This is a genomic window from Enterobacter cloacae complex sp. P17RS, assembly GCF_014895885.1.
GTDB lineage: Bacteria > Pseudomonadota > Gammaproteobacteria > Enterobacterales > Enterobacteriaceae > Enterobacter > Enterobacter bugandensis.
On record NZ_JADBQK010000010.1, the window covers coordinates 1 to 115,343 of the forward strand.

The window sequence follows — 115,343 nt, forward strand, 5'->3', positions numbered from 1 at the left end:
CTCAATAAGGTGTCTGTTTTTTTATTTTTAAGAGTATAAGTTCCATTAAAGGCTAAATTGTTCAATAAACCGCGAATTTCTTCCACATCATTATTAGATTCCCATTTAATGCAAAGTTTATTTGTTTCTGATTGAGTTATTTCGATAATCTCTCCTTTATCAGATCTCCAATTTTGATGTAAAGGGAACTTTTCGAATATATTGTAGTATGCTCTAGTGAATTTTCGCAGAATGCGTACGCTTTCCTGAGCGTATTTCTGCAGGTCGTTCCATTTTTTCTTCTCATTATCCCTCTCTGTATTTAATTTTGTAATCAGTTGATGTATGTTTTCGTGTGGGTTTTTAAAAGATAATGCTCTTTTTATCATCTCATCTGCCTGATCAGATAATCCAGCATTAAGAAGAGCATTGCCAATGTTGGCCATCGCCAACGTATTATCTAATTCCACCGCCTTATTAAAATGTTCGCTAGAGATTAATTTTAATCCACATTTTCCTGTAGTTACGCCCATATTGTTGAAAGTCATACTGTTTTTGGGATCTAAATTGATAAGTTGTGAATAATTAGCTATTTCAATAGCCCTAAGGGGAGTGTTAGCAGCCTCGTATGCGGCGTTAAATATGCCGTCGATATCACTAGGAGAGTATTCTGCTGCTTTATCTAAGCAAAGTGCGTAATTGAACAAATTATCTTTGCCTTTTTCAATCTCAGCCAATTGGTTATAGCAGCGGGATAAATATTCATCCCTTTCATCACTTTCAATGGTTTCTAACTTATCTATCAGGGAAGTTATGATTAATTCAGCTTTAGTAGCTTCAAAGTTATCAATGTATAATTGCGATAATTTAAGTGTTAAATGTGCTTTTTCGATTGGAGAATGAACAGCACGCAACTCTTCTTTAACAAATGATATTGCTTTGGAGTATTGCTTTGTTTTTGTCAAGCAACTTATATAATTATCAATGTAATGGCGCTTGTTTTGAAAGATGTTTATTTCATTAATTTTTGATTTAAATTCATTCAAAACTTCATTGCTTGGTAAAAACATATATTTTACGAACAAGAAGAATGGATATTCTTTATTGTATTCCAAATGATGATGCTGTTGTTTCATTGTTTCATCAAAGTAATAACGGGCATCCTCAAATTTTCCTTCATCAAACAAATCCCATACAGTAGCAAACCAATCAGTTTTAATTTCATTGGATATTGTAGGTTTCGTGTTTTGAGGGAGATTTTCTGTGGGAGGTGCGTTATCTTCATTTTCGAGTTGAACAGTAGTAGTCGCTTCAATGTTTAAAACGGGCGATTGGACTTTAAAATTTCTAGCACCACTTAAATTTGAAAGGATAGCACCAAGCTGTTTTCTATAAAATATCAAAGCAAGAATGCAAAGCAAAGGCCATAAAGAATACTTAATGAAAACTTCTATGAGGTTGTAAAGTTTTTCTTCCATTCTTTTCTACCTAATTATAGGATGGTTTTAATTACTCGTGCGATTATTGTAATATCTGTTATATCACAGTCAAAGGAATATGAATCATTGATAACTTTTACTCTATTGTTCGGAATTTGTGCAATCTCTCGAATGCTGAATTTATTATCAACTTGTATCAGAAACTTACCATCCGAGATATCTAAAAATGTCTCATCTGCAATGTAAGATTTTTCATGATCCTGAATAAATATGGGTGAAGTCAATTCAGTGGGCAGAAATGCCTTGTCAAACATCAAATAACTTGATTGGTTAACAGCCCCATCAATAATTTTGCATTTCTTAATGGATATTAAATCACTGGTATCTTTTTCGTACTTTAAACCAGTACCAGTGACAAGCCAATTCAAAGAGACTGCTGTTTCTAGCGCACACTGTATCACCCATTCAGAGGGGAATGAATCACGCATGTAGCGTGTAGCTAACGTACTTTTTGAGACTCCTAAGTGATCGCACAGCGCCTGCCTTGTAGTGTATCCATATGCATCGACCATCCTTTCGAGCGCTACTCTTCCACCTTTTTCCAAATTCATGATCACTCCAAGTGAACTCAATGTTTGACTTATCGAACTGTGAGGAGTGAGTTTGTGTGAGTTCACATTGGTGAACAAATCAGGTTGTGTGGTTTTCATGGGGTTGACCACAACTCATCCGTATTCAAACAAGGAATCATGCATTATGACACCTCAAATTTCAATCTCACTGGCCGTACCTTCCATATCTATCGAAAAAATATAGTGAACTCAAAGGGTTATCCATCGACACCATAAATGACATGTTAGCGGATGGGCGCTTGATTCGTCACCGCCTTCAGAAGGATAAGAAGCGCGAGAAAGTGATGATCAATATTGCCACAATGACTGTAGATGCACTCTCAGATTGCAAAGTGGTTTGTAATTAGTTCGATTTTGTTACCGACTGAGGGAAATGACCATGTTTGGTTATCAAACTTCTAAACATGCTCACTTTGATGCAGCTTGCCGAGCGTTTGCACTGGCGCACGACCTTGAAGATGTGGCCGCTGCCGTAGGTAAAGACACGCCTGTTTACTCTGCTGTGCCGCTGCCGGTTCCTATGGCGGGTAATGATTCGGGGATGTTCCAGTTTCCGCCTGAAGGAACGCTGGTCGAAATCGCTTTTACTGGCGGACGGCCGGATAAGCCTTTTGTGCGGCAGACCGTGCCGGACGGAACCAGCCTCCCGGATATCCAGCCAGCGAACAGCTGCAACAGCAGCGTGCAGAAGTGTCGCAGCGCGTCACCCAGGCGGGTGACTGGGTGAGGCAGACAGACCAGACGATCAGTGAAACCTCAATGGCGCGGGTGGTTAAGGCCGATACAGAACAGCGGGAGATGGTCAGCCGCGAAACCACGGTTAAAGCCACGGATAAAATTACCGTGCTGGGTACGTTCACGCTGATGGCCGGAGCCATTCAGCAGGTATGCACGGAGGAAGGCCGTCAATAACCGCGTGGCGAGTATCGGCGGCAATGATGAAACGGACATAGCCGGGAGCCAGACAGTCACAACGGGTAAAGACCTGATTGAGAAAATTGGCCAGATACGTAAAAGCGTGGCGGCCGTGCAACAGCAAATTATTGCCCCGGGGGTGTGGATTGGCTCTGGCACAATCAACGTGGCACAGCTGATGCTGGACACGCTCGACGTGGTTAAGGGGCTGGCAGAGCAAACGGCAAGCCACACGCACAGCAATACGGGGACACCGACCAACGCGGCAGCCATCCGGAACACCGGAACGAAAGCGGACACGCTGAACGGCAAATACTCCCCGGTGATTGGCAAGTAAACCTGTCCAGAACATAACCCGCGAAAGCGGGTTTTTTTATGCCCTTCATTCCCTGGCGGGGATATCTCTTTTCTTACCTCACAAACGGCTATCGCTACGCGCTGTCAGCGGCTCAGATCCACCCTTAAAACAGATCGTGCCAACAGCGGGGCGCTGGCGCGTCACAACACGGACAAAAAATCTTTCGCCGACCAAAATCGCACTACACCGCACCCGCCTGCGGTTTTTGGATCATAAAAATTTTTCAGTTTTATTTTCCTACAAACCAGACCGCCAGACCGCGCCAGTGCTGGCGACTTTGCATAAAACCAGAACTGAAAAGATTGAAAAGGATTTCAGTGTTTTTCACTTTTATGGATCCCTGAATGATTAGATTAAACGTTTAACTATCAGATAGTTAATGCTTTTTCGGTTTTTAGATGGAAAAAGAAAATTAAGTTTTGGAGGCGAGAAAATCAAGAAAAACAATGCAGGTCAAAGGCTGGTGCGGGTCTGGCAGGGGGCGAGTACATATCAAAAACTGAAAAGCGTTTCAGTAGTAACAGGTTCAGATTGCTCGTAATTCGTTCAACAGTACGGGGCTAGGTTCGGCCATCAAAAGTATTTTTAATTGTGCGCTGGAAGGCACACGGTGGTTTTACGCTAACTTGGGCAAGTTACCTATTTTTAAATTTGAAGAACGGCACCACTTCTTACTTACTTATTCAAAAAGGAAATTATGTATTATAGGAGGTGACTATTCTTGATTGGAACAATGCCATGGATGTAATTGATACCAAACTATTTGGGCGCATTAAAGCACCGCGAAACTTTTCTGAGCTCATTGACATAACGACGGAAAAGACTACAAGAAACACCGCTGTTTATATGTGGCGGGGGCAGGGCGATGTTGATTGGCCAATACACAGCGCGGCTTATCGCAGATTGAAAATTAGTCATAGGCTAGTTACTGAAAGTAGGATGCGAGGTTATGAACTTGAGCTTCTTAAAAAAGCGCGACACAAAGGGTATGGGTACGAGGACGGCAGGCGTTTGGCTGATTTTGAAGTACTTGCAAAGTTACAACATCATGGGGCAGCAACACGTCTGATCGATTTCTCCAGGAACATGCTCGTGGCGCTGTGGTTTGCGTGTCAATCTGAACCAGGCAAAACAGGGCTACTCTTCGGCATACATTCTGACTTTATTCATGGGCAGGAAGGGGAGGCGGAAGAGCGTAACTATGATCAAATATTCGTTAAAGGGAATAGTGAAAAACCAGCAACAGCATGGGAACCGCCAGTAGTAACCAAACGAATAGCAGCGCAAAGCGCCCAATTTATGTATAGCGTGGTCAGCGAACACAGAATGGGGAGTTTAGACTTTGATCAAAGAGAAGACGCCTATCTCCCAATAGCAATAACGGCCGAAATGAAACTGATGTTCTTGCGCATCCTTTCAGAAACATTTGATGTACGACAGTTAACCTTATTTCCTGATCTTGATGGTTTTTGTAAAGCGCACACTGAGCATTTTAAGAGGTGGGATAACGAAAGATGGTGATACATGTATTTTTTAGTCGCCATTTTGCCGCCACTGGGCTTGATGATTCGATGTAACCTGTTGATTTTAATGTTTATAAAATTCAGGCAACAAAAAACCCATCAACCTTGAACCAAAACGGCGGGGTTGATGGGCTCCACAAATTGGGGACATCAAAGAAAAGCAGTGGCACTAGTTATGACTGCCCCCTGCTAAAAAAGTTCTGCGCGTTACAAAAATTTTTTCATTACGCGCAAACTTAGGAGTTATCCGAGTCCCGGCCAGATGATGATAATCAGCGTACCCGCCAGCGTCAGCAGTACGTTCGCGATAGCATAGGTGCCTGCATACCCCAGCGCCGGGATGTTGCTGCGCGCGGTATCGCTGATGATTTCCATCGCCGGGGCACAGGTACGCGCCCCCATCATTGCCCCGAACAGCAGGGCGCGGTTCATACGCAGCACGTAGGCGCCGAACAGGAAGCAGATCACTACCGGTACCAGGCTGACAATAAGTCCGGAAACCAGCATCTGCCAGCCGACGGCGCCCAGGCTGTGGCCGATGCCGCTGCCCGCGCTCAGGCCGACGCCCGCCATAAACACCATCAGACCGAACTCTTTCACCATGTTCAGCGCGCCCTGCGGAATGTAGCCGAAGGTCGGGTGGTTCGCTCGCAGGAAGCCTAGCATGATCCCGGCGAACAGCAGACCGGCGGCGTTACCGATGCCGAAGCTAAAGTTGCTGAACTGGAAGGTGATCATCCCGATCATCAGGCCAACAATGAAGAAGGCGCAGAAGGCCAGCAGGTCGGTGACCTGGCTGTGAATGGAGATAAAGCCGATGCGGTCGGCAACGGTTTTTACGCGTCGCGCGTCGCCGCTGACCTGTAGCACGTCGCCTTTGTTGAGCACAACGTTGTCGTCGATAGGCATCTCAATCTGGCTGCGGATGACCCGGTTGAGGAAGCAGCCGTGGTCGGTCAGCTTCAGCTGCGCCAGGCGGCGGCCCACGGCGTTATGGTTTTTCACCACGATCTCTTCGGTGACGATGCGCATGTCGAGCAGGTCGCGGTCGAACACCTCTTTGCCGTTACGGAAGCTCGGGTCGAGACGGGCGTGGGCGTCCGGGTAACCCACCAGCGCGATGTCGTCGCCCATCTGCAGCACCGCGTCGCCGTCCGGATTCGCCAGAATGCCGTTGCGGCGGATACGTTCGATGTAGCAGCCCGTCTGGCGGTAAATCCCCAGTTCGCGAAGATTTTTGCCGTCTGCCCATGCCACCAGCTCCGGTCCGACGCGGTAGGCGCGGATAACCGGGAGATAGACTTTACGTTTGGAATCGGTATCCAGGCCGCGCTCGCGGGCGATTTGCTGGGCGCTGGTCTGCAGATCCTGGTGCTGCAGTTTTGGCAGGTAGCGCGCGCCAACGATCAGGCTCACCAGACCAATCAGATAGGTCAGGGCATAGCCCAGGCTCAGATGGTCGAGGGCGGTAGAGAGCTGCGCGCCCGCCATGCCAGAATGGCGCAGGGTATCACCGGCGCCCACGAGCACGGGGGTTGACGTCATAGAGCCGGCCAGCATACCGGCCGTAAGCCCGATATCCCAGCCAAACAGTTTGCCCAATCCTAACGCGATCAGCAGCGCGCTGCCGACCATCACCAGCGCCAGCATCAGATAATTTTTGCCGTCGCGGAAGAAAATTGAAAAAAAGTTAGGTCCCGCTTCTACGCCAACGCAAAAAATAAACAGCATAAAACCTAAGTTCAGCGCGTCCGTGTTAATGCTGAAGTGCTGCTGGCCTAATAATAAGGAGACGACTAAAACGCCAATGGAATTACCGAGTTGAACCGAACCCAGACGCAATTTACCCAGGCAAAGACCCAGCGCCAGTACCACAAATAATAACAGGATGTAATTCCCATTTAACAAGTCTGCGACGTTTATATTCACGGAGGCTAACTTCTTGTTTACCAGTAAGTTGTTGAATGAAAGGACTTTTTGGGCTACTGTTTTCTGGATCAGGGAAAAGCGCTAACGCTCCCTGTTTCCTGCTTTATTCCCTAAAACATTAGCTGGCGTGTAGTTTAATCGCATTAGCTACTGACAGCTACTGATTATCGCATCACCCTGTGCGTACTTTGGCATGGATTGCCGCACTGCTTTATCTGACTGGGCGTCTACCCGACGAATGTGTATTTGATAGAGATAAGTCAGGAGGATAGTTTGAATATGAAACGAAACTGGGCGGGGGTGATCAGCTGTTTTTTGCTGTTCACGGTCGTGTGCATGTCGCTCGCATTTAATGTAAAGGGCGCGTTCAGGGCGTCCGGGCATCCTGAGCTGGGGTTGCTCTTCTTCACGTTGCCGGGGGCTGCCGCCAGTTTTCTCTCCCGTCAAGGGGAGGTGGTGAAGCCGCTGCTGGGCGCCATGCTCGCTGCACCGCTGTGTCTGCTGATGATGCGCCTGATGTATATTTCAACGCGGAGTTTCTGGCAGGAGCTGGCGTGGTTGCTGAGCGGCGTATTCTGGTGCGCGCTTGGCGCGCTGTGCTACCTGTTTGTGCGCAGCCTGGTTCAGCACCGACGGCACCGCAAATAAAAACGCCCTCAGGGTGAGGGCGTCTCTTCATTACTGCTCGGCAAACAGGCCCAGATGCTCTTTAGCGTAGGCCTCAAAGTCGGTGCAACCGCCGATGTGTTTCTGATCGAGGAAGATCTGCGGCACGGTTTCAACCGGCTTACCGACGGTTTTTTCCAGGTCGGCTTTGGTGATGCCTTCCGCGTGGATGTCCACATAGCGGAAGTTGAAGTCATCGCGCTCTTCGGTCAGTTTCTCAGCCAGCTCTTTCGCGCGCACACAGTAAGGGCACCCTGGACGACCAAAAATTACTGCAAACATTTCTCTCTCCTCAAAAAACAAGCCTGACGGCGAATGACTCGTATAGTGCCCCATAACCCGCCGTCATTAAAGAAGGTTTCGCCTGTCGTTATAATACCTATGAGCTATGTTTCGCCAATTACACCGCGCACATCATTGCCTATACTGGCTGCCATACGTATTAAGCAAGACTAAAGAGAGACAAGATGACGCCAACCATAGACCTGCTCCAGTCCCACCGCTCCATTCGCCACTTTACCGATGAGCCGATTACCGAGGCGCAGCGTAATGCGATTATCGACAGCGCAAGAGCCACCTCCAGCTCCAGCTTTTTGCAGTGCAGCTCGATTATCCGTATTACTGATAAGGCCATGCGTGAACAGCTGGTGACGCTCACCGGCGGGCAGAAGCATGTGGCTCAGGCAGCCGAGTTCTGGGTGTTCTGCGCCGACTTTAACCGCCACCTGCAGATCTGCCCTGAGGCCGAGCTGGGGCTGGCCGAACAGCTGCTGCTGGGCGTGGTGGATACCGCGCTGATGGCGCAAAACGCCTTTACGGCCGCGGAATCGCTGGGGTTAGGCGGTGTCTATATCGGCGGGCTGCGTAACAACATTCAAAGCGTGACCGACCTGCTGAAGCTGCCAAAACACGTGCTGCCGCTGTTTGGCCTGTGCCTCGGCTGGCCGGCGGACAACCCGGATCTCAAGCCGCGCATTCCTGCCGCGATGCTGGTGCATGAAAACCATTACCAGCCGGTCGATCAGGATGTCCTGAATCAATACGACGAAGAGCTGGCGAACTACTACATGACGCGCGGTAGCAATAACCGTCGCGACACCTGGACGGACCATATTCGCCGCACCATCATCAAAGAAAACCGCCCGTTTATTCTTGAGTATCTGCACAAGCAGGGCTGGGCAACGCGATAGTCCATTCCTCCTGCGCCTGCCTGCGTATATGATATGCAGGCTTTTTCCATGTCTTCAGAGAGGTGCAGGGTGAAAATTGCCATATTGTCCCGGGACGGAACGCTCTATTCATGTAAGCGCCTGCGAGAAGCGGCGGCGAAACGCGGGCATCAGGTTGAGATCCTCGACCCGATGTCCTGCTATATGAACATCGACCCCGCCGCCTCATCGATTCACTACAAAGGCCGCAAGCTGCCGCACTTCGATGCGGTGATCCCCCGCATCGGCTCCCAGATTACCTACTACGGCACCGCCGCGCTGCGCCAGTTCGAGATGCTGGGCAGCTATCCGCTCAACGAATCCGTCGCCATTTCCCGCGCCCGCGATAAGCTGCGCTCCCTGCAGCTCCTCGCCCGACAGGGGATCGATCTCCCCGTCACGGGCATTGCCCATTCACCGGACGACACCAGCGATCTGATCGATATGGTGGGCGGCGCGCCGCTGGTGATCAAGCTGGTGGAAGGCACGCAGGGTATTGGCGTGGTGTTAGCGGAAACGCGTCAGGCGGCGGAGAGCGTGATCGACGCCTTTCGCGGGCTGAATGCGCACATTCTGGTGCAGGAGTACATTGAAGAGGCGAAAGGGCGCGACATTCGCTGTTTCGTGGTGGGGAACGAGGTCGTGGCGGCCATCGAGCGCCAGGCCAAAGAGGGCGACTTCCGCTCTAACCTTCACCGCGGCGGCGTTGCGCGGGTAGCCGATATTAGCGAACGCGAACGGGAAATAGCCGTGAAAGCGGCGCAAACCCTGGGGCTGGACGTAGCGGGCGTGGACCTTCTGCGCGCGACGCGCGGGCCGCTGGTGATGGAGGTGAACGCCTCCCCGGGGCTGGAAGGTGTGGAAAAAAACACAGGGGTCGATATTGCAGGTAAAATGATCTCATGGATCGAGCGTCATGCCACGCCGGGTTACTGTCTGAAAACGGGCGGTTAAATGGATTACCGGGCGCTTTTTGAGTACCCTATGCGAAGTTTTTACTAAAGAGGCTGCACAGCGATGGATTTACAGGTCGTACCTACACTGGATACGTTACGTCAATGGCTTGATGATGCCGGGATCACCTTCTTCGAATGTGATTCCTGCCAGGCGCTGCATCTGCCTCATATGCAGAATTTCGACGGCATTTTCGATGCCAAAATCGATCTGATTAACGACGTGATCCTTTTTTCCGCGCTGGCCGAAGTGAAGCCTTCTGCGCTGCTGGCGCTGGCCTCCGATCTCTCGGCTATCAACGCCAGTTCTTTGACGGTGAAAGCATTTCTCGATATACAGGACGATAATCTGCCAAAACTGGTCGTTTGCCAGTCTTTATTCTCCGGGGCAGGGCTGTCGTTCAAGCAGTTCGCCTGGTTTATGCGCCTGAGCGAAGAGCAAATTTCCATGGTTATGATGGAAGCCAATGCACATCATCTGCTGTATAGCGCGGAAGACGATGCTGAGAATAATGATGCATCTCCCAATTTTCTTCACTAAGCCTGTCTGACTTTTGCGCAGTCGCTGCCATAGCGGCTGCAGAAGGCCTTTTTTTCTGCTGCCTTTAACCTTTCTTTAAAGAATTTTTCACCTCCCTCAAGGCCATTTCGGCTTATCACGTAGACTTAACCTGCATAAAAAATTGATAAAAGGCGTTTTTTCGTCTGGGCTATAGCCGGAGACACGGGCTACAGTTATTCTTGCGATGCTTAAAAAAGCGAGCGGATCCTGCCGGGTAAAGAGGTTTCTTTTTATTTTGAGCAGAGCGACAAACTATGCATGATTTTTGCATATATCCAGATTGCACAGTTTAGTTCGTTTGTTAACGAGCTTTCAGAAGGAATAACACTATGATCGCCTTGAATAAAAAATGGTTATCGGGTCTGGTTGCGGGTGCTCTGATGGCCGTCTCTGCCGGCACGCTCGCTGCGGAACAAAAAACGCTGCACGTATACAACTGGTCTGACTATATTGCGCCGGACACGGTCGCTAATTTTGAAAAAGAGACCGGCATTAAAGTGGTCTATGACGTTTTCGATTCCAACGAAGTGCTGGAAGGAAAGCTGATGGCAGGCAGCACCGGTTTTGACCTGGTCGTACCTTCCGCAAGCTTCCTGGAGCGTCAGCTGACGGCGGGCGTCTTCCAGCCGCTGGACAAGAGCAAGTTATCGAACTGGAAAAACCTCGATCCGGAAGTGCTGAAGCTGGTGGCGAAGCACGACCCGGACAACAAATACGCCATGCCTTACCTGTGGGCGACCACCGGTATCGGCTATAACGTGGATAAAGTCAAAGCCGCGCTGGGCCCGGACGTTAAGCTGGACAGCTGGGACGTGGTGCTGAAGCCGGAAAATCTTGAGAAGCTGAAAAGCTGCGGCGTCTCCTTCCTCGATGCGCCGGAAGAGATTTTCGCCACCGTGCTGAACTACCTGGGCAAAGACCCAAACAGCAATAAAGCCGATGATTACACCGGCCCGGCGACCGATCTGCTGCTGAAGCTGCGTCCAAACATTCGCTACTTCCACTCGTCCCAGTACATCAACGACCTGGCGAACGGCGACATCTGCGTGGCAATCGGCTGGGCTGGGGACGTGTGGCAGGCGGCGAACCGCGCGAAAGAGGCGAAAAACGGCGTGAATGTGTCCTACTTTATTCCGAAAGAGGGGGCGCTGGCCTTCTTTGACGTCTTCGCCATGCCGGCTGACGCGAAAAACAAAGACGAAGCCTACCAGTTCCTTAACTACCTGATGCGTCCTGAGGTGATTGCCCACATCAGCGATCACGTTTACTACGCCAACGGTAACAAGGCCTCCGTGCCGCTGGTGAGCGAAGCGATCCGCAGTAATCCGGCAATCTATCCGCCAGCGGACGTGTTCGCCAAGCTGTTCACCCTGAAGGTTCAGGATCCAAAAATTGACCGCGTGCGTACCCGCGCGTGGACCAAGGTGAAAAGCGGTAAATAACGGCGTTTGGTAATGTTGCCCGGTGGCGCTATCGCTTACCGGGCCTACACAACCCGTAGGCCGGGCAAGCGTTCGCGCCGCCCGGCGATGCGCACCCAGACGGTGCGTTTGCACCAGTATTGATCTATGCCGGAGAGCACCCCGTGAATGACGCGATCCCCCGCCCGCAGGCGAAAGTCCGTAAAGCGCTGACCCCGCTTCTTGAAATTCGTAACCTCACCAAATCTTTCGATGGCCAGCATGCCGTGGACGACGTCAGCCTGACTATCTATAAAGGCGAAATATTCGCGCTACTGGGCGCATCGGGCTGCGGTAAATCGACCCTGCTGCGTATGCTGGCCGGTTTTGAACAGCCTACCGCCGGGCAAATTATGCTCGATGGTGTGGATCTCTCCAGCGTGCCGCCGTATCAGCGCCCGATTAACATGATGTTCCAGTCCTACGCGCTGTTTCCGCACATGACGGTGGAGCAAAACATCGCCTTTGGCCTGAAGCAGGACAAGCTGCCGAAAGCCGAAATCACCGCGCGCGTGGCCGAAATGCTGAGCCTGGTGCATATGCAGGAGTTCGCGAAGCGGAAGCCGCACCAGCTCTCCGGCGGCCAGCGTCAGCGCGTGGCGCTGGCGAGAAGCCTTGCAAAGCGTCCGAAACTCTTGCTGCTCGACGAGCCGATGGGCGCGCTGGATAAAAAGCTGCGCGACCGTATGCAGCTCGAAGTGGTCGATATCCTCGAGCGCGTGGGGGTGACCTGCGTGATGGTCACCCATGACCAGGAAGAGGCCATGACCATGGCCGGGCGTATCGCGATCATGAACCGCGGGAAGTTCGTGCAGATTGGCGAGCCGGAAGAGATTTACGAGCATCCGACCACCCGCTACAGCGCGGAGTTCATCGGATCGGTTAACGTCTTCGAAGGGCTGCTGAAGGATCGTCAGGAGGATGGTCTGGTCATCGAATCACCGGGGCTGCAGCATCCGCTTAAGGTCGATCCTGACAGCTCGGTGGTGGATAACGTGCCGGTCTACGTGGCGCTGCGCCCGGAGAAGATCATGCTCTGTGACGATCCGCCTGCCGATGGCTATAACTTTGCCGTCGGGGAAGTGGTGCACATTGCCTATCTGGGCGATCTCTCCATTTACCACGTGCGCCTGAAAAGCGGGCAGATGCTCAGCGCGCAGCTACAGAACGAACATCGCTACCGCAAGGGGCAGCCGACCTGGGGCGACGAAGTGCGCCTGTGCTGGGACGCGGACAGCTGCGTCGTGCTGACGGTATAAGGAGCGATCATGAGCACACTTGAACCTCCAGCCCGCGTCAAAAAACCGGGCGGCTTTGCCCACTGGCTGACGCGCCTTAAGATGAACCACGGGCGCAAGCTGGTAATCGCCATGCCTTACGTGTGGCTGATCCTGCTGTTCCTGCTGCCGTTCCTGATCGTCTTTAAGATCAGCCTGGCGGAGATGGCGCGGGCGATCCCGCCGTATACCGATCTGTGGGAGTGGGCCGACGGGCAGCTGACGCTGACGCTGAATCTGGGCAACTTCCTCCAGCTCACCGAGGATCCGCTCTATTTCGAAGCCTATCTGCAGTCTCTGCAGGTGGCGGCGATCTCGACGCTCTGCTGTCTGGTGATGGGCTACCCGCTGGCGTGGGCCGTGGCGCACAGCAAGCCCTCAACGCGCAACATCCTGCTGCTGCTGGTGATCCTGCCGTCGTGGACCTCGTTTCTGATACGCGTTTACGCGTGGATGGGGATCCTGAAAAACAACGGGGTGCTGAATAATTTTCTGATGTGGCTTGGGGTTATCGATCAGCCGCTGACCATCCTGCACACCAACCTTGCGGTCTATATCGGCATTGTGTATGCCTATCTGCCGTTTATGGTGCTGCCGATTTACACCGCCCTGACGCGGATTGACTACTCGCTGGTGGAAGCCTCGCTCGATCTCGGCGCGCGTCCGCTGAAGACCTTCTTCAGCGTGATTGTCCCGCTGACCAAAGGTGGAATCATTGCCGGGTCGATGCTGGTGTTTATTCCGGCGGTCGGGGAGTTTGTGATCCCGGAACTGCTCGGCGGGCCGGACAGCATAATGATTGGCCGCGTGCTGTGGCAGGAGTTCTTCAATAACCGCGACTGGCCGGTGGCATCGGCGGTGGCGATTATCATGCTCCTTCTGCTGATCGTCCCGATCATGTGGTTCCATAAGCATCAGCAGAAACAGATGGGAGATCGCGGATGAACAACTTACCGGTAGTACGCTCCCCGTGGCGCATTCTGATCCTCGTTATCGGCTTCACCTTCCTGTATGCGCCGATGCTGATGCTGGTGATCTACTCGTTCAACAGCTCTAAGCTGGTGACGGTCTGGGCGGGCTGGTCGACGCGCTGGTACAGCGAGCTGTTCCACGACGACGCAATGATGAGCGCGGTGGGGCTGAGCCTGACCATTGCCGCGCTGGCGGCCACGATGGCCTGCGTGCTGGGCACCATCGCCGCGCTGGTGATGGTGCGCTTCGGGCGTTTTCGCGGCTCAAACGGTTTCGCCTTTATGATCACTGCCCCGCTGGTGATGCCGGACGTCATTACCGGCCTGTCGCTGCTGCTGCTGTTCGTGGCCCTGGCGCACGCCATCGGCTGGCCGGCGGATCGCGGCATGCTCACCATCTGGCTGGCGCACGTCACCTTCTGTACCGCGTATGTGGCGGTGGTGATCTCCTCGCGCCTGCGCGAGCTGGACCGCTCCATTGAAGAGGCGGCGATGGATCTCGGCGCCACGCCGCTAAAGGTCTTTTTCATCATTACCCTGCCGATGATTATGCCGGCGGTGATCTCCGGCTGGCTGCTGGCGTTCACGCTCTCCCTCGACGATCTGGTTATCGCCAGCTTTGTCTCAGGGCCGGGCGCGACGACGCTGCCGATGCTGGTCTTCTCCAGCGTGCGCATGGGGGTGAACCCGGAGATCAACGCCCTGGCCTCTATCATCCTCGGCGTGGTCGGAATTGTCGGATTTATCGCCTGGTATTTGATGGCGCGCGCGGAAAAACAGCGCGTGCGCGATATCCAGCGTGCAAGACGCGGCTGAAGGATTTAAAATTTCCGGTGATGTGCCGCGCATGACGCGGCACTGTTTTTCAGGGAAGTAAAACATTGGGATTAGTAAAAAAATCACGTATTACGCACGCCCGTCCTAACGTTCCTGCGCTGGTTCAGGTGGCGGCGCTCGCCATTATTATGATCCGCTGCCTGGACGTGCTGATGATTTTGAATACGCTGGGCGTGCGCGGCATCGGGGAATTCATTCACCGCAGCGTGCAGACGTGGAATCTGACGCTGGTCTTTTTAAGCAGCCTGGTGCTGGTGTTTATCGAGATCTACTGCGCGTTTTCGCTGGTCAAAGGGCGAAACTGGGCGCGCTGGGTCTATCTGCTCACGCAGGTGACCGCCGCCAGCTATCTGTGGGCCGCCTCGCTGGGCTATGGCTATCCTGAGCTGTTCAGCATTCCGGGTGAGTCGCGACGTGAGATTTTCCATGCGCTGGTCATGCAAAAACTGCCGGATATGCTGGTGCTTTGCCTGCTTTTCGTTCCGGCGTCCAGTCGGCGGTTCTTCCGCCTGCAATAATGTGTATAATCGCAGCCCTCGTTTTCCTTAAGGTTTTCATATGCAGTGCGCACTCTATGACGCCGGACGCTGCCGCTCCTGTCAGTGGATAGAACAGCCGGTTTCTCAACAACTCACCGCCAAAATGACCGACCTGCAACAGCTGCTGGCAGCACGCGCGGTGGGCGAGTGGTGCGCACCCGTCAGCGGCCCGGAGCAGGGGTTCCGTAATAAAGCCAAAATGGTGGTCAGCGGCAGCGTTGAAAAACCGCTGCTGGGGATGCTGCACCGCGACGGCACGCCGGAAGACTTAACCGACTGCCCGCTCTATCCCGCCTCGTTTAAGCCGGTTTTTGCCGCACTGAAACCGTTTATCGCTCGCGCGGGGTTAACGCCTTACAACGTTGCCCGCAGGCGTGGCGAGTTGAAGTACCTTCTCCTGACGGAAAGCCAGATCGACGGCGGCATGATGCTGCGCTTCGTGCTGCGCTCGGAAGCCAAGCTGGCGCAGCTGCGCGCGGCGCTGCCGTGGCTGCAGGAACAGCTTCCTCAGTTAAAGGTGATTACCGCAAACATTCAGCCGGTGCATATGGCGATCATGGAAGGGGAGAAAGAGGTTTTCTTCACCGACCAGCACGCGCTGGCGGAGAGCTTCAACGGCGTGCCGCTGTGGATCCGCCCGCAAAGCTTCTTCCAGACCAACCCGACCGTGGCAAGCAGCCTGTACGCCACCGCCCGCGACTGGGTGCGCGCGTTAAACATCCATCATATGTGGGATCTGTTCTGCGGCGTGGGCGGTTTTGGCCTGCACTGCGCCACGCCTGAGATGCAGCTCACCGGCATTGAGATCTCCGCCGAAGCGATTGCCTGCGCAAAGCAGTCCGCTGCTGAGCTGGGGTTAACCAATCTGCACTTTCAGGCGCTGGACTCCACGCAGTTCGCGACCGGGCAGGGCAACGTGCCGGAGCTGGTGCTGGTTAATCCGCCGCGTCGTGGGATTGGCAAATCCCTCTGCGACTATCTGAGCCAGATGGCACCCGATTTTATCGTCTACTCCAGCTGCAATGCGCAGACCATGGCGAAAGATATCGCTAATCTGCCGGGCTACCGCATTGAACGCGTGCAGCTTTTCGATATGTTCCCGCATACCGCGCATTATGAAGTCCTGACGTTGCTCGTGAAATCTTAAACAAAATGTGAACTCTGCCCGCCCATAAAATCAGGTAAGCTTACGTCATAAGAGATGAATAAAGGCTTACCCATGAAGCAGATCCTGCTGGTGGAAGACGACCACGATATCGCGGCGCTTCTGCGGCTCAACTTAGAAGACGAAGGCTACGCCATCACCCACGAGCCCGACGGGGGCAACGCCCTGCAGCGCCTTGAAAAACAGCCGTGGGATGCGGTGATCCTCGACCTGATGCTGCCCAACGTTGACGGCCTGGAGATCTGCCGCCGCATCCGCCAGATGACCCGCTACCTGCCGGTGATCATCATCAGCGCCCGCAGCAGCGAAACCGACCGCATCACCGGGCTGGAAACCGGCGCCGATGATTATCTGGCAAAACCCTTTTCAGTGCAGGAACTGATTGCCCGCATCAAAGCGCTGTTCCGCCGCCAGCAGGCAATGGGGCAGGCGCAGGCTGACGGGCAAATTCAGGCCCACGGCCTGACGATCGATCCTCTGGCGCGCAGCGTGCTGCTTCACGGCCAGGTGGTGGATCTCACCCCGCGCGAATTCGAACTGCTGTACTTCTTCGCCCGCCATCCAGGCGAGGTGTTTTCTCGTCTGGCGCTGCTGGAGCAGGTGTGGGGCTATCAGCACGAAGGCTACGAGCACACCGTCAACACCCATATCAACCGCCTGCGCATCAAGATTGAGAAGGACGCCGCCGAGCCGGAGATAATTCGCACCGTCTGGGGCAAGGGCTATAAATTTGCGGAGCCAAACCATGATGCGCCGCTTTAGCCTGAGCCAGCGCCTGACGCTGCTGTTTGTCCTGCTGATGATGCTCTGCGCTACCGTCGCCTGCGCGGTACAGCTCTACAGCAGTATGCAGTACGGCAACGCGATGGTGCAGCGGTTGTCGGGCGGCCTGGCGCAGCAGATCGTCCAGCGGGAACCGATTCTGGACGCGCAGGGCAGAGTTGACCGCACCGCGCTGAAGCCGCTGTTCGACCGGCTGATGACCTTCAACCCGAGCGTTGAACTGTACGTTATCTCGCCGGACGGCGAAATCCTGGCCGATGCCGCACCGCCGGGCCATATTCAGCGGCAAAAAATCGACCTGGCACCGATTCAGACCTTCCTGAGCGGTACCGCCATACCGGTACTGGGCGACGACCCGCGCAGTCAAAATAAAAAAGTGTTCAGCGCCACGCCGCTGCGGCAGGACGGCGAGCTTAAGGGCTACCTGTACATCATTTTGCAGGGCGAGGAGTCGAACGCGCTGGCGGAAATGGCCTGGCATAAGGCGCTCTGGAGCACGGTGCTCTGGTCACTGCTGTGGGTCGCGCTGTTTGGCCTGCTGGCGGGACTGCTGGTCTGGTACTGGGTGACGCGTCCGGTTAAGCGCCTGACGGAAGAGGTCACCGGCCTGGAGCAGGACAGCATTAGCGCAATCAGGCTGCTCGCAGCACAGCCGCCGGATGCCGCAGCCAATGACGAAGTGGCGCTCCTGCGCAACAGTTTCATCGAGCTGGCGCGGAAAATTACCCGCCAGTGGGACCAGCTGGCCGACAGCGATCGCCAGCGCCGGGAGTTTATCGCCAACATTTCGCACGATCTTCGCACGCCGCTGACCTCGCTGCTGGGCTATCTTGAAACCCTGTCGCTCAAATCCGCCACCCTGACGCCGCAGGAGCACCAGCAGTATCTCGCCACCGCGCTGCGTCAGGGACAAAAGGTACGACATCTTTCCCAGCAGCTTTTCGAGCTGGCGCGCCTTGAGCACGGCGGCATTAAGCCGCAGCGCGAGCGTTTCGCGATGGGAGAGCTGATTTCCGACGTGGCGCAGAAGTTTGAGCTTACCGCCCGCACGCGCGAGGTGAATCTGCATATTGACGTGCCGGGCCCCTTGCCGCTGGTCAATGCCGATGTGTCGATGATCGAGCGCGTGGTGACCAACCTGCTCGATAACGCGATGCGTCATACGCCCACTGGCGGGGAAATTCGTCTGGCGGTGTGGCAGGAGAATGAACGGCTTCAGGTTGAAGTGGCAGACTCCGGAACGGGCGTGGATGCCTCGCTGCGCGACGATCTGTTCCAGCGGCCTTCGGCGCTGAATACCCAGGCATCGCGGGAGAACCGCGGCGGGTTAGGACTGTTAATCGTTAAGCGAATGCTGGAGCTGCACGGCGGCGGGATCAGGCTGATGGAGTCCGTGAGCGGGGCGCGGTTCAGGTTCTTTGTGCCGCTGTGAGAAATTGCCGGGTGGCGCTGCGCTTGCCCGGCCTACAGACCACCCCCGTAGGCCAGACCACCCGGCAAAAAGAGATTACTGCGGGAACCACTGCTCGCTGATTTTCTGGTACGTGCCGTCTGCTTTAATCGCCTTCAGCGCGCCGTTCAGTTTTTCCAGCAGGGCTTTGTTATCCGGGCGTACCGCGATGCCGAGGCCTGTACCAAAGTACTGCGGGTCGGTCACTTTCTCGGTCGCCGTACCCAGCTGCGGGTTGGTTTTCAGCCATTCGTTTACCACGGCGGTGTCGCCGAAGACGCCATCGATACGGCCGTTTTTCAGGTCGATAATCGCGTTCTGGTAGCTGTCATAGGCCACGGTTTTCACTTCGGGATGTTTGTCCTGCAGGTATTTCTGGTGCGTGGTGCCATTTTCCATCCCGATGCGTTTGCCTTTCAGCTCGTCAAAGGATTTATAAGCCCCTTTCTTCGCAATTACCACCGCCGAGTTGGCGTAGTACGGGTCGGTGAACGCGACCTGCTTGCTGCGCTCCGGCGTGATGTCCATCCCGGAGATCACCGCATCGTATTTCTTGAATTTCAGCGACGGGATCAGGCTGTCGAAGGCATGGTTGGTAAAGGTGCAGTCGGCCTGCATCTGCTTGCACAGGGCTTTCGCCAGGTCGATATCGAAACCGACGATCTGATTGCTGGCGTCCAGCGATTCAAACGGCGGATAGGTGGCCGAAACGCCAAAATTGATCTTATCAGCAGCGGATGCGCCAGCGGCGAAGGTGGCGAGTAGTGCGGCCAGAACTAACTTTTTCATTGTAATGCTCCCGTCTGTCTATCTTGTCATTATGCGCCGTGTCTGCGGCATGGATGTACAATGCCAGTTAATGAATTTATATGCAATAAATATGATTAAATATTGTATGTTGTATAAAAAAAAGCGGATAAGCCATCGGGTTATCCGCTCTGGTAATTACGTTTTATGCACTCGCGTGATTAATTTCTGCGCTCAAACGCTAACGCTTTACGCTCAATCAGTCGCATCATCAGCGTCAGCAGACCGTTCACCACCAGATAGACCACGCCGGCCGCACCGAACACCATCACGTCATAGGTGCGCCCGTACAGCAGCTGCCCGTGACCCATCACTTCCATCAGGGTGATGGTGTAGGCCAGAGAAGTACTCTTAAACACCAGCACCACTTCGTTGGAGTAAGAGGAGAGCGCGCGCTTGAAGGCGTACGGCAGCAGGATCGCCAGCGTGTCTTTTTTGCTCATGCCCAGCGCCCCGCAGGACTGCCATTGTCCTTCCGGGATGGCACGGATCGCCCCGTAAAACAGCTGGGTGGTATAGGCCGCGCTGTTCAGCGAAAGGGCAATCAGAGCGCAGAGCCACGGCTCAGAGAGCAGGTGCCAGATAACCGGATACGCCTGCAGTGACGGGAACTGGCCCGGTCCGTAGTAAATCAGGAAGATTTGCACCAGCAGCGGCGTACCGGTAAACAGGGTGATGTAGCCGCGCACGATCCACACCAGCACCGGCGTTTTCAGCGTCAGGATGATGGTGAAGATGAGCGCCAGGATCAGCGCCACAATGATGGACGCCACGGTCAGCGTCAGGCTGGTGTGCAGCCCTTTCATCAGCTCCGGGAAATATTCAAGCATCAGCCTGGTCTCCGTTCAAAGCGCGTCGCACGCAGGTCAATACGCTTGAGGATGTACTGACTGAGCAGCGTGATTACCAGGTAGATAGCCGCCGCCACGATGTACCAGGTAAATGGCTCCTGAGTACGGGTGGCGATGCTTTTGGTTTGCAGCATCAAATCGTTCACGCTGATCAGGCTCACCAGCGCGGTATCTTTCAGCAATACCAGCCACTGGTTGCCCAGGCCCGGCAGGGCGTGGCGCCACATCTGCGGCATCACCAGACGGAAGAAGATCGCTGCTTTCGACATGCCCAGCGCCTGACCGGATTCCCACTGCCCCTGCGGTACCGCTTTCAGCGCACCGCGCAGGGTTTGCGACGCGTACGCGGAGTAGAGCAGGGAGAGGGCAATCACGCCGCAGAGGAACGGGCTGACGTCAAAGTTGTCAATCTGCATCTGCACCGGTATCTGCGCAAAGCCAAGATTGAGGGTGAAGCCGTCCGACAGCGTGAGCAGCAGCTGTGAGGAGCCGAAATAGATGAACAGGACCACCAGAATTTCCGGTAGCCCACGCAGTACGGTGACCAGCGCGGAGCCCGCCCAGGCGACGGGGAACCATTTTGCTGATTCCCACACCGCAAAGAACATCGCCAGCACCAGGCCGATAATCAGTGCGCAAACGGCAAGGCCGACGGTCATCCCGGCGGCGCTTGCTAAAGGAAAAATTTCATTCATCAGGAATTACTTCTGAAACCATTTTTTGTAGATGGTTTCGTAGGTGCCGTCTTTCTTCACTTTTTCCAGCGCAGCGTTGAATTTCTGCTGCAGCTCGGTGTTGCCCTGACGAACGGCAATCCCCAGACCGGTACCGAAGTAGTCCTTATCGGTCACTTTATCGCCCACTGGCGCCAGCTTGTCGTTGGCTTTCAGCCACTCGGTCACGACAGCGGTATCACCAAATACGCCGTCGATACGGCCATTCTGCAGATCCAGCTTCGCGTTCTGGTAGCTGTCGTACGGAACGGTGGTGATTTCCGGATGTTTATCCATGATGAACTTCTGGTGCGTGGTGCCGTTCTGCACGCCGACTTTCTTGCCTTTCAGCTGATCGACAGAGGTGAATTTACCTTTCTGACCAATAAACAGGGCGGAGTTGTCGTAGTAAGGGGTGGTGAACAGCACCTGCTTTTCGCGCTCAGGAGTGATGTCCATACCGGCCATGACGGCGTCAATACGGCGGAACTTCAGGCTTGGGATCAGGCTGTCGAACGCCTGATTGCTGAAGGTACAGGTTGCGTCGATCTCTTTACACAGGGCGTTTGCCAGGTCTACGTCGAAGCCAACAATTTTGTTGTTCGCATCAATGGACTCAAACGGAGGGTAGGAGGCTTCCGTGGCGAAACGAATGGTCTGGGCTGCGGTAGCGGAAAGGGTAACGCCAGCAAGCAGCACGGCAAGTAATACTTTTTTCATTATATTTCCCCTGACACAATCAATGAGATAAATAGTTTTTGAAGGCATCGGTTTGCGGGTTCGCGAAGCAGCTCGCGTCACCTTGCTCAACGATATACCCGTTTTCCATGTAGACCACACGGCTGGCGGTTTTACGCGCCACTTCCACTTCGTGGGTAACAATGACCTGCGTAATATTGGTTTCCGCCAGCTCGCGAATGATGCTGACGATCTGGGCGGTGATTTCCGGGTCCAGCGCCGCGGTCGGCTCATCAAACAGCAGTACCGCGGGCTCCATCATCAGCGCGCGGGCAATCGCCACACGCTGCTGCTGACCCCCAGAGAGGTGCAGCGGATAGCGCTCGCTGTAGGGCTTAAGGCGCAGACGCTCCAGCAGCTTTTCAGCACGCGCGATGGCCTGATCTTTGCTTAACCCCAGCACGCGGCACGGGGCTTCAATCAGGTTTTGCAGCACGGTCAGGTGCGGCCAGAGATTGTATTGCTGGAAGACCATGCCGACGTTTTGACGCAGTTCGCGTATAGCTTTATCTGACGGGGTTTTCGCGAAATCAAAATGGTTACCGGCGATAGCCAGCGTACCGGAACGGGGCATTTCAAGCAGATTAAGGACGCGCAGAAGGGAGCTTTTGCCTGCACCGCTTGGGCCAAGTAAAACCAGCGTTTCGCCTTCCGGGCAGTTCAGCGTGATGTCAAACAGCGCCTGGTGTGCGCCGTAGAAGCAGTTAATGCCGTTTAGTTTAATACTCATCGGGGCAGTCTTTACTCATCCAGGCAATCTATAGCAATTGAGGCCGCAGATAGTACCGTTGACAGAATAGTTATGCAATATTTCTGCGTTAAAAGTTAAATATAACCCGCATTTCCTCTTAAACATAGCACAAAATAGCGAACGGCAAGGTCGGCGAGTATAAATGTCGGCATTCCGCGTGAAATGCCGGACATTTTACGGGGGTAACATTTTTATCACTAATGATCTAGCGGTTCTCAATCGACTGGCGCAGCGTGCCGGCCGGGGCATGAACGCTGCCGCCGATATAGCGCACATCGTCCACCGCCCAGCACTGGCCTTCACGGATCATCAGCACTTCGTCCTGCCAGGTCTGGGTTCCCTGGGTCAGCTTCACGCGCAGCGGAATGTTCCGCGCATCGGTGTTCGGGATGGTTGACGCGCTGGCCACCTCGGCGCTGTCCGGCAGCGTGCTGCGGCTGGAGAACGGATCGGATTTCAGCAGGGCGTTATGCTGCGGATCGCGAGTGGCATCGTTGAGCAGTTTTGCAAGATTATCGCTCAGGTACGGGCGCAGGGCGGTGAGATCATTTCCGCGATGCTGAATGCGGTAATCATAGAACTGTTGCGCCACGGTATCCGGGCCGCCGTCTATGCAGGGGCCGCTGCGGGTACCGATATCCTTAAAGGCTGGCGTGACCGTGGTAGTACAGGCGCTGAGCACCAGCGCGCAGGGCACTAAAAGTGTTAAAGCAGAGTAGCGCATGTTGATTTCCTTATTTATTAACTATCCTTTCAATCATAGCGTAACGAACCGATAATGCTGTTGCTAACGCATTGAACGCTAAAGAAGGAGAGAAAGTATGCAGTTTTCAACAACGCCAACCCTGGAAGGACAGACCATTACCGAGTATTGCGGCGTGGTCACCGGCGAAGCGATTCTGGGCGCGAACATTTTCCGGGATTTCTTTGCCGGGATTCGTGACATCGTCGGTGGACGCTCCGGCGCGTACGAAAAAGAGCTGCGTAAAGCGCGCGAAATTGCGTTTAAGGAGCTGGGCGAGCAGGCCAAAGCGCTGGGCGCAGATGCCGTTGTAGGAATCGATATTGATTATGAAACCGTCGGCAAAGATTCGAGCATGCTGATGGTGAGCGTAAGCGGCACGGCGGTGAAAACCCGTCGATGAGGCGCTCGCTTTCAACGCTCCTGCTGGCGATGTTGCTGGCAGGATGCGCCCAGGAAAAAGGCATTGTTGATAAAGGTGCCTACGAGCTGGATACCCGCCATCAGGCGCAGGCGGCCTACCCGCGCATAAAGGTGCTGGTGATCCACTACACCGCCGACGACTTCGACACCTCGCTGGCCACGCTGACGGACAAAAACGTCAGCTCCCACTATCTCATCCCCGCAAAACCGCCGACGCCGGACGGGAAGCCGCGCATCTGGCAGCTGGTGCCGGAGAGCGAGCTGGCCTGGCATGCGGGCATCAGCTTCTGGCGCGGCACCAACCGCATCAACGACACGTCTGTCGGCATTGAGCTGGAGAACCGCGGCTGGCAGAAGCGCGACGGTGTGAAAGTTTTCGCCCCGTTTGAGCCCGCGCAAATCGCGGCGCTTATCCCGCTGGCGAAAGACATTATCGCCCGGTACGACATCAAACCGCAGAACGTGGTGGCGCATGCTGATATCGCGCCCCAGCGTAAGGACGATCCCGGCCCGCTGTTTCCCTGGCAGGCGCTGGCGAAGCAGGGGATTGGGGCCTGGCCCGATGCCGGGCGCGTGAACTTCTATATCAATGGTCGTCCGCGCTATCAGGAGGTAGATCGTGCAGCCCTGCTCGATCTGCTGATGCGCTATGGCTATGAGGTGCCGGACAACGCCACGGATCAGCAGCAGCAACGCGTTATCACCGCCTTCCAGATGCACTATCGCCCGCAGGTATGGAACGGCGTCGCGGATGTGGAAACGATGGCCATTGCAGAAGCCCTTTTAGAGAAATACGGGCAGGGGTAAACCTTCGGTTTGCGGCCGAATGCGCGTTTTCCCCTTATTTGTGCTTGAGATTAATCTTAAGTACAAACTCAATTCATTTTTAGTAAATTGACTTAAAATTATCCGGATTTAAGATAGACACATAGCTTGCTAAGTAAATCAAAAAAATATTGCTGGCGGCAGGCGTTCTTATTTTCTCCTTGAGCCTTTCATCAGGAAAAGATTGTTGGTTTTCGGTTTTAATACCGCGGCCATGCTATGTCTAATAAATCTAATCTTAAATGGGTATAACAATGTTAAGCATTTACGGTAAAAAATTACGTCCACAACCTGAAATGGAAGCCATTATTTCTGCCACGGAAGGTTTTGAAGAGAAAACCTTAAAGAAATGGCAGAAAATTTCCACGGCTGACTCTCAGTATATTCATATTATCGTCAGCGGCGAAGTCGAATTCCGTCGTGAATCAGACGAACTCTGCATGTTTACCGTCACCGGACAGTGCGTGTTTGGCCTGTCCGCTATTTTCTATCAGTCAGCCCATATGTACGGCCTGGTCCGCGCAAACACCGTGGTACGCAGCATCAAAAAAGAGGCCTTCGCGCAGCTTATGACCGAGAAAAACCTGTGGCCTGAATTGACCAAAGTGCTCTCCTGGTACATCTGCCTGCTGAGCAAACGCGATGATGTTCTGGTCGCCCGTAGCGCCTATTCTGTGGTCCGCGAATTCCTCTACGAAATTAATGAGCTGATTGTTCACCAACAGCGCGATATTAATATCTATGACTATATTCAGGAATATACCAACCTGGCCCGCAGTACCATTATTAAAATCCTCTCCGACCTGAAAAAAGGTCAATATATTGTGGTGGAGAAAGGTCGTCTGCTTAACCTCACCACGCTGCCTGAAAAATATTAACTACTCCAGCCGGTCTCCTTTTTTACTCAAAGGAGACTGGACGTTATCGTTATGCAACAAACTGCTTTGCGATTGATCCTGCGTTTCGTCAACCGGCGGCGCGGGAATTTTGCCTTGAGAATAATCCTGCTCTTGTTCTTTCAACGCCTGCTTAAACAATTCGGCTAACGAAGCATCCTCACTTCCCGACGACGCGGTGGCGTTTTCGTGCGCCTCGGTTCCCGGCAGGGTATCACGCGAGGTATCGTGCCCGGCATCCTGCGGCACGGTGCTGTCAGGGGCCTGTTGCCAGTCAGCATCATCGGTGCTTATCGGCAGATCCTGCATGGGCGGCATCTCTTCCCGTACCGGCGCCGGTTTAGGATGCGGATGCGGGAACGGTTTACTCACGTACACATAATGCATATCGGAAAGCTGCGTTTCCGGTTTAGCGACGCTCGCTTTTACCGGTTCCGGGGCCGGGTGGCGAAAATTCCAGTAAATATGCGCGTACAGCCCTGCCATGACCAGGGCGCACAAACCCATTACCCATAAAAAGGTATGACCGCAAATTTTTCTCAGGCTGGGGAGGCGGTACGAAAACCAGACCGCCTCTCCGGTGGTGTAGCTGCGCTGAGCCGCAAGACAGATGGTAGACATTAGGAATGCTTCTCCTGCGTGTTGGCGTCCGGTGTGGCATGCGTGGCCTGAATCAACACGCTCGGCGTGGTATGGGTTTCACGCATTAACTGCATCAGCGTATCTTCCCCTGGAATGCCATCCACATGCAGATGCATTTTTTGCTGGAACTCGCGGGTGCGTTTCATCATCTCAGCCGTCCAGGTCTGAGCATGGGTTTCAGGCTGGCCAAGAGCCAGACTCAGCGCCTGATCCAGCCAGCCCATGTCTTTCGCATCGCTGGCGGCGCTGATGGCATCTTTGCCTTCCGGCGTCAGGCGATGCAGCTGGGTAAAGTTACCGGTGGCATGCTGGTTAAACCAGCTGCGGCTCACCTGCCATGTGCGGTTATTCATCAGCAGATCCATCGAGTCATCGCCTACGCGGGCGACAACAGCGTAGTTAAGATGGTTACCGGTTTTGAGTTCACTGACCCACGGATAACCCTCCTGTGCTAGCGTATCCGGTGAAGCGTTGCCCTGTTTACACATCAGATTGACCTTCCCGGCGTTCTGACACAGCGCATCATCCGCGGAGGCGTCATACCCCCACATCAGGTACAGCTGGTGCATCGCATCCGGCTGATTAACCACTTCATTGTCGATAACCGGCACGACAGGCGCGTCGGCTTTTGGCTTCTGCTGTTTCCAGCTCGCCGGTACGGGAAGCTGAATCGGCAGTTTTGCATTGATTGAGGCGGTTAAATACCATCCGCAGGCGGCGAACAGAACCGAGGCGAACAATCCCACGGTCGTCAGGCGCTTACCGTGTTTTTTCGCCGGGAGGATCTCGCCTGCCGCCAGGCGTAAATGACGCGGGCTGACCTGCGCTGCACGTTCGGTCCAGGCCGCGAGCATTGACAGGTGCGCCAGTTCATTCAGTTTGCTGATGTTGCCTTTGGTCAGCGCGTGCATCTTGCGCACGCGCGCCGGGGTTAGCGGCGAATTCTCGCACCCGTGTTCTTCACACTGCGCCTGCACATAGCTGAGAAATTCCCGGCAGGTCAGGGGACGCAATGTATGACGGGTATGGGCATATTCGCGAAGTTCAGATGGGTGTAAGAGGGCGGCTTCCTGATCCGCGCTGCCCATCAGCACGATGGACAGACGGAACTCCAGCTCCTGAGCACGCGTAAGCAACATCCCCAGCACCTCACGGCAGGTCTCCTTCATCGCTTCCGCGTGACGGATGACCAGGGTTTTGCTGCGGTTTTTTCCGCCCTGCCACTGATGCAGCACGGCATCCACCGCCTGAATGCGGCTCTTGCTCTCTTTCGTTCCCGGGTTGAGCTTGTACAGCAGGCTACTGGCACTCAGCTTAGGAAACGCGTTGATGGCAATGGCGCCAGGAAGGCTGGCCTTCAGCGCATCGCTGAAGTGGCCCAGCAGCGGTGCGTCGTTGCAAAAGAGCCCGATAATTCCCGCCACCTGGCTTTTCTCTTTCAGCAGGTTGAATACGTCCTGATGATAAGGCACCAGAAAATCGCCGGAGAAACCCGTGATTGTTCTGAATGGCGGTTGTTTAAATTTAAAGTGGCTCTGATACATAACGACTTACCGTCTCTGATTAGGAATAGCAACAGGACGAGAAAGTAAAGCAACGCCACAGGGTGGTCAATTTGCGCACAGGGTAAAAATATCCAGTTGCAATGACCTAACATCCCGATTTTATTTGGTCAATAGTTTTTTTTATTAAAGTTAATGGCGAAGTCGATGGTCGTATTTACGGCAGTTAATTACTATTTTTCACACATATTGGCGCAGCCCGACGCTGCTTATTTCCGCTTTGCTAAAGGCCAGATGAAAAATGAGGTTCTCATTTCTGTCACGGTGGATAACGCCTTGTATTATGTTTGTGCTGTTAATTTTTTGCGGCCAGCAAGGCTATCTGACGTTTAAAGATTATAAAAAAGTTACGAATAAGTTGGCTAAATCTGATGAACAGCCGCTGAAAAATCGTCGTGAAGAAAAGACATTTACTCTGTTCACGGCTGCGGTGCGTCAGGATAACTTACCGGCTGCCGCGAAAGCCCCGCTGGCAGCGGAAATTGAAGGAATTGTCAGCAGTGACGATGCCTGGCTCTCCTTTGCGGTGATTAAAACCCCGGCAGGCCAGCGCAGCTATCGCGAAGGCGAGCCGCTGACCGGTTTTAACGATGCCTTTATTCAGGAAATTAACAAAGACAATGTGGTGGTTAATTATGAAGGTGCTACGCAGGTACTGGCGTTAAATAAGCCTGACTATTTTAAGGGCGGCGTTGACAGCGGCCCGGTAACCAAATCGACGAAAGATGCAGGCGCGGAAAGCGTGCATCTGGATGATTATCTGGTGTTAAAACCGGTAATCGAAAAAGGCCAACTGGAAGGCTACAACATCAATCCAAGGAATGCCTCAGCGTTCTTCAGCCATTCCGGGCTGGAAAAGGGCGACGTGGCTGTGAAAGTCAACTCTGTCGATATGACCGATGAAGCAAAGGCAAAAAGTATTATTGCCAACTGGTCGAAAATGAAAGAAGCGGAGGTCGTCGTCAGACGTCACGCTCACCTTGAAAATATTCGGGTTAATGTTCTAAACAATTAACAAGTGTACAGACATGAAGAAATTTCCTTGGGCGTGCGTGGCGCTGACCGCATTGTCGTTATATTCCAGTTCGCTGCTTGCAGCCAACTTTAGCGCGAGCTTTAAAAATACCGATATCCGCGAGTTTATCGATACGGTAGGCCGCAATCTTAACAAAACCATTCTCGTCGACCCGTCCGTTCAGGGCACGGTGTCGGTCAGAACCTATAACGTGCTGACGGAAGATGAGTATTACCAGTTCTTCCTGAGCGTGCTGGACCTGTACGGTCTGTCTGTCATCCCGATGGACAACGGCATGGTGAAAGTGGTGCGCTCAAGCGTAGCCCGCACCGCCGGGGCCCCGCTGGCCGACAGCAAAAATCCGGGCAAAGGCGATGAGATCATCACCCGCGTCGTGCGCATGGAAAACGTGCCGGTGCGTGAGCTGGCGCCGCTGCTGCGCCAGCTGAACGATGCCACCGGTATCGGTAACGTGGTGCATTTTGAGCCGTCGAACGTCCTGCTGTTAACCGGGAAAGCCTCGGTGGTGAACCGCCTGGTGGATCTGGTGCAGCGCGTCGACAGAGACGGCATTCAGCGTCGCGAAATCGTGCCGCTACGCTTTGCGTCCGCCAAAGAGCTCTCCGACATGTTGAACAACCTCAACAACGAAGAGCAGAAGGGGCAGAATGCGCCGCAGCTCGCCACCAAGGTGGTAGCGGATGACGAGACCAACAGCCTGGTGATCAGCGGTTCGGAAGATGCGCGCATGCGCACCCGTTCCCTGATCCATCAGCTGGATCGCGAGCAGAACAACGAGGGGAATACCCGCGTCTTCTACCTCAAATACGCCAGCGCCACCAAAGTGGTTCCGGTGCTGACCGGTATTGGCGAGCAGCTGAAAGACAAGGCGGGTGCGCCGAAGTCGAAAACCGCCACGGCGGCCAGCGATCTGAATATTAGCGCCGACGAGTCAACGAACTCGCTGGTGATCACCGCGCAGCCTAACGTGATGAACTCCCTGGAGAAGGTGATCGACAAGCTCGACATTCGCCGTCCGCAGGTGCTGGTGGAAGCGATCATTGCTGAAGTGCAGGACGGTAACGGCCTGGATCTCGGCGTGCAGTGGACCAGCAAACACGGCGGCGTGCAGTTCGGCTCAACCGGCCTGCCTATCAGCCAGATTAAAAACGGCACCATGAAGGGGGCAAGCTTCACCGGCCTGGCGACCGGTTTCTTCAACGGCGACTTCGGCGCCCTGATGACCGCGCTCTCCACCGACGGTAAAAACGACATTCTCTCCACGCCGAGCGTGGTCACGCTGGATAACAAAGAAGCGTCGTTTAACGTGGGCCAGGACGTGCCGGTCCTTGCCGGTTCGCAGACCACCAGCGGCGACAACGTCTTTAACTCCGTTGAGCGTAAGACCGTCGGTACCAAGCTGAAAATTGTGCCGCAGATTAACGACGGTGACATGATCCACCTGAAGATTGAGCAGGAAGTCTCCAGCGTTGACAACAGCGCGACGGAAGACGCCAGCCTCGGCCCAACCTTCAACACTCGCACCATTAATAACGAAGTGATGGTCCACAGTGGCCAGACGGTGGTGCTCGGCGGCCTGATGGAAAACGTCACCAAGCAGTCGGTTTCCAAAGTGCCGCTGCTCGGCGATATCCCGCTGGTGGGCCAGCTGTTCCGCTACACCTCGCAGGACACGTCGAAACGCAACCTGATGGTGTTTATCCATACCACCGTCCTGCGTGACGACGACAACTACAGCGCCGCGTCGAAAGAGAAATATGACCAGATCCGCGTTCGCCAGATGCAGCGCGTGGAGGAGAAAAAGCTCGGCATTATTGAGCCAGCGGATAACGCCATTCTGCCCGCGTTTCCGTCTGCCGACACTAAGACGGCCACCCATGCCGCACCGGTGAAAACCAGCGCGACACGCAATCCGTTTAAAGAGTAAGGCGGAGGGGCAACGTGGACGAACTGAGTAAAACACTGTGTAGCAGCAGCTACGCAAAAGATAACGGCGTTTTATTTTATAACAATGACGTCTATATCCGTGATGACACCCCGGCATTTGCACTGCTGGAAGTGCGCCGGGTGCTGGGACGCGCGTTCGTCCCGGTCACCCTCACGCCGGAAGCGTTTGACGAGATGCTGGCCAAAATCTGGCAGCAGAGCAGCGGCGTCTCGCAGCAGCTGGTGGACGATATGGACGCCGATATCGACCTGATGGCGTTAACCGAGGAGATCCCGGATAACGAAGATCTGCTCGATAACGACGAAAACTCGCCGGTAATCCGCCTGATCAACGCCATTCTCGGCGAGGCGGTGAAGGACGGCGCGTCGGATATTCATATCGAAACCTTCGAGCGCACGCTGAGCATTCGCTTCCGCGTTGACGGCGTGCTGCGCCCGGTGCTGCAGCCGGCGCGCAAGCTCGCGCCGCTGCTGGTATCGCGCATCAAGGTCATGTCAAAACTCGACATCGCCGAGAAGCGCCTGCCGCAGGATGGCCGTATCTCCCTGCGCATTGGCCGCAAGGCGATCGACGTGCGCGTCTCGACCATTCCGTCCCAGTACGGCGAGCGCGTGGTGATGCGTCTGCTCGATAAAAGCAATCTCAAGCCCGACATCAACAAGCTGGGCCTGATTGATGAAGAGCTGGAGAAGCTGAAAGGGCTGATTGACCGCCCGCACGGCATTATCCTGGTCACCGGGCCGACAGGCTCCGGTAAAAGTACCACCCTGTACGCCATTCTTTCGGCGCTGAACGGTCACGAACGCAACATTCTGACCGTAGAAGACCCGATTGAATACGAGCTGGAAGGGGTGGGGCAGACGCAGGTTAACCCGCGCGTGGACATGACCTTTGCCCGCGGGCTGCGCGCCATTCTGCGTCAGGACCCGGACGTGGTGATGATCGGGGAAATTCGTGACGGTGAGACCGCGCAAATTGCGGTGCAGGCGTCGCTTACCGGTCACCTGGTCATGTCTACGCTGCACACCAACAGCGCCGCAGGGGCGATAACCCGCCTGCGGGATATGGGGCTGGAATCCTTTTTAATCGGTTCATCGTTGCTCGGTGTCATTGCCCAGCGTCTGGTGCGTCGGCTGTGTACGCACTGCCGGATCACCAGTCCGCTGGATGCCAATGAAAAAGCGCTGTTCAGCTTTATGGACGCGCCGCCAAAAGCGATTTACCGCGCGGTGGGCTGTGAACACTGCCGCCAGAGCGGCTATCAGGGCCGGGCCGGTATTCATGAGTTCCTGGTGGTGGACAGCACCATGCGCCGCGCCATTCATGAAGATAAGGACGAAATGTCCATCGAGACGCAGCTCTTTAAGCAGGCTTACAGCCTGCGTGAAAACGGGCTGCTGAAGGTGATTAGCGGCGTGACCTCGCTGGAAGAGGTGATGCGCGTCACCGCCGAGCGTGGGGGGGATGCGTAATGGCCTTCTACGCCTGGACCGCAACGGACGGCGCGGGGAAAACCCAGCGCGGCACGCTGCAGGCCGAGGGGCAAAAGCAGGTTCGCCAGTGGCTTCGCGAGCAAAAGCTGATGCCCGTCAGCATCAACGAAACCCGCGAGGCGGCGGCGTCCGGTAAAGCGAAAACCGGCGCAAAGCTCTCCACGCCGGTGCTGTCGATGTTTACCCGCCAGCTTTCGACGCTGGTCAACGCCGCGCTGCCGCTGGAAAGCGCCCTGAAGGCTATCTCGAAGCAGACGGAGGACAAAAAGCTGGCGGCGATGGTGGTGGAGATCCGCGAGAAAGTAGTGGAAGGCCACACGCTGTTCGACGCGTTTAGCCAGTTCCCGCGCACCTTCGACAAGCTCTACTGCACCCTGGTGATGGCCGGCGAAAAAACCGGCCACCTGGGCGACGTGCTGGAGAAGCTGGCGGAGTACAACGAGCAGCGCCAGAAGATGAAAAGCAAGCTGACGCAGGCGATGGTCTACCCGATTACCCTGTCCGTGGTCGCCATCGCGGTCATCAGCATTCTGCTGGTGGCGGTGGTGCCGCAGGTGATCGAGCAGTTCACCCACATGAAGCAGCAGCTGCCGATCACCACCCGCACGCTGATTGCGGTGAGTGATTTTCTGCAGGCGTACGGGATCTACATCGTGGGGATCCTCGGCGGCGGGTTTGTCGGCTTTAAGACCTGGCTGAGAAACGCCAAAAACCGTTTTCGCTGGCACAGCTGGCTGGTGAACGGCTCGCCGATCAAAAAGCTGGTATGCGCCATCAACAGCGCCCGCTATATCCGCACCCTGAGCATTTTGCAGGCCAGCAGCGTGCCGCTGCTGGAGGGGATGTACATCGCGATGGACGGTATCGAAAACCTCTACGCCCGGCAGGTGCTGGAGCAGGCGGCGGATACCGTGCGTCAGGGGGCATCGCTCTATGCCGCGCTGGAACAGGCGAAATTATTCCCGCCAACCATGCTGTATATGATTGCCTCCGGCGAAGAGAGCGGGGAATTAGGCAATTTAATGGACCGCGCGGCGGAAAACCAGGAATCGGCATTGCAGCATCGAATTACATTAACGCTGTCGGTATTTGAACCGGCGCTGGTGGTATCCATGGCGACGATTGTTTTATTCATCGTGCTGTCAATATTACAACCGCTTCTGCAACTTAATAATATGGTAGGTTAAATCATGGCTTTAAAACGTAAAAACCTGGCGCGTCAGGCGGGTTTCACCTTGCTCGAATTAATGGTGGTCATTGTTATTCTCGGCGTACTGGCGAGCATGGTGGTGCCAAACTTAATGGGCAATAAAGAAAAAGCAGATACGCAAAAAGCAACCAGCGATATTGTCGCGCTCGAAGGTTCGCTGGATATGTATAAGCTGGATAACCACCGCTACCCGACAACCGAGCAGGGTTTACAGGCGCTGGTAACCAAGCCTGAAATCGCGCCAATCCCGAACGGCTACCGTGCTGATGGCTATATCCGTCGCCTGCCGCAGGACCCGTGGGGCGGAGATTATATTCTGGTTAGCCCGGGCGAACACGGCGCGGTCGACGTCTTCTCCGCCGGTCCGGACGGTGAAGCCAATACCGCCGATGATATTACGAACTGGTCTCTGGATAAGAAAGAGAAATAATGAATAAACAACGCGGCTTTACGTTGCTGGAAATTATTCTGGCGCTGGTGATATTTGCCAGCTGCGCCATGATGGTGGTGTCAACAATACCTTCACGCAGCGGTGCGGATATATTTGGCCAGCAATTAAAAGCCCTCGTTGATTATGGTTCAGACCGTGCGGTGATGGACGGAAATATCGTCGGGCTGGTCATCACGACGGATAATTATCAGCTGGTAACGCTCGAGGATAAAAACGGCGAACGTCACTGGGTGCCGTTATCCGCCGGGCGTATTACCACAAAAGGCAATTTCCCGGAAGAGATGCACGTTTCGCTTTCGCCCCAGCGCCTTGCCGCCACGGTAAGCGCCGATCCGCAGGTGCTCTTTTTACCGGACGGCGAAATCAGCCGCTTCACGCTGACGCTGCAAAGCTATGACAAACAGCACCATTTCCGCGTGGTGTCGCAAGGCGCTGCGCCTGTATCGGTAGAGAACGATGGCTAACGGCAAAAAGCAAAAGGGGATGACGCTGCTGGAGGTGATGGTCGCGCTGGTGATCTTCTCCACCGCCGCGCTGGCGCTGATGAACTCCGTCTCCCTGAACGTGCGTTTCACTCACGGCCTGGCCGACACGCTGCAGGCCAGCTGGGTGGCGGAAAATCAGCTGGCGGAAGCGCAGCTCACGAAAACCGACTTCCCGGACGCCGAGGCGCAGGGGACGGAAATCATGGGCGGGCGCAGCTGGAACTGGCGCAAGCAGCGGGTGAAAACCGCCGACAACGGCTGGGCGAACGCCATTCGCGTCTACGCGGAAGGGGACGACAGCCAGCCGGTTATCGCTTTGCAAATCGTTCCGCCGGGAGAGAGCAAGTGAAAAAAACGCGACGCCAGCGCGGGTTTACCCTGCTGGAGATCATGATTGCCCTGACCATTTTCGCGGTGATCAGCACCCTGGCCTGGCAAATTCTGGACGGCGCAATGCGCACCAGTTCGGCAACCGACGCCAGCGCCGCGAAGCTCAATCAGCTGCAGCGGGCCTGGAATCTGATGGAGCGCGATTTCTACCAACTGCAGGCGCGCGCCCCGCGTAACGAGCCGGATCTGTTTCGTCAGGTGGATGATGCGCTTGAGCTGACCACGCTGAATGGCGTGAGCGGAACGATCCAGCTGGAGCGTGTGCGCTGGCGCCTGGAAGATGGGAGTCTGTATCGCGACGTCTGGCCGGTGATTGATGGCCCGGTGGACGCGAAGCCCGATGAAGTGCCGATTGTCAGTGAGGTGAAATCGCTGCAGTGGCGTTTTTACCGTCAGGGCTGGCAGAAAAGCTGGAGCGACCCGGCGCATCTGCCGGACGGCGTGGAGCTGACGCTGACCATGGAAAACGGCGATACCTGGCGCTGGGTCTTTACGACCCCGGGCGATATGCCTGAAGCGGCGGCGACGCCCGCCGCTGCGCCAGAGACCGCGCCTGCGCCGGTGGCGGCACCGGCACCGGAAGCAAAATCATGAGTGCATTACGTAAACAGAAAGGGGTAGCGCTGCTGGTGGTGCTGATCCTGCTGGTCATGATGTCGGCGCTGGCCGCCAAAATTAGCCAGCAGTTCTGTCGCAATCTGCAGAAAACCCATTATCAGGTCAGCCAGCAGCAGTTGCGCTGGGCGATGCAGGCGCAGGAGAAGGTGGTGAAGGACCGCCTGCAGACCGACGCCACCGGTGAAAACAAGGCTCTGAACCTGGACGGCGACTGGCACCAGCCGCTGGAGACGCGGGGCGAAGATTACACGGTGGTCAGCCAGGTGGAAGACGCGCAGGACTGCTTTAACGTCAATAACCTGCTGGCCGCAGAGAAAATACCACAGGGGCAAAACGCGCCCGCCGTGCCGGAAAAACCGCGCAACGAGCAGATTGTTGAACAGATCCTGACGGAAAGCGGCATCAGCCACACTACGGCAGAAGAGGTGTATCAACAGCTGGTGGACTATCTCGATGGCGACGCGACGACGGCCAAAGACGGTGCAGAGAGCGATGCCTGGGCGGGCGTTGTGCCCGCCCGACAGCCCGCGAACCAGATGATGCGCACCATTGCGGAGATCAAACAGCTGCCCGCGTTCCCGGTAGCGGCATATCCGAAGGTGAGCAAGCTGCTCTGCGCGCTGCCGGACTCTGCCAGCAAGGTGGATGTGAACACCCTGAAACCGGAACAGGCCGCCTTACTGGCCGCGCTGTTCCCCGGAAAATTAACGGAAGATGATGCCGTTCGCCTGATTGATTCGCGTCCAGAAACCGGCTGGGAAAATATGGAAACCTTCAGCAAAGCGCTGGAGCAGACCTTCCCGCAGTTGAAAGACGATCTCCCGCAGGTGGCTGAGCTTCTCTCCATCAGCAGCCGGTATTTCCGCGTGAACTATACCGGCAATACCGATGAATTAACGCTTCGCGTGGTTAGCCAGCTTCAGGTCAATAACGAGGCCGGTGAGATCGTGACGTGGCAACGTCGTTACCGAATGATTGAATAAGAAAAGTAGATCGCTATGAAACAGGTACTTTTTGTTCGTCCCGATAACCGCGAGGGCGGGAAAATAATGGGGTGTGTCTCCGGCAGCCAGCAGGTTGAGACGCTGGAGAGCCTGGACGCGCTGGCGGATCACCCACTGGCGGCCCGTGTTTGTCTGCTGCTGCCCGCCAGCAGCATGATCTTCCGCCATTTTACGCTGCCGAAGAAAGTCGCCTCTCAGGCGACGGCATTCTCCTGGATGGCGGAAGAGACGCTGATTGGCGAGGTGGATAATCTCCACTGGACGGTGCTGAACAAAAAAGGCGCTGAGGTTGATGCGGTGGCGATAGACGCCGATCTGCTGCGCGGGTGGTTAAGCCGCTGTCAGGAGGCGGGGTTAAAAGTGATCCAGGTGCTGCCGGATGCCTGGCTGCTGCCCGTGACGGCTGGCGGAAGTACTCTTGTCGCTCAGGACGACGGCTACTGGCTACGTTTATCACCGCATGTTGCCAGCGAAATGGAAGCGAGCCTGCTGCCGCTTCTGATGCAGAAGGCCGGAGAGGGGGAGGTGTGCTGTTACGGCGAAGCGCCTGCTGGTGTGGACGTCGACATCGCCCAGCCCTGGCAGCATCCGTTGGTGCTGATCCAGCCGCAGTGGCAGGCCTGTCGCGTGAATCTGCTTCACGGTGAATTCAGCCTTAAGGCCGGTAACGGGCGCGTCGCGAAAAGCATGAAAGCCGCAGTGGCGATTGCGGGCCTGCTGTCCGTTGGCCTGCTGCTGGGGCCGCGCGTTGCGATGGCCTGGATGCTGGTGCAGCAGGAAAACCAGATACAGGAGGAGATCCTCCAGGTGTATAAGCACCATTTCCCCAGCATGCGTCACCAGACCAATATCAAATATCACTTTGGTCAGAACGTCAAAAAACAGAGTAAGGGGATCTTCCTTCAGCTGGACGAGCTGGCGGCCGCCCGGCAGTCAGTGCCTGCGATGGAAATCGATCTGCTGGAATACGATGCGCAGCAAAACACGCTGACGCTGAGCGTCAGCGCGCAAAACCAGCCCGCGTTGCAGGCGTTTGTTAACCAGACCCGTGAGAATTTCGATTTTACCTTACAGCCTGTTTCAACCACCGAACCCTATACCGCCATGATCGCAGGGAAACATAAATGAAAGAGCGAATCGCGCAGCTGAAATCACGCTACCAGAACTACAGCGCCCGGGAGAAAGTTATTTTAAAACTCTGCATCGTTGCCCTGCTTGGGGCTGCAGTGTATTACGCAGGAGTCATCCCTTTGGATAATATGATTCAAAATAGTAAATCGACGCTTAAAAGACAAAAAGAGACGCTTAACTGGATGCGCAATGAAATTGATAAAAATCATCTTCAGGTTCAGTTAGTCAAAACGGATAATCCTCGCACAGTGGTCGAGAAAAGCGCTAATGAAATTAACCTGTCGCTGACGGACGTCCGCCAGGAGGGACAAACTTTATCGTTCGTGGTTAATCGGGTAAATGTTTATGAATTAAAAAACTGGCTGCGCGAAATTAATCAAACCTCCGGCGTCAGATTGCAAAAAATAAACCTTACGCCGGTTGACCATCTCAGCGATGTAAAAGCGCAGGTGCAGCTCACCTGGGCAAAAAACGCATGAATACCTTCTCGCTGATCCGGGAGGCCTGCCCGGTTAGTTTTCCGATAATGAGTGCGATCCTGGGCGGGATTATGGGCAGTTTTCTTGGCGTTGTTGCCGAGCGCCTGCCGGGGATCGTGATGGATGAAGAGGGAAGCGGCAATCTGCTCTTTCCTGCCTCGCACTGTCCGGTGTGCCAGCACACGCTTGCTGCATGGGAAAATATCCCCCTGGTCAGCTGGCTGTTATTACGGGGACGCTGCCACCAGTGCGGCACGACCATCCCGCTGCGGTTATTTTTGATCGAATTTTTCTCGGCGCTGTTTTTTGGCGTTACGGCCTGGTGCATGCCGGACGTTCAGGGGTTGTTTTCGCTGTGGTTACTCGCGCTGTTTTTACTGCCACTGGCGATGATCGACTGGCAGCATCAGCTTCTCCCGGACTGCCTGACCCAGCCGCTGTTGTGGGCAGGTCTCTTACTCCATGCATTTGACCACAGATTGCCGTTGCAGGACGCGCTGTTCGGTGCGGTAGCAGGCTATCTGTCGCTCTGGCTGCTCTACTGGGCCTTTCGCCTGCTGACAGGGCGGGAAGGGCTGGGCTACGGCGATTTTAAGCTGCTGGCGGCCTTAGGCGCCTGGTGCGGCTGGCAGGCGCTGCCTTCAATTGAACTTGCCGCAGCGTTGAGCGGTATCGCGGGCTATTTCGCGTTAAATAATTTAAATAAAAATAACCTCACTATTTCTTTCGGACCCTATCTGTCATTTGCTGGAATAGTCGTGTTTATTGGACAGCAGTTTGCTTTCATATTTTAAATATACAGGTCAAGTTTTTTTATAAGTTTTTTTGACGGTGGAAGAGAAGGATGTCTCTTTGCGCTCAGTGTATCGTAAAAGATATAAGCTACACGGAATTTGGGCTTGTATCTTTTTATGGAGGAATACAACGCAGCAAGACGTTTTTTGTCACGGTTTTCAGGTTGGTTAAATACGCATTACGCAAATAGACTCCATGCTCTCAAGGAAGACATGGATTATTACGTTACGAATAAATTTATCAGGAAATAAAAAATGAAATTTATGAAGCCTAAATATCTGGCGCTTTTTGTTGCAGCCGCAACAAGCTCAGTATTTGCAGCGGCGCCGGGTACACCGTCAATTACATCAGGCAATGATAAGTTTGCGCTGGTAGAGGTGGATCAGGCGGCACAGGACTACAACAACCTCATCAAAGTGCATAAAGATGGCGTTGACGTGAAGGTGGAGTGGAACGTCTGGAGCGGCGATGCCCCAACGTCTGCAAAAGTTTTGCTGGACGGCAAGACCGTCTGGACCGGTGCGGGTAGTGCCGCAGGCTCTGCAACCTTTAAAGTGAAGAAAGGCGGACGCTATCAGGAGCAGGTCGAGCTGTGTAACGACAGCGGCTGCACCAAGAGCGCCAGCAAGCTGATCATCGTGGCGGACACCGACGGTAGCCACCTGCTTCCTCTGAACACCCCGCTGCTGGAAAACAACAAAGCGTTCGCGCAGCACACCGATAAAGTGGTTGGCGCTTACTTCCCTGAGTGGGGCGTGTACGACCGTAACTTCTCGGCAGACAAAATTCCTGTCGCGAACATTAACCACCTGCTGTACGGCTTCATTCCAATCTGTGGCGGCGACGGCATTAACGACAGCGCCAAATCCTCCGGCGCGCTGGAGTCTCTGAAACGCGCCTGTCAGGGCCGCCAGGACTACACCGTGGCGATCCACGATCCGTGGGCTGCGCTGCAAAAACCTCAGCAGGGCGTAAGCAACTGGGACGACCCGTACAAAGGCAACTACGGCCAGCTGATGGCGATGAAAAAAGCCCATCCTGATCTGAAAATCCTGCCATCCGTAGGCGGCTGGACTCTGTCTGACCCGTTCTATCAGATGGATAACAAAGTGCTGCGCGACCGCTTCGTTGCGTCCGTTAAAGACTTCCTGACCACCTGGAAAGTGTTCGACGGTGTGGATATCGACTGGGAATTCCCGGGCGGCGGCGGTGAGAACGCCAAGCTGGGTAACCCGCAGACCGACAAAGCGACTTACACCGCGCTGATGCATGACCTGCGTCAGATGCTGAACGAGCTGTCTGCGGAAACTGGCCGTACCTACGAGCTGACCACGGCAATCGGTGCAGGTAAAGATAAGATCGAAGACGTGGACTACAACACCGCGCAGCAGTACATCGACCATATCTTCCTGATGAGCTACGACTTCTACGGTGCGTGGAGTAATACCGATTTGGGTCACCAGACCGCGCTGTATGGTGCGTCCTGGAAACCAGATACTAACTACACCACCGATAACGCAGTGAAAGAGATGCTGGCGCAGGGCGTTCAGCCTGGCAAGATCGTCGTCGGTGCGGGCATGTATGGCCGCGGCTGGACCGGCGTTCACGGTTACACGGGTGACAATCCATTCACCGGTACCGCGACGGGTCCAATCAAAGGGACATGGGAAAACGGTATTGTTGACTACCGTCAGATTGTAAACCAGATGCTGGGCAAACCAGGCTGGGAATACAAATACGACGAAGCAGCAGAAGCGCCGTACGTGTTCAACAAATCCACCGGTGAGCTGGTGACATACGATAACGCCCGTTCCGTGAATGCGAAAGGCAAATACGTGCTGAGCAAAAACCTGGGTGGTTTGTTCGCATGGTCTATCGAATCCGATAACGGCGATATCCTGAATGCCATGAACGAAAGCCTGCTGGGCGGCAGCTCTACGCCTGTTGAGCCGGTTGTAACCAACCATGCGCCGGTCGCTTCTGCAACCGACATGACGGTAACGGGCCCGGCGACTGTCACGCTCGACGGCTCAGCCTCCAGCGACCAGGACGGCGATGCGCTGACCTATAAATGGACGCAGGTTTCCGGCGCCACCGTGACCCTCGCGAACAGCACCAAAGCGAAAGCCAGCTTCAGCGTACCGGCCGTGACCAGCGATCAGAACCTGGTGTTCCGCCTGACCGTGACCGACGCGAAAGGGTTGAGCAACGCTATCGACGTACAGGTAGTGAACAAAGCGCCTAAGGCCAACCAGGCTCCGGTGATCAATGCCATGGAATCCGTTACCGTTGAATCCGGTGAAGCGATTTCTCTGCATGCACAAGCCTCCGATCCTGATGGCGATGCGCTGACCTACAGCTGGAGCGTACCGGCTGATATGAACGCAACGGGTACCGATACTGCTAACGTTCGCATCACTGCGCCAGAGGTGAACAATACCTCTTCTTACACGCTGAGCGTTGTTGTGACGGATGGTAAAACCAGCGTGCAGTCTAACGTGCAGGTGACTGTGAATCCTAAACCGGCTGACGTAACGCCACCGGCTGATGAGGTGACTCCTCCGGCTGACGATGTGACCCCACCAGCTGACGATGTGACCCCTCCGGCTGATGATGTGACTCCGCCATCTGACGAAGGTTCTGCAACCGGTAGCTGCGATGCGCCTGTCGATGCTAACGCCAGCAAATATGCTGCGTGGGATGCCAGCAAAATCTACAACAATGGCGATACCGTAAGCTTCGACCATCTGGTGTGGAAAGCGAAGTACTGGACGCAGGGCAACCAGCCTGGCTTCGGTGTGGATGCATGGGAACTGGTGAGCAACGTGAAGATGAACTGGCGTTCTGACCTGGTCTATAACGGCGGTGATACCACCACTTACCAGGGCAGCGTTTACCGTGCCAAATGGTGGACCCGTGGTGATAACCCGGCTAACAGCGATGTATGGGTAAAAGAAGGCGCAGCAACAGACTGCAAATAATCTAGCCCAATAAATGCTCCCCCCTTATTGGGGGGAGCAATTCAAACTTCATTTTACAGGATGTTGGCCAGGAGAAATAACCGAAAATGTCAGCAGGTAAAAATGAAAAAGTTCATCTTGTTATTATTGATAATAAGCCACGGCGCACTGGCAAACTGTTGGAATAACGCCGCGCACTATTATCATGTCGATCCTTATTTGCTGTACGCCATTGCTAACGTTGAATCGGGGATGAACCCGTATGCGGTAGGGCAAAATCATGATGGCACACGCGATGTCGGATTAATGCAAATAAACAGCTCACACTTTACGGAGCTTGAGAGAAAAGGCATTGATGAGTATCGGTTGATGGCCGAACCCTGTACCTCAATTATGGTGGGAGCGTCGATTCTCTCAAACATGATTAAGGTCTACGGTTATAACTGGGAAGCAGTAGGGGCTTATAACGCCGGATTAAAAAGAGAGAACTATCCGCAGCGTATGATGTATGCCCACAAAGTCTGGAAAAAATATCAGGAATTGAAATTAGCAGCGCGTTATTAACGTTTTTTATTTTTGAAGAATTCCTTTTGGTGTTCTTCGAAAAGTGAAAACAGCTGTCTGTGGTTTATTTATTAATGGATTAATACATAAACCGGGATTCTTTTTTAAATCTTAACGAAACAGGAATATTGAAATGAACAAAAGGACGTTACTGAGTGTACTTGTTGCTGGTGCTTGCGTTGCACCTTTTATGGCGCAGGCTGCCTCTTTGCAGGCGACCACCGGCGAGCCGTACACCATGAAAGCCAGCGATCTGGCGAAGAAAGAGCAGGAGCTCACTAACTTCCCGCTGATGACCTCCGTTAAAGAGACGATTCAGACCCTTGATAACGCGCAGGTCGAAATGATTGAGCCAGGCCGTGCGGCGAACCCTGACAACGTTAAGCGCGTGGAAGGGATCGTGAAGGCCAGCGACTGGGATTATCTTTTCCCGCTGCGCGCTCAGGCCTATACCTACAGCAACTTCCTGAAAGCCGTAGGTAAATTCCCGGCGCTGTGTAAGACCTATAACGACGGTCGCGACAGCGATGCGATCTGCCGCAAAGAGCTGGCCACCATGTTTGCCCACTTTGCCCAGGAAACCGGCGGCCATGAAAGCTGGCGTCCGGAAGCCGAGTGGCGTCAGGCGCTGGTCCACGTGCGTGAAATGGGCTGGAGCGAAGGGCAGAAGGGCGGCTATAACGGCGAATGTGACCCGAAAGTATGGCAGGGCCAGACCTGGCCGTGCGGTAAGGATAAAGACGGCGACTTCCTGAGCTACTTCGGTCGCGGCGCGAAGCAGTTGTCCTACAACTACAACTACGGTCCGTTCTCCGAAGCAATGTACGGCGACGTGCGTACCCTGCTGGATAAACCTGAGCTGGTGGCGGATACCTGGCTGAACCTGGCGAGCGCGATCTTCTTCTTCGCCTACCCGCAGCCGCCAAAACCAAGCATGCTGCAGGTTATCGACGGCACGTGGCAGCCGAACGATCATGATAAAGCCAACGGTCTGGTCCCTGGCTTCGGTGTGACCACCCAGATCATCAACGGCGGCGTAGAGTGTGGCGGCCCGACTGAAATTGCTCAGTCTCAGAACCGTATCAAGTACTACAAAGAGTTCGCGAACTACCTGAAAGTGCCTGTTCCGGCCAATGAAGTGCTGGGCTGCGCCAACATGAAGCAGTTCGACGAATACGGTGCCGGCGCCCTGAAGATCTACTGGGAGCAGGACTGGGGATGGAGCGCGGATACGCCAGACGGTAAGACCTACTCGTGCCAGCTGGTGGGCTACCAGACGCCGTTCAGCGCGTTCAAAGACGGCGACTATACCAAGTGCGTGCAGAAGTTTTATAACGTCAATATCGTGAACGATGACGGCTCTGCCGTAACGCCGGACGAAACCCCGGTAACGCCAGCACCAACGCCTTCAGAAGATGAAACGCCGGCACCAGCTCCAGCGCCAACGCCGGATGAAACCCCGGCTGAACCTGTTGCGGTGAACCACGCGCCGGTAGCGCAGATTGCGGGTCCAATCGGTGCCGTTGAAGCGGGCGCACAGGTTTCTCTGAGCGCGGAAGGCTCTTCCGACGCGGACGGCAACAAGCTGACCTACACCTGGCATTCTCAGGATGGCCAGACTGTGACCGGCGAAGATAAAGCGGTGGTGACCTTCAAGGCGCCTGAGTCCGCAACGGCGCAGCAGATTGAAATCAGCCTGACCGTCAGCGATGGCGAGCTGAGCAATACCACCACTTACCTGCTGAACGTGAAAGCGAAAGCGGCAACGCCATCAGGTGACGAAGGTGCTTACCAGGCGTGGAGCGCGAACAGCAAGTACAACGCAGGTGATATCGTGAACAACCACGGTAAACTGTTCCAGTGCAAACCGTTCCCGTACAGCGGCTGGTGTAACAACTCCCCGGCATACTATGAACCAGGCGCAGGTCTGGCATGGGCTGATGCCTGGACGGCTCTGTAAAAGCAAACGGCAACCGAAAGGTTGCCGTTTTAGTATTTGCACTTTCCCCTCTCCCCGGAGGGGCAAGGGGATGTAGGCCCGGTAAGGCGAAGCCGCCACCGGGCAAAAAGGCTAGCGGTGCAACTTCCCGTGATCCCGTAACCACGCTGCCGTGCGCACAATGCCTTCATCCAGCGTCACAATCGGCTTATACCCCAGCTCAGTCTCCGCGCGCGTGATATCCAGCGTAAAATCAAAGTTAAGCTTCGATACGCCGTAGTGCGTCAGCGCGGGCTCTTTGGCGGATTTACTGCCAAAACGCTCCATGCTGCGGGCGATCATGTCCAGCATCGGGTAGGGCACGGAACGGATACGGCAGTCGATCTGCAGTTCATCAATCAGCCGCTGCACAATGCTGCGCAACGTGCACGGTTCACCGTTGGTGATGTTATAGGCGCGACCGGAGATAAGCTTATCGCAGTCCGGCTGGCTTGCCAGCCACATGGCGTGGACGGCATTTTCGTAATAGGTCATGTCCACCAGCGCATCGCCGCCGCGCGGCAGCAGCACGCTGCCGTAGTGGTGCATCATCTGCGCCAGACGCGGAATAAACACTTTGTCGTGCGGTCCGAAGAGGCTCTGCGGGCGCAGGACGGTAAAACGGGTATGCGGGTTTGACTGCGCCAGCAGGTCGATTACCTCTTCGCTGGCCGCCTTGCTGCGGGCAAACTCGCAGGCAAAGCGAGCAGGGCGGAAATCTTCCTGCACGTCGCGATGGTGGTGATAATCAAAATAGAGCGACGGGGAGGAGATATGGATAAAGTTACGCACGCCCCAGGCGACGGCCCATTCGCCCAGACGACGCGTGGCGCGCACGTTGGCGAGATCGAAGGCTTCCTGGGTTCCCCACGGGGAGGTAAAACTGGAGCAGTGCCACAGCGTGTCGATACCGGCGAGCATCACCTTCGCCTGCGAGGAGACCAGCTCCGTCAGGTCGGCATGGACGAACTCCGCGCCCATTTTTTGCAGCAGTTTCCCCATCGCTTCGTTGCGACCGGTGGCCCTGACGCTGATGCCCTTGTTGCGCAGAAATTCGACCGCATTTCGGCCTAAGCCGCTGGTCGCCCCGGTAACCAGTACCTTCATATCAATCCACTGTGTTGAAAAGAATTTCGTGCGCATTCTTTCGTGAATTACGATGTGTTGCAATGGGAAAGGTGAAAGAAAGAGGGTTTTATTAACTTATTTTCGTCTTTTGTTCTGCCAGTTGCGCAATGCGTTTTGCCATACCCCGGAAGATAAACAGATGGGCGGGGATCATAAACAGCCAGTAGAACAGACCCGGCATCCCGTGTGGGTGCCACCAGGCGCGAACGTCCAGTTCCCGATGGTCGCCTTTGTCCTTGAGCGTAAAGCAGAGCCGCCCCAGCCCCGGCGCCTTCATGCCGAACAGTAGCGCCAGCTGTTTTTCCGGCTCGACGACGATCACCTTCCAGCTGTCGACCGCATCGCCTGGCGCAAGATACGGATGCGCGGGGCGGCCTTTCGCCAGCCGGTGGCCCACCAGCAGATCCATCGCACCGCGCGTCTGCCAGAGGATATTACCGAAGAAATAGCGCTCTTTGCCGCCGATCTGGTTCACCACCTCCCACAGCGCGTGAAGGCTGGCAGAGGTTTTTACCGTGCAGCCCGCCTGCTTCGGGTAATAGCCGTACTCGGGGCGCCAGCGGGCAAAGGCCTGCGCGTCGTAGCCCCAGTCGCTGGAGTTCACCAGCTTCTCTTCTTCTTTCAGCGTATGGCGCACCGCGTCGTCAAAGCGGATCAACGCCTGGGGGATCAATGCGCGCAGCGCGCGATCGTCCGCCAGCAAATCGTGCTTTAGCCCCTGGATCAGTGCTTTGGCAGTCGTCGGGGGAACCGAGGTGATCACATTCAAAAACCACACCGATATCCAGCGGGTCGGGAAGGGAATGGGGATCAGCCAGCGGCGGCGTCCGCTGACGCGCATGAAATGTTCGAACTGCTCCTGATAGCTCAGCACTTCCGGGCCTGCCGCCTCCAGCACGCGGTGTTGCTCTGCCGGGTGATCCAGCAGGGCCACCAGATAGTGGAGCAAATTCTCCAGCGCAATCGGCGTGGTGCGCGAGCGCACCCAGCGCGGCGGGGTCAGCACCGGCAGGTTGTAGACCATATCGCGCATTACTTCGAAGGCGGCGGAACCCGCGCCGACGATGATCCCGGCGCGCAGTTCGGTGACGGGAATATTCGCCCCGCGCAGCGTGTCTGCCGTCAGCTGGCGGGCGCGCAGATGGTCGGACTGCTCGTGTTCGGGTGCCTGGAGCGAGCTTAAAAAAATCACCTGCTTCACCGGCGTTTGCAGCAGGGCATCGCGGACGTTCATCGCCACCTGACGCTCGTGGGCGATAAAATCCCCGCCTTCGCCCATGCTGTGGACCAGGTAGTAAAGCGTGTCGACCCCTTCCAGCAGCGCGGGGAGTTCCTTCGGCCAGTTGAGATCGACGTTGTGACAGGTCACGCCAGGCAAACCAAGCTTTTGCAGGCGCTCGGTATTGCGTGCCGCTGCCCGCACCTGATGCCCCTGCTGGCTTAATGCAGTAGTGAGGTGCTGACCGATATATCCGCTGGCGCCAAGCACCAGAATACGTTGCGGCACGTGATGCTCCTTAACGCTGTAAAAACGCCTGCCAGTGTTTCACCACGTCGGCCAGCTGTTCGCGGCTCACGTCGAGATGCATCACCAGGCGCACGACCGGGGAGACGTTGATCAGCACGCCACGCGCTTTCATAAACTCACCCAGCGCAGCGGCGTGCTCGTCGCCCACGCGCACAAAAAGCATGTTGGTGTCGTGACGCATCACGTCCGCGCCGATCTCGCGCAACTGCGTTGCCATCCACGCGGCGTTGTCATGATCGTCCTTGAGGCGCGCCACGTTATTTTTTAATGCGTACAGTCCGGCAGCCGCCAGAATGCCCGCCTGACGCATGCCGCCGCCGGTCATTTTACGCCAGCGGTTGGCGCGCTTGATGTAGTCTGCGCTGCCGACCAGCAGCGAACCCACCGGCGTACCCAGCCCTTTTGAGAGGCAAATGGTGAACGAGTCGCAATATTGCGTTATCTCTTTCAGCTCGCAGCCGTACTCCACCACGGCATTGAAAATGCGTGCGCCATCGACGTGCAGGCCGAGCCTGCGCTCGCGAGTGAATTCCCACGCTGCTTTCAGGTATTCGCGCGGCAGCACTTTACCGTTGTGGGTGTTTTCGAGGCTGAGCAGCCTGGTGCGGGCGAAGTGAATATCGTCAGCTTTGATTTTTGCCGCGACTTTATCCAGCGGCAGGGAGCCGTCCGACGCGGCGTCAATCGGCTGCGGCTGGATGCTGCCAAGCACCGCCGCACCGCCAGCTTCGTACAGGTAGTTATGCGCACCCTGGCCGACGATATACTCTTCGCCGCGCTCGCAGTGGCTGAGCAGCGCCACCAGGTTAGCCTGCGTGCCGGTCGGCAGGAACAGCGCGGCCTCCTTGCCGCTTAGCTCTGCCGCATAGCGCTGCAGTTCGTTGACCGTCGGGTCATCGCCGTAGACGTCGTCCCCGACCGGGGCGGCCATCATCTCTTCGAGCATGGCGCGGCTCGGGCGGGTAACGGTATCACTGCGTAAATCAATCATGGCATTTCCCTATAGTTAAAAAGGCGATGCCAGATGTTTTACCTGAGCCAGTTGGTTTTTGCCAGTTCGATCACTTCATCACCGCGCCCGCTGATGATGGCGCGCAGCATGTAGAGGCTAAAACCTTTGGCCTGTTCCAGCTTGATCTGCGGCGGGATCGCCAGCTCTTCTTTGGCGACGACGACGTCAACCAGTACCGGACCGTCGATGGAGAAGGCGCGCTGCAGGGCTTCATCCACCTCTGAGGCTTTCTCCACGCGAATACCGGTGATGCCGCACGCTTCGGCGATGCGGGCAAAGTTGGTGTCGTGCAGCTCGGTGCCGTCCGTCAGATAGCCGCCGGCCTTCATCTCCATCGCCACGAAGCCCAGCACGCTGTTGTTAAAGACCACGATTTTCAGCGGAAGCTTCATCTGCACCACCGACAGGAAATCCCCCATCAGCATGCTGAACCCGCCGTCGCCGCACATCGCCACGACCTGACGCTCCGGTGCCGTCGCTTTTGCCCCCAACGCCTGCGGCATGGCGTTGGCCATTGAGCCGTGGTTGAACGAGCCGAGCAGGCGACGTTTGCCGTTCATCTTCAGGTAGCGCGCCGCCCAGACGGTTGGCGTGCCGACGTCGCAGGTAAAAATGGCGTCGTCGTCCGCAAAATGGCTGATCTGCTGCGCCAGATACTGCGGATGAATGGCTTTGTCGCTCGGTTTGGCGAGGTCGTCGAGCCCCTTGCGCGCATCGCGGTAGTCGCTCAACGCCTTATCCAGGAATTTGCGGTCCGTTTTCTCTTCCAGCAGCGGCAGCAGGGCGGCAAGGGTGGATTTAATATCGCCGATAAGCGCCATATCGACCTTGCTGTGCGCGCCGATGCTGGCCGGGTTGATATCAATCTGAATGATTTTGGCATCCGTCGGGTAGAACGCGCGGTACGGGAACTGGGTGCCGAGCAGGATCAGCGTGTCGGCGTTCATCATGGTGTGGAAGCCGGAAGAAAAACCGATCAGCCCGGTCATGCCCACATCGTACGGGTTATCGTATTCGACGTGCTCTTTGCCGCGCAGGGCGTGGACGATGGGCGCTTTGAGCTTACCGGCAAATTCCAGCAGCTCTTTATGCGCGCCCGCACAGCCGCTGCCGCACATCAGGGCGATATTGCTGGAGTAGCGCAGCAGCTGCGCCAGCTTTTTCAGCTCCTCTTCGGCTGGCGTTACCACCGGCTGCGGGGCGTGATACCAGTGGGTGCTGGCCCCTTCGGGCGCAGCCTTGAGCGCCACATCTCCCGGGATAACGACCACGGAAACGCCACGGTTTAGCACGGCTTTGCGCATGGCGATCGCCAGCACCTGCGGGATCTGCTCCGGGGATGAAACCAGCTCACAGTAGTGGCTGCATTCACGGAACAGCTCCTGCGGATGCGTCTCCTGAAAATAGCCGCTGCCGATTTCGGAAGAGGGGATATGGGCGGCAATCGCCAGCACCGGCACGTGGTTACGGTGACAGTCGAACAGGCCGTTGATCAGATGCAGGTTGCCAGGCCCACACGAGCCTGCACACACGGCCAGTTCTCCTGTGAGCTGCGCTTCAGCACCGGCGGCGAAGGCAGCGACCTCCTCATGACGGGTCGGCATCCATTCGATGGTTTTCATCTTGTTCAGGCTGTCGCTGAGCCCGTTCAGGGAATCGCCGGTCACGCCCCAGATACGTTTTACGCCAGCCTGTTCGAGCGTTTTCGCTATATATGCAGCCACGGTTTGTTTCATGGTTGTCCGTCTCCTTTTTGTGATATCGCTTACAAGCTTAGAAGAAAGTCACTGTATTGCCCGTCAAATCCCCCCATTTAAAAGGTGCTTTTCATGCGCCACGCTTCGGCATAAGCTGGTGATGTCTCAGTGAAAACAGGAATCATTTCAAATGGTTAAATCATTGTTAATTGCTGTTAATGAAAAGCTATCGTGCGACGATCTCGGCAAACTCTTGTTACGACTTGCCGTCGGTGGGCTGATGCTTTTTCACGGTTTGCATAAGCTGTTTGGCGGCGTGGGCTTTATCAGCGGCATGCTGGTAGAGAAAGGGCTGCCGGGATTTATTGCCTACGGCGTGTTGATTGGCGAAGTGGTGGCACCGATCCTGATTATTGTCGGGCTCTTTACGCGCCCGGCCGCGCTGGTGCTGGCGTTTACGATGATCGTGGCATGGCTGATGGTGGGAATGGGTGAAACGTTCGCGCTCGATAAGGTTGGGGCATGGGCGATTGAAAGCCTGGTGTACTTCTTTGTTGGCTCGCTGGCGGTAGCGTGTTTAGGGGCAGGGCGGTTTGCGTTAGGGAAAGCGCCTGCGTGGCAATAAAGCTGGGTGCTAAAAATATAAGGGTCTCTGGACCCTTTTTTATTGGTGGTTTTTAAGTCTTTGATTTTATTAAGCGGAATTATTTGTGATGAAAAAAGGGTTTAAAGGGTATTTTTTAGGGGAATTCTTTATCTGACAAGGTGATAGGTGTAGATTGTTCCAGTTCACTGCCGTACAGGCAGCATGCACAATAGTACCCTCTTATAATCAGAAAAAATGATCGTTCACTGCCGTACAGGCAGCATGCACAGGGAGACCGCGAGATTCGCAGAATGGCAGACCGTTCACTGCCGTACAGGCAGCATGCACAACGTAGGCCGGGTAAACGCAGTGCCACCCGGCAAAAAAGCCCGGTGGCGCTGACGCTTACCGGGCCTACGATCGAACGTTTATCGCTTATGCGAGGACCAAATCCCCCTGCGGGTGGCACGAGCACGCCAGCACGTAACCTTCAGCAATTTCCGCGTCGGACAGCGTCATGGTGCTGGTGACGGTATATTCCCCTGAAACCACTTTCGTTTTACAGCAGCCGCACACGCCCGCACGGCAGGCCGCGACTACCGGCACCTTGTTGCTTTCCAGCGCTTCCAGCAGCGTGGTGCCCACGCGGCCAAAGAAGGTCTGTGCGGGCTGCAGTTTGGTGAACTGAATCCCGCTGGTTGCCGCTTCCGCCACCGGCGTGAAGAACTGCTCTTTGAAGAAGCGGGTCACGCCAAGCGCTCTAACTTCTTTCCCCACGATATCCATGTACGGCGCCGGGCCGCAGGTCATCACGGTACGGTTCGCAATGTCCGGCACGCTTTGCAGCAGCTCGCGGCTCAGGCGACCGGGCACAAAACCGTGGGTCGCGTTGTGTTCCGCCACCAGCGTCACCGGATAATTACGCCACTCATCGGCAAAAATCACATCTTCCGGAGAGCGCACGCTGAAGATTGTCTGCACGTCGGCCTGCGGGCGGTTCTTCGCCAGCCAGCGGCGCATCGACATGATCGGCGTTACGCCACAGCCCGCCGCCAGCAGCAGGAATTTATTGTCTGCCTTATCGTCACAGGTGAAATCCCCCTGCGCGTCAGACAGCCAGATGTAATCTCCGCGCTTCACGTCACGGGTCAGCCACTGAGAGCCTGCACCGTCATCAATGCGGCGGATAGTGAGCGTAATGTACTCGCTCACGCCCGGCGTGGAGGAGATCGTATAGGCGCGAAGCGTGTCCGCCGAGTTGCGAACGCTGACCAGCGCATACTGGCCCGCACGGTACGGATAGTAGTCGTGGCAGAGCAGCGACAGCGTCCACACATCCGGCGTCTCCTGATGGATGTGATGAACCTGCATCCGCCACGGACATTGTGAGGTTGGCATGGTCATGAATCGCTCCTTACGCGCTCAGCAGTTGCTTCATATCATCTTCAACGTTGGTCACGGAACGCAGACCGAATTTCTCGTTCAGCACCGCCAGCAGGTCCGGCGTCAGGAAGCCTGGCGCGGTCGGGCCGGTTACGATGTTGGTCACGCCGAGAGAGAGCAGGGTAAGCAGAATGACAATCGCTTTCTGCTCGAACCAGGAGAGCACCAGCGACAGCGGCAGATCGTTGACGCCGCAGCCGAGTTTTTCTGCCAGCGTGACCGCCAGAATGATGGCCGAGTAAGCATCGTTGCACTGGCCTGCATCAATCAGGCGCGGCAGGCCTTCGATGTTGCCGAAGTCTAGCTTGTTGAAACGGTATTTACCGCACGCCAGGGTCAGGATCAGGCAATCATCCGGCACGCTGGTGGCGAAATCGGTGAAGTAGTTACGCTCGCCGCGCGCGCCGTCGCATCCCCCAACGAGGAAGATGTGGCGCAGCTTTTCACGGCTGACGAGGTCAATCAGAGAATCTGCCGCACCCAGCAGCGTTTCGCGACCGAAGCCAACGGTGATCAGATGTTCGATTTCGCTGTACGGGAAGCCCGCCATCTGCTGCGCCTGCTCGATAACCGGACCGAAATCGTCGCCTTCAAGGTGGCTCACGCCCGGCCAGCCGACGATGCTGCGGGTCCAGATGCGGTCGTCATACGCGCCCACGGTAGGGTCGATGATGCAGTTGGAGGTCATCACGATAGGGCCAGGGAAGCGGGCGAACTCTACCTGCTGATTCTGCCAGCCGCTGCCGTAGTTACCCACCAGATGCTTGAACTTACGCAGTTCCGGGTAGCCGTGGGCGGGCAGCATTTCGCCGTGGGTATAGACGTTAACGCCGGTGCCTTCGGTCTGCTTCAGCAGGTTGTAGAGATCTTTCAGGTCGTGGCCGGAAATCAGGATGCATTTGCCTTCGGTCGCTTTGACGTTGACCTGCGTCGGGGTCGGATGACCGTAAGTGCTGGTTTCACCGGCATCCAGAATGCTCATGACTTTGAAGTTCATCTGGCCGATTTCCATTGCGCACTCGAGCAGGGCGTTCATGTCGGAAGGCCAGGTGCCGAGCCACGCCATAATTTTGTGGTACTGGGCGTAAATGTCGTTATCTGACTTCCCGAGAACGTGCGCGTGTTCCATATAGGCCGCTGCACCTTTCAGGCCGTACAGGCACAGCAGACGCAGGCCGAGGATGTTCTCGCCAATCGCCGCTTTGTCCTTATTAGGGGTAAATTCTGCGGCCTGGCGCTGTAGCTCGCCCAGGTCGTCGCTCACCAGCTGAAGCTCCGCCATTGGGTTGTCCACGCGGGCACTGGTATCGGCATTCAGGCACTGCGCTTTCAAAGCTTCGCGCAGGGCAATCGCTTCGCGGGCATAGCCGACGATGCGCGGAGAATCGAAGTTGACGTTAGTCAGCGTGGAGAAAAACGCGCGCGGCGCGAAGCTGTCGACGTAATGGTCGACAATGCCGTATTCACGGGCTTTGAAGGCCCAGGCGGAAAGACCATGCAGGGCGGCTATCAGCAGATCCTGCAGGTCTGATGTTTCTGCGGTTTTACCGCACATACCCTGCGAGTAAGAGCAGCCGTTGCCTGCCGGGGTACGGATGGTTTGTTCACATTGCACACAAAACATAATCACACCTGTAAAAGTTATATTTGATATACATGTTTAAGGGTATGCCTGTGCCAGAACGGTGAAAAGAGCTTTCTGCGACAAAATAGAGGGAGATTGATTTAGCGCAATTTTGGCGGCAGGAGCCCTACCGCCACAGAGGTATCAGGCAGAGAAAAACGCCATCAGGACGGGAACCAGCAGGCTCAAAATAAAGCCGTGAACGATGGCTGCGGGCACCATCTCCAGCCCGCCCGAACGCTGGAGGACCGGCAGGGTAAAGTCCATCGACGTGGCGCCGCACAGGCCCAGTGCCGTCGAGCGGCTGCGGCGAACCAGCCCCGGGATCAGCATGATGGCAATCAGCTCTCGAGCCAGATCGTTAAAAAAGGCAGCGCTGCCGATCACCGGGCCGAAGGATTCGGTCAGCAGAATACCGGAGAGGGAGTACCAGCCAAACCCGGAGGCCATCGCCAGGCCGGTTTTTAGCGGCAGATCGAGAATAAAGGCATTAATCACGCCCGCGACCATGGAGCTGACGACAACCATAACGGCAACGATCATTCCCCGACGGTTCAGGACAATCTGTTTCAGCGTCATGCCGTTATTTCGCAGCTGAATACCAATCAGGAACAGCAGGAAGATCAGGGTATATTCGCTGGCGTCCGTCGCGTGCTGCAAAAATGTCCATCCGGTAAGGCCCAGAAGAAATCCAAGCACCACGACGCCGCAGAGCTTTAATGATTCCAGCGCCATTGCAATTCGGGAGGGAAGCTTTTCCTGGTGGTGATTATTTTTCCACGGAATAGTGCGTTCCAGCCACAGCAGGGCGGCAATATTGCACAGCAAAATAACCACCACGGTGACCGCAGAATAATGCAGGATGGAAAGTAAATTTGTCGCCAGATTATCCAGGAAGGCCAGGCTGATTCCCATAAAGAACAGAATGACGTAAACAATCCAGCTGAGAAAACGGTTAATAAGCTTTAAGGCCGATTCATGACGCAGCGGAATAAGATAGCCCACAATCAGGGGCAGCAGAATAATGAGGAGTCCTGAAAACATGAACAGCCGGTCCTTTTGAGTTTCTGTTAAGCGCCAGAGACACTACCCAATAAAGGCTGTCAGGTAAAGGAGCAATAAAAAAGCCGGGTGGCGGCTACGCCTTACCCGGCTTGTGTCTATGTGGGGGTGCGGCCTGTTGCCCTCACCCCGGCCCTCTCCCACGGGGAGAGGGAGGGAAAGATTAATCGCGTTTTTCCAGCAGAGTGCGGTACAGCACGCCGCCCAGAATACCGCCGACGATCGGCATCACCCAGAACAGCCACAGCTGCTCAAGCGCCCAGCCGCCCTGGAAAATGGCGACGGCGGTGCTGCGCGCCGGGTTAACGGAGGTGTTGGTCACCGGAATGGAGATCAGGTGGATCAGCGTCAGCGCCAGACCAATGGCGATGGGCGCGAAGCCTGCAGGCGCGTGTTTGTCGGTTGCACCGTGGATCACCAGCAGGAAGCCTGCGGTCAGTACAATTTCAATTACAATGGCAGAAAGCATGGAATAACCGCCCGGAGAGTGTTCGCCAAAGCCGTTAGAGGCGAAGCCGCTGGCCGCCGCGTCAAAGCCTGCTTTACCGCTGGCAATGACGTACAGCACGCCCGCCGCAATAATACCACCAACCACCTGCGCCACGATGTAGCCAATAACCTCTTTCGCCGGGAAACGCCCGCCCGCCCATAAGCCTAATGTCACCGCCGGGTTAAAATGACCGCCGGAAATATGCCCCACGGCGAAAGCCATGGTTAATACGGTTAAGCCAAATGCCAGCGCGACGCCGACAAAACCAATACCTAATTCCGGGAATGCTGCTGCCAGAACGGCGCTACCGCAGCCACCAAATACCAGCCAGAATGTACCAAAGCATTCTGCTGCCAATTTTCTAAACATAACCACCTCAAAATAATTTTCCACGCGTTTTCCCGCGCGCGGGATATATCGCCATAAAGGGATGACGACTCAAAGAGCCCGCATTTTAAAAACCAACAACATCCCTTCGCCACTTAAATAAATTCGGTTAATTTGATTTAAGGCAATGTGATGTTAATCCTTGTTCAAATCAGCGGTAAATAGAGCATAGTTCAAATCCCGCAAGGGTGAATGTTCTGCTGTCGTGCCAGGGTTCCTGCCGCTATACTGCTGATAACTTAAAGGAAAAAGTGATCATTTCGCGGGGGATTTATGCTTCTCGAACGTGTGGAAATTGTCGGGTTTCGCGGTATTAACCGCCTGTCGCTGCAGCTGGAGCAGAACAACGTCCTGATCGGCGAGAACGCGTGGGGTAAGTCCAGCCTGCTTGATGCACTAACGCTGCTGCTTTCACCCGAAGACAAGCTGTATCACTTCGTCCACGATGATTTCTGGTTCCCGCCCGGCGATATCGCGGGCCGCGAGAAGCACCTGCATATCATCCTGACGTTCCGTGAATCTGAACCCGGCCGTCACCGCGTGCGTCGCTTCCGCCCGCTGTCGCCCTGCTGGGTGCCCTGCGACGACGGTTTCCACCGGATTTTCTATCGGCTGGAAGGTGAAATGGCGGAAAACGAGGGGGTACTGACCCTGCGTGAATTCCTCGATGAGAAAGCCAACCCGATTCCGCTGGAGAATATCGACGGTCTGGCGCGTCACCTTATTCGCCTGACGCCGGTGTTACGCCTGCGCGATGCGCGCTTTATGCGCCGTATTCGTAACGGCACCGTACCGAATATGCCGGAGGTGGAAGTCACCGCCCGCGAGCTGGATTTCCTGGCGCGAGAGCTGGTGTCGCGTCCGCAAAACCTCACCGATGGTCAAATTCGTCAGGGGCTGTCGGCGATGGTGCAACTGCTGGAGCACTATTTTTCCGAGCAGGGCACCTCGGAGTCGCGCCATCGTTTGATGCGCCGCCGTTCTCATGATGAACAGCGCAGCTGGCGCTATCTCGACATCATCAACCGGATGATCGACCGGCCCGGCGGGCGTACCCATCGGGTGATTTTGCTGGGGCTGTTTTCAACGCTTCTGCAGGCGAAGGGCACCGTGCGTCTTGACCGGGATGCCCGCCCGCTGCTGCTGGTGGAAGATCCGGAAACGCGCCTGCACCCCATCATGCTCTCCGTGGCGTGGCACCTGCTGAATCTGCTGCCGCTCCAGCGGATTACCACCACCAACTCCGGTGAGCTGCTATCGCTGACGCCGGTGGAGCACATCTGCCGTCTGGTGCGCGAGTCCTCCCGCGTATCCGCATACCGCCTCGGGCCCGGCGGGATGAACGCCGAAGACGGGCGGCGAATCGCGTTTCATATACGCTTTAATCGCGCCTCGTCGCTCTTCGCCCGCTGCTGGCTGCTGGTGGAGGGGGAAACGGAGACCTGGGTCATCAACGAACTGGCGCGCCAGTGCGGCCACCATTTTGATGCCGAAGGTATTAAGGTGATCGAATTTGCCCAGTCGGGATTAAAACCGCTGATAAAATTTGCCCGCCGAATGGGAATTGAATGGCATGTGCTGGTGGACGGCGACGAAGCGGGGAAAAAATATGCCTCAACCGTGCGCAGCCTGCTGAACAACGAGCGGGAAGAAGAACGGGATCATTTAACGATGCTGCCCGCGATGGACATGGAGCATTTTATGTACCGTCAGGGCTTTGACGATGTATTCCACCGCATTGCGATGGTGCCGGTCGACGTCCCGATGAACATGCGGCGCGTGATCGCCAAAGCTATTCACCGTTCGTCGAAACCGGACTTAGCCATTGAAGTGGCGACGGAAGCGGGAAGGCGGGGCGTAGAGGCGGTTCCGACCCTGCTGCGGAAAATGTTCTCCCGCGTGCTGTGGCTGGCACGCGGAAGGGCGGATTAACGTTCGGTCGCCTGTTTCACCTGCTGAATCAGGCTATCCAGCAGCGCGTAGCGGCGACGGTATTCGGCGCGTTTTTTGCTCGCGATCTCTTCTACGGGTTTACGCGGCATGGCAAGCGGCAGCATAAAGTGGCCGCTCTCCTGTTTTTCCCCACCGAGGGAACTCCAGAAGCCGTCGTAATCGGCCAGCAGTTTTCCCTCTTTTTTCTTGCGGTAGCGCCAGCTGCGATAAATATGGGTGGCATTACTGACGGCAACAATCTGCGCGACCGGGAATGCGGCGCCGAACGTCATGGCGGCTTCAACCAGCAGGCGTTTCGGGAACAGACCGTGGCAGGCCTTCGTCGCTTTCTGGATCAGCTCATGGGGAACATGCGCTTTCGCGCCCTGCAAACCGCCGATGAACAGCGTCGATTTTCCTTCAAACTGGCAGAGCGTAAAGGTTAGCTCCGCCAGCACCGTATTCTGAACGTCGCAGAAGGTGAGGGTGGCCTCTCCCTCTTTATCCAGGAACGCATCGGCACACAGGCGGACGGTAAATTGCTGTTCATCTTTCCCGGTTAAGGTCAGCAGCGTAGTCCCCTGCGTCGAAAGATAGCCCTTCAGGAGCGTGGCCGGGAGCTGGCGGCTCATGGCCTGATAGTGCCAGTTCAGGGATTCCAGCGCGTGCTGGCGATCCATCTTCACCGTCAGCCAGGGACGATGAAGCCGACACGGCAGACCGGGCTGCACCTGCAGCATCTGCATCAGACGCGGCTGCTTAGCGAGGTTTGTTAACAGGCGAGACGTGCTCACGGGCGTCGCCAGAGAACGCAGCATGAACTTACGGCGATAGGCGGGGTTCTGCCATGCAAGGCCGGGCGCGATCTTGCCGAACGCCAGATTTTTGAAGAGCTGCCAGCCGGATGTCGGCTGCGTCAGGTTTGGAAGAGGTGTATCGACGATAGAAGACATGATAAATCCTGAGTCTTTTGGAATACCGCTATTTCAGCAGGGGAAATATCAACGTCTTGTAAACAAATTAGGGTGATTTCGGAGAACAGGGGTTTCGTTAAGGAGTCGTTTAGATAGAATCAACGTTTATTATTGCCAGAACATTTATTTGGAATATTTATGAACCTCAAGGGAAAACGCAGAACGCTGTTTCTGCTGCTGGCGCTGGTGATTGTAGCCGGTGGATTCTGGTTATGGCAGGTGCTTAACGCGCCTGTGCCGCAGTACCAGACGCTGATCGTTCGTCCGGGTGAACTGCAGCAAAATGTCCTTGCGACGGGCAAACTTGATGCGCTGCGCAAAGTTGACGTCGGCGCTCAGGTCAGCGGCCAGCTGAAAACGCTGTCGGTAGAGATTGGCGACAAGGTGAAAAAAGGCCAGCTGCTTGGCGTTATCGATCCCGAGCAGGCTGAGAACCAGATCCGCGAAGTGGAAGCGACGCTGATGGAGCTGCGCGCGCAGCGTGCGCAGGCGCAGGCAGAGCGTAACCTGGCGCAGGTGACGCTGACCCGCCAGCAGGCGCTGGCGAAAACCCAGGCTATCTCGAAACAGGATTTAGACACCGCCGCGACTGAACTGGCGGTGAAACAGGCGCAGATTGGCACGATCGACGCGCAAATCAAGCGTAATCAGGCCTCGCTGGATACGGCGAAAACCAATCTTGATTACACAAAGATCGTCGCGCCGATGGCCGGGGAAGTGACGCAAATTACCACGCTGCAGGGCCAGACGGTGATTGCCGCCCAGCAGGCGCCAAACATTCTGACGCTGGCGGACATGAGCACCATGCTGGTGAAGGCCCAGGTCTCCGAGGCGGACGTGATCCATCTTAAGCCGGGTCAGAATGCCTGGTTTACCGTACTCGGCGATCCGCAGACCCGCTACGAAGGCGTGCTGAAAGACATTCTGCCGACGCCGGAAAAGGTTAACGACGCCATTTTCTACTACGCGCGTTTTGAAGTGCCAAACCCGAAGGGCGTGCTGCGCCTGGACATGACCGCGCAGGTGCACATCCAGCTGACCGGCGTGAAGAACGTGCTGACCGTTCCGCTCTCCGCGCTGGGTGAATCCGCCGGGGACAATCGCTACAAGGTGAAAGTGCTGCGCAACGGTGAAACGCGCGAGCGCGAGGTGGTGATTGGCGCGCGCAACGACACCGACGTGGTGGTGGAGAAAGGGCTGGAAGAGGGCGAGGAGGTTGTTGTCAGCGAAAGCCTGCCCGGAGCCGCTAAATGACCGCGCTGCTTGAGCTGAAGGACATTCGTCGCAGCTATCCGTCCGGCGACGGCCCGGTGGAGGTGCTGAAAGGCATCTCCCTGCGCGTGGAGGCGGGCGAGATGGTGGCGATTGTCGGGGCGTCGGGTTCCGGTAAATCGACGCTGATGAACATTCTCGGCTGTCTGGATAAACCCACCAGCGGTACCTATCGCGTGGCCGGAACCGATATCTCCACGCTGGACGGCGACGCGCTGGCGAAGCTGCGCCGGGAACACTTTGGCTTTATCTTCCAGCGTTACCACTTGCTCTCTCACCTGAGCGCGGCGCAGAACGTGGAGGTTCCCGCGGTGTATGCGGGCGTTGAGCGGAAGAAACGCCTTGAGCGCGCGAAGGCGCTGTTAACGCGTCTGGGGCTGGCGGAGCGGGTGGAGTACCAGCCGTCGCAGCTGTCCGGCGGCCAGCAGCAGCGCGTGAGTATTGCCCGCGCGCTGATGAACGGCGGGCAGGTGATCCTCGCGGATGAACCGACCGGGGCGCTCGACAGCCACTCCGGCGAAGAGGTGATGGCGATCCTGCACCAGCTGCGCGATCAGGGTCACACGGTGATTATCGTTACCCACGATCCGCAGGTAGCGGCGCAGGCCGAACGGATTATAGAGATCCACGACGGCGAGCTGGTGAGCAACCCGCCGCCGCGTGAGTCCCGCGCGGCGGCACCGAAGGAAGCGCTGCCTGCGTCGACCGGCTGGGCGCAGTTCTCCAGCGGCTTTCGTGAAGCGCTGACCATGGCCTGGCTGGCGATGGCGGCCAACAAAATGCGCACCCTGCTGACCATGCTCGGCATCATTATCGGTATTGCCTCGGTGGTGTCGATTGTGGTGGTGGGCGACGCGGCCAAGCAGCTGGTGCTGGCGGATATCCGCGCCATCGGGACCAACACCATTGACGTCTATCCCGGCAAAGACTTCGGCGACGACGAGCCGCAGTATCAGCAGGCGCTCAAGTATGACGATCTGGCGGCGATTCAGAAGCAGCCGTGGGTGAACTCCGCCACGCCTGCGGTCTCGCAAAACCTGCGTCTGCGCTACGGCAACATCGACGTGGCGGCCAGCGCCAACGGCGTGAGCGGCGACTACTTCAACGTCTACGGCATGACCTTCAGCGAAGGGGCCACTTTCAACGCCGAGCAGCTGGCGGGGAGGGCGCAGGTGGTGGTGCTGGACGCCAACTCGCGCAGGCAGCTTTTCCCCAATAAAGCGAACGTGGTGGGCGAAGTGATCCTCGTCGGCAACATGCCTGCCACGGTCATTGGCGTGGCGGAAGAGAAGCAGTCGATGTTCGGCAGCAGCAAGATCCTGCGCGTCTGGCTGCCGTATACCACCATCTCCGGGCGGATTATGGGTCAGTCGTGGCTTAACTCCATCACCGTGCGCGTGAAGGAGGGCTACGACAGCGCGCTGGCGGAACAGCAGCTGGAACGGCTGTTAACGTTGCGCCACGGGAAGAAGGATTTCTTCACCTGGAATATGGACGGCCTCTTGAAAACGGCGGAAAAGACCACACGTACTCTTCAGCTGTTCCTGACGCTGGTGGCGGTGATCTCGCTGGTCGTTGGCGGTATCGGGGTGATGAATATCATGCTGGTGTCGGTAACTGAACGCACCCGGGAGATTGGCATCCGCATGGCGGTCGGGGCCAGGGCCAGCGACGTGCTTCAGCAGTTTTTAATTGAAGCGGTGCTGGTATGCCTGGTGGGCGGCGCGATGGGCATTGCGCTCTCGATGATGATTGCCTTTGCGCTCCAGCTCTTTTTACCCGGCTGGGAGATTGGTTTCTCGCCGATGGCGATACTCACCGCGTTTTTGTGTTCCACCTTTACCGGGATTTTGTTTGGCTGGCTGCCTGCGCGCAACGCGGCGCGGCTGGATCCGGTGGACGCGCTGGCTCGGGAATAACCCGAAAATAAAAATGCCAGCCGATCGGGCTGGCATTTTGACTGCGTGATGTACACAATAAAACAGAGAGCTATGCAACCGTTTCTGCTTCAACGGGTACGATTAGGCTTGCATGATTGCCTTTTGGTCCCTGGTGTACATCGAACCGGACGGACTGCCCGGCTTTGAGCGTCCTGTAACCATCCATCTGAATGGTGGAATAGTGAGCGAAGATATCTTCGCCGCCGCCTTCGGGGCAGATGAAGCCAAACCCCTTGGCGTTGTTGAACCACTTAACAGTACCCATTTCCATGCTTCGACATCCTTCGTAAATCTTATAAATTAAGATGGAATGAACCGGTGGTGGAGTGGGGGCTGTTCAAAACCTCGCCATCTCACGCTTGTACAATTTAGATAAACGAAAGACGTCGTCAAGCGTTTGGCGCTGGAGTTGGGACAATAATCAACCAAAGTTTGAAGCAGTTAACGCTATTGCAACAGTTTGTGACAGACATCGCGGATGACAGTAATAGATGATTGTTATCTAACATCTGAGGTAGATTCAAAGTGGTTATGCAAAATGGGTAAGACCAACGACTGGCTGGATTTTGACCAGCTGGCGGAAGATAAAGTGCGCGACGCGCTAAAACCGCCATCTATGTATAAAGTTATGTTAATGAACGATGATTACACGCCGATGGAATTTGTTATTGACGTGCTACAAAAGTTCTTTTCTTATGATGTAGAACGTGCAACGCAACTGATGCTTACCGTTCATTATCGTGGCAAAGCTATCTGCGGCATTTTTACCGCCGAAGTGGCGGAAACCAAAGTGGCGATGGTGAACGACTATGCGAGGGAGAACGAGCATCCGTTGCTGTGTACGCTGGAAAAGGCCTGATAAGGCATAAAATTGGGGGAGGTGCCTATGCTCAATCAAGAACTGGAACTCAGTTTAAACATGGCTTTCGCCAGAGCGCGTGAGCACCGACATGAGTTTATGACCGTCGAGCATTTACTGCTCGCACTGCTTAGCAACCCATCTGCCCGCGAAGCGCTGGAAGCCTGCTCCGTGGACCTGGTGGCGCTACGTCAGGAACTCGAAGCCTTCATCGAACAAACCACACCGGTGCTGCCAGCCAGTGAAGAAGAGCGCGACACGCAGCCGACGCTCAGCTTCCAGCGTGTGCTGCAGCGCGCGGTATTCCACGTCCAGTCTTCCGGACGTAGCGAAGTGACTGGCGCAAACGTCTTAGTCGCCATCTTCAGCGAGCAGGAGTCACAGGCTGCCTACCTGCTGCGCAAACACGAAGTCAGCCGCCTCGACGTGGTTAACTTTATTTCTCACGGAACGCGCAAAGACGAGCCTAACCAGGCATCGGATTCCAGCAATCAGGTCAATAACAATGAAGAGCAAGCAGGCGGGGAGGATCGTATGGAAAACTTCACCACCAACCTTAATCAGCTTGCTCGCGTTGGCGGCATCGACCCGCTGATTGGCCGCGATAAAGAGCTGGAGCGTGCGATCCAGGTGCTGTGCCGTCGCCGCAAGAACAACCCGCTGCTGGTGGGCGAGTCAGGCGTGGGTAAAACGGCGATTGCCGAAGGGCTTGCCTGGCGCATTGTGCAGGGCGACGTGCCGGAAGTGATTGCCGACTGCACCATCTACTCGCTGGATATTGGCTCGCTGCTGGCGGGCACTAAATACCGCGGTGATTTTGAAAAACGCTTCAAGGCGCTGTTAAAACAGCTGGAGCAGGACACCAACAGCATCCTGTTTATTGATGAGATCCACACCATCATCGGCGCAGGTGCGGCTTCCGGTGGCCAGGTGGATGCGGCAAACCTGATCAAACCGCTGCTTTCAAGCGGCAAGATCCGCGTGATGGGCTCCACGACGTACCAGGAGTTCAGCAACATTTTTGAGAAAGATCGCGCGCTGGCGCGTCGTTTCCAGAAAATCGACGTCACTGAGCCGTCGGTTGACGAAACGGTGCAGATCATCAACGGCCTGAAAACCAAGTACGAAGCGCACCACGACGTGCGTTACACCGCGAAAGCGGTGCGTGCGGCGGTGGAGCTGGCGGTGAAATACATCAACGACCGTCACCTGCCGGATAAGGCGATTGACGTGATTGATGAGGCCGGGGCGCGTGCGCGCCTGATGCCTGCCAGCAAGCGTAAGAAAACCGTTAACGTGGCGGATATCGAGTCCGTGGTCGCCCGCATCGCGCGTATCCCTGAGAAAAGCGTCTCTCAGAGCGACCGCGATACGCTGCGCACCCTCGGCAATCGCCTGAAAATGCTGGTCTTTGGTCAGGATAAAGCCATTGAGGCCTTAACCGAAGCGATCAAGATGGCCCGTGCCGGACTGGGGCATGACCACAAGCCCGTTGGTTCCTTCCTGTTTGCCGGTCCGACCGGCGTGGGGAAAACCGAGGTGACGGTTCAGCTCTCCAAAGCGCTGGGCATTGAGCTGCTGCGCTTTGATATGTCCGAGTATATGGAGCGTCACACCGTCAGCCGTTTGATTGGTGCACCTCCGGGCTACGTGGGCTTTGACCAGGGCGGCCTGCTCACCGACGCGGTGATCAAGCATCCGCACGCGGTACTGCTGCTCGATGAAATCGAGAAAGCGCATCCGGACGTGTTCAACATCCTGTTGCAGGTGATGGACAACGGGACGCTGACCGATAACAACGGGCGCAAGGCGGACTTCCGCAACGTGGTGCTGGTGATGACCACTAACGCCGGGGTACGTGAAACCGAGCGCAAATCCATCGGCCTGATCCACCAGGATAACAGCACCGATGCGATGGAGGAGATCAAGAAGATCTTCACGCCGGAGTTCCGTAACCGTCTGGACAACATTATCTGGTTCGATCACCTGTCTACCGAGGTGATCCATCAGGTGGTGGACAAGTTCATCGTCGAGCTGCAGGTTCAGCTGGATCAGAAAGGCGTCTCGCTGGAAGTGAGCCAGGAGGCCCGCAACTGGCTGGCCGAGAAAGGCTACGACCGCGCGATGGGGGCCCGTCCGATGGCGCGCGTGATTCAGGACAACCTGAAGAAACCGCTGGCGAACGAGCTTCTGTTTGGCTCGCTGGTGGACGGCGGTCAGGTGACCGTGGCGCTGGATCAGGCGAAGAACGAGCTGACGTACGATTTCCAGAGTGCGGCGAAGCACAAGCCGGAAGCGGCTCACTGAGTTGTAAGGTAAAAGCAAAACGGCAACTTCGGTTGCCGTTTTTTTTGTTTTCTCCCTCTCCCTGTGGGAGAGGGCTGGGGTGAGGGCTTCAGGCCACAGAGGAATTTTGCGAGGCGCTTTCCAGTTTCTTTCGAAGTTAGTTGCTGGATAAATCCACAGTAATAAAATGGCGGCGCACCTGCAAAATCAGGTGCCGGGATTGGCGTCCTGATTACACACATATGGAAAGATGTTGCTCAACGCAACGTCACTGGTTTCGTTCACTCTTTTTTTAGCTGCGGTATAATCCGTATCTTCAAATATGGTGGGCTGAACCGGGGCTTCTTTTGAAGCGCCGATTTTCCATATGGTCGGTACGCCAAACCGGTTCAGTCTGCCACCTGAAGTTGGCGTTTCTGGTGGTAGTTTTCAGCTCTTAATATGGAAATTATGAATATGGAAAACCAGTCTATCTCCCAACTCTACACCGAACTCTCTCTCAACCCCGATCTCCCAACCCTTGCAGAGCGCTGCAAACTGCTCACCGAGATCTTGCTGGATTGCAAATCACTTCCGCAAACGCAGCCCGTTTGCCGTTGTCTCGGAGCCTACCTGAAAGAGGTGAAATCCGGCCTCACAGAATCCATGCGTGATTTTCATGTGGTGGAATTTGAGGAAGAAGCGGAACAACCGCGACAGAAAGAGTGGTTGCTTGAAGATACAGAAACGAAATGTGACTACTGCCGGGCGTTAAACCACGTGCTGCTGGTGTCGCATTTTGACCGTGATATGCTGCCGCACCTGACGGGATTACTTCATGACATGGCTCATTCTATGGCGGGGGATTTAATCGCTCCTGTAGAACCATGGATGACAATACATCTTCCGACGCAGCAACACTAACGCCATAAATAAAAAAGGCCGGGATTAACCCGACCTTTTAAATATTCATCTGCCATTACAGGCGAAAAAATTAGCGACTACGGAAGACAATGCGGCCTTTGCTCAGGTCGTACGGGGTCAGTTCAACAGTCACTTTGTCGCCCGTCAAAATGCGGATGTAGTTTTTGCGCATTTTACCGGAGATGTGCGCAGTTACCACGTGACCGTTTTCCAGCTCTACGCGAAACATGGTATTAGGCAACGTATCAAGTACGGTACCCTGCATTTCAATATTGTCTTCTTTGGCCATCTAATCCTCTGGGGTATCACTACCAAGTTTTGAACCGGCAAGATAATGCCGAAATTCATCAATTAAGTAAAGAATTGCGCGATTAAAACGCAGCAAAACAGTTTCGGCGCATTGCCCAAGCGTCACGGTACAACCGAACAGGAAGCGCATTCGTAAAGGGGAGACGACAGGATAAACGTCAGGACGTTATCTGAAGCGAGGGTCCCAAACGGCGGCGGGGCAACAGGCAGAAGCTACTCTGCGGCATAATTATAACACCCTCACAAAAAATATGCGGAAAACATTTAAGCATTGGGCATAAAGAGCGTTCTGGGGATCCAGAAGTCGCGCGGGAGCTTCTCCTGACGGCAGGCGTCAAGATGCTCAATATACTGTCGTCGCGGGATGTCAACTGCACCGAGAGAGGCCGTGTGCTCGTTGAGTACCTGACAATCGATCAGGCGTCCGCCGCGCTGGGCAAAGGCCTCGCAGAAGACCAGCAACGCGGTTTTCGAGGCGTTGACCGCACGGGAGAACATCGATTCGCCGCAAAACAGCGTCCCTTGCGCCACGCCGTACATGCCGCCAACCAGTTCCCCCTTTTCCCAGACCTCAATGGAGTGGGCGTAGCCAAGCTCATGGAGCTGGTGATAGGCGTTGACGATATCGCGGGTGATCCACGTCCCTTCATGGCGATCTTCGGCACAGCCTTCTATCACCTGCCCAAAGGCGTGATTCAGCGTGACGCGATACGGGGATTTAGCATGGAAACGCTTCATGCTGCGGCTCAGATGGAACTGCGCTGGCCACAGCACGGCGCGCGGGTCGGGAGACCACCATAAAATCGGGTCGCCGGGAGAAAACCACGGGAAGATGCCGCGCTGGTAGGCCATTAATAGCCGCGCAGGGCTAAGGTCACCGCCAAGGGCCAGCAGCCCGTTGGGCTCACGCAGCGCTCCCTCCGGCGAAGGAAACGCGATGTTATGACGAGAAAGCTGGACCAGGCGCATGACAGCAAAACTCCAGTACGCGAGTGAGGACGCTACAAATATAGTCTACAGACGCTGTTTGAACTGGTAGTAGCGACCCTGTTTCGCCAACAGCTCTGCGTGACTACCTTGCTCAATAATGTGTCCGTTGTCCATCACAATTATCCGATCAAAACTTGCCAGCCCGCGCAGGCGGTGCGTCACCATCAGGACGGTTTTTCCTGCCATAACGTTTGCCAGTAAATCAAGGATTTGACTCTCGGTTGTCGCATCAAGCCCTTCTGTAGGTTCGTCGAGCAGCATCAGAGGTGCATCATGCAGCAGCGCGCGCGCAATGGCCAGACGGCGCAGCTCTCCGCCGGAAAGCTGACGACCGCCTTCTCCCAGCCAGCTATTCAGTCCTTCGTCCTCAAGCAGCTTTTGCAGTCCGACCTGCTCCAGTACGGCGCGAAGATCATCGTCCGAAGACTCTGGCGCGGCCAGCAGCAGGTTATCGCGCAGGGTGGCGCTAAACAGATGCACGCGCTGTGGAACAACGCTCACGGTCTTGCGCAGGGCCTGCTCGCTGAAATCAGTCAGCAACGTGTTATTAAAACGAATCTGACCGTGCTGTGGATCCCAGGCGCGCGTCAGCAGCTGCAGCAGCGTCGACTTACCGCAGCCGGTACGGCCGAGGATCGCAATCCGCTGCCCTGCATTAACGGAAAGGTTGATATCCTCCAGCGCGTTCTGCGCCTGTTTGTCATAGGCGAAGGTCACGTTATCAAGCGTCAGCGCCACCTGCTCAGGCACGGTGGTTTGCCCGGCACTGAACGTGACTTCAGGCTCCTGTTCGGCAATCTGGGTGATGCGCAGGGCAGAGGCGATCACCTGTCCAAGATGCTGGAAAGCGCCCGTCACCGGGGCCAGAGCCTCAAATGCGGCCAGCGCGCAGAAAACAAAGAGGGCAATAAGAGGGCCTGGCTGGGTATTACCGCCAATGCCGCCTGATGCCAGCCATAGCATGGCGATCACCGCCACGCCGCCGATTAACACCATCAGCGCCTGCGAGAAGGCCGTCAGTTCCGACTGGCGGCGCTGGGCTTCATGCCAGTTCAGCTCCGTACTTTCCATTCGGGCACGGTAGCGCTTGCTGGCTCCAAAAATGGTCAGCTCCGCCTGGCCCTGAAGCCAGGAGGTCAGCTGCTGGCGGTAATCCCCGCGCAGCCGCGTCAGGTTTTCCCCGGTGGATTTCCCGGCGCGATAAAACAGCGGTGGCAGAATAATGAGCGTCAGCAGCATAATTCCACCCAGCGTCAGCGCAACGGGAACATCCAGAACGGACAGCCCCAGCGTAACTACCACAATCACCACAAACGCGCCCACTATCGGGGAGATCACCCGCAGGTAAAGGTGGTCCAGCGTGTCGACATCCGCAACGACACGGTTCAGTAATTCACCCTGGCGAAAACGCGCCAGCCCGGCAGGGGAGAGGGGAAGCAGTTTGCTGAAGGTGTAAATGCGCAGGTGCTGCAGGACACGGAACGTCGCGTCGTGGCTGACCAGCCGCTCGAAATAGCGTCCGGCAGTACGGGTAATGGCGGTACCCCGCACGCCTGCCGCCGGCAGCATATAGTTGAAGCTGTATAATCCGGCGAACCCGGCTACGGCGGAGGCCGACAGGAACCAGCCGGAAAGCGTGAGCAGGCCGATGCTGGCAAGCAGCGTGACAATTGCCAGCACGATCCCCAGCGTCAGCATCCACTTGTGGCGTTTATAGAGCGCAAGATAAGGCAGCAGAGCGCGCATCAGATGTCCTCCTGACGGTTCGCCAGCAGGGCGGCGAACGGCCCCTGCGCGGCAACAAGAGCGGCGTAATTGCCTTGCTCAACAATATGACCGTTTTCCATCACCCAGATCTCATCCCAGTCAGCAATGCCTTCCAGCTGATGGGTAACCATCAGGGTGGTTTGCTGCAGGGAAGCGGCGCTCAGGGCCGCCATGACGCGCTGCTCGCTGTGTGAATCCAGGCTGGCAGCAGGCTCATCCAGCAGCATCAGCTGGCACGGGTTCAGCAGCGCACGGGCGACGGCCACGCGCTGTGCCTGGCCGACAGACAGCCCGGCAGACTGATCGCCTACCACGGTATCGACACCCTGCGGGAGCAGCGGCAGAAATTCACTGACCCACGCGCGGTCGAGAACGGACTGCAGTTCATCTTCACGAGCATCCGGGCGTGCCAGGAGCACGTTTTCGCGCAGCGTGGAAGCAGGTAGCTGAGGGTTTTGTCCGACCCAACTGAGCTGCTTACGCCAGGCGTCGGGATCGAGATTACGCAGTTCAGTTTTGTTTATCCGCAGCGAACCGGTGTAGGCCATAAAACCGGATAACGCATTCAGCAGAGAACTCTTCCCTGAACCGCTGGTGCCGACCAGCACCACGCGTTTTCCGGCGGGCAGGCTAAAGTTCAGCGGGCCAGCCAGCACTTTTCCTTCCGGTGAGAGAATGCAGAAATCGCTCGCTTCGACGGTTACCGGCTCTTTAGCGTTCAGCGCCACGTCACCGCGCTCCGGGTGCGCCAGCGGCGTCTCCAGGAAGGTTTTCAGGCTGTCGGCCGCGCCAACGGCCTGCGCTTTGGCATGATAGAAGGTCCCCAGGTCGCGAAGCGGCTGGAAAAACTCCGGAGCCAGGATGAGCGCGAGGAAACCGGCAGAGAGGGTCACCGCCGTGCCGTAGTGGCCGAAATCCAGCGCGCCGAGATAGGAGAAACCGAAATAAACCGCCACGAGGGCAATCGACAGCGAGGTAAAGAATTCCAGCACGCCGGACGAGAGGAACGCCAGGCGTAACACTTCCATCGTGCGCTGGCGGAAGTCCTGTGATGCCAGGCGAATGTTCTCGGTTTCCGCTTCACCGCGACCAAAAATACGCAGGGTTTCCATCCCGCGCAGACGATCGAGGAAATGTCCGCTCAGCCGGCCCAGCGCCAGGAAGTTGCGGCGGTTGGCATCAGCCGCCCCCATGCCGACCATCGCCATAAACAGCGGGATCAGCGGGGCGGTCCCCAGCAGGATCAGCGCCGCCACCCAGTTAACCGGGAAGATGGCAATAACAATCAACAGCGGCACAAAAACCGCCAGCGCCATCTGCGGAAGATAGCGCGCGTAGTAATCGTGCATATCGTCGATCTGCTCAAGGATCAGCGTCGCCCAGCTTCCGGCCGGTTTACCCTGGATCCACGCGGGCCCGGCTTCCTGCAGGCGGTCGAGCACCTGACGACGGATCTCGTAGCGGATATGCTGTCCGGCGTGGAAACCGACACGTTCACGCAGCCACACCACCCAGGCGCGCAGGACAAAAACCAGGATTAGAACGATAAAGGGCAGCAGGAGCGCTTCACGGGGAATGTTCTCCATGATCATGTGATTAAGAATGCGGGCCAGCAGCCATGCCTGGGCAACAATCAACAGACCGCTAACGAACCCCAGAAGACGGGAGATCGTAAGCCAGCGGCGGGAAATAACGCTTTGCTGTTTCAGCCAGCGTGTTAACTCTTGTTGACGGGTTTTTTCCATTGCGTATTTTGCAGGTGACGTTATAAGAAATTAGACATCTGCATGTTACACGCGAGCAAAAATAAAGGCGACCTGTGGCCGCCTTTATTTACGTTTGTTACTGACTTGTAAAGATTATTTACCTTGTTCAGCCAGTCCATCGAGGTAGCGTTCAGCGTCCAGCGCGGCCATACAGCCGGTGCCCGCAGAGGTGATCGCCTGACGATAAATATGGTCCATCACGTCACCGGCAGCGAACACGCCCGGGATGCTGGTCTGGGTCGCGTTACCGTGAATGCCGGACTGCACTTTGATATAGCCGTTTTCCAGCTCCAGCTGGCCTTCGAAGATCGCGGTGTTCGGGCTGTGGCCGATCGCCACAAACAGGCCCGCCACTTCCAGCGTTTCGACGTTATCGGTGTTCTGGGTATCACGAATGCGCAGACCCGCAACGCCCATCTGATCGCCGGTGACTTCTTCCAGGGTACGGTTGGTGTGCAGCACGATGTTGCCGCTCGCCACTTTATCCATCAGGCGTTTAATGAGGATCTTCTCGGCGCGGAAGGTGTCACGACGGTGGATCAGATGCACCTCGGAGGCAATGTTCGCCAGGTACAGCGCTTCTTCCACCGCGGTGTTACCGCCGCCGATAACCGCGACTTTCTGGTTACGGTAGAAGAAACCGTCGCAGGTCGCACAGGCAGAGACGCCGCGGCCTTTGAACGCTTCTTCAGACGGCAGGCCGAGGTAGCGGGCAGAGGCGCCGGTGGCAATGATTAGCGCATCGCAGGTGTATTCACCGCTGTCACCTGTCAGGCGGAACGGACGGTTCTGCAAATCCACTTTATTAATGTGGTCGAACAGGATTTCGGTTTCGAATTTGGCGGCATGCTCGTGCATGCGTTCCATCAGCAGCGGCCCGGTCAGATCGTTCGGGTCGCCCGGCCAGTTTTCCACTTCCGTGGTGGTGGTCAACTGACCGCCTTTTTCCATGCCGGTGATCAGTACCGGCTGCAGGTTTGCGCGTGCAGCATAGACCGCCGCGGTATATCCCGCAGGTCCAGAACCAAGGATTAACAACTTACTGTGTTTGGTCGTGCCCATGAGATCCCCATTGTTGTTGGCAGGCAATGGGCTGGATTGTAGGGAATTTGTTGCCGTAAAAAAAGAGCACTGGGATTTTGCTTTCGATATATGTAATAGCTGCGCCCGATGAATCCAGTGCCGTTACGTCACGTTTTCTACTGAAAACCGCTCGTTTATAAAGCAGTAAAATGAGGATTAATACCCCCCCGTAATGAATATCCGGCATCTTGTACTAAAAAACGATGTTTTGCTTTGACAATCCCCTGCGCATTTGCGAAAACATTCAAGGAAGAAAAAAAACCGCGTTAACCGTATGCCGCATAGGCATGCACGTAAATGCCATTTTCACCGTGTCAGTGAAATCTACGCATGGCGTGGACAGACGCCATACGTGATGTCGGTGACAGCCTTCGGGCAGCGGTCTTCTTACCAACAGAACCCGAATCCGCATCGCGTCTAATACATAACCAGGCGATGTGATGACTAACGGGTACAGGCTCTGAACAGTGATGTGCACAGGGTCCAGGCAGGAGTAGGGAAGGAATACAGAGAGACAATAATAATGGTAGATAGCAAGAAGCGCCCTGGCAAAGATCTCGACCGTATCGATCGTAACATTCTTAATGAATTGCAAAAGGATGGGCGTATTTCCAACGTCGAGCTTTCAAAACGTGTGGGACTTTCCCCGACGCCGTGCCTTGAGCGTGTGCGCCGACTGGAAAGACAGGGTTTTATTCAGGGCTATACGGCTCTGCTGAACCCGCATTATCTGGATGCCTCACTTCTGGTATTTGTTGAGATTACTCTGAATCGTGGTGCGCCGGATGTGTTTGAGCAATTTAACGCCGCTGTACAAAAACTTGAAGAAATTCAAGAGTGTCATCTGGTGTCCGGTGATTTCGACTACCTGTTGAAAACCCGTGTGCCTGATATGTCCGCCTACCGTAAGCTGCTGGGGGAAACCCTGCTGCGTCTGCCAGGCGTGAACGACACCCGTACCTATGTGGTGATGGAAGAGGTCAAACAGAGCAATCGTCTGGTTATTAAGACGCGCTAACACGGAACAGGTGCAAAATCAGCGTAGTTTGATTACACTCCTGTTAATCCATACAGCAACAGTGCCGGGGAGCCCCGGCGCTGTTGTCCGTTTTAGCAAACAGGCAGGATATGCCTGATACCTGGAGAGCCTTTCTTGAGCCAGGAATACACTGAAGACAAAGAAGTCACACTATCGAAGCTAAGCAGCGGACGTCGTCTCCTCGAGGCTTTGCTGATCGTTATTGCCCTTTTTGCCGTCTGGCTGATGGCAGCCTTACTCAGTTTCAACCCCTCCGATCCCAGCTGGTCGCAAACCGCGTGGCATGAGCCTATCCATAATTTAGGCGGCGTACCCGGAGCCTGGCTTGCGGACACGCTCTTTTTCATTTTCGGTGTGATGGCCTACACCATTCCCGTCATAATCATTGGCGGATGCTGGTTTGCATGGCGTCATCGTCAGAACGATGATTACATCGACTATTTTGCAGTTTCCCTGCGCCTGATTGGCGCCCTGGCGCTGATCCTCACCTCCTGCGGGCTGGCGGCGATTAATGCCGATGATATCTGGTACTTCGCCTCCGGTGGGGTGATTGGCAGCCTGCTGAGCTCTGCGCTACAGCCGATGCTTCACAGCAGCGGCGGCACGCTGGCGCTGCTCTGCATCTGGGCGGCCGGGCTGACGCTGTTTACCGGCTGGTCATGGGTGAGCATTGCCGAAAAGATCGGCAGCTTTATTCTGACGATCCTGACCTTCGCGAGCAACCGTACCCGCCGCGACGACACGTGGGTCGATGAAGAAGAATATGAAGATGAGTACGAAGAGGAAGACGATGCGCCGGTGCAACGTCGTGAATCTCGTCGTGCCCGTATTCTGCGCGGTGCCCTGGCGCGTCGCCAGCGCGTTGCTGAAAAATTTGCCAACCCGCTTGGACGTAAAACCGACGCGGCGCTCTTCTCCGGTAAGCGTATGGATGAAGACGAGCAGGTTGAGTACCGCGCAGCGGGTAGTACAGTCGATCCTGATGATGTGCTTTTCTCCGGCAACCGTGCGATGCCGGGTGATTTCGATGAATACGATCCGCTGCTTAACGGCCATACTGTTACCGCGCCGGTTGCCGCGGCCGCAGCCGCAACGACAGCATCACAGGCGTATGCCGCGCCTGTCGAAGCCGTGATGCCATCCGCGCCGGTTCCGCCTCCGGAATCCGCTATTCAGCAGCCTCAGGTTGCCTGGCAGACCGCGCCGGGTGTCCACACGCCGGAGCCTGTTATCGCGCCGGGACCAGAGAGCTATATCCCCGTGCAGCAGGAGCAGTGGCATCAGCCTTATCAGCCGCCGCAACCTGAGTATGAACAGCAGCACTATGAGCAGCCTGTGGCCCAGCCTTATCAGGAGTACGTGCCTGAACCGGTTGAACCTGTGCAGCCTTATGTCGAGCCTCAGCCTGAACCTGAGGTGGTGGAAGAGGTGAAACCGTCTCGTCCGCCAATGTACTATTTTGAAGAAGTTGAAGAACGCCGTGCTCGTGAGCGCGAACAGCTGGCGGCATGGTATCAGCCTGTGCCTGAACCGGTGCAGGCACCTGTGCCAAAAGCCCCGTCGGTTTCGGTTCCACCGGTCGACCCGACGCCTGCTGTTGCCCCCGTAGCGGAAAGCGTGAAGCAGGCTACCGCGGCCGCAGCGGCGGCGGCACCTGTCTTTAGCCTGTCAACGGGCGGTGCGCCGCGTCCGCAGGTGAAAGAGGGAATTGGTCCGCAACTGCCTCGCCCTAACCGCGTCCGCGTTCCAACTCGTCGTGAGCTTGCCTCCTATGGTATCAAGCTGCCTTCCCAGCGGATGGCCGAAGAGAAAGCGCGTGGGACGGACTACGAAGATGATGCTGATGAAATGCAGCAGGACGAGCTGGCGCGCCAGTTCGCCGCGCAGCAGAATCAGCGCTACGGTGAAGACTATCAGCATGATGAACCGATGCTGGAAGACGAAGATGACGCGGCTGAAGCCGAATTAGCGCGTCAGTTTGCGGCAACCCAGCAGCAGCGTTACTCAGGTGAACAGCCAGCTGGTGCGAACCCGTTCTCATTATCGGATTTCGAGTTTTCGCCGATGAAAGATCTGGTGGATGATGGCCCGAGCGAGCCACTGTTCACCCCGAGCGTGATGCCTGAAGCAGAGCCTGTGCGCCAGCCGCCAGCGCCGCAGGCACAGACTTACGCGCAGCCGCAGCAACCTGTTCAGCAGCCGTATGCGCAACCGCAGCAGCCACAACAGCAGCCGCCGCAGTACCAGCAGCCAGCACCGCAGCCGCAGGAGAGCCTGATTCACCCACTGCTGATGCGTAACGGTGATAGCCGTCCGCTGCAGCGTCCGAGCACGCCGCTGCCTTCGCTGGATTTGTTGACGCCGCCACCGGCTGAAGTCGAGCCGGTTGATACGTTTGCCCTGGAGCAGATGGCCCGTCTGGTGGAAGCCCGTCTGGCAGACTTCCGCATCAAGGCGGACGTGGTGAACTACTCGCCGGGTCCGGTGATCACCCGTTTCGAGCTGAACCTGGCGCCGGGCGTCAAAGCCGCGCGTATTTCTAACCTCTCCCGCGACCTGGCGCGTTCTCTGTCGACCGTGGCGGTACGTGTGGTGGAAGTGATTCCGGGTAAACCGTACGTTGGCCTTGAGCTGCCGAACAAGAAACGTCAGACCGTTTACCTGCGTGAAGTGCTGGATAACACCAAGTTCCGCGATAACCCATCTCCGCTGACCGTGGTGTTGGGTAAAGATATCGCCGGCGACCCGGTAGTGGCAGACCTCGCTAAAATGCCTCACCTGCTCGTAGCGGGTACCACCGGTTCCGGTAAATCGGTCGGCGTGAACGCCATGATCCTTAGCATGCTCTACAAAGCGCAGCCTGAAGACGTGCGTTTCATCATGATCGACCCGAAAATGCTCGAACTGTCGGTCTACGAAGGCATTCCGCACCTGCTGACGGAAGTGGTCACCGACATGAAGGACGCCGCCAACGCCCTGCGCTGGAGCGTCAATGAAATGGAGCGTCGCTACAAGCTGATGTCTGCGCTGGGCGTGCGTAACCTGGCCGGTTATAACGAGAAGATCGCCGAGGCGGCGCGCATGGGTCGTCCGATTCCGGACCCATACTGGAAGCCGGGTGACAGCATGGATGCCCAGCATCCTGTGCTGGAGAAACTGCCTTATATCGTCGTGCTGGTGGATGAATTCGCCGACCTGATGATGACTGTCGGGAAGAAAGTGGAAGAGCTGATCGCGCGTCTGGCACAGAAAGCGCGTGCGGCAGGTATTCACCTGGTGCTGGCGACCCAGCGTCCGTCCGTGGACGTTATCACCGGTCTGATTAAGGCGAATATTCCGACCCGTATTGCGTTTACCGTTTCGAGCAAAATCGACTCCCGTACTATTCTTGACCAGGGCGGCGCTGAGTCGCTGCTGGGAATGGGTGATATGCTGTACTCCGGCCCGAACTCCACCTCTCCGGTGCGCGTACACGGCGCGTTTGTTCGCGACCAGGAAGTACACGCCGTGGTGCAGGACTGGAAGGCGCGCGGACGTCCGCAGTACGTTGACGGCATTACCTCCGACAGCGAAAGCGAAGGCGGCGGTGGTGGCTTTGACGGCGGCGAAGAGCTGGATCCGTTATTCGACCAGGCGGTTAATTTCGTTACTGAAAAACGCAAAGCGTCCATCTCTGGCGTGCAGCGTCAGTTCCGCATCGGCTATAACCGCGCGGCGCGCATCATCGAGCAGATGGAAGCGCAGGGCATTGTGAGCGAGCAGGGGCACAACGGTAACCGTGAGGTGCTGGCTCCGCCGCCGTTTGATTAACCTTCAGCGATTGCAAAGAAGGGTAAATCAGCAAAAATTAAGCATATTCTTCTGTCGCCTGCCTTCGGGCAGGTCCAGAATAGAAACGGAAACCCCATTTCGGGAAGACGTATTTTAAGGAATAACAATGAAAAAAATCGCCATCGCCTGTGCATTACTCACCAGTTTTGTAGCCAGCAGCGTCTGGGCTGATGCAGCCAGCGACCTTAAAAGCCGACTGGATAAAGTAAGCAGCTTCCACGCCAGCTTCACGCAAAAAGTGACGGACGGCAGCGGCAACGCGGTGCAGGAAGGACAGGGTGATTTGTGGGTGAAACGCCCCAATCTGTTTAACTGGCATATGACCCAGCCGGATGAGAGCATCCTGGTTTCTGACGGTAAAACCCTGTGGTTCTTCAACCCGTTTGTTGAGCAGGCCACTGCGACCTGGCTGAAAGACGCGACCAGCAATACGCCGTTTATGCTGATCGCCCGCAACCAGACCAGCGACTGGCAGCAGTACAACATTAAACAGAACGGTGATGAGTTTGTCCTGACGCCGAAAGGCAGCAACGGCAATCTGAAGCAGTTCACCATCAACGTAAGTACCAACGGTACCATTAATCAGTTCGGCGCGGTTGAGCAGGACGATCAGCGCAGCAGCTACCAGCTTAAGTCTCAGCAAAACGGCGCCGTTGACGCATCGAAATTCACCTTTACCCCGCCGCAGGGCGTAACGGTGGACGACCAACGCAATAAGTAAGAGGCGTGAGTGAGCAACCTGTCGCTCGATTTTTCAGATAATGCGTTTCAACCTCTGGCCGCCCGTATGCGGCCAGAAAATTTAGCGCAGTACATCGGTCAGCAGCATCTGCTGGCTGCGGGGAAACCCTTGCCGCGCGCTATTGAGGCGGGGCATCTGCACTCCATGATCCTCTGGGGGCCGCCCGGCACCGGAAAAACCACGCTCGCTGAAGTGATAGCCCGCTATGCCAACGCGGACGTTGAGCGTATCTCGGCGGTAACGTCTGGCGTGAAGGAGATCCGCGAGGCGATCGAGCGCGCGCGTCAGAACCGTAATGCCGGACGCCGCACCATTCTCTTTGTCGATGAAGTCCACCGCTTCAACAAGAGCCAGCAGGATGCTTTCCTGCCGCACATTGAGGACGGGACGATCTTCTTCATTGGTGCGACCACCGAAAACCCGTCGTTTGAACTCAACTCGGCGCTGCTGTCCCGCGCCCGCGTCTACCTGCTTAAATCCCTGACCACGGAAGATATCGAAAAGGTTCTGACCCAGGCAATGGACGACAAAGCGCGGGGTTACGGTGGGCAGGATATCGTTCTGCCTGACGACACGCGACGTGCGATTGCGGAGCTGGTCAACGGCGATGCGCGCCGCGCGCTGAACACGCTCGAAATGATGGCCGATATGGCAGAAGTGGACGATGCGGGCAAGCGCGTATTGAAGCCTGAACTGCTCACGGAAATTGCCGGAGAGCGCAGCGCGCGTTTCGATAATAAAGGCGACCGTTTCTACGACCTGATCTCGGCTCTGCATAAATCCGTACGCGGCAGTGCGCCGGATGCGGCGCTCTACTGGTACGCACGTATCATTACCGCAGGTGGCGATCCGCTATACGTTGCGCGCCGCTGTCTGGCGATTGCGTCAGAAGATGTTGGCAATGCCGACCCGCGCGCCATGCAGGTTGCGCTTTCAGCCTGGGACTGCTTCACCCGCGTAGGCCCGGCAGAAGGCGAACGCGCCATTGCGCAGGCAATTGTCTATCTGGCCTGCGCGCCTAAAAGCAATGCGGTCTATACCGCGTTCAAAGCGGCGATGTCGGATGCGCGCGAGCGCCCGGACTACGATGTGCCGGTTCATCTGCGCAATGCGCCAACCAAACTGATGAAAGAGATGGGTTACGGGCAGGAGTATCGCTACGCCCATGATGAGCCTAACGCCTACGCCGCCGGGGAGGAATATTTCCCGCAGGAGATGGCACAAACGCGCTATTATCATCCCACAAACAGAGGTCTTGAAGGCAAGATTGGTGAAAAGCTCACCTGGCTCGCCGGACAGGATCAAAATAGCCCTATAAAACGCTACCGTTAGTTCAATCGTTGCGGTAATGTTGGCAATTGTATCCTTGTGACCGCAGGCTGTGGTCACATTTTCTATTTTAATTCGATAAGCACAGGATAAGCATGCTCGATCCCAATCTGCTGCGTAATGAGCCAGACGCAGTCGCTGAAAAACTGGCACGCCGGGGCTTTAAGCTGGATGTAGATAAGCTGCGCGCTCTTGAAGAGCGTCGTAAAGTACTGCAGGTACAAACTGAAAATCTGCAGGCAGAGCGTAACTCTCGATCGAAATCCATTGGCCAGGCGAAAGCGCGCGGGGAAGATATTGAGCCATTACGCCTGGAAGTGAACAAGCTGGGTGAAGAGCTGGATCAGGCGAAAGCGGAGCTGGATGTTCTTCAGGCCGAAATTCGTGACATCGCTCTGGCTATCCCGAACATTCCTGACGACAGCGTGCCTGTCGGCAAAGACGAGAACGACAACGTTGAAGTGAAGCGCTGGGGTACGCCTCGCGAGTTTGACTTCGAAGTGCGCGATCACGTGACGCTGGGCGAAATGCACGCGGGCCTGGACTTTGCCGCTGCGGTTAAGCTGACCGGCTCTCGCTTCGTAGTAATGAAAGGTCAGATTGCCCATCTGCACCGCGCCCTGGCGCAATTCATGCTGGATCTGCACACCGAGCAGCACGGCTACAGCGAAACCTATGTTCCGTATCTGGTTAACCACGATACGCTGTACGGTACGGGCCAGCTGCCGAAATTTGCCGGCGATCTGTTCCATACCCGTCCGCTGGATGAAGAAGCAGACAGCAGCAACTATGCGCTGATCCCAACCGCGGAAGTGCCGCTGACCAACCTCGTGCGTGATGAGATCATTGACGAAGACGATCTGCCAATCAAGCTGACGGCACACTCTCCGTGCTTCCGTTCAGAAGCCGGTTCTTACGGTCGCGACACCCGTGGTCTGATCCGTATGCACCAGTTCGACAAAGTCGAGATGGTGCAGATTGTCCGTCCGGAAGAATCCATGGACGCGCTGGAAGAGATGACTGGCCATGCGGAAAAAGTGCTGGAGCTGCTGGGCCTGCCGTATCGCCGCATGGCGCTGTGCACCGGTGACATGGGCTTTGGTGCCTGCAAAACCTTCGACCTGGAAGTCTGGGTGCCTGCACAGAACACCTACCGTGAAATCTCCTCCTGCTCTAACGTCTGGGATTTCCAGGCACGCCGCATGCAGGCACGCTGCCGCAGCAAATCTGACAAGAAAACCCGTCTGGTGCATACCCTGAACGGTTCTGGTCTGGCTGTTGGCCGTACGCTGGTTGCCGTGCTGGAAAACTACCAGCAGGCAGATGGCCGCATTGAGATCCCTGAAGTGCTGCGTCCATACATGAAAGGCCAGCAGTACATCGGCTAATTCTTTGCCTCACAACAAAAAAGCGCCTTCGGGCGCTTTTTTTATGCCTCTGAATTGACACGACGCAATACCCCCTCCCTCTAAAGTAGTAATACTCCTCCGAATGAAAGTCAGCATAAGACGCTGATAACGAAGAAATTCGTTATTTACAAAACTATATAGCGGTTCGAGCCGCCTCTCTTTTCTTTGTGAGCAACCAAAGTGAGTCTCTATGAAAATCAAAGCGCCTGAAGCGTTAATGGCTGCCGAGGTCACTCGCCGTGGGTTGATGAAAACCACGGCAATAGGCGGCCTGGCTGTAGCCAGCAGCGCCTTCACGCTCCCTTTTACCCGGCTGGCGTCGGCGGCGGACGCACTATCCGCAGCCGCAGCTCCGGAAAAAGTGGTGTGGAGTGCGTGTACCGTAAACTGCGGTAGCCGTTGTCCGCTGCGTATGCATGTGGTGGATGGCGAAATTAAGTATGTCGAAACCGACAACACCGGGGACGATAACTACGAAGGGTTACACCAGGTTCGCGCCTGCCTGCGCGGTCGCTCCATGCGTCGCCGCGTCTACAACCCGGATCGTCTGAAATACCCAATGAAGCGTGTCGGTAAGCGTGGGGAAGGGAAGTTTGAGCGCATTAGCTGGGACGAAGCCTACGACATTATCGCCACCAACATGCAGCGCCTGATCAAAGAGTACGGCAACGAGTCCATCTATCTGAACTATGGCACCGGGACGCTGGGCGGCACGCTGACCCGCTCCTGGCCACCGGGTAAAACGCTGGTCGCGCGTCTGATGAACTGCTGCGGCGGTTATCTCAACCACTACGGCGACTACTCTTCCGCACAGATTGCCGCAGGTCTGAACTACACCTACGGCGGCTGGGCCGACGGCAACAGCCCGTCCGATATCGAAAACAGTAAGCTGGTCGTCCTGTTCGGTAACAACCCGGGCGAAACCCGCATGAGCGGCGGCGGGGTGACGTACTACCTCGAGCAGGCCCGCGCCAAATCTAATGCCCGCATGATCATTATCGATCCGCGCTATACCGACACCGGTGCCGGGCGCGAAGATGAGTGGATCCCCATTCGTCCCGGTACCGATGCGGCACTGGTTTCCGCGCTGGCGTGGGTGATGATTACTGAAAACCTCGTCGATCAGCCGTTCCTTGATAAATACTGCGTCGGTTATGACGAGAAAACGCTGCCAGCCAGTGCCCCTGCCAATGGTCACTACAAGGCATATATTCTCGGCCAGGGCAGCGACGGCGTAGCGAAAACGCCGGAGTGGGCCTCCACCATCACCGGTATTCCGGTCGAGCGCATTGTTCAGCTGGCGCGTGAGATTGGTTCAGCTAAACCGGCCTACATCAGCCAGGGCTGGGGACCGCAGCGTCATGCGAATGGTGAAATCGCCACCCGCGCTATCTCCATGCTTTCAATTCTGACCGGCAACGTCGGCGTTCATGGCGGTAACACCGGCGCACGCGAAGGTTCTTATGAAGTGCCGTTTGAGCGGATGCCGACGCTGGATAACCCGGTACAGACCAGTATCTCCATGTTTATGTGGACTGACGCAATCGAGCGCGGTCCGGAAATGACCGCGCTGCGTGACGGCGTTCGGGGTAAAGACAAGCTGGATGTGCCGATCAAGATGATCTGGAACTACGCCGGCAACTGCCTTATCAACCAGCACTCGGAAATCAACCGCACCCATGAAATTCTGCAGGACGACAAGAAGTGCGAGATGATTGTGGTGATCGACTGCCACATGACCTCCTCGGCAAAATATGCCGATATTCTGCTGCCGGACTGCACCGCGTCTGAGCAGATGGATTTCGCGCTGGACGCTTCCTGCGGCAACATGTCCTACGTGATCTTTACCGACCAGGCCATCAAGCCGCGCTTCGAGTGCAAAACCATCTATGAGATGACCTCCGAACTGGCGAAGCGATTGGGCGTCGAACAGCAGTTTACCGAAGGGCGTACTCAGGAAGGGTGGATGCGCCATCTGCACGAGCTCTCTCGTAAAGCAATTCCCGATCTGCCGGACTTCGACACCTTCCGCAAGCAGGGCATGTACAAGCAGCGTGACCCGGAAGGGCATCACGTGGCGTATAAAGCGTTCCGTGAAGATCCGCAGGCGAATCCGCTGACCACGCCGTCGGGCAAAATCGAAATCTACTCCGAAGCGCTGGCAAAAATCGCGTCTACCTGGGAGCTGCCGGAAGGAGATGTTATCGATCCGCTGCCGATCTACACGCCGGGGTTCGAAAACTATAACGATCCGCTGACGGCGAAATTCCCGCTGCAGCTGACCGGTTTCCACTACAAGGCGCGCGTGCACTCCACCTACGGCAACGTTGACGTACTGAAGGCCGCCTGCCGCCAGGAGATGTGGATCAACCCGATGGATGCCAAAGCACGTGGTATCCGTAACGGGGATCGCGTGCGTATCTTTAACGGTCGCGGCGAGGTACACATTGAAGCCAAAGTGACACCGCGCATGATGCCTGGCGTAGTGGCACTGGGGGAAGGGGCCTGGTACAGCCCGGATGCCAACCGCATCGACCAGGCAGGCAGTATTAACGTCCTGACCACGCAGCGTCCGTCGCCGCTGGCGAAAGGCAACCCGTCTCACACAAACCTTGTCCAGGTTGAAAAGGTTTAAGGAGTAACCGATGACAACCCAGTATGGATTTTTCATTGATTCCAGCCGTTGCACCGGGTGCAAAACCTGCGAGCTGGCCTGTAAAGATTATAAAGATCTCACCCCGGACGTGAGCTTCCGCCGAATTTACGAATACGCCGGGGGCGACTGGCAGGAAGATAACGGCGTCTGGCATCAGAACGTCTTTGCCTATTACCTGTCGATTGCCTGTAACCACTGTGAAGATCCGGCCTGCACTAAGGTGTGCCCAAGCGGGGCGATGCACAAGCGGGAGGACGGTTTTGTGGTGGTGGATGAAGATGTCTGCATCGGCTGTCGCTACTGCCATATGGCGTGCCCGTACGGCGCGCCGCAGTACAACGCCGCCAAAGGACATATGACCAAGTGCGACGGCTGCCACAGCCGCGTAGCGGAAGGCAAAAAGCCAATCTGCGTCGAGTCCTGCCCGCTGCGCGCGCTGGATTTTGGTCCGATAGAAGAGCTGCGTCAGAAACACGGTCAGCTTGCCGCTGTGGCACCGCTGCCGTCCGCGCACTTCACCAAGCCGAGTATTGTCATTAAACCTAACGCCAACAGCCGTCCGACGGGTGACACCACCGGCTACCTGGCAAATCCGAAGGAGGTGTGAGATGGGAAGTGGATGGCATGAATGGCCGCTGATGATCTTCACGGTCTTTGGGCAGTGCGTAGTGGGCGGCTTTATTGTTCTGGCGCTGGCGCTGTTAAAAGGGAACCTCAATGCCGAACAGCAGCATCGTTTAGTGTTGAGCATGTTTGGCCTGTGGGTGCTGATGGGGATTGGATTTATCGCCTCTACGCTGCACCTGGGCTCACCGATGCGCGCGTTCAACTCCCTGAACCGCGTGGGGGCGTCGTCGCTCAGTAACGAAATTGCCAGCGGGGCAATCTTCTTTGCCGTCGGCGGGCTAGGGTGGCTGCTGGCTGCGTTGAAGAAATTGCCTGCGGGCCTGCGCAGCCTGTGGCTGATCGTCACCATGGTACTGGGCGTGGTGTTCGTGTGGATGATGGTGCGCGTCTATAACACCATCGATACCGTTCCAACCTGGTACAGCGTCTGGACGCCGATGAGCTTCTTCCTGACGATGTTTATCGGCGGGCCGCTGCTGGGCTACCTGCTGCTGCGCGTGGCGGGGGTAAACGGTTGGGCAATGCGTCTGCTGCCAGCCGTTTCGCTGCTGGCGCTGGTGGTGAGCGCGATGGTCGCCCTGATGCAGGGGGCCGAGCTGGCAACCATTCACAGCTCTATCCAGCAGGCTTCTGCACTGGTGCCGGACTACGGTTCGCTGATGGCCTGGCGCGTGGTGTTGCTGGCAGCTGCGCTGGTGTGCTGGATCGCCCCTCAGCTTAAAGGTTATCAGCCTGCACTGCCGCTCCTGTCACTGGCTTTTGTGCTGGTGCTGGCAGGGGAGTTAATTGGTCGCGGTGTGTTTTACGGCCTGCATATGACGGTCGGTATGGCTATCGCCAGCTAATTTCATTTTTCGTTATAAAAAGCCGGGACATAGCGCCCGGCTTTTCTTTTTTTCATTCATGAAATTTTTCGACTGTCGTTTTGTTTTAATTTCGGTCATTGATAAATAAAAACAGACACATAATTAATATCTATAGCAGGCGCTGCATTAGCAGGATAAGTTTTTTAAATCGACAGGGAACATATTGTGCGAGCCGGTTAAATCTGTGGATTGACTTTGTTTTTGCCAGTGGCATGATGCGCACGAAATCTGAACTTCCTCACGGTTTTTAATCCATGACCACCTATACCCGGCCAGTGCTCCTGTTGCTCTGTGGCCTGCTTCTGTTGACCCTGGCGATCGCCGTGTTAAACACGCTCGTCCCGCTGTGGCTCGCCCATGAAAACTTACCGACCTGGCAGGTGGGTATGGTCAGCTCGTCCTTTTTCACCGGGAACCTGTTGGGCACATTATTAACCGGTAGCCTGATTAAGCGTTTTGGCTTTAATCGCAGCTATTATCTGGCCTCGCTGATTTTCGCTGCCGGGTGCGCCGGGCTGGGTCTGATGGTGGGCTTCTGGAGCTGGATGGCATGGCGCTTTATCGCCGGCGTCGGCTGCGCGATGATTTGGGTGGTGGTTGAAAGCGCGCTGATGTGTAGCGGTACCTCCCGCAACCGCGGACGTCTGCTGGCGGCCTATATGATGGTTTACTACGTCGGTACCGTTCTGGGTCAACTGATGGTCAGCAAACTGCCAACCGACCTGATGAGCGTGCTGCCGTGGGTAACCGGCATGGTGCTGGCCGCGATCCTGCCGCTGCTCTTTACGCGCATTGTGAACCAGAACAGCGAACATCAGGAAGCGACCCACGTCTGGCCGATGTTGAGACTTCGTCAGGCGCGTCTGGGCGTAAACGGCTGCATTATTTCGGGAATTGTACTGGGCTCGCTCTATGGCCTGATGCCGCTCTACCTGAATCATCAGGGCGTCAGCGATTCCGGAATTGGTTTCTGGATGGCGGTGATGGTCAGTGCGGGTATTGTGGGGCAATGGCCGATTGGCCGCCTGGCGGACCGTTTTGGTCGTCTGCTGGTGCTGCGCGTTCAGGTCTTCGTGGTGATCATGGGATGCCTTGCGATGCTCAGCAACGCCGCGATGGCACCTGCACTGTTTATTCTCGGGGCCGCAGGATTCACTCTTTACCCGGTCGCGATGGCGTGGGCCTGTGAGAAAGTAGAACATCACCAGCTCGTGGCAATGAACCAGGCGCTATTATTAAGCTATACCATCGGTAGCTTGCTGGGACCGACATTTACCGCGATGCTGATGCAGAATTATTCCGACAATTTGCTGTTTATCATGATTGCCAGCGTGTCGTTTATTTATCTCCTGATGCTGCTGCGCAAAGCGGGCGAGCATCCAACCCCTGTGGCGCACGCCTGATTAAATAAAAGCCTGTCGATGACAGGCTTTTTTGTCCCTGTCACATATAAGACTTTTACGCATTGTTTGTTTTTCCCGCCTGGCGATAATTCAAATGAGTTCTACCACAAAAGGCAACAATCATGTCTATACGTCGTTTTTCCACTACCGCACTTGCCGTAGTGTTGTCTTTAACGTTTGCAACGGCTCCGGTCATGGCTAATCCTGGAAACGGGAATGGCGGTGGTCATGGAAACAGTGGCGGACAAGGTAATGGCGGCAATCATGGTAACGGAAATTCTGGTAATTCCGGTAACCATGGTAATAAGCAAAATAGCGGAAAGGAAAACCCTGGAAAATCGGATAAGAGCTTCAAAAACAGCAAAGATGTCGGTAATGACGTCGACGCTCGCGTGAGCTTCGATCATGCCCGCCACCTGGCCCTGAATTATGGCTTAACGGGCTATGAGTCTCTGCCTCCGGGGATTGCGAAAAACCTCGCACGCGGTAAACCACTTCCTCCGGGCATTGCGAAGAAGACCGTACCAGCCTCTATGCTCGGCCAGCTTCCTTCCTACCCGGGCTATGAATGGCGCGTGGTCGGGGACGACCTGGTCTTAATTGCGCTGAGTACGGCAATTGTGACCTCCGTAATTAACGGCGTCTTTAAATAGAATATAAAAAGGCCCGGTGTTTACCGGGCCTTCTCTTTAATACATGACCTTGTGGCCATACTGCTCAAGAATACCTTTCACGCGTTCCATCGTCTCTTTTTTCGGCGGCTTCACGCCATCAAGCTTGTACTCTTCGCCCATCGCCACCCATTTATGTTTACCCAGTTCGTGATAGGGCAGAAGCTCAATTTTCTCGACATTGCCCATGTCGCGGGTAAATTCACCCAGGCGATGCGCGGAGTCATCGTCATCTGACCAGCCGGGAACAACAACGTAGCGGATCCAGGTTTTGATGCCTTTATCGGCGATGTATTTGGCAAACTCCAGCGTACGGTGGTTAGAAACACCAACCAGATTCTGGTGGATCTCATCGTTCATCTGTTTGAGATCGAGCATCACCAGATCGGTCACGTCGAGCAGTTCATCAATGACCGGATCGTAGCGGCGCACAAAGCCGTTGGTGTCGAGACAGGTATGAATGCCTTCTTTATGGCAGGCGCGGAACCAGTCGCGGACAAACTCAGCCTGAAGAATAGCTTCACCGCCGGACGCGGTCACGCCACCGCCGGATGCGTTCATAAAGTGGCGGTAGGTCACCACCTCTTTCATCAGATCTTCCACGGTGACTTCTTTACCGCCGTGCGTGTCCCAGGTGTCGCGGTTATGGCAGTACAGGCAGCGCATCAGGCAGCCCTGGAAAAAGGTAATAAAGCGGATCCCCGGGCCATCGACGGTGCCACAGGATTCAAAGGAGTGAATGCGACCAATAGTTGACATTGCGGTGATATCTCCGAATTTGGCCCATCCGGGGGCCTGTGTAGTTGCACAGCTCAAAGGCTATGTCGAGTCTGTTTTGGCTGTTATCCATAAAGTATAGATAGCGGACAAAAGAGACTGGTGAAGCGAGGGTGTTAAAAAGGCCCCACTTGCGTGGAGCCTTTATTGTACGCTTTTTAACGCGTGATTTCAGTCAATTCCACTTACATGGACTGAGTGAAAGTACGGGTAATAACGTCCTGCTGCTGTTCTTTCGTCAGGGAGTTAAAACGTACTGCGTAGCCAGATACGCGGATGGTCAGCTGAGGATATTTCTCAGGATGTTCCATCGCGTCGAGCAGCATTTCACGGTTCATTACGTTCACGTTCAGGTGCTGACCACCTTCGATGGACGCTTCGTGGTGGAAGTAACCATCCATCAGACCCGCGAGGTTAGTTTTACGCACTTCGTCGTCTTTACCCAGCGCGTTTGGCACGATAGAGAAGGTGTAAGAGATACCATCTTTCGCGTAAGCAAACGGCAGTTTAGCAACGGAGGTCAGAGAAGCTACAGCACCTTTCTGGTCACGACCGTGCATTGGGTTAGCACCTGGGCCAAATGGCGCGCCAGCACGACGACCGTCTGGGGTGTTACCGGTTTTCTTACCATACACAACGTTAGAGGTGATGGTCAGAACAGACTGAGTCGGGATAGCGTTACGGTAGGTAGTGAGTTTCTGAATTTTCTTCATGAAACGTTCTACCAGGTCAACCGCCATGTCATCAACACGAGCGTCGTTGTTACCAAACTGCGGGTATTCGCCTTCGATTTCGAAGTCTACGGCCAGGCCGTCTTCGTCACGAATTGGTTTAACTTTCGCGTATTTGATTGCAGACAGGGAGTCAGCCGCAACGGACAGACCTGCGATACCACACGCCATGGTGCGGATAACATCACGGTCGTGCAGCGCCATCAGAGAGGCTTCGTAGCTGTACTTGTCGTGCATGTAGTGGATAACGTTCAGCGCGGTCACGTACTGCTTAGCCAGCCAGTCCATGAAGTGGTCCATGCGCTCCATGACTTCGTCATAGTTCAGCACGTCGCCTTTGATTGGCTCAGACTTAGGACCAACCTGCATTTTCAGTTTTTCATCAACGCCGCCGTTGATAGCGTACAGCATGGTTTTCGCCAGGTTTGCACGCGCACCGAAGAACTGCATTTGTTTACCAACAACCATTGGGCTTACGCAGCAAGCGATAGCGTAGTCGTCGTTGTTGAAGTCCGGACGCATCAGGTCATCGTTCTCGTACTGCAGAGAAGAGGTGTCGATGGACACTTTAGCGGCGAATTTCTTGAAGTTCAGAGGCAGTTTTTCAGACCACAGAACGGTGATGTTCGGCTCCGGAGAAGGACCCATGGTGTACAGGGTGTTCAGGAAGCGGAAGCTGTTTTTGGTAACCAGCGTACGGCCGTCAACGCCCATACCACCGATTGATTCGGTTGCCCAGATTGGGTCACCAGAGAACAGTTCATCATATTCTGGGGTACGCAGGAAGCGAACCATACGCAGTTTCATGACCAGGTGGTCAATCATTTCCTGAGCGTCTTGCTCAGTGATTTTACCTGCTTTCAGGTCACGTTCGATGTACGCATCCAGGAAGGTGGATACGCGGCCGAAGGACATTGCTGCACCGTTCTGAGACTTAACAGCGGCCAGGTAGCCGAAGTAGGTCCACTGAATAGCTTCCTGAGCGTTGGTCGCAGGACCAGAGATATCACAGCCGTATTTAGCCGCCATCTCTTTGATCTGACCCAGCGCGCGGTGCTGTTCAGCAATTTCTTCACGCAGACGGATAGTCGCTTCCAGGTTTACGCCGTTTTCCAGGTCAGACTGCAGGGAAACGAACTGCGCGTATTTGTCTTTCATCAGGAAGTCGATACCGTACAGCGCAACGCGACGGTAGTCACCGATGATACGGCCACGGCCATAGGCATCTGGCAGACCAGTCAGAACGCCAGACTTACGGCAGTTCAGAATGTCTTTGGTATAAACATCGAATACGCCCTGGTTATGGGTTTTGCGGTATTCGGTGAAGATTTTTTTCAGCATTGGGTCCAGCTCGCGGTTATACGCTTTGCAGGAACCTTCAACCATTTTGATACCACCGAACGGGATGATTGCGCGTTTCAGTGGTGCTTCAGTCTGCAGACCAACAATTTTCTCAAGGGCTTTGTTGATGTAGCCAGCATCGTGAGAAGTGATGGTGGATGCAACGGAGGTGTCAAAATCAACTGGCGCGTGAGTGCGGTTTTCCAGTTTAACGCCTTCCATTACGCTGTCCCACAGCTTGGTGGTCGCGTCAGTTGCGCCAGCCAGGAAGGATTCGTCACCTTCATACGGGGTATAGTTTTTCTGGATGAAGTCACGGACGTTGACTTCATTCTGCCAGTCACCTTTCGCAAAACCTTCCCAGGCTGTGGCTAACTTTTCATTAAGCTCGGACATGTAACACCTACCTTCTTAAGTGGATTTTTTATTTACTGCCTGAGACAACCATTAATGATGGTCGCCGCCACGCAGGTAAATGACCCAGTATGTCAACCCAACTAACAGACCCCCACCGATAATGTTCCCGATAGTGACGGGGATCAGGTTATCAGTAATGAAATTCATAATAGTCAGGTGAGAGAAACTTTCCGGGGATGAACCAACTGCGGTCCAGAACTCCGGGCTTGCAAAGTTGCGGATAACAATCCCCATCGGGATCATGAACATATTCGCAATACTGTGCTCGAAGCCGCTGGCAACAAACATCGCAACCGGCAGAACCATAATCATGGCTTTATCCATCAGGCTACGGCCAGAGTAGCTCATCCAGACCGCCAGGCAGACCATCAGGTTTGCGAGGATGCCGAGAGCAACGGCTTCGATAAATGTGTGATGCATTTTGTGGTCAGCGGTTTGCAGGACATTAAGCCCCCAGCCACCGTTGGCGGTCATATACTCGCCAGAGAGCCACATCAACAGAACAAAGAGCAGACAGCCAATCAGGTTACCAACGTAGACGTTAAGCCAGTTGCGCGCCAGTTGACCCCAGGTAATTCTTCCGCTGGCTTTCGCCACAACAATCAGCACCGTTGAGGTGAAGAGGTCGGCGCCGCAAATGACGCAGAGAATCAGACCCAGTGAGAAGCAAATGCCGCCAATCAGTTTGGCCATGCCGAAAGGCATTCCGGCAGTACCGGTGGTGGCGGTGATGTAGAAGACGAAAGCGATAGAGATGAACACACCAGCGGTGATCGCCAGATAGAACGTCTTCATCGGGTGTTTCGTTGCTTTATAGACACCCGCTTCTTCGGCAACTTTTGCCATCGCGGCGGGGAGTAAAAGATCAAAAGGGTTGTCAGCTTTCACACTAACTCTCTCTTTATTAAGTCGGCGACGAGATACTAACAAAGCATTATAGAAGAGAAATTGATATAGATCATATCTCGCCTGGCTTATAGGCCCGCAGTATGTATGGTTTTACAACAAATGCGGAGTAAGTATTTGATTATCCGTATAAAAATAAATTTTAAAAGTTATGAAAAGAGTTGAATTTTTTCGTTCGGCCCCCTTCGAAACAGTTAATTAATATGGAGTATTTACCATAAAAAGTAACAATAAAGCCCAGGCAAATATTATTATATTTACCCGTGTTTAACTTTATTATTACAATCAACAATCATTGCCGAAGAGAATAAAAAACGGGGCAATGAAATTGCCCCGTAATATAGCCCAGACGATTGAATACGCCTACTGCCGTTAATGTTATATGCGTTTATTTTGACCAGTAAGCGGCTTTTGCTTTCTGCAGCTTTTCATAGGCCTTCAGCAGAGACTGATGCGCCGGGAAGGCTTTCAGATCGCTGTCAACCGCCTGCAGACCGTAGAACGGCTCTTCACCGCTCAGCGCCGCGCTGGCGGCTTCAACCGCTTCAGCACCGTACATACGTACAAAAGCGTTCAGGTACTGCAGTGGCTCGCGATCGTCTTCCTGCGCAAGCAGCAGCAGGGTTTGCAGGCAGCGGTAATAGTTGGTGCGCTCGGCGGAGAAGACCGACTGGTTAAACTCCATGGTCCATTCTGTCCAGGCCAGAGCCTGATCCAGATCGCCGCCCGCGAGGGCCAGCATCGCTTTCAGTTCACCGATGCGCAGCGTGTACCAGCCGTTGTCTTTCCCGGTCGCCAGACCCAGCAGCTCGCGCACGCGGGTAAAGTCATCGTGGCCTTCATCGTCCAGCTGGGCTATCAGGTTGAGATAATCTTCTTTTTCCCACTCGCTGCCCGGCAGGGAGAGTAGGGTTTCACGCAGGTGCGCGCCCATGCTGTTGTTTGCGAGCCACAGATCTTCCGCCGGGTAGATATCGGACATGCCAGGTACGATGATGCGGCACGCGTAAACGCCCAGGTGTTCGTAGTCGGCAATGTAGACTTCCTGATCTTCGGCGTCGAAGATTGCCATCAATGTAGCGAACTCTTCTTCGGTGGTACCGGCAAAGCTCCAGTCCACGAACGGATAGTCCGCGTCCTGCTTGAACATATCCCAGGAGATCAAACCGCTGGAGTCGATGAAGTGGGTTTCGAGGTTGGTGTGCTCGGCCACTTCTTCATCGTCAAACGTTGGCGGGGTGAATACGTCGAGATCTTTCAGGCTACGGCCCTGCAGCAGCTCGGTCACGGTACGCTCCAGCGCCACGCCGAAGTCAGGGTGCGCGCCGAAGGAGGCGAAGCAGGTTCCGTTAGTCGGGTTAAACAGCACGACGCAGATAACCGGATATTTACCGCCCAGCGAGCCGTCATAGGCAAAGATTGGGAAACCTTCCGCTTCCAGTTTGGCGATGGATTCCACCACGCCCGGGTAGCGCGCCAGCACGTCTGCCGGAATTTCAGGCAGGCTGATGGATTCGGCAATAATGCGGTTTTTGATATGACGCTCGAACACTTCAGACAGGCCCTGCACGCGCGCTTCATTGCGGGTGTTACCGGCGGACATACCGTTGGACACATACAGGTTGCCGACGATGTTCATCGGGATATAGACGGTCTGCTCGTCAGACTGACGGGTGAACGGCAGGGCGCAGATCCCACGTTCTTCATTCCCAGACTGCAGATCGATCAGCATGCTGGCGGTCAGTTCGTTTTCCGGATCGTAGAAGGCACGCAGACGGCCATCCAGAATGCCTTCCGGCAGTTCATCGTCTTCGGTCAGCGGGAACCATTTTTCGTTCGGATAGTGAACGAACGGGCCGTTGGCGATGGTTTCACCCAGCCAGAAGTCAGCGAAGAAATAGTTGGTGGACAGACGCTCAAAATACTCACCCAGCGCAGAGGCCAGTGCCGCTTTTTTCGTCGCACCTTTACCGTTGGTAAAGCAGAGCGCGCAGTCTTTGTCGCGAATGTGCACGGACCAGACGTGAGGCACCGGGTTCAGCCAGGAGGCTTCTTCGATGTTAAAGCCCAGGTCGGTCAGTTTCTGCTGGAAGCGAGCGATGGAATCTTCCAGAGCGGCGTCTTTGCCGGGGATAAACGTTTGAGTCATGGCGTTCACTTTTATCGTACGTAAAGCGCGCAATGATACGGGTTTTGCGTGACGGGTGCTATCTCCGGCGAAAATAAATGGCTGAGCTATGCTTAGTAGCAGTAACTGACTGTTAAGGCATAGAAAAATGAAAGCATTTGATCTCCAGCGGATGGCGTTTGATAAAGTTCCACCTGAATTTCTGGGCGAAGTGGCGCTGCGCAGCCTGTATACCTTCGTACTCGTCTTCCTGTTTCTCAAAATTACCGGCCGTCGTGGCGTTCGTCAGATGTCGCTGTTTGAAGTGCTGATCATCCTGACGCTGGGCTCGGCGGCGGGGGACGTCGCGTTTTATGACGACGTGCCGATGGTGCCGGTGTTTATCGTTTTTGTTTCCCTCGCCTTGCTTTACCGGCTGGTGATGTGGCTGATGTCAAAAAGTGAAAAGCTGGAAGATCTGCTTGAAGGGAAACCGGTCGTTATTGTCGAGGACGGTCAGCTGGCCTGGGAAAATGTGCAAAGCGCCAATATGACCGAGTTTGAGTTCTTCATGGAGCTGCGCCTGAATAGCGTTGAACAGCTCGGACAGGTGCGGCTTGCGATCATGGAAACCAATGGGCAAATCAGCGTCTATTACTATGCTGATGACGACGTCAAGCCCGGCCTGTGTATCCTGCCGGATATGTTAGTAGAACGGTTCAGGGTGATACCTGAAACCGGGGAGTATGCATGTATAAAATGTAGTCATGTTGTGGGGATGCATGCGGGCGATCATCAATTATGCCCTCGTTGTGCAAATCCGGAATGGACAAAGGTTAGCCGGGCTAAACGCCTCGTCTGACAGCGATTTTGTCGGTTTTGTGACGACGAGGCGGCAGATTGTTTTGTGTGACGAAGGGCACATTTCCCCGGTCATAAGTTTTAGACATTGCGGCGCGTGTCACTGAATGATAAAACCGATATCCACAGTTATAACTTATGGCTTTTAGCGTGGTGAGGGGAAATGGCTCAAGTTTTTAATTTCAGTTCAGGTCCGGCAATGTTACCGGCAGACGTACTCAAACAGGCTCAACAGGAGCTGTGTGACTGGAACGGTCTGGGTACGTCGGTGATGGAAATCAGCCACCGGGGTAAAGCGTTTATTCAGGTGGCGGAAGAGGCAGAAAAGGATTTTCGCGATCTGCTGAACATTCCCTCGAACTACAAAGTATTGTTCTGTCACGGCGGTGGACGCGGCCAGTTTGCTGGCGTACCCCTGAATATCTTGGGCGACAAAACGACGGCTGACTACGTTGACGCGGGTTACTGGGCGGCAAGCGCCGTAAAAGAAGCGCACAAATACTGCACGCCGAACGTTATTGACGCCAAAGTGACCGTTGACGGTCTGCGCGCCGTGAAGCCAATGCGCGAGTGGCAGCTTTCTGATAACGCCGCCTACCTTCACTACTGCCCGAACGAAACCATTGACGGGATTGCCATCGACGAGACGCCAGACTTCGGCAAAGACGTTGTGGTTGCCGCCGACTTCTCCTCCACCATTCTGTCTGCGCCACTAGACGTCAGCCGTTACGGCGTTATCTATGCGGGCGCGCAGAAAAATATCGGTCCTGCGGGCCTGACTATCGTCATCGTGCGTGAAGACTTGCTGGGTAAAGCCCATAAGTCCTGCCCGTCAATCCTGGATTACACCGTCCTGAATGACAACGACTCCATGTTCAACACCCCACCAACGTTTGCCTGGTACCTTTCCGGCCTGGTCTTCAAATGGCTGAAGCAAAACGGCGGCGTGGCGCAGATGGACAAGATCAATCAGCAGAAAGCCGAACTGCTGTACGGCACGATCGACAAGAGCGATTTCTACCGTAACGATGTGGCGAAAGCGAACCGTTCCCGCATGAACGTACCGTTCCAGCTGGCAGACAGCAGCCTGGACAGCGTGTTCCTGGAAGAGTCGTTCGCGGCGGGTCTGCACGCGCTGAAAGGCCATCGTGTGGTGGGCGGGATGCGTGCTTCCATTTATAACGCCATGCCGCTGGAAGGCGTTAAAGCCCTGACCGATTTCATGATCGACTTCGAACGTCGTCACGGTTAATTTGCTGTTTTCACCCCCGCAGCGTCCCTGCGGGGTTTTTATTATGTTGAGTTGAGAGTTTAGTTTTCATGGAATCCCTGACGTTACAACCTATCGCGCGGGTAGATGGCACCATCAATCTGCCTGGTTCAAAAAGTGTCTCGAACCGCGCTCTGCTGCTGGCAGCTCTGGCAAACGGCACCACCGTCCTCACCAACCTGCTGGACAGCGATGACGTGCGCCATATGCTCAATGCGCTGAAAGCGTTGGGCGTTCATTACACACTCTCTGACGATCGCACCCGCTGCGAAGTGACCGGCAACGGCGGCGCGCTGCAGGCGAGTGACGAGCTTGAGCTGTTTCTGGGTAACGCGGGTACCGCGATGCGTCCGCTGGCGGCAGCCCTGTGCCTCGGGAGCAATAACATCGTGCTGACCGGCGAGCCGCGCATGAAGGAGCGTCCGATCGGCCATCTGGTAGATGCCCTGCGTCAGGGCGGCGCGCAGATTGAGTATCTGGAGCAGGAAAATTACCCGCCACTGCGTCTGCGCGGGGGCTTTACCGGCGGTACCGTCGAGGTTGACGGCAGCGTCTCCAGCCAGTTCCTGACGGCGCTGCTGATGACCGCGCCGCTGGCCCCGCAGGATACGGTTATCACGATTAAAGGTGAGCTGGTTTCCAAACCGTATATTGATATTACGCTGCATCTGATGAAAACCTTCGGCGTTGAGGTTGAAAACCAGTCTTATCAGCGTTTCGTGGTTCGCGGCGCGCAGCAGTACCAGTCGCCGGGCAACTACCTGGTTGAAGGCGATGCTTCATCCGCGTCCTATTTCCTTGCCGCTGGCGCGATTAAAGGCGGTACGGTAAAAGTGACCGGCATTGGCCGCAACAGCGTGCAGGGCGATATTCGTTTTGCTGACGTGCTGGAAAAAATGGGCGCGGTTGTCACGTGGGGGGATGATTTCATCTCCTGTACCCACGGTGAGCTGAACGCCATCGACATGGACATGAACCATATCCCGGATGCGGCGATGACCATTGCCACGGCGGCGCTGTTTGCCAAAGGCACCACCACGCTGCGCAACATCTATAACTGGCGCGTAAAAGAGACGGACCGCCTGTTCGCGATGGCAACCGAGCTGCGTAAAGTCGGCGCTGAGGTAGAAGAGGGCGAAGATTACATTCGCGTTACCCCTCCGGCAAAACTGAACTTTGCTGAAATCGGGACCTATAACGATCACCGTATGGCGATGTGTTTCTCGCTGGTGGCGCTGTCCGATACCCCTGTGACCATTCTCGATCCGAAATGTACGGCGAAAACCTTCCCGGACTATTTCGAACAGCTGGCGCGCATTAGCACCCTGGCATGATGAAGTCTTGCCGCATCACCTGATGCGGCATTTCCTTACGCTTCCTGACGATCTTTCCCGCTCATTTCTTCTACACTCTGCTTCTATCATTCCGTAATTTGCACGCAAAGGTAACAGTTGCGCACGTTGGCGCGTATAATGCGCGGCGTTCATGTTAACGGTATGCCTTATTTAAGGAGAAAAAGATGACGGCAGTTGCCCCGGTAATCACCATTGATGGGCCGAGTGGCGCAGGGAAAGGTACTCTGTGCAAAGCGATGGCGGAAGCATTGCAATGGCATCTTTTAGATTCGGGAGCAATCTATCGCGTGCTGGCGCTGGCTGCGCTGCATCATCACGTGGATGTCGCCTCTGAAGAAGCGCTGGTACCGCTGGCTGCGCATCTGGATGTGCGTTTTGTTTCTACCGATGGCAACCTGGAAGTGATCCTGGAAGGGGAAGACGTGAGCGGCGAAATCCGTACGCAGGAAGTCGCTAATGCGGCCTCCCAGGTGGCGGCTTTCCCACGCGTTCGCGAGGCGCTGCTGCGTCGCCAGCGAGCGTTTCGTGAAGCCCCGGGTCTGATCGCTGATGGACGCGACATGGGAACCGTGGTCTTCCCTGATGCGCCAGTAAAAATCTTCCTTGACGCCTCTTCGGAAGAACGTGCTCAACGCCGTATGCTTCAGTTGCAGGAAAAGGGGTTTAGTGTTAACTTTGATCGCCTTTTATCCGAGATAAAAGAGCGCGATGACCGCGATCGTAACCGCGCCGTCGCACCGCTTGTTCCTGCAGAAGATGCATTAGTTCTGGATTCAACCAGTTTAACTATTGAGCAAGTGATTGAAAAAGCGCTACAATATGCGCGCCAAAAACTGGCACTCGCGTAATCGCGACCGATTTAGCAGTACCCCCGCTGCAATGGATTGACGGCGGGTATGTGAAACAACCCCATCCGGCACGGAGCCAGGTGGACGTTAATATTAACCTGAAGATTAAACATGACTGAATCTTTTGCTCAACTGTTTGAAGAATCCTTAAAAGAAATCGAAACCCGTCCGGGTTCCATCGTTCGCGGTGTTGTTGTTGCTATCGACAAAGACGTAGTACTGGTTGACGCCGGTCTGAAATCTGAGTCCGCCATTCCGGCTGAGCAGTTCAAAAACGCCCAGGGCGAGCTGGAAATCCAGGTTGGTGACGAAGTTGACGTTGCTCTGGACGCAGTAGAAGACGGCTTCGGCGAAACCCTGCTGTCTCGTGAGAAAGCTAAACGTCACGAAGCATGGATCACGCTGGAGAAAGCTTACGAAGAAGCTGAAACTGTGGTCGGTGTTATCAACGGCAAAGTTAAAGGTGGCTTCACTGTTGAGCTGAATGGTATTCGTGCGTTCCTGCCAGGTTCACTGGTAGACGTTCGTCCAGTCCGTGACACCCTGCACCTCGAAGGCAAAGAGCTTGAGTTCAAAGTAATCAAGCTGGACCAGAAGCGTAACAACGTTGTTGTTTCCCGTCGTGCCGTTATCGAATCCGAAAACAGCGCAGAACGCGATCAGCTGCTGGAAAACCTGCAGGAAGGCATGGAAGTCAAAGGTATCGTTAAGAACCTCACTGACTACGGCGCATTCGTTGACCTGGGCGGCGTTGATGGCCTGCTGCACATCACCGACATGGCGTGGAAACGCGTTAAGCACCCAAGCGAAATCGTGAACGTGGGCGACGAAATCACTGTTAAAGTGCTGAAGTTCGACCGCGAGCGTACTCGTGTATCCCTCGGCCTGAAACAGCTGGGCGAAGATCCATGGGTAGCTATCGCTAAGCGTTACCCAGAAGGTACTAAACTGACTGGTCGCGTAACCAACCTGACCGACTACGGCTGCTTCGTTGAAATCGAAGAAGGCGTTGAAGGCCTGGTGCACGTTTCCGAAATGGACTGGACCAACAAAAACATCCACCCATCCAAAGTTGTTAACGTTGGTGATGTAGTGGAAGTGATGGTTCTGGATATCGACGAAGAACGTCGTCGTATCTCCCTGGGCCTGAAGCAGTGCAAAAACAACCCATGGCAGCAGTTCGCGGAAACCCACAACAAGGGCGACCGTGTTGAAGGTAAAATCAAGTCTATCACTGACTTCGGTATCTTCATCGGCCTGGACGGCGGCATCGATGGCCTGGTTCACCTGTCTGACATCTCCTGGAACGTTGCAGGCGAAGAAGCAGTTCGTGAATACAAAAAAGGCGACGAAATCGCTGCAGTTGTTCTGCAGGTTGACGCAGAGCGTGAGCGTATCTCCCTGGGCGTTAAACAGCTCGCAGAAGATCCGTTCAACAACTGGGTTGCACTGAACAAGAAAGGCGCAATCGTAAACGGTAAAGTGACTGCAGTTGACGCTAAAGGCGCAACCGTAGAACTGGCTGACGGCGTTGAAGGTTACCTGCGCGCTTCTGAAGCTTCACGTGACCGCGTTGAAGATGCCACTCTGGTTCTGAACGTAGGCGACGACGTTGAAGCTAAGTTCACCGGTGTTGACCGTAAGAACCGTGCAATCAGCCTGTCTGTACGTGCTAAAGACGAAGCTGATGAGAAAGATGCAATCGCAACTGTTAACAAACAGGAAGATGCAAACTTCTCTAACAACGCAATGGCTGAAGCTTTCAAAGCAGCTAAAGGCGAGTAATATCAGGTTCTCAGCATCATTTGAGCTGTAACGTATTTACAGCGCGAAGGATGATGAGCAGACTTGACAGATTGCAGGATTCGTCCTGTAATCAATAACAAAGGGCGGCTACGGCCGCCCTTGTTTAATGAGCTGTTCAGCTAATTGGTTTGAAAGGAACCGGAGGAATCATGACCAAGTCAGAATTGATTGAAAGACTTGCCAGTCAGCAACCGCATATCCCTGCCAAGGCAGTGGAAGATGCCGTAAAAGAGATGCTGGAGCATATGGCCTCCACTCTTGCCCAGGGCGAGCGCATTGAAATCCGCGGTTTCGGTAGTTTTTCTCTGCACTATCGTGCTCCACGTACCGGGCGTAACCCGAAAACTGGTGATAAAGTCGAGCTGGAAGGGAAGTACGTTCCACACTTTAAGCCGGGTAAAGAACTGCGCGATCGCGCCAATATTTACGGCAACTGAGTTTAGCCAGCCGGTTAAACTGGGTTCGAAAGAAAGCACCTGCGGGTGCTTTTTTTGTCTCCGTCACTTTCATTCTGAAGGTGTCTCGCATTTTAAGTTGCGTTTTCTGCAACGCGCTAAAAACCTTGCAGCGCTTGCTGTAGATTGCATTTTTCATACCTGACACCCCGCTCGATCTGCCCGCATACTGCCACCCAGAAACAGGGAGGTAGCAATGGGAATTCCCGCTTTAGGTATCTGCGCCATTCTGGCGATAGCCCCGTTACTCTGGTTACCTGAACTGCCATCGCGTTATACCATCTGGATAATGATGGCTGGCGGGGTTGCACTAGCCGCACGCCAAAACGTACGGCTGAAGTATGTGGGGTTGACGCTGTTATTTTGCGTGTGGGGCATTCTGGCCGCGCAAGAGAGCGTCTGGCCGATGCAGCATTTAACCGCAGGTGCCGTGCAGGCCGAGGTGGAGATCGCCGCGACTGATGGTGCCACTGTGCATCAGGGAAAAATACTCACCGTTGATGGCCAGCGCTGGTGGGCGTCACCGGGCGTCACGCTTTATGGTCATTATCTGCCGCAGAAAGCGTGTGCCGGTCAGCGCTGGGCGATGACGCTCCGGCTCAGGCCTGTACACGGCGAACTGAACGACGGAGGGTATGACCCCCAGCGCAGCGCTATTGCCCGCCATCAAACGCTAAGTGGGCGTTTTACCCATGCAGAACTCATCGATGGACGCTGCAGCCTGCGAGCGCAATACCTGACATCGCTGCAAAACCGACTTTCAGTTTATCGCTGGGGCGCGGTTATCCTCGGGCTGGGCATGGGAGAACGTCTGGATGTCCCCAGGGAAATAAAAGACCTGATGCGTGAAACCGGCACGCTGCATCTGATGGCGATTTCGGGTCTGCATATCGCGCTGGCGGCCTCCATCGTCTGGTTTCTTGTGCGCGGGCTTCAGTTTTTATTACCTTGCCATCGGGTCAACTGGCAAATGCCTCTGCTGGCAGGGTTATTCTTTGCTGCTTTCTACGCCTGGCTGACCGGTTTGCAACCGCCCGCATTACGCACGGTCATCGCACTTGCTGTACTGGCGGCGCTGCGGATCGGTTCCCGGCAATGGTCTCCATGGCAGGTGTGGAGCTGCTGTGTCGCGGCGATCCTGATAAGCGATCCCTTAGCCATACTTTCGCAGAGTCTGCTTTTGTCTGCATTTGCCGTCGCCGCGCTGATTTTCTGGTTTCAGTGGTTGCCGCTTCCTCACTGGCAGTGGGCTCGCCGGATACGTCCGCTGCTGACCCTTGTATATCTGCAGGTCGGCATGCTGTTACTTCTCATGCCGCTACAGGTTCTGATTTTCCATGGCTTTAGCATTTCATCGTTGATCGCCAACTTCTTTGCCGTTCCGTTGGTGACGTTTGTCTGCGTACCGCTGATTTTACTCGGCATGCTGCTCCATCTGCTGCCGCTGGCGGGGCTGGAAAGCGGCATCTGGTATGCAGCCGATAAGACGCTTACCGGGTTGTTCTGGTTGCTGATGCGCCTGCCAGACGGCTGGCAGAGTGTGGACCAGCGCTGGCGGTACATGACGTTACTGCCGTGGCTTATCCTCATCGGCTGGCGTTTCCGTGCCTGGAAAACCGTTCCTGCCGTTTGTCTGGCGGGAAGTGTCTTGCTGGCTTCTCCCCTCTGGCGGACGGCGAAAAGCGACGCCTGGACGCTCCATATGCTGGACGTGGGGCAGGGACTGGCAATGGTTATTGAACGACAGGGAAAAGCCATTCTTTACGATACCGGGCTTGCCTGGCCGGGCGGGGATAGTGCACAGCGGTTAATTATTCCATGGCTGCGCTGGCATCATCTGCAGCCGGAAGGCGTTATTCTCAGCCATGAGCATCTCGACCATGCGGGAGGCCTTGTATCGCTGCAAAAAACATGGCCCGAAATATGGGTAAGAAGTCCGTTGCACCAGACCGGGCATCGTCCCTGCTTTCGCGGGCAAAGATGGCAATGGCAGGGGTTAACGTTCACCGTCCACTGGCCCACTGAAAATTATCCGGCTCAGGGTAACAATCACTCCTGCGTGGTAAAAATTGACGACGGCGAGCAAAGCGTTCTGCTGACGGGAGACATTGAAGCACAGGCAGAACAGGCTATGCTTAGCCATTACTGGCAGCATCTAACGTCCACCCTCATACAGGTACCTCATCACGGTAGCAATACCTCGTCTTCATTGCCGCTGGTACAGCGCCTGGAAGGGGAGATTGCGCTGGATTCAGCGGCCCGCTATAACGCATGGCGATTCCCGTCGGCTAAAGTAGTCCGGCGCTATCGAAAAGAGGGATATATCTGGCACGATACCCCCCATTCCGGGCAAATATCGGTGACATTTTCGCACCATCGCTGGCAAATCCGGCGCGTGCGGGATCAATTTTTACCCCGCTGGTATCATCAGTGGTTTGGCGCGCCCGTAGATAACGGGTAGAATATGCGGCTATTTCAACAAATGCTGGTTTTTTGAATGCATAACGACAAAGATCTCTCCACGTGGCAAACCTTCCGCCGACTCTGGCCGATGATTGCTCCCTTTAAAGCAGGCCTGATCGTGGCGGGTGTAGCGTTAATCCTCAACGCAGCCAGCGATACTTTTATGTTATCGCTCCTCAAACCGTTACTGGACGACGGTTTTGGTAAAACGGATCGCTCAGTGTTGCTATGGATGCCTCTGGTGGTTATCGGGCTGATGATCTTACGTGGTATCACCAGCTATATCTCCAGCTACTGCATTTCCTGGGTTTCCGGGAAAGTGGTTATGACCATGCGCCGTCGTCTGTTCAGCCACATGATGGGCATGCCGGTCTCATTCTTTGACAAGCAATCCACCGGGACGCTGCTGTCTCGTATTACCTACGATTCAGAGCAGGTTGCCTCCTCCTCTTCAAGCGCGCTGATTACCGTCGTGCGCGAAGGAGCGTCGATCATCGGTCTGTTTGCAATGATGTTCTATTACAGCTGGCAGCTGTCGCTGATCCTTATCGTGCTGGCACCGGTCGTGTCCATTGCTATCCGCGTCGTCTCAAAGCGCTTCCGCAATATCAGTAAGAATATGCAGAACACCATGGGGCAGGTGACGACCAGCGCAGAACAGATGCTGAAAGGGCACAAAGAAGTGTTGATCTTCGGCGGTCAGGAAGTTGAAACCAAACGCTTTGACAAAGTCAGCAACAAAATGCGTCTGCAGGGGATGAAGATGGTCTCGGCCTCTTCCATCTCTGACCCGATCATTCAGCTGATTGCCTCACTGGCGCTGGCGTTCGTTCTTTATGCGGCAAGCTTCCCGAGCGTAATGGAAACGCTGACGGCGGGTACTATCACCGTAGTCTTCTCCTCGATGATTGCCCTGATGCGCCCGCTGAAATCCCTGACGAACGTGAACGCCCAGTTCCAGCGCGGGATGGCCGCCTGCCAGACGCTGTTCAGCATTCTGGATTCTGAACAGGAAAAAGACGAAGGTACACGCGAGGTAGAGCGCGCGCGTGGCGACGTGGAGTTCCGCAACGTGACCTTCACCTATCCAGGCCGCGAAACGCCGGCTCTGCGCAATATCAACCTGACGATTCCGGCAGGTAAAACCGTTGCGCTGGTAGGCCGCTCCGGCTCCGGTAAATCCACCATTGCGAGCCTCATCACTCGTTTCTACGATATTAACGAAGGTGAGATCCTGCTGGATGGTCACGACCTGCGGGAGTACACCCTGCAGTCGCTGCGTAACCAGGTTGCGCTGGTTTCTCAGAACGTGCATCTCTTCAACGATACGGTTGCCAACAACATTGCTTATGCACGCACTGACGAGTACAGCCGCGAGCAGATTGAGAACGCCGCGCGTATGGCGTATGCAATGGACTTTATCAACAAGATGGATAACGGTCTGGACACGATAATCGGTGAAAACGGGGTACTGCTCTCCGGCGGTCAGCGCCAGCGTATCGCCATTGCGCGCGCGCTGCTGCGCGATAGCCCGATACTGATCCTGGACGAAGCAACATCTGCACTGGATACGGAATCTGAACGCGCGATTCAGTCGGCGCTGGATGAACTGCAAAAGAACCGTACGTCGCTGGTGATTGCGCACCGTCTGTCCACTATTGAGCAGGCAGATGAGATCGTCGTGGTTGAGGACGGCATCATTGTTGAACGCGGAAGCCATGCCGATCTGCTGGAACATCGTGGCGTTTACGCCCAGCTTCATAAGATGCAGTTCGGCGAATGATTGCACGCATCTGGTCCGGTGAATCCCCGCTGTGGCTGCTGCTTTTGCCGCTCTCCTGGCTGTACGGCCTGGTGAGCGGCATTATTCGCCTGTTTTACCGTCTGGGGATCAAGCGTGCCTGGCGCGCGCCGGTTCCGGTAGTCGTGGTGGGTAACCTCACGGCGGGCGGCAACGGCAAAACGCCAGTGGTGATCTGGCTGGTGGAGCAGTTGCAAAAACGCGGCATCCGCCCCGGCGTGGTGTCGCGTGGGTATGGTGGTAAAGCGGCGCACTACCCATTGCTGCTGTCGGCGGAAACCACGACCGCAGAAGCGGGTGATGAGCCAGTATTGATTTTCCAGCGTACCGGCGCGCCGGTTGCGGTCTCCCCGGTGCGCAGCGACGCCGTGCAGGCGCTGCTTGCCGCGCATGCAGTACAAATCATTATTACTGACGATGGCCTGCAGCATTACGCTCTGGCGCGTGATAAAGAGATTGTAGTTATCGACGGCGTGCGTCGTTTCGGCAACGGCTGGTGGCTGCCCGCTGGCCCCATGCGTGAACGCGCTTCGCGTCTGAAGTCCGTTGATGCGGTGATTGTTAACGGCGGTGAAGCCGAGGCGGGTGAAATTCCTATGCGTCTGTTACCGGGAATGGCGGTCAACCTGGTGACGGGTGAACGCCGGGCGGTTGCAGAACTGCCTTCGCTGGTGGCAATGGCGGGTATTGGTCATCCGCCGCGCTTCTTCGCGACGCTGGAACAGTGTGGCGCCCGGCTGGAAAAACGCGTTCCGCTGGCCGACCATCAGGCGCTGGTGTCAGAACAGGTTGAGGCGCTTACCGCGCCTGGCCAGACGCTCATTATGACCGAAAAAGATGCGGTGAAATGCCGTGCCTTTGCGAAAGAAAACTGGTGGTATCTGCCGGTTGACGCTGAACTCAGCGGCGAACAGCCGGAACAATTGCTTAAGGAACTGATTGCGTTGGTGCAGTAGAGGCTTACGCGGTTCTGGTGGCGCTTTGACTGACAGGAAAACGCATGTCTTTACCGCAACTCTCGCTTTCAGCCGCACGTCATTTACACCTTGCCGCGCAGGGGCTGCTCAAAAAGCCCCGTCGCCGCGCGCAGCCTGCCGATATCCTCTCTACCATCCAGCGCATGTCGCTGCTCCAAATCGACACCATTAACATTGTCGCCCGTAGCCCTTACCTGGTGCTGTTTAGCCGCCTGGGGAGTTATCCTCCGCAGTGGCTGGATGAGGCGCTCTCCAAAGGGGAGCTGATGGAGTACTGGGCCCACGAAGCCTGCTTCCTGCCCCGTAGCGATTTCGCCCTGGTACGTCACCGTATGCTTGCTCCGGAAAAGATGGGATGGAAATACCGGCAGGCGTGGATGGAGGAACATGAGGCCGAAATAGAGCAGCTTATCAGCCATATTCAGGAAAACGGCCCCGTTCGATCCGCCGATTTTGAACATCCGCGCAAAGGTGCAGGCGGATGGTGGGAGTGGAAGCCGCACAAGCGTCATCTTGAAGGGTTGTTCACGTCAGGCAAAGTCATGGTCATTGAACGGCGTAATTTTCAGCGCGTTTATGATCTGACGCATCGCGTGATGCCTCACTGGGACGACGAGCGGGATCTGCTTACTCAGGAGGCGGCCGAGGCCATCATGCTGGAGAACAGCGCCCGCAGCCTGGGCATTTTCCGTCCGCAATGGCTGGCAGACTATTACCGCCTCCGTCAGCCTGCGCTGAAGCCTCTGCTTGAGATGTGGCAGCGCGAACAGCGAGTTGTTCCCGTTATGGTGGAAACGCTGGGAGAAATGTGGCTGCATGCGGATCTTGTCCCTCTGCTGCCCGAGGCTCTGGAGGGGAAACTTCAGGCGACCCACAGCGCGGTATTGTCGCCGTTCGACCCGGTTGTCTGGGACAGAAAACGCGCCGAGCAGCTGTTTGACTTCAGCTACCGGCTGGAATGCTATACCCCGGCGCCAAAGCGGCAATACGGCTACTTTGTTTTACCGCTGCTGCACAAGGGACAACTGGTCGGGCGCATGGATGCCAAAATGCACCGCAAGACCGGCACGCTTGAAGTCATTGCCCTTTATCTGCAAGAAGGCATCAGGGTCACGGCGAGCCTGGAAAAAGGGTTATCGTCCGCCATTAGCGAGTTCGCGCGCTGGCAGGAGGCTCGCGACGTAACGCTTGGCCGGGTACCTGACGGGTTATTCACATCCTGTCGAAGTGGCTGGGAAACAGGCACGCCCTGAAAAGGGAATGTGTTAAGCTTTAGCGATTACCCATACGGAGGAACTATGGATCACCGTTTACTTGAAATTATTGCCTGCCCGGTATGCAACGGCAAACTTTACTACAGCCAGGACAAACAGGAGCTGATCTGCAAGCTGGACAGTCTGGCCTTCCCGCTGCGTGACGGCATTCCGGTACTGCTGGAAAATGAAGCCCGTTCCCTGGTGGCAGAAGAGAGCAAACCATGAGTTTTGTTGTCATTATTCCTGCACGTTATGCCTCAACGCGTCTGCCGGGTAAACCGCTGGTAGATATCAACGGCAAGCCGATGATTGTGCATGTCCTTGAGCGGGCGCGTGAGTCCGGTGCCGACCGCATTATCGTTGCAACCGATCATCCTGATGTCGCCCGTGCGGTTGAGGCCGCAGGCGGTGAGGTGTGCATGACCCGCGCCGATCACCAGTCCGGCACCGAGCGTCTGGCGGAAGTGGTTGAGAAATGTGGTTTCAGTGACGATACGGTCATCGTAAACGTGCAGGGCGACGAGCCGATGATCCCGGCCGTTATTATCCGTCAGGTGGCGGAAAACCTGGCGCAGCGTCAGGTCGGTATGGCGACGCTCGCGGTGCCTATTCACCATGCTGAAGAGGCATTCAATCCGAATGCGGTGAAGGTGGTGATGGATGCCGAAGGCTATGCGCTTTATTTCTCCCGCGCTACGATTCCGTGGGATCGCGATCGCTTTGCGCTCTCTAAAGAGACCATCGGTGATTCTTTCCTGCGTCATATTGGGATCTACGGCTATCGCGCCGGCTTTATTCGCCGCTATGTAGCCTGGGCGCCGAGCCCGCTGGAGCATATCGAAATGCTGGAGCAGCTTCGCGTGCTCTGGTATGGCGAAAAAATCCACGTTGCCGTTGCCCGCGAAGTACCGGGAACGGGCGTTGATACCCCAGAAGATCTTGAGCGCGTCCGCGCCGAGTTGCGCTAATCCCGCCTGCATCCCTCCTTTCGGAGGGATGTCCTCTCCCCGCAAATTCCCCTTTCTTTACCCTAATTGATCTCTTCCGGGTGACATCTTCACGCTGTGCGCTCATTATAAAAGCAGTAGTCTTAATGGGGGTAATCTCATATGGAACAGCTGCGTGCCGAACTTAGCCATCTGCTGGGTGAGAAGTTAAGCCGGGTCGAATGCGTGAGTGAAAAGGTCGATACCGCGCTCTGGTCGTTGTATGACGGCCAGGGCAACCCGATGCCGCTGATGGCACGAAGCTTCTCGTCGCCGGGCGTCGCCAGGCAGCTTGCCTGGAAAATGTCGATGCTGGCACGGGAGGGAACCGTCCGTATGCCGACCGTGTACGGCGTGATGACCCACGAGGAACATCCCGGCCCGGACGTACTGCTGATTGAGCGTTTACGCGGTGTGCCGGTAGAAGCGCCCGCGCGTACGCCGGAACGCTGGGAACAGCTGAAAGACCAGATTGTTGAGGCGCTGCTGGCCTGGCACCGACAGGATAGCCGCGGGCTTGTTGGTCCGGTTGACAGCACCCAGGAAAACCTGTGGCCGCTGTGGTATCGCCAGCGGGTGGAAGTGCTGTGGGGGACGCTTAACCAGTTCAACAATACCGGTTTGACCATGCAGGACAAACGTATTCTGTTTCGCACCCGCGAGTGCTTACCGGCGCTGTTCGACGGCTTTAACGACAACTGCGTGCTGATCCACGGCAATTTTACTCTGCGCAGTATGCTCAAAGACTCCCGCAGCGATCAGCTCCTGGCGATGCTAGGGCCGGGGATCATGCTCTGGGCACCGCGGGAATATGAGCTGTTCAGGCTCAGCGACAGCGGGGCGGCGGAAGGTTTACTGTGGCACTACCTTCAACGCGCGCCCGTTGCAGAGGCGTTTCTCTGGCGTCGCTGGCTTTATCTGCTCTGGGACGAAGTGGCGCAGCTGGTCAACACCGGACGTTTCAATCGCGCCAACTTCGATCTGGCGGCTAAATCACTCTTGCCCTGGCTCGCCTGACGAGCCTTTCAGCCACTGCCAGAGGCGTCCGAGCGTCTCGTAGCCAACGCGATCGCTATGCATCAACCACATCGGAGAGGGGATCACCCGTTCCCATGGGTTGAGCGGCGCGCTGATGGCCATCTGGTTTGCCGGTGCGGGAAGCGGGTGCAAACCTTGCTTCTCGAAGAAAATCATCGCTCTTGGCAGGTGCGAGGCGGAGGTCACCAGTAAGAACGGAACATCGCCAATCGCCTGCTTCACCGCGGCAGCCTCTTCCTCGGTATCCTTTGGGCTGTCCAGCGTGATGATAGAGGAACGCGGTACGCCGAGCGATTCCGCGATTCTGGCCCCCGCTTCAGCCGTACTCACCGGGTTGGTTTTGGCCGCTGCGCCGGTGAAGATCATTTTTGATCCCGGATTCGCCAGCCACAGGCGAATACCTTCGTTTAGCCGTGGCAGGCTGTTGTTGATCAGGTTCGAACTGGGGGCCCAGTCAGGGTCCCAGGTATACCCGCCGCCCAGCACAACGATGTAATCAACTTTCTGGTTTCCCTGCCACGTAGGGTACCTGTTTTCGATGGGGCGCAGCAGTCCATCCGCCACTGGCTGCAGGCTCAGCAGCAGCAGGACCAGCCAGCCGAACGTAATAAGCGTTTTGCCACTCTTCTGAAAGCGACTAAACCACACCAGCGCCAGCCCCAGCGCGATGATGATAAGCAGCAGCGGAAGGGGAAGCATCATCCCTCCAACATATTTCTTAAGGGTAAAAAGCATCCTTTTTGGTTCCTTTTTTGACCATACAGCAGATGATTACCGGTGATATTACACCAGAGAGGTTCATTCTCCGCGCGGGTGTGACAAAATAGCGGTTTTGCAGTTAGCGAGTGGAACTCTCCCAATGCGGGATCGCAATTTTGATGACATCGCGGAAAAGTTTTCGCGCAACATTTATGGCACCACGAAAGGGCAGCTCCGTCAGACGATCCTCTGGCAGGATCTGGACACTATTCTGGCGACGTTCGGTGGTCAAACATTGCGCGTGCTGGACGCCGGAGGCGGTGAAGGGCAGACGGCGATAAAAATGGCTGAACGCGGTCATCACGTCACGCTTTGCGATCTTTCTGCTGAAATGGTCGCCCGCGCGACGCGTGCGGCAGAAGAGAAAGGTGTGAGCGACAACATGCATTTTATACAATGCGCCGCTCAGGACATCGCGCAGCATTTGGAAACCCAGGTTGATCTGATATTGTTTCATGCGGTGCTGGAGTGGGTTGCCGATCCGCAAAGCGTGTTACAAACCCTGTGGTCAATGTTACGTCCGGGCGGTACGCTGTCGCTGATGTTCTACAATGCTAACGGCTTCCTGATGCACAACATGGTGGCAGGGAACTTCGACTATGTTCAGGTCGGGATGCCGAAAAAGAAAAAACGCACGCTTTCCCCGGACTATCCGCGCGATCCGCAGCAGGTTTACGGCTGGCTGGAAGAGATTGGCTGGCAGATCGTCGGGAAGACGGGCGTCAGGGTGTTTCATGATTATCTGCGTGAAAAACACAAACAGCGTGACTGTTTTGACACCTTAACAGAATTAGAAACGCGGTATTGCCGCCAGGAGCCGTTCGTCAGCCTTGGCCGCTATATTCACGTCACCGCGCACAAGCCGCAGATGCAAGGATAACCTATGAGTGAATTTTCCCAGACAGTCCCCGAACTGGTTGCCTGGGCCAGGAAAAACGATTTCTCCATCTCGCTGCCGGTAGACAGACTCTCTTTCCTGCTGGCGGTTGCCACGCTGAACGGCGAACGGCTGGATGGTGAAATGAGCGAGGGTGAACTGGTGGATGCGTTCCGCCACGTCAGTGATGCGTTTGAGCAAACCAGCGAAACCATTAGCGTGCGTGCCAATAACGCAATCAACGATATGGTGCGTCAACGTCTGCTGAACCGCTTTACCAGCGAGCAGGCGGAAGGAAACGCCATCTATCGCCTGACCCCGCTGGGCATCGGCATCACCGACTACTACATTCGCCAGCGCGAATTTTCCACGCTGCGTCTCTCCATGCAGCTCTCGATCGTGGCGGGTGAGCTTAAACGTGCCGCCGACGCGGCCGATGAAAACGGTGACGAATTCCACTGGCACCGCAACGTTTACGCGCCGCTGAAATACTCGGTGGCCGAGATTTTCGACAGTATTGATCTCACTCAGCGTCTGATGGACGAGCAGCAGCAGCAGGTGAAAGATGATATCGCGCAGCTGCTGAACAAAGACTGGCGTGCCGCCATCTCCAGCTGTGAACTTTTATTGTCAGAAACCTCCGGTACGCTGCGTGAGCTGCAGGATACGCTGGAGGCAGCAGGGGACAAGCTGCAGGCCAACCTGCTTCGCATCCAGGATGCGACCCTGGCGCACGACGATCTGCATTTTATCGACCGTCTGGTGTTTGATCTGCAGAGCAAACTTGACCGCATTATCAGCTGGGGCCAGCAGTCGATCGATCTGTGGATCGGCTATGACCGCCACGTGCATAAATTTATCCGTACCGCGATTGATATGGATAAAAACCGCGTCTTTGCTCAGCGTCTTCGTCAGTCGGTACAGACCTACTTTGATGCACCGTGGGCGCTGACCTATGCCAATGCCGATCGTCTGTTGGATATGCGCGACGAAGAGATGGCGCTGCGCGATGAAGAGGTCACCGGTGAACTGCCGCCGGATCTGGAGTACGAAGAATTCAACGAAATTCGTGAGCAACTTGCGGCGATGATCGAAGAACAGCTCGCCGTCTACAAAACCAGACAAGCGCCGCTGGATCTTGGGCTCGTGGTGCGCGACTATCTGGCGCAATATCCGCGCGCGCGCCACTTCGACGTTGCCCGCATTGTGGTAGACCAGGCGGTGCGCCTGGGTATTGCGCAAGCAGACTTCACCGGACTGCCGCCGAAGTGGCAGCCAATTAACGATTACGGAGCCAAGGTACAGGCGCATGTCATTGACAAATATTGAACAAGTGATGCCAGTTAAGCTGGCACAGGCGCTGGCGAATCCGTTATTTCCGGCGCTGGACAGCCAGCTGCGTGCCGGTCGTCACATTGGCCTGGACGAGCTGGATAATCACGCCTTTTTGATGGACTTCCAGGAGTACCTGGAAGAGTTTTACGCCCGCTATAACGTGGAGCTTATCCGCGCGCCGGAAGGCTTTTTCTATCTGCGCCCGCGTTCCACGACCCTGATCCCGCGCTCCGTGCTCTCCGAGCTGGACATGATGGTTGGCAAAATTCTTTGCTATCTCTACCTCAGCCCGGAACGCCTGGCAAATGAAGGCATCTTCACCCAGCAGGAGCTGTACGATGAACTGCTGACGCTGGCGGATGAGAGCAAGCTGCTTAAGCTGGTGAATAACCGTTCGACGGGGTCGGATCTAGACCGTCAGAAATTACAGGAAAAGGTTCGCTCTTCCCTGAACCGTCTGCGCCGTCTGGGGATGGTCTGGTTTATGGGCCACGACAGCAGCAAATTCCGCATCACGGAATCGGTCTTCCGCTTCGGCGCCGACGTGCGTGCGGGCGATGACGCGCGTGAAGCGCAGCTTCGCATGATCCGCGACGGTGAAGCGATGCCGGTGGAAAACCATTTGCAGCTCAATGATGAGCATGAAGAGAATCTGCCGGATAGCGGGGAGGAAGAGTAATGATTGAACGCGGTAAATTTCGCTCACTGACGCTGATTAACTGGAACGGCTTCTTTGCCCGAACCTTCGATCTGGATGAGCTGGTCACGACGCTCTCCGGTGGTAACGGGGCAGGTAAATCCACCACCATGGCGGCGTTTGTAACGGCGCTGATCCCCGACCTGACGCTGCTTCACTTCCGTAACACCACCGAAGCGGGCGCGACAAGCGGCTCCCGCGATAAAGGCCTGCACGGTAAGCTGAAAGCGGGCGTCTGTTATTCCGTGCTGGACGTCATCAACTCCCGTCACCAGCGCGTAGTGGTGGGCGTACGTCTGCAACAGGTTGCCGGCCGCGACCGTAAAGTGGATATCAAACCGTTCGCCATTCAGGGACTGCCAACCTCCGTACAGCCGACCGCGCTGCTGACGGAAACGCTGAATGAACGCCAGGCGCGCGTCCTGACGCTGCAGGAGCTGAAGGACAAGCTTGAAGCCATCGAAGGGGTGCAGTTTAAGCAGTTCAACTCCATTACCGACTACCACTCCCTGATGTTCGATCTGGGCGTGGTGGCGCGCCGTCTGCGCACCGCTTCAGACCGTAGTAAATACTACCGTCTGATCGAAGCGTCCCTGTACGGCGGTATCTCCAGCGCCATTACCCGTTCCCTGCGTGACTACCTGCTGCCGGAAAACAGCGGCGTGCGTAAGGCCTTCCAGGACATGGAGGCGGCACTGCGTGAAAACCGCATGACGCTGGAAGCGATTCGCGTTACCCAGTCTGACCGCGACCTGTTTAAACATCTGATCAGCGAAGCGACCAACTACGTGGCGGCGGACTACATGCGCCACGCCAACGAGCGCCGCGTCCATCTCGATCAGGCATTAGAATATCGCCGCGAGCTGTTTACCTCCCGTAAACAGCTGGTGGCCGAGCAGTACAAGCACGTCGAAATGGCGCGCGAGCTGGGTGAGCACAACGGTGCCGAGGGCGACCTGGAAGCCGACTACCAGGCCGCCAGCGATCACCTGAACCTGGTGCAGACCGCGCTGCGTCAGCAGGAAAAGATCGAGCGCTACGAAGCGGACCTCGATGAGCTGCAAATTCGTCTCGAAGAGCAGAATGAAGTGGTGGCCGAAGCCGCCGAGATGCAGGAAGAGAACGAAGCCCGCGCCGAAGCCGCCGAGCTGGAAGTGGACGAGCTGAAAAGCCAGCTTGCGGACTACCAGCAGGCGCTGGACGTGCAGCAGACGCGTGCGATTCAGTACAACCAGGCGCTGCAGGCGCTACAGCGTGCGAAAGAGCTGTGTCATCTGCCGGATCTGACGCCGGAAAGTGCCGACGAGTGGCTGGACACCTTCCAGGCCAAAGAGCAGGAAGCCACCGAGAAACTGCTCTCGCTTGAACAGAAAATGAGCGTCGCGCAAACGGCGCACAGCCAGTTTGAGCAGGCTTATCAGCTGGTAGTTGCCATTAACGGCCCGCTGGCGCGTAGCGAAGCCTGGGACGTTGCCCGTGAACTGCTGCGCGACGGCGTCAACCAGCGCCATCTGGCCGAGCAGGTGCAGCCGCTGCGTATGCGCCTGAACGAGCTGGAACAGCGCCTGCGCGAGCAGCAGGAAGCCGAACGTCTGCTGGCTGAGTTCTGCAAGCGTCAGGGTAAACATTACGATTTCGACGAGCTTGAGGCCCTGCATCAGGAGCTGGAAGCGCGTATTGCGGCCCTGTCCGATACCGTATCAAATGCCAGCGAACAGCGTATGACGCTGCGTCAGGAGCTGGAGCAGCTTCAGTCCCGTTCGAAGGCGCTCCTGCAGCGTGCGCCGGTCTGGCTGGCAGCGCAAAGCAGCCTGAACCAGCTCAGCGAACAATGTGGCGAGCAGTTCGAATCCAGCCAGCAGGTGACCGAATACCTGCAACAGCTGCTGGAGCGCGAGCGCGAAGCCATTGTTGAACGTGACGAAGTGGGTGCCCGCAAGCGTGACGTCGATGAAGAAATCGAGCGCTTAAGCCAGCCGGGCGGGTCAGAAGATCCGCGTCTGAACACGTTAGCCGAGCGTTTTGGCGGCGTACTGCTGTCTGAGATTTACGATGACGTTGGCCTGGACGATGCGCCGTACTTCTCCGCGCTGTACGGTCCATCCCGCAACGCAATTGTGGTGCCGGATCTGTCGCTGATTTCTGAGCAGCTCGCAGGGCTGGAAGATTGCCCGGAAGATCTCTACCTGATCGAAGGGGATCCGCAGTCGTTCGATGACAGCGTTTTCAGCGTTGACGAGCTGGAAAAAGCGGTGGTGGTGAAAATCGCCGATCGCCAGTGGCGTTACTCCCGCTTCCCGGAACTGCCGCTGTTTGGCCGCGCCGCGCGCGAAAGCCGCATCGAAAGCCTCCACGCCGAGCGTGAAACGCTGTCTGAACGCTTTGCTACTCTGTCGTTTGACGTACAGAAAACCCAGCGTCTGCACCAGGCGTTCAGCCGCTTTATCGGCAGCCATCTGGGCGTGGCGTTTGAAGCCGACCCGGAAGCGGAAATCCGCAAGCTCAACACCCGCCGTGGCGAGCTGGAGCGCGCGATTGCCAGTCATGAAAGTGACAACCAGCAGAGCCGCGTCCAGTTCGAACAGGCGAAAGAGGGCGTCGCTGCCCTTAACCGCATTCTGCCGCGCCTGAACCTGCTGGCTGATGACACGCTGGCCGACCGCGTGGATGAGATCCAGGAACGTCTGGATGAAGCCCAGGAAGCCGCGCGCTTCGTGCAGCAGCACGGCAACCAGCTGGCGAAGCTGGAGCCCGTCGTGTCTGTACTGCAGAGCGACCCGGAACAGTTCGAGCAGTTAAAAGAAGATTATGCCTGGTCGCAGCAGGTGCAGCGCGAAGCGCGTCAGCAGGCGTTTGCCCTGACGGAAGTGGTGCAGCGTCGTGCGCACTTCGGCTACTCCGATTCGGCTGAAATGCTGAGCGGTAACAGCGACCTGAATGAAAAACTGCGCCAGCGCCTTGAGCAGGCGGAAGCGGAACGTACCCGCGCTCGCGAAGCGATGCGCAGCCACTCCGCTCAGCTGAACCAGTACAACCAGGTACTGGCTTCGCTGAAAAGCTCCTTCGACACCAAGAAAGAGCTGTTAAACGACCTGCAGAAAGAGCTGCAGGACATTGGCGTTCGTGCCGACAGCGGGGCGGAAGAGCGCGCGCGCATTCGTCGTGATGAGCTGCATAGCCAGCTCAGCAATAACCGCGCGCGTCGTAATCAGCTGGAAAAAGCGCTCACCTTCTGCGAAGCGGAAATGGATAACCTGACCCGCCGCCTGCGCAAGCTGGAGCGCGACTATCATGAAATGCGCGAGCAGGTCGTGACGGCGAAAGCGGGCTGGTGCGCCGTGATGCGGATGGTGAAAGACAACAACGTTGAACGTCGCCTGCACCGTCGCGAGCTGGCATACCTTTCTGCCGATGAGCTGCGTTCGATGTCGGATAAGGCGCTGGGTGCGCTGCGTCTGGCGGTGGCGGATAACGAACACCTGCGCGATGTGCTGCGCATGTCAGAGGATCCGAAACGTCCTGAACGTAAAATTCAGTTCTTCGTTGCGGTTTATCAGCACCTGCGCGAGCGTATTCGTCAGGACATTATCCGTACCGACGATCCGGTCGAAGCCATCGAACAGATGGAAATCGAGCTGGGCCGCCTGACGGAAGAGCTGACCTCCCGCGAGCAGAAGCTGGCGATCAGCTCCCGCAGCGTGGCGAATATCATTCGCAAAACCATTCAGCGCGAGCAGAACCGTATCCGCCAGCTGAACCAGGGGCTGCAGAGCGTCTCGTTTGGTCAGGTCAACAGCGTGCGTCTTAACGTCAACGTACGTGAAGCCCACGCGACGCTGCTGGAAGTGCTCTCTGAGCAGCACGAGCAGCATCAGGATCTGTTCAACAGCAACCGTCTGACCTTCTCCGAAGCGCTGGCGAAGCTGTATCAGCGCCTGAATCCGCAGATTGATATGGGCCAGCGTACGCCGCAAACCATCGGTGAAGAGCTGCTGGACTATCGTAACTACCTGGAAATGGAAGTTGAGGTAAACCGTGGTTCAGACGGCTGGCTGCGTGCGGAATCCGGAGCGCTGTCGACCGGTGAAGCGATTGGTACCGGGATGTCGATTCTGGTGATGGTGGTGCAGAGCTGGGAAGATGAAGCGCGCCGCCTGCGCGGGAAAGACATCTCCCCATGCCGACTGCTGTTCCTCGATGAAGCGGCGCGTCTTGATGCCCGCTCGATTGCCACGCTGTTTGAGCTTTGCGAACGTCTCGATATGCAGCTCATCATTGCGGCACCGGAAAACATCAGCCCTGAAAAAGGCACCACCTATAAGCTGGTGCGTAAAGTGTTCCAGAACAGCGAACACGTGCACGTTGTAGGGCTGCGTGGCTTTGCGCCGCAGCCGCCGGAATCATTGCCGGAAACCACGGCAGACGCTTCCTGAGGCGTTTTGTTACAAAGAGCGGCGCAGAAGCGCCGCTTTTTTTATTCTCTTAACTTGTGTTCAGGGCTACGTTATCTTTAAACTTCTTTACATAAGGT

98 protein-coding genes and 2 pseudogenes are annotated in these 115,343 nt (G+C 55.7%); 68 read left to right on the top strand and 32 right to left on the bottom strand.

The genetic code is table 11. The features are described 5' to 3' along the window. The coding region (locus IM265_RS10095; RefSeq protein WP_193056008.1) for a tetratricopeptide repeat protein at window positions 1-1,457 on the bottom strand (1,457 nt) is incomplete at its 3' end. 14 nt (window positions 1,458-1,471) lie between these two features. Continuing rightward, window positions 1,472-2,029: a phage repressor protein CI gene (locus IM265_RS10100; protein WP_193031020.1), complete on the bottom strand. Its 558-nt coding sequence runs from the start codon at window positions 2,027-2,029 to the stop codon at window positions 1,472-1,474. Between the two features lie 145 nt (window positions 2,030-2,174). On the opposite strand from IM265_RS10100, the pseudogene IM265_RS22020 reads away from it, so the two are divergent. The 4 genes and pseudogenes from IM265_RS22020 to IM265_RS10120 all read left to right on the top strand — a co-directional run bounded on the left by IM265_RS22020 (window position 2,175) and on the right by IM265_RS10120 (window position 4,844). Next, window positions 2,175-2,397: pseudogene (locus IM265_RS22020) on the top strand (regulator). Window positions 2,398-2,483: 86 nt separating this feature from the next. Beyond that, window positions 2,484-3,302: pseudogene (locus IM265_RS22025) on the top strand (hypothetical protein); the annotation flags it as partial. Beyond that, window positions 3,292-3,675 carry a hypothetical protein gene (locus IM265_RS10115; protein WP_193031026.1) on the top strand — a complete coding sequence of 128 codons (384 nt, stop codon included), beginning with the start codon at window positions 3,292-3,294 and terminating at the stop codon, window positions 3,673-3,675. The pseudogene IM265_RS22025 and the gene IM265_RS10115, both read left to right, overlap by 11 nt. A gap of 386 nt (window positions 3,676-4,061) precedes the next feature. Then, window positions 4,062-4,844: an FRG domain-containing protein gene (locus IM265_RS10120; RefSeq protein WP_193030917.1), complete on the top strand. Its 783-nt coding sequence runs from the start codon at window positions 4,062-4,064 to the stop codon at window positions 4,842-4,844. A gap of 245 nt (window positions 4,845-5,089) precedes the next feature. Here the strand turns inward: IM265_RS10120 and IM265_RS10125 are convergent, their stop codons facing one another. Next, entirely contained in the window at window positions 5,090-6,775 is a 1,686-nt protein-coding gene (locus IM265_RS10125; protein ID WP_014169303.1) for an aspartate:alanine antiporter, read from the bottom strand. A gap of 279 nt (window positions 6,776-7,054) precedes the next feature. Between IM265_RS10125 and IM265_RS10130 the strand changes: the two genes are divergently transcribed. After that, a complete protein-coding gene (locus IM265_RS10130) occupies window positions 7,055-7,423 on the top strand; it encodes an inner membrane protein YbjM (RefSeq protein WP_080339193.1) in 369 nt (122 codons plus the stop codon). 30 nt (window positions 7,424-7,453) lie between these two features. Here IM265_RS10130 and IM265_RS10135 read toward each other — a convergent pair whose 3' ends face one another. Next, entirely contained in the window at window positions 7,454-7,723 is a 270-nt protein-coding gene (locus tag IM265_RS10135) for a GrxA family glutaredoxin (RefSeq protein WP_028012502.1), read from the bottom strand. 185 nt (window positions 7,724-7,908) lie between these two features. Here IM265_RS10135 and nfsA point away from each other — a divergent pair, with 185 nt between their 5' ends. From nfsA to IM265_RS10190, 11 genes are all read left to right on the top strand, one after another. Next, window positions 7,909-8,631, top strand: coding sequence for a nitroreductase NfsA (gene nfsA / locus IM265_RS10140; protein ID WP_028012503.1), 723 nt, complete (start codon window positions 7,909-7,911; stop codon window positions 8,629-8,631). A gap of 69 nt (window positions 8,632-8,700) precedes the next feature. After that, entirely contained in the window at window positions 8,701-9,603 is a 903-nt protein-coding gene (gene rimK, locus IM265_RS10145; protein ID WP_193030919.1) for a 30S ribosomal protein S6--L-glutamate ligase, read from the top strand. Between the two features lie 63 nt (window positions 9,604-9,666). Beyond that, the gene (locus IM265_RS10150; protein WP_003858385.1) at window positions 9,667-10,143 is read left to right on the top strand and encodes a YbjN domain-containing protein; all 477 of its coding nucleotides are present in this window, start codon (window positions 9,667-9,669) and stop codon (window positions 10,141-10,143) included. Between the two features lie 350 nt (window positions 10,144-10,493). After that, window positions 10,494-11,606 (top strand): spermidine/putrescine ABC transporter substrate-binding protein PotF, encoded by a 1,113-nt coding sequence (gene potF / locus IM265_RS10155; protein WP_041910676.1) that lies wholly within the window; start codon window positions 10,494-10,496, stop codon window positions 11,604-11,606. 143 nt (window positions 11,607-11,749) lie between these two features. Beyond that, window positions 11,750-12,883: a putrescine ABC transporter ATP-binding subunit PotG gene (gene potG / locus IM265_RS10160; RefSeq protein WP_045630953.1), complete on the top strand. Its 1,134-nt coding sequence runs from the start codon at window positions 11,750-11,752 to the stop codon at window positions 12,881-12,883. A 9-nt stretch (window positions 12,884-12,892) separates the two neighbouring features. Continuing rightward, window positions 12,893-13,846, top strand: a complete 954-nt coding sequence (gene potH / locus IM265_RS10165; protein WP_041910674.1) for a putrescine ABC transporter permease PotH — start codon at window positions 12,893-12,895, stop codon at window positions 13,844-13,846. Beyond that, window positions 13,843-14,688 (top strand): putrescine ABC transporter permease PotI, encoded by an 846-nt coding sequence (gene potI / locus IM265_RS10170; RefSeq protein ID WP_028012508.1) that lies wholly within the window; start codon window positions 13,843-13,845, stop codon window positions 14,686-14,688. Before potH ends, potI begins: the two co-directional genes overlap by 4 nt. 65 nt (window positions 14,689-14,753) lie before the next feature. Next, window positions 14,754-15,227, top strand: a complete 474-nt coding sequence (locus IM265_RS10175; RefSeq protein ID WP_028012509.1) for a YbjO family protein — start codon at window positions 14,754-14,756, stop codon at window positions 15,225-15,227. Between the two features lie 40 nt (window positions 15,228-15,267). Then, window positions 15,268-16,395 (top strand): 23S rRNA (uracil(747)-C(5))-methyltransferase RlmC, encoded by a 1,128-nt coding sequence (gene rlmC, locus IM265_RS10180; RefSeq protein WP_028012510.1) that lies wholly within the window; start codon window positions 15,268-15,270, stop codon window positions 16,393-16,395. 72 nt (window positions 16,396-16,467) lie between these two features. Next, a complete protein-coding gene (locus tag IM265_RS10185) occupies window positions 16,468-17,175 on the top strand; it encodes a response regulator transcription factor (RefSeq protein ID WP_041912037.1) in 708 nt (235 codons plus the stop codon). Continuing rightward, window positions 17,159-18,628, top strand: coding sequence for an ATP-binding protein (locus tag IM265_RS10190; protein ID WP_193030921.1), 1,470 nt, complete (start codon window positions 17,159-17,161; stop codon window positions 18,626-18,628). Before IM265_RS10185 ends, IM265_RS10190 begins: the two co-directional genes overlap by 17 nt. A 75-nt stretch (window positions 18,629-18,703) precedes the next feature. Here the strand turns inward: IM265_RS10190 and artJ are convergent, their stop codons facing one another. From artJ to IM265_RS10220, 6 genes are all read right to left on the bottom strand, one after another. Beyond that, the gene (gene artJ / locus IM265_RS10195; protein ID WP_015571008.1) at window positions 18,704-19,435 is read right to left on the bottom strand and encodes an arginine ABC transporter substrate-binding protein ArtJ; all 732 of its coding nucleotides are present in this window, start codon (window positions 19,433-19,435) and stop codon (window positions 18,704-18,706) included. Between the two features lie 179 nt (window positions 19,436-19,614). Further along, on the bottom strand, window positions 19,615-20,283 hold the full coding sequence (gene artM, locus IM265_RS10200; RefSeq protein WP_028012513.1) for an arginine ABC transporter permease ArtM: 669 nt from the start codon (window positions 20,281-20,283) through the stop codon (window positions 19,615-19,617). After that, window positions 20,283-20,999 carry an arginine ABC transporter permease ArtQ gene (gene artQ, locus IM265_RS10205; protein WP_041910669.1) on the bottom strand — a complete coding sequence of 239 codons (717 nt, stop codon included), beginning with the start codon at window positions 20,997-20,999 and terminating at the stop codon, window positions 20,283-20,285. The genes artM and artQ overlap by 1 nt, the downstream gene beginning before the upstream one ends. Window positions 21,000-21,005: 6 nt before the next feature. Then, complete coding sequence (artI, locus tag IM265_RS10210) at window positions 21,006-21,737, bottom strand: arginine ABC transporter substrate-binding protein ArtI (protein WP_008500032.1); 732 nt, start codon at window positions 21,735-21,737, stop codon at window positions 21,006-21,008. 19 nt (window positions 21,738-21,756) lie between these two features. Beyond that, complete coding sequence (gene artP / locus IM265_RS10215) at window positions 21,757-22,485, bottom strand: arginine ABC transporter ATP-binding protein ArtP (RefSeq protein WP_126345176.1); 729 nt, start codon at window positions 22,483-22,485, stop codon at window positions 21,757-21,759. A gap of 226 nt (window positions 22,486-22,711) precedes the next feature. Further along, on the bottom strand, window positions 22,712-23,230 hold the full coding sequence (locus IM265_RS10220) for a lipoprotein (RefSeq protein WP_126817714.1): 519 nt from the start codon (window positions 23,228-23,230) through the stop codon (window positions 22,712-22,714). A gap of 97 nt (window positions 23,231-23,327) precedes the next feature. Between IM265_RS10220 and IM265_RS10225 the strand changes: the two genes are divergently transcribed. From IM265_RS10225 to IM265_RS10235, 3 genes are all read left to right on the top strand, one after another. Then, window positions 23,328-23,651, top strand: a complete 324-nt coding sequence (locus tag IM265_RS10225; RefSeq protein WP_028012516.1) for a heavy metal-binding domain-containing protein — start codon at window positions 23,328-23,330, stop codon at window positions 23,649-23,651. After that, the gene (locus tag IM265_RS10230) at window positions 23,648-24,478 is read left to right on the top strand and encodes an N-acetylmuramoyl-L-alanine amidase (protein WP_069732571.1); all 831 of its coding nucleotides are present in this window, start codon (window positions 23,648-23,650) and stop codon (window positions 24,476-24,478) included. The genes IM265_RS10225 and IM265_RS10230 overlap by 4 nt, the downstream gene beginning before the upstream one ends. Before the next feature lie 272 nt (window positions 24,479-24,750). After that, entirely contained in the window at window positions 24,751-25,374 is a 624-nt protein-coding gene (locus tag IM265_RS10235; RefSeq protein ID WP_028012518.1) for a helix-turn-helix domain-containing protein, read from the top strand. Here the strand turns inward: IM265_RS10235 and IM265_RS10240 are convergent, their stop codons facing one another. Both IM265_RS10240 and IM265_RS10245 read right to left on the bottom strand, forming a co-directional pair. After that, on the bottom strand, window positions 25,375-26,013 hold the full coding sequence (locus tag IM265_RS10240; protein WP_193030923.1) for a hypothetical protein: 639 nt from the start codon (window positions 26,011-26,013) through the stop codon (window positions 25,375-25,377). After that, window positions 26,013-27,578, bottom strand: coding sequence for an ExeA family protein (locus tag IM265_RS10245; RefSeq protein ID WP_193030925.1), 1,566 nt, complete (start codon window positions 27,576-27,578; stop codon window positions 26,013-26,015). Before IM265_RS10245 ends, IM265_RS10240 begins: the two co-directional genes overlap by 1 nt. Window positions 27,579-27,879: 301 nt before the next feature. Here IM265_RS10245 and gspC point away from each other — a divergent pair, with 301 nt between their 5' ends. From gspC to IM265_RS10320, 15 genes are all read left to right on the top strand, one after another. Next, window positions 27,880-28,611, top strand: coding sequence for a type II secretion system protein GspC (gene gspC, locus IM265_RS10250; RefSeq protein WP_041910664.1), 732 nt, complete (start codon window positions 27,880-27,882; stop codon window positions 28,609-28,611). Between the two features lie 13 nt (window positions 28,612-28,624). Beyond that, complete coding sequence (gspD, locus tag IM265_RS10255; RefSeq protein WP_048959671.1) at window positions 28,625-30,559, top strand: type II secretion system secretin GspD; 1,935 nt, start codon at window positions 28,625-28,627, stop codon at window positions 30,557-30,559. A 14-nt stretch (window positions 30,560-30,573) separates the two neighbouring features. Further along, a complete protein-coding gene (gene gspE, locus IM265_RS10260; protein ID WP_088204918.1) occupies window positions 30,574-32,052 on the top strand; it encodes a type II secretion system ATPase GspE in 1,479 nt (492 codons plus the stop codon). Next, window positions 32,052-33,260, top strand: a complete 1,209-nt coding sequence (gspF, locus tag IM265_RS10265) for a type II secretion system inner membrane protein GspF (RefSeq protein WP_193030927.1) — start codon at window positions 32,052-32,054, stop codon at window positions 33,258-33,260. Before gspE ends, gspF begins: the two co-directional genes overlap by 1 nt. A gap of 3 nt (window positions 33,261-33,263) precedes the next feature. Then, a complete protein-coding gene (gene gspG, locus IM265_RS10270; RefSeq protein ID WP_028012525.1) occupies window positions 33,264-33,713 on the top strand; it encodes a type II secretion system major pseudopilin GspG in 450 nt (149 codons plus the stop codon). Further along, on the top strand, window positions 33,713-34,198 hold the full coding sequence (gene gspH, locus IM265_RS10275) for a type II secretion system minor pseudopilin GspH (protein WP_136486261.1): 486 nt from the start codon (window positions 33,713-33,715) through the stop codon (window positions 34,196-34,198). Before gspG ends, gspH begins: the two co-directional genes overlap by 1 nt. Continuing rightward, on the top strand, window positions 34,191-34,568 hold the full coding sequence (gspI, locus tag IM265_RS10280) for a type II secretion system minor pseudopilin GspI (RefSeq protein WP_028012527.1): 378 nt from the start codon (window positions 34,191-34,193) through the stop codon (window positions 34,566-34,568). The genes gspH and gspI overlap by 8 nt, the downstream gene beginning before the upstream one ends. Further along, window positions 34,565-35,203, top strand: coding sequence for a type II secretion system minor pseudopilin GspJ (gspJ, locus tag IM265_RS10285; RefSeq protein ID WP_136486259.1), 639 nt, complete (start codon window positions 34,565-34,567; stop codon window positions 35,201-35,203). The genes gspI and gspJ overlap by 4 nt, the downstream gene beginning before the upstream one ends. Next, window positions 35,200-36,210: a type II secretion system minor pseudopilin GspK gene (gene gspK / locus IM265_RS10290; RefSeq protein ID WP_045261800.1), complete on the top strand. Its 1,011-nt coding sequence runs from the start codon at window positions 35,200-35,202 to the stop codon at window positions 36,208-36,210. The genes gspJ and gspK overlap by 4 nt, the downstream gene beginning before the upstream one ends. A 15-nt stretch (window positions 36,211-36,225) precedes the next feature. Then, on the top strand, window positions 36,226-37,359 hold the full coding sequence (gene gspL, locus IM265_RS10295) for a type II secretion system protein GspL (protein WP_100170544.1): 1,134 nt from the start codon (window positions 36,226-36,228) through the stop codon (window positions 37,357-37,359). After that, window positions 37,356-37,841 carry a type II secretion system protein GspM gene (gene gspM / locus IM265_RS10300; protein WP_045261799.1) on the top strand — a complete coding sequence of 162 codons (486 nt, stop codon included), beginning with the start codon at window positions 37,356-37,358 and terminating at the stop codon, window positions 37,839-37,841. The genes gspL and gspM overlap by 4 nt, the downstream gene beginning before the upstream one ends. Beyond that, on the top strand, window positions 37,838-38,635 hold the full coding sequence (locus tag IM265_RS10305; protein WP_047362778.1) for an A24 family peptidase: 798 nt from the start codon (window positions 37,838-37,840) through the stop codon (window positions 38,633-38,635). Before gspM ends, IM265_RS10305 begins: the two co-directional genes overlap by 4 nt. A gap of 255 nt (window positions 38,636-38,890) precedes the next feature. Further along, window positions 38,891-41,617, top strand: a complete 2,727-nt coding sequence (locus IM265_RS10310; RefSeq protein WP_047368191.1) for a glycosyl hydrolase family 18 protein — start codon at window positions 38,891-38,893, stop codon at window positions 41,615-41,617. Between the two features lie 102 nt (window positions 41,618-41,719). Next, window positions 41,720-42,160 (top strand): type III secretion system invasion protein IagB, encoded by a 441-nt coding sequence (iagB, locus tag IM265_RS10315; protein ID WP_048959679.1) that lies wholly within the window; start codon window positions 41,720-41,722, stop codon window positions 42,158-42,160. A gap of 133 nt (window positions 42,161-42,293) precedes the next feature. Next, window positions 42,294-44,120, top strand: coding sequence for a chitinase (locus IM265_RS10320; RefSeq protein ID WP_047368192.1), 1,827 nt, complete (start codon window positions 42,294-42,296; stop codon window positions 44,118-44,120). 111 nt (window positions 44,121-44,231) lie between these two features. Here IM265_RS10320 and IM265_RS10325 read toward each other — a convergent pair whose 3' ends face one another. From IM265_RS10325 to poxB, 4 genes are all read right to left on the bottom strand, one after another. Beyond that, a complete protein-coding gene (locus IM265_RS10325) occupies window positions 44,232-45,245 on the bottom strand; it encodes an NAD(P)-dependent oxidoreductase (RefSeq protein WP_028012536.1) in 1,014 nt (337 codons plus the stop codon). A 91-nt stretch (window positions 45,246-45,336) separates the two neighbouring features. Next, complete coding sequence (locus IM265_RS10330; RefSeq protein WP_047368194.1) at window positions 45,337-46,773, bottom strand: SDR family oxidoreductase; 1,437 nt, start codon at window positions 46,771-46,773, stop codon at window positions 45,337-45,339. Window positions 46,774-46,783: 10 nt separating this feature from the next. After that, window positions 46,784-47,785 carry a low-specificity L-threonine aldolase gene (gene ltaE / locus IM265_RS10335; protein ID WP_136486249.1) on the bottom strand — a complete coding sequence of 334 codons (1,002 nt, stop codon included), beginning with the start codon at window positions 47,783-47,785 and terminating at the stop codon, window positions 46,784-46,786. 38 nt (window positions 47,786-47,823) lie between these two features. Continuing rightward, a complete protein-coding gene (gene poxB, locus IM265_RS10340) occupies window positions 47,824-49,542 on the bottom strand; it encodes a ubiquinone-dependent pyruvate dehydrogenase (RefSeq protein ID WP_028012539.1) in 1,719 nt (572 codons plus the stop codon). Between the two features lie 151 nt (window positions 49,543-49,693). Here poxB and IM265_RS10345 point away from each other — a divergent pair, with 151 nt between their 5' ends. Continuing rightward, window positions 49,694-50,128, top strand: a complete 435-nt coding sequence (locus IM265_RS10345; protein ID WP_063449197.1) for a DoxX family protein — start codon at window positions 49,694-49,696, stop codon at window positions 50,126-50,128. Window positions 50,129-50,524: 396 nt separating this feature from the next. Here the strand turns inward: IM265_RS10345 and hcr are convergent, their stop codons facing one another. The 4 genes from hcr to aqpZ all read right to left on the bottom strand — a co-directional run bounded on the left by hcr (window position 50,525) and on the right by aqpZ (window position 55,077). Beyond that, window positions 50,525-51,493: an NADH oxidoreductase gene (gene hcr, locus IM265_RS10350; RefSeq protein ID WP_193030929.1), complete on the bottom strand. Its 969-nt coding sequence runs from the start codon at window positions 51,491-51,493 to the stop codon at window positions 50,525-50,527. Between the two features lie 10 nt (window positions 51,494-51,503). Then, window positions 51,504-53,156 (bottom strand): hydroxylamine reductase, encoded by a 1,653-nt coding sequence (gene hcp / locus IM265_RS10355; RefSeq protein WP_193030931.1) that lies wholly within the window; start codon window positions 53,154-53,156, stop codon window positions 51,504-51,506. A gap of 144 nt (window positions 53,157-53,300) precedes the next feature. Next, window positions 53,301-54,200 (bottom strand): lysine exporter LysO family protein, encoded by a 900-nt coding sequence (locus IM265_RS10360; RefSeq protein ID WP_028012543.1) that lies wholly within the window; start codon window positions 54,198-54,200, stop codon window positions 53,301-53,303. Between the two features lie 181 nt (window positions 54,201-54,381). Further along, window positions 54,382-55,077, bottom strand: coding sequence for an aquaporin Z (gene aqpZ / locus IM265_RS10365; protein WP_028012545.1), 696 nt, complete (start codon window positions 55,075-55,077; stop codon window positions 54,382-54,384). Window positions 55,078-55,368: 291 nt separating this feature from the next. Here aqpZ and IM265_RS10370 point away from each other — a divergent pair, with 291 nt between their 5' ends. Then, window positions 55,369-57,027 carry an ATP-dependent endonuclease gene (locus IM265_RS10370; protein ID WP_193030933.1) on the top strand — a complete coding sequence of 553 codons (1,659 nt, stop codon included), beginning with the start codon at window positions 55,369-55,371 and terminating at the stop codon, window positions 57,025-57,027. Here the strand turns inward: IM265_RS10370 and IM265_RS10375 are convergent. Continuing rightward, window positions 57,024-57,980 carry a VirK/YbjX family protein gene (locus IM265_RS10375; RefSeq protein ID WP_045630014.1) on the bottom strand — a complete coding sequence of 319 codons (957 nt, stop codon included), beginning with the start codon at window positions 57,978-57,980 and terminating at the stop codon, window positions 57,024-57,026. The two genes, IM265_RS10370 and IM265_RS10375, sit on opposite strands and share 4 nt — an antisense overlap. Before the next feature lie 159 nt (window positions 57,981-58,139). Between IM265_RS10375 and macA the strand changes: the two genes are divergently transcribed. Both macA and macB read left to right on the top strand, forming a co-directional pair. Next, complete coding sequence (gene macA, locus IM265_RS10380) at window positions 58,140-59,255, top strand: macrolide transporter subunit MacA (RefSeq protein ID WP_041910641.1); 1,116 nt, start codon at window positions 58,140-58,142, stop codon at window positions 59,253-59,255. Further along, on the top strand, window positions 59,252-61,192 hold the full coding sequence (macB, locus tag IM265_RS10385) for a macrolide ABC transporter ATP-binding protein/permease MacB (protein WP_193030935.1): 1,941 nt from the start codon (window positions 59,252-59,254) through the stop codon (window positions 61,190-61,192). The genes macA and macB overlap by 4 nt, the downstream gene beginning before the upstream one ends. Window positions 61,193-61,262: 70 nt before the next feature. On the opposite strand, the gene cspD is transcribed toward macB, so the two are convergent. Beyond that, window positions 61,263-61,484 carry a cold shock-like protein CspD gene (cspD, locus tag IM265_RS10390; RefSeq protein ID WP_006809408.1) on the bottom strand — a complete coding sequence of 74 codons (222 nt, stop codon included), beginning with the start codon at window positions 61,482-61,484 and terminating at the stop codon, window positions 61,263-61,265. Window positions 61,485-61,751: 267 nt separating this feature from the next. Here cspD and clpS point away from each other — a divergent pair, with 267 nt between their 5' ends. The 3 genes from clpS (at window position 61,752) to IM265_RS10405 (ending at window position 65,261) form a co-directional block, all read left to right on the top strand. Further along, window positions 61,752-62,072, top strand: coding sequence for an ATP-dependent Clp protease adapter ClpS (gene clpS, locus IM265_RS10395; protein WP_006174393.1), 321 nt, complete (start codon window positions 61,752-61,754; stop codon window positions 62,070-62,072). A gap of 27 nt (window positions 62,073-62,099) precedes the next feature. Continuing rightward, entirely contained in the window at window positions 62,100-64,379 is a 2,280-nt protein-coding gene (clpA, locus tag IM265_RS10400; RefSeq protein WP_028012550.1) for an ATP-dependent Clp protease ATP-binding subunit ClpA, read from the top strand. A gap of 420 nt (window positions 64,380-64,799) precedes the next feature. Beyond that, complete coding sequence (locus tag IM265_RS10405) at window positions 64,800-65,261, top strand: hypothetical protein (RefSeq protein ID WP_370551779.1); 462 nt, start codon at window positions 64,800-64,802, stop codon at window positions 65,259-65,261. Window positions 65,262-65,331: 70 nt separating this feature from the next. Here the strand turns inward: IM265_RS10405 and infA are convergent, their stop codons facing one another. The 5 genes from infA to trxB form a co-directional block, all read right to left on the bottom strand. After that, entirely contained in the window at window positions 65,332-65,550 is a 219-nt protein-coding gene (gene infA / locus IM265_RS10410; RefSeq protein WP_002211347.1) for a translation initiation factor IF-1, read from the bottom strand. Window positions 65,551-65,834: 284 nt separating this feature from the next. After that, a complete protein-coding gene (aat, locus tag IM265_RS10415; protein WP_041910636.1) occupies window positions 65,835-66,539 on the bottom strand; it encodes a leucyl/phenylalanyl-tRNA--protein transferase in 705 nt (234 codons plus the stop codon). Window positions 66,540-66,584: 45 nt separating this feature from the next. Next, a complete protein-coding gene (cydC, locus tag IM265_RS10420) occupies window positions 66,585-68,306 on the bottom strand; it encodes a cysteine/glutathione ABC transporter ATP-binding protein/permease CydC (RefSeq protein ID WP_193030937.1) in 1,722 nt (573 codons plus the stop codon). Then, entirely contained in the window at window positions 68,306-70,072 is a 1,767-nt protein-coding gene (gene cydD / locus IM265_RS10425; RefSeq protein ID WP_049136502.1) for a cysteine/glutathione ABC transporter permease/ATP-binding protein CydD, read from the bottom strand. Before cydD ends, cydC begins: the two co-directional genes overlap by 1 nt. A 114-nt stretch (window positions 70,073-70,186) precedes the next feature. Then, window positions 70,187-71,155, bottom strand: coding sequence for a thioredoxin-disulfide reductase (trxB, locus tag IM265_RS10430; protein WP_028012555.1), 969 nt, complete (start codon window positions 71,153-71,155; stop codon window positions 70,187-70,189). Window positions 71,156-71,699: 544 nt separating this feature from the next. Here trxB and lrp point away from each other — a divergent pair. From lrp to IM265_RS10480, 10 genes are all read left to right on the top strand, one after another. Further along, window positions 71,700-72,194 (top strand): leucine-responsive transcriptional regulator Lrp, encoded by a 495-nt coding sequence (gene lrp, locus IM265_RS10435; RefSeq protein ID WP_000228469.1) that lies wholly within the window; start codon window positions 71,700-71,702, stop codon window positions 72,192-72,194. 135 nt (window positions 72,195-72,329) lie between these two features. Continuing rightward, complete coding sequence (locus IM265_RS10440) at window positions 72,330-76,025, top strand: DNA translocase FtsK 4TM domain-containing protein (RefSeq protein WP_193030939.1); 3,696 nt, start codon at window positions 72,330-72,332, stop codon at window positions 76,023-76,025. A gap of 127 nt (window positions 76,026-76,152) precedes the next feature. Beyond that, on the top strand, window positions 76,153-76,767 hold the full coding sequence (lolA, locus tag IM265_RS10445; protein WP_028012557.1) for an outer membrane lipoprotein chaperone LolA: 615 nt from the start codon (window positions 76,153-76,155) through the stop codon (window positions 76,765-76,767). Between the two features lie 9 nt (window positions 76,768-76,776). Continuing rightward, window positions 76,777-78,120: a replication-associated recombination protein RarA gene (gene rarA / locus IM265_RS10450; protein ID WP_028012558.1), complete on the top strand. Its 1,344-nt coding sequence runs from the start codon at window positions 76,777-76,779 to the stop codon at window positions 78,118-78,120. Window positions 78,121-78,212: 92 nt separating this feature from the next. Further along, a complete protein-coding gene (gene serS, locus IM265_RS10455) occupies window positions 78,213-79,505 on the top strand; it encodes a serine--tRNA ligase (RefSeq protein ID WP_008499983.1) in 1,293 nt (430 codons plus the stop codon). Between the two features lie 211 nt (window positions 79,506-79,716). Further along, window positions 79,717-82,161, top strand: a complete 2,445-nt coding sequence (dmsA, locus tag IM265_RS10460; protein WP_028012559.1) for a dimethylsulfoxide reductase subunit A — start codon at window positions 79,717-79,719, stop codon at window positions 82,159-82,161. A gap of 10 nt (window positions 82,162-82,171) precedes the next feature. Continuing rightward, entirely contained in the window at window positions 82,172-82,789 is a 618-nt protein-coding gene (locus tag IM265_RS10465; protein WP_047368207.1) for a DMSO/selenate family reductase complex B subunit, read from the top strand. Window position 82,790: 1 nt separating this feature from the next. Further along, window positions 82,791-83,654, top strand: a complete 864-nt coding sequence (locus IM265_RS10470) for a dimethyl sulfoxide reductase anchor subunit family protein (RefSeq protein ID WP_193030941.1) — start codon at window positions 82,791-82,793, stop codon at window positions 83,652-83,654. Between the two features lie 275 nt (window positions 83,655-83,929). Beyond that, a complete protein-coding gene (locus tag IM265_RS10475; protein ID WP_045261768.1) occupies window positions 83,930-85,078 on the top strand; it encodes an MFS transporter in 1,149 nt (382 codons plus the stop codon). A gap of 122 nt (window positions 85,079-85,200) precedes the next feature. Next, entirely contained in the window at window positions 85,201-85,731 is a 531-nt protein-coding gene (locus IM265_RS10480; RefSeq protein WP_047368209.1) for an anti-virulence regulator CigR family protein, read from the top strand. 36 nt (window positions 85,732-85,767) lie between these two features. Here the strand turns inward: IM265_RS10480 and pflA are convergent, their stop codons facing one another. From pflA to ycaO, 4 genes are all read right to left on the bottom strand, one after another. Beyond that, on the bottom strand, window positions 85,768-86,508 hold the full coding sequence (gene pflA, locus IM265_RS10485; protein ID WP_028012563.1) for a pyruvate formate lyase 1-activating protein: 741 nt from the start codon (window positions 86,506-86,508) through the stop codon (window positions 85,768-85,770). A 203-nt stretch (window positions 86,509-86,711) separates the two neighbouring features. After that, entirely contained in the window at window positions 86,712-88,994 is a 2,283-nt protein-coding gene (pflB, locus tag IM265_RS10490; RefSeq protein WP_023338210.1) for a formate C-acetyltransferase, read from the bottom strand. 51 nt (window positions 88,995-89,045) lie between these two features. Beyond that, window positions 89,046-89,903, bottom strand: coding sequence for a formate transporter FocA (gene focA, locus IM265_RS10495; protein ID WP_028012564.1), 858 nt, complete (start codon window positions 89,901-89,903; stop codon window positions 89,046-89,048). Window positions 89,904-90,309: 406 nt separating this feature from the next. Continuing rightward, the gene (ycaO, locus tag IM265_RS10500) at window positions 90,310-92,070 is read right to left on the bottom strand and encodes a 30S ribosomal protein S12 methylthiotransferase accessory factor YcaO (protein ID WP_049136587.1); all 1,761 of its coding nucleotides are present in this window, start codon (window positions 92,068-92,070) and stop codon (window positions 90,310-90,312) included. A 127-nt stretch (window positions 92,071-92,197) separates the two neighbouring features. Here ycaO and IM265_RS10505 point away from each other — a divergent pair, with 127 nt between their 5' ends. From IM265_RS10505 to IM265_RS10565, 13 genes are all read left to right on the top strand, one after another. Next, the gene (locus tag IM265_RS10505; RefSeq protein WP_028012566.1) at window positions 92,198-92,890 is read left to right on the top strand and encodes a DUF421 domain-containing protein; all 693 of its coding nucleotides are present in this window, start codon (window positions 92,198-92,200) and stop codon (window positions 92,888-92,890) included. A gap of 162 nt (window positions 92,891-93,052) precedes the next feature. After that, a complete protein-coding gene (gene serC, locus IM265_RS10510; RefSeq protein ID WP_063437606.1) occupies window positions 93,053-94,141 on the top strand; it encodes a 3-phosphoserine/phosphohydroxythreonine transaminase in 1,089 nt (362 codons plus the stop codon). A 68-nt stretch (window positions 94,142-94,209) separates the two neighbouring features. After that, window positions 94,210-95,493, top strand: coding sequence for a 3-phosphoshikimate 1-carboxyvinyltransferase (gene aroA, locus IM265_RS10515; protein ID WP_045261765.1), 1,284 nt, complete (start codon window positions 94,210-94,212; stop codon window positions 95,491-95,493). Window positions 95,494-95,678: 185 nt separating this feature from the next. Then, window positions 95,679-96,362 (top strand): (d)CMP kinase, encoded by a 684-nt coding sequence (cmk, locus tag IM265_RS10520; protein ID WP_013097305.1) that lies wholly within the window; start codon window positions 95,679-95,681, stop codon window positions 96,360-96,362. Between the two features lie 111 nt (window positions 96,363-96,473). Further along, window positions 96,474-98,147, top strand: coding sequence for a 30S ribosomal protein S1 (gene rpsA, locus IM265_RS10525; RefSeq protein ID WP_008499966.1), 1,674 nt, complete (start codon window positions 96,474-96,476; stop codon window positions 98,145-98,147). A gap of 170 nt (window positions 98,148-98,317) precedes the next feature. Then, window positions 98,318-98,605, top strand: coding sequence for an integration host factor subunit beta (gene ihfB / locus IM265_RS10530; RefSeq protein ID WP_008499965.1), 288 nt, complete (start codon window positions 98,318-98,320; stop codon window positions 98,603-98,605). A 214-nt stretch (window positions 98,606-98,819) separates the two neighbouring features. Further along, window positions 98,820-101,084 (top strand): ComEC family protein, encoded by a 2,265-nt coding sequence (locus IM265_RS10535; protein WP_193030943.1) that lies wholly within the window; start codon window positions 98,820-98,822, stop codon window positions 101,082-101,084. Window positions 101,085-101,120: 36 nt separating this feature from the next. Further along, window positions 101,121-102,869 (top strand): lipid A ABC transporter ATP-binding protein/permease MsbA, encoded by a 1,749-nt coding sequence (gene msbA / locus IM265_RS10540; RefSeq protein WP_028012570.1) that lies wholly within the window; start codon window positions 101,121-101,123, stop codon window positions 102,867-102,869. Continuing rightward, window positions 102,866-103,843 carry a tetraacyldisaccharide 4'-kinase gene (gene lpxK / locus IM265_RS10545; RefSeq protein WP_048999372.1) on the top strand — a complete coding sequence of 326 codons (978 nt, stop codon included), beginning with the start codon at window positions 102,866-102,868 and terminating at the stop codon, window positions 103,841-103,843. The genes msbA and lpxK overlap by 4 nt, the downstream gene beginning before the upstream one ends. Before the next feature lie 44 nt (window positions 103,844-103,887). Beyond that, window positions 103,888-105,117, top strand: a complete 1,230-nt coding sequence (locus tag IM265_RS10550) for a winged helix-turn-helix domain-containing protein (protein ID WP_193030945.1) — start codon at window positions 103,888-103,890, stop codon at window positions 105,115-105,117. Between the two features lie 45 nt (window positions 105,118-105,162). After that, window positions 105,163-105,345 (top strand): protein YcaR, encoded by a 183-nt coding sequence (gene ycaR / locus IM265_RS10555; protein ID WP_006174474.1) that lies wholly within the window; start codon window positions 105,163-105,165, stop codon window positions 105,343-105,345. Further along, window positions 105,342-106,088, top strand: coding sequence for a 3-deoxy-manno-octulosonate cytidylyltransferase (gene kdsB, locus IM265_RS10560; RefSeq protein ID WP_028012573.1), 747 nt, complete (start codon window positions 105,342-105,344; stop codon window positions 106,086-106,088). Before ycaR ends, kdsB begins: the two co-directional genes overlap by 4 nt. A 141-nt stretch (window positions 106,089-106,229) precedes the next feature. Further along, entirely contained in the window at window positions 106,230-107,123 is an 894-nt protein-coding gene (locus IM265_RS10565; RefSeq protein WP_028012574.1) for a YcbJ family phosphotransferase, read from the top strand. On the opposite strand, the gene elyC is transcribed toward IM265_RS10565, so the two are convergent. Beyond that, a complete protein-coding gene (gene elyC / locus IM265_RS10570; RefSeq protein WP_028012575.1) occupies window positions 107,100-107,879 on the bottom strand; it encodes an envelope biogenesis factor ElyC in 780 nt (259 codons plus the stop codon). The two genes, IM265_RS10565 and elyC, sit on opposite strands and share 24 nt — an antisense overlap. Before the next feature lie 124 nt (window positions 107,880-108,003). On the opposite strand from elyC, the gene cmoM reads away from it, so the two are divergent. From cmoM to mukB, 4 genes are read left to right on the top strand one after another with little or no spacing between them, the layout of a single operon-like run. Next, window positions 108,004-108,783: a tRNA uridine 5-oxyacetic acid(34) methyltransferase CmoM gene (cmoM, locus tag IM265_RS10575; RefSeq protein ID WP_028012576.1), complete on the top strand. Its 780-nt coding sequence runs from the start codon at window positions 108,004-108,006 to the stop codon at window positions 108,781-108,783. Window positions 108,784-108,786: 3 nt separating this feature from the next. Further along, entirely contained in the window at window positions 108,787-110,109 is a 1,323-nt protein-coding gene (gene mukF, locus IM265_RS10580; RefSeq protein ID WP_041910621.1) for a chromosome partition protein MukF, read from the top strand. Continuing rightward, window positions 110,090-110,794 carry a chromosome partition protein MukE gene (gene mukE / locus IM265_RS10585; RefSeq protein ID WP_008499954.1) on the top strand — a complete coding sequence of 235 codons (705 nt, stop codon included), beginning with the start codon at window positions 110,090-110,092 and terminating at the stop codon, window positions 110,792-110,794. Before mukF ends, mukE begins: the two co-directional genes overlap by 20 nt. Next, window positions 110,794-115,245 (top strand): chromosome partition protein MukB, encoded by a 4,452-nt coding sequence (gene mukB / locus IM265_RS10590; protein ID WP_126300387.1) that lies wholly within the window; start codon window positions 110,794-110,796, stop codon window positions 115,243-115,245. Before mukE ends, mukB begins: the two co-directional genes overlap by 1 nt. Window positions 115,246-115,343: the final 98 nt, after the last annotated feature.

Coding starts and splice junctions, on each gene's coding strand:
- IM265_RS10100 (WP_193031020.1), bottom strand. CDS start 2,029: ATGAATTTGGAAAAAGGTGGAAGAGTAGCGCTCGAAAGGATGGTCGAT.
- IM265_RS10120 (WP_193030917.1), top strand. CDS start 4,062: ATGGATGTAATTGATACCAAACTATTTGGGCGCATTAAAGCACCGCGA.
- IM265_RS10130 (WP_080339193.1), top strand. CDS start 7,055: ATGAAACGAAACTGGGCGGGGGTGATCAGCTGTTTTTTGCTGTTCACG.
- IM265_RS10135 (WP_028012502.1), bottom strand. CDS start 7,723: ATGTTTGCAGTAATTTTTGGTCGTCCAGGGTGCCCTTACTGTGTGCGC.
- nfsA (WP_028012503.1), top strand. CDS start 7,909: ATGACGCCAACCATAGACCTGCTCCAGTCCCACCGCTCCATTCGCCAC.
- IM265_RS10150 (WP_003858385.1), top strand. CDS start 9,667: ATGGATTTACAGGTCGTACCTACACTGGATACGTTACGTCAATGGCTT.
- potF (WP_041910676.1), top strand. CDS start 10,494: ATGATCGCCTTGAATAAAAAATGGTTATCGGGTCTGGTTGCGGGTGCT.
- potH (WP_041910674.1), top strand. CDS start 12,893: ATGAGCACACTTGAACCTCCAGCCCGCGTCAAAAAACCGGGCGGCTTT.
- potI (WP_028012508.1), top strand. CDS start 13,843: ATGAACAACTTACCGGTAGTACGCTCCCCGTGGCGCATTCTGATCCTC.
- rlmC (WP_028012510.1), top strand. CDS start 15,268: ATGCAGTGCGCACTCTATGACGCCGGACGCTGCCGCTCCTGTCAGTGG.
- IM265_RS10185 (WP_041912037.1), top strand. CDS start 16,468: ATGAAGCAGATCCTGCTGGTGGAAGACGACCACGATATCGCGGCGCTT.
- IM265_RS10190 (WP_193030921.1), top strand. CDS start 17,159: ATGATGCGCCGCTTTAGCCTGAGCCAGCGCCTGACGCTGCTGTTTGTC.
- artJ (WP_015571008.1), bottom strand. CDS start 19,435: ATGAAAAAGTTAGTTCTGGCCGCACTACTCGCCACCTTCGCCGCTGGC.
- artM (WP_028012513.1), bottom strand. CDS start 20,283: ATGCTTGAATATTTCCCGGAGCTGATGAAAGGGCTGCACACCAGCCTG.
- artQ (WP_041910669.1), bottom strand. CDS start 20,999: ATGAATGAAATTTTTCCTTTAGCAAGCGCCGCCGGGATGACCGTCGGC.
- artI (WP_008500032.1), bottom strand. CDS start 21,737: ATGAAAAAAGTATTACTTGCCGTGCTGCTTGCTGGCGTTACCCTTTCC.
- artP (WP_126345176.1), bottom strand. CDS start 22,485: ATGAGTATTAAACTAAACGGCATTAACTGCTTCTACGGCGCACACCAG.
- IM265_RS10220 (WP_126817714.1), bottom strand. CDS start 23,230: ATGCGCTACTCTGCTTTAACACTTTTAGTGCCCTGCGCGCTGGTGCTC.
- IM265_RS10225 (WP_028012516.1), top strand. CDS start 23,328: ATGCAGTTTTCAACAACGCCAACCCTGGAAGGACAGACCATTACCGAG.
- IM265_RS10230 (WP_069732571.1), top strand. CDS start 23,648: ATGAGGCGCTCGCTTTCAACGCTCCTGCTGGCGATGTTGCTGGCAGGA.
- IM265_RS10235 (WP_028012518.1), top strand. CDS start 24,751: ATGTTAAGCATTTACGGTAAAAAATTACGTCCACAACCTGAAATGGAA.
- IM265_RS10240 (WP_193030923.1), bottom strand. CDS start 26,013: ATGTCTACCATCTGTCTTGCGGCTCAGCGCAGCTACACCACCGGAGAG.
- IM265_RS10245 (WP_193030925.1), bottom strand. CDS start 27,578: ATGTATCAGAGCCACTTTAAATTTAAACAACCGCCATTCAGAACAATC.
- gspC (WP_041910664.1), top strand. CDS start 27,880: ATGTTTGTGCTGTTAATTTTTTGCGGCCAGCAAGGCTATCTGACGTTT.
- gspD (WP_048959671.1), top strand. CDS start 28,625: ATGAAGAAATTTCCTTGGGCGTGCGTGGCGCTGACCGCATTGTCGTTA.
- gspF (WP_193030927.1), top strand. CDS start 32,052: ATGGCCTTCTACGCCTGGACCGCAACGGACGGCGCGGGGAAAACCCAG.
- gspG (WP_028012525.1), top strand. CDS start 33,264: ATGGCTTTAAAACGTAAAAACCTGGCGCGTCAGGCGGGTTTCACCTTG.
- gspH (WP_136486261.1), top strand. CDS start 33,713: ATGAATAAACAACGCGGCTTTACGTTGCTGGAAATTATTCTGGCGCTG.
- gspI (WP_028012527.1), top strand. CDS start 34,191: ATGGCTAACGGCAAAAAGCAAAAGGGGATGACGCTGCTGGAGGTGATG.
- gspK (WP_045261800.1), top strand. CDS start 35,200: ATGAGTGCATTACGTAAACAGAAAGGGGTAGCGCTGCTGGTGGTGCTG.
- gspL (WP_100170544.1), top strand. CDS start 36,226: ATGAAACAGGTACTTTTTGTTCGTCCCGATAACCGCGAGGGCGGGAAA.
- gspM (WP_045261799.1), top strand. CDS start 37,356: ATGAAAGAGCGAATCGCGCAGCTGAAATCACGCTACCAGAACTACAGC.
- IM265_RS10305 (WP_047362778.1), top strand. CDS start 37,838: ATGAATACCTTCTCGCTGATCCGGGAGGCCTGCCCGGTTAGTTTTCCG.
- IM265_RS10310 (WP_047368191.1), top strand. CDS start 38,891: ATGAAATTTATGAAGCCTAAATATCTGGCGCTTTTTGTTGCAGCCGCA.
- iagB (WP_048959679.1), top strand. CDS start 41,720: ATGAAAAAGTTCATCTTGTTATTATTGATAATAAGCCACGGCGCACTG.
- IM265_RS10320 (WP_047368192.1), top strand. CDS start 42,294: ATGAACAAAAGGACGTTACTGAGTGTACTTGTTGCTGGTGCTTGCGTT.
- IM265_RS10325 (WP_028012536.1), bottom strand. CDS start 45,245: ATGAAGGTACTGGTTACCGGGGCGACCAGCGGCTTAGGCCGAAATGCG.
- ltaE (WP_136486249.1), bottom strand. CDS start 47,785: ATGATTGATTTACGCAGTGATACCGTTACCCGCCCGAGCCGCGCCATG.
- poxB (WP_028012539.1), bottom strand. CDS start 49,542: ATGAAACAAACCGTGGCTGCATATATAGCGAAAACGCTCGAACAGGCT.
- IM265_RS10345 (WP_063449197.1), top strand. CDS start 49,694: ATGGTTAAATCATTGTTAATTGCTGTTAATGAAAAGCTATCGTGCGAC.
- hcr (WP_193030929.1), bottom strand. CDS start 51,493: ATGACCATGCCAACCTCACAATGTCCGTGGCGGATGCAGGTTCATCAC.
- hcp (WP_193030931.1), bottom strand. CDS start 53,156: ATGTTTTGTGTGCAATGTGAACAAACCATCCGTACCCCGGCAGGCAAC.
- IM265_RS10360 (WP_028012543.1), bottom strand. CDS start 54,200: ATGTTTTCAGGACTCCTCATTATTCTGCTGCCCCTGATTGTGGGCTAT.
- aqpZ (WP_028012545.1), bottom strand. CDS start 55,077: ATGTTTAGAAAATTGGCAGCAGAATGCTTTGGTACATTCTGGCTGGTA.
- IM265_RS10370 (WP_193030933.1), top strand. CDS start 55,369: ATGCTTCTCGAACGTGTGGAAATTGTCGGGTTTCGCGGTATTAACCGC.
- IM265_RS10375 (WP_045630014.1), bottom strand. CDS start 57,980: ATGTCTTCTATCGTCGATACACCTCTTCCAAACCTGACGCAGCCGACA.
- macA (WP_041910641.1), top strand. CDS start 58,140: ATGAACCTCAAGGGAAAACGCAGAACGCTGTTTCTGCTGCTGGCGCTG.
- macB (WP_193030935.1), top strand. CDS start 59,252: ATGACCGCGCTGCTTGAGCTGAAGGACATTCGTCGCAGCTATCCGTCC.
- cspD (WP_006809408.1), bottom strand. CDS start 61,484: ATGGAAATGGGTACTGTTAAGTGGTTCAACAACGCCAAGGGGTTTGGC.
- clpS (WP_006174393.1), top strand. CDS start 61,752: ATGGGTAAGACCAACGACTGGCTGGATTTTGACCAGCTGGCGGAAGAT.
- clpA (WP_028012550.1), top strand. CDS start 62,100: ATGCTCAATCAAGAACTGGAACTCAGTTTAAACATGGCTTTCGCCAGA.
- IM265_RS10405 (WP_370551779.1), top strand. CDS start 64,800: ATGGAAATTATGAATATGGAAAACCAGTCTATCTCCCAACTCTACACC.
- infA (WP_002211347.1), bottom strand. CDS start 65,550: ATGGCCAAAGAAGACAATATTGAAATGCAGGGTACCGTACTTGATACG.
- aat (WP_041910636.1), bottom strand. CDS start 66,539: ATGCGCCTGGTCCAGCTTTCTCGTCATAACATCGCGTTTCCTTCGCCG.
- cydC (WP_193030937.1), bottom strand. CDS start 68,306: ATGCGCGCTCTGCTGCCTTATCTTGCGCTCTATAAACGCCACAAGTGG.
- cydD (WP_049136502.1), bottom strand. CDS start 70,072: ATGGAAAAAACCCGTCAACAAGAGTTAACACGCTGGCTGAAACAGCAA.
- trxB (WP_028012555.1), bottom strand. CDS start 71,155: ATGGGCACGACCAAACACAGTAAGTTGTTAATCCTTGGTTCTGGACCT.
- lrp (WP_000228469.1), top strand. CDS start 71,700: ATGGTAGATAGCAAGAAGCGCCCTGGCAAAGATCTCGACCGTATCGAT.
- lolA (WP_028012557.1), top strand. CDS start 76,153: ATGAAAAAAATCGCCATCGCCTGTGCATTACTCACCAGTTTTGTAGCC.
- serS (WP_008499983.1), top strand. CDS start 78,213: ATGCTCGATCCCAATCTGCTGCGTAATGAGCCAGACGCAGTCGCTGAA.
- dmsA (WP_028012559.1), top strand. CDS start 79,717: ATGAAAATCAAAGCGCCTGAAGCGTTAATGGCTGCCGAGGTCACTCGC.
- IM265_RS10465 (WP_047368207.1), top strand. CDS start 82,172: ATGACAACCCAGTATGGATTTTTCATTGATTCCAGCCGTTGCACCGGG.
- IM265_RS10470 (WP_193030941.1), top strand. CDS start 82,791: ATGGGAAGTGGATGGCATGAATGGCCGCTGATGATCTTCACGGTCTTT.
- IM265_RS10475 (WP_045261768.1), top strand. CDS start 83,930: ATGACCACCTATACCCGGCCAGTGCTCCTGTTGCTCTGTGGCCTGCTT.
- IM265_RS10480 (WP_047368209.1), top strand. CDS start 85,201: ATGTCTATACGTCGTTTTTCCACTACCGCACTTGCCGTAGTGTTGTCT.
- pflA (WP_028012563.1), bottom strand. CDS start 86,508: ATGTCAACTATTGGTCGCATTCACTCCTTTGAATCCTGTGGCACCGTC.
- pflB (WP_023338210.1), bottom strand. CDS start 88,994: ATGTCCGAGCTTAATGAAAAGTTAGCCACAGCCTGGGAAGGTTTTGCG.
- ycaO (WP_049136587.1), bottom strand. CDS start 92,070: ATGACTCAAACGTTTATCCCCGGCAAAGACGCCGCTCTGGAAGATTCC.
- IM265_RS10505 (WP_028012566.1), top strand. CDS start 92,198: ATGAAAGCATTTGATCTCCAGCGGATGGCGTTTGATAAAGTTCCACCT.
- serC (WP_063437606.1), top strand. CDS start 93,053: ATGGCTCAAGTTTTTAATTTCAGTTCAGGTCCGGCAATGTTACCGGCA.
- aroA (WP_045261765.1), top strand. CDS start 94,210: ATGGAATCCCTGACGTTACAACCTATCGCGCGGGTAGATGGCACCATC.
- cmk (WP_013097305.1), top strand. CDS start 95,679: ATGACGGCAGTTGCCCCGGTAATCACCATTGATGGGCCGAGTGGCGCA.
- rpsA (WP_008499966.1), top strand. CDS start 96,474: ATGACTGAATCTTTTGCTCAACTGTTTGAAGAATCCTTAAAAGAAATC.
- ihfB (WP_008499965.1), top strand. CDS start 98,318: ATGACCAAGTCAGAATTGATTGAAAGACTTGCCAGTCAGCAACCGCAT.
- IM265_RS10535 (WP_193030943.1), top strand. CDS start 98,820: ATGGGAATTCCCGCTTTAGGTATCTGCGCCATTCTGGCGATAGCCCCG.
- msbA (WP_028012570.1), top strand. CDS start 101,121: ATGCATAACGACAAAGATCTCTCCACGTGGCAAACCTTCCGCCGACTC.
- lpxK (WP_048999372.1), top strand. CDS start 102,866: ATGATTGCACGCATCTGGTCCGGTGAATCCCCGCTGTGGCTGCTGCTT.
- IM265_RS10550 (WP_193030945.1), top strand. CDS start 103,888: ATGTCTTTACCGCAACTCTCGCTTTCAGCCGCACGTCATTTACACCTT.
- ycaR (WP_006174474.1), top strand. CDS start 105,163: ATGGATCACCGTTTACTTGAAATTATTGCCTGCCCGGTATGCAACGGC.
- kdsB (WP_028012573.1), top strand. CDS start 105,342: ATGAGTTTTGTTGTCATTATTCCTGCACGTTATGCCTCAACGCGTCTG.
- IM265_RS10565 (WP_028012574.1), top strand. CDS start 106,230: ATGGAACAGCTGCGTGCCGAACTTAGCCATCTGCTGGGTGAGAAGTTA.
- elyC (WP_028012575.1), bottom strand. CDS start 107,879: ATGCTTTTTACCCTTAAGAAATATGTTGGAGGGATGATGCTTCCCCTT.
- cmoM (WP_028012576.1), top strand. CDS start 108,004: ATGCGGGATCGCAATTTTGATGACATCGCGGAAAAGTTTTCGCGCAAC.
- mukF (WP_041910621.1), top strand. CDS start 108,787: ATGAGTGAATTTTCCCAGACAGTCCCCGAACTGGTTGCCTGGGCCAGG.
- mukE (WP_008499954.1), top strand. CDS start 110,090: ATGTCATTGACAAATATTGAACAAGTGATGCCAGTTAAGCTGGCACAG.
- mukB (WP_126300387.1), top strand. CDS start 110,794: ATGATTGAACGCGGTAAATTTCGCTCACTGACGCTGATTAACTGGAAC.